Source organism: Streptomyces sp. R35, assembly GCF_041053035.1.
Taxonomy (GTDB): Bacteria; Actinomycetota; Actinomycetes; order Streptomycetales; family Streptomycetaceae; genus Streptomyces; species Streptomyces lutosisoli.
In genome coordinates this window covers 9940564-10055906 of sequence record NZ_CP163440.1, presented here as the reverse complement: position 1 = coordinate 10055906, position 115343 = coordinate 9940564, and the positions used below count along the sequence as shown (strand labels likewise).

At 69.9% G+C, this 115343-nt stretch carries 99 protein-coding genes, 2 tRNA genes and 1 pseudogene (1 of these 102 running past the window's edge); 50 read left to right on the top strand and 52 right to left on the bottom strand.

From position 1 onward, the window contains the following. The 10 genes and pseudogenes from AB5J50_RS45180 to AB5J50_RS45135 form a co-directional block, all read left to right on the top strand. Positions 1-516 (top strand): annotated as a pseudogene (locus AB5J50_RS45180) (transposase); its annotated part reaches 299 nt to the left of the window's first position; the annotation flags it as partial. Between the two features lie 117 nt (positions 517-633). Beyond that, on the top strand, positions 634-1185 hold the full coding sequence (locus AB5J50_RS45175) for a SigE family RNA polymerase sigma factor (RefSeq protein WP_327433791.1): 552 nt from the start codon (positions 634-636) through the stop codon (positions 1183-1185). Continuing rightward, a complete protein-coding gene (locus AB5J50_RS45170; protein ID WP_369264370.1) occupies positions 1182-1898 on the top strand; it encodes a hypothetical protein in 717 nt (238 codons plus the stop codon). The genes AB5J50_RS45175 and AB5J50_RS45170 overlap by 4 nt, the downstream gene beginning before the upstream one ends. Positions 1899-2385: 487 nt before the next feature. Beyond that, positions 2386-2787 carry a helix-turn-helix domain-containing protein gene (locus tag AB5J50_RS45165; RefSeq protein ID WP_369264369.1) on the top strand — a complete coding sequence of 134 codons (402 nt, stop codon included), beginning with the start codon at positions 2386-2388 and terminating at the stop codon, positions 2785-2787. 9 nt (positions 2788-2796) lie between these two features. After that, on the top strand, positions 2797-5544 hold the full coding sequence (locus AB5J50_RS45160; protein ID WP_369264368.1) for a helix-turn-helix transcriptional regulator: 2748 nt from the start codon (positions 2797-2799) through the stop codon (positions 5542-5544). 89 nt (positions 5545-5633) lie between these two features. After that, positions 5634-6395, top strand: coding sequence for an alpha/beta fold hydrolase (locus AB5J50_RS45155; protein ID WP_369264367.1), 762 nt, complete (start codon positions 5634-5636; stop codon positions 6393-6395). A 285-nt stretch (positions 6396-6680) separates the two neighbouring features. Continuing rightward, positions 6681-7889 (top strand): extracellular solute-binding protein, encoded by a 1209-nt coding sequence (locus tag AB5J50_RS45150; RefSeq protein WP_369264366.1) that lies wholly within the window; start codon positions 6681-6683, stop codon positions 7887-7889. Between the two features lie 67 nt (positions 7890-7956). Further along, a complete protein-coding gene (locus AB5J50_RS45145) occupies positions 7957-8850 on the top strand; it encodes a carbohydrate ABC transporter permease (RefSeq protein WP_369264365.1) in 894 nt (297 codons plus the stop codon). 11 nt (positions 8851-8861) lie between these two features. Continuing rightward, positions 8862-9680 (top strand): carbohydrate ABC transporter permease, encoded by an 819-nt coding sequence (locus AB5J50_RS45140; RefSeq protein WP_369264364.1) that lies wholly within the window; start codon positions 8862-8864, stop codon positions 9678-9680. Positions 9681-9976: 296 nt separating this feature from the next. Then, entirely contained in the window at positions 9977-11005 is a 1029-nt protein-coding gene (locus AB5J50_RS45135) for a helix-turn-helix domain-containing protein (protein WP_369264363.1), read from the top strand. Here AB5J50_RS45135 and AB5J50_RS45130 read toward each other — a convergent pair. Further along, positions 10921-11637, bottom strand: coding sequence for a DUF1275 family protein (locus AB5J50_RS45130; protein WP_369264362.1), 717 nt, complete (start codon positions 11635-11637; stop codon positions 10921-10923). The two genes, AB5J50_RS45135 and AB5J50_RS45130, sit on opposite strands and share 85 nt — an antisense overlap. A gap of 428 nt (positions 11638-12065) precedes the next feature. On the opposite strand from AB5J50_RS45130, the gene AB5J50_RS45125 reads away from it, so the two are divergent. Further along, positions 12066-13037 carry an alpha/beta hydrolase gene (locus AB5J50_RS45125; RefSeq protein ID WP_369264361.1) on the top strand — a complete coding sequence of 324 codons (972 nt, stop codon included), beginning with the start codon at positions 12066-12068 and terminating at the stop codon, positions 13035-13037. 327 nt (positions 13038-13364) lie between these two features. Here AB5J50_RS45125 and AB5J50_RS45120 read toward each other — a convergent pair whose 3' ends face one another. Both AB5J50_RS45120 and AB5J50_RS45115 read right to left on the bottom strand, forming a co-directional pair. Continuing rightward, positions 13365-14492: a low temperature requirement protein A gene (locus AB5J50_RS45120; RefSeq protein WP_369264360.1), complete on the bottom strand. Its 1128-nt coding sequence runs from the start codon at positions 14490-14492 to the stop codon at positions 13365-13367. Between the two features lie 50 nt (positions 14493-14542). Continuing rightward, on the bottom strand, positions 14543-15910 hold the full coding sequence (locus AB5J50_RS45115) for an NAD(P)/FAD-dependent oxidoreductase (RefSeq protein WP_369264359.1): 1368 nt from the start codon (positions 15908-15910) through the stop codon (positions 14543-14545). Positions 15911-16148: 238 nt separating this feature from the next. Between AB5J50_RS45115 and AB5J50_RS45110 the strand changes: the two genes are divergently transcribed. The 3 genes from AB5J50_RS45110 (at position 16149) to AB5J50_RS45100 (ending at position 17552) form a co-directional block, all read left to right on the top strand. Beyond that, on the top strand, positions 16149-16727 hold the full coding sequence (locus tag AB5J50_RS45110) for a Dps family protein (RefSeq protein WP_369264358.1): 579 nt from the start codon (positions 16149-16151) through the stop codon (positions 16725-16727). A gap of 93 nt (positions 16728-16820) precedes the next feature. Then, a complete protein-coding gene (locus tag AB5J50_RS45105; RefSeq protein ID WP_369264357.1) occupies positions 16821-17165 on the top strand; it encodes a LysR family transcriptional regulator in 345 nt (114 codons plus the stop codon). A 45-nt stretch (positions 17166-17210) separates the two neighbouring features. Beyond that, entirely contained in the window at positions 17211-17552 is a 342-nt protein-coding gene (locus AB5J50_RS45100) for a LysR substrate-binding domain-containing protein (protein ID WP_369264356.1), read from the top strand. A 270-nt stretch (positions 17553-17822) separates the two neighbouring features. Here AB5J50_RS45100 and AB5J50_RS45095 read toward each other — a convergent pair whose 3' ends face one another. The 3 genes from AB5J50_RS45095 to AB5J50_RS45085 all read right to left on the bottom strand — a co-directional run bounded on the left by AB5J50_RS45095 (position 17823) and on the right by AB5J50_RS45085 (position 21028). Next, positions 17823-18467 (bottom strand): GAP family protein, encoded by a 645-nt coding sequence (locus AB5J50_RS45095; protein WP_369264355.1) that lies wholly within the window; start codon positions 18465-18467, stop codon positions 17823-17825. 319 nt (positions 18468-18786) lie between these two features. Next, positions 18787-18990 (bottom strand): hypothetical protein, encoded by a 204-nt coding sequence (locus tag AB5J50_RS45090; protein ID WP_369264354.1) that lies wholly within the window; start codon positions 18988-18990, stop codon positions 18787-18789. Positions 18991-19105: 115 nt separating this feature from the next. Further along, on the bottom strand, positions 19106-21028 hold the full coding sequence (locus AB5J50_RS45085; protein WP_369265687.1) for an ABC transporter ATP-binding protein: 1923 nt from the start codon (positions 21026-21028) through the stop codon (positions 19106-19108). A 180-nt stretch (positions 21029-21208) separates the two neighbouring features. Here AB5J50_RS45085 and AB5J50_RS45080 point away from each other — a divergent pair, with 180 nt between their 5' ends. Both AB5J50_RS45080 and AB5J50_RS45075 read left to right on the top strand, forming a co-directional pair. Further along, positions 21209-22183, top strand: a complete 975-nt coding sequence (locus AB5J50_RS45080) for a YbhN family protein (RefSeq protein ID WP_369264353.1) — start codon at positions 21209-21211, stop codon at positions 22181-22183. Positions 22184-22255: 72 nt separating this feature from the next. After that, positions 22256-23020 (top strand): crotonase/enoyl-CoA hydratase family protein, encoded by a 765-nt coding sequence (locus tag AB5J50_RS45075; RefSeq protein ID WP_369264352.1) that lies wholly within the window; start codon positions 22256-22258, stop codon positions 23018-23020. Here the strand turns inward: AB5J50_RS45075 and AB5J50_RS45070 are convergent. The 3 genes from AB5J50_RS45070 to AB5J50_RS45060 are packed head-to-tail and all read right to left on the bottom strand — an operon-like array spanning position 23007 to position 27039. After that, complete coding sequence (locus tag AB5J50_RS45070) at positions 23007-24200, bottom strand: NAD(P)/FAD-dependent oxidoreductase (RefSeq protein ID WP_369264351.1); 1194 nt, start codon at positions 24198-24200, stop codon at positions 23007-23009. The two genes, AB5J50_RS45075 and AB5J50_RS45070, sit on opposite strands and share 14 nt — an antisense overlap. Continuing rightward, positions 24197-25603 (bottom strand): FAD-dependent oxidoreductase, encoded by a 1407-nt coding sequence (locus tag AB5J50_RS45065; RefSeq protein WP_369264350.1) that lies wholly within the window; start codon positions 25601-25603, stop codon positions 24197-24199. The genes AB5J50_RS45070 and AB5J50_RS45065 overlap by 4 nt, the downstream gene beginning before the upstream one ends. Beyond that, positions 25600-27039: an FGGY family carbohydrate kinase gene (locus AB5J50_RS45060; protein WP_369264349.1), complete on the bottom strand. Its 1440-nt coding sequence runs from the start codon at positions 27037-27039 to the stop codon at positions 25600-25602. The genes AB5J50_RS45065 and AB5J50_RS45060 overlap by 4 nt, the downstream gene beginning before the upstream one ends. Before the next feature lie 271 nt (positions 27040-27310). Here AB5J50_RS45060 and AB5J50_RS45055 point away from each other — a divergent pair, with 271 nt between their 5' ends. The 5 genes from AB5J50_RS45055 to AB5J50_RS45035 all read left to right on the top strand — a co-directional run bounded on the left by AB5J50_RS45055 (position 27311) and on the right by AB5J50_RS45035 (position 36985). Next, the gene (locus AB5J50_RS45055; RefSeq protein ID WP_327433772.1) at positions 27311-28384 is read left to right on the top strand and encodes a mechanosensitive ion channel family protein; all 1074 of its coding nucleotides are present in this window, start codon (positions 27311-27313) and stop codon (positions 28382-28384) included. Positions 28385-28408: 24 nt separating this feature from the next. Continuing rightward, positions 28409-31936, top strand: a complete 3528-nt coding sequence (locus AB5J50_RS45050; RefSeq protein WP_369264348.1) for a P-loop NTPase fold protein — start codon at positions 28409-28411, stop codon at positions 31934-31936. A gap of 481 nt (positions 31937-32417) precedes the next feature. Beyond that, entirely contained in the window at positions 32418-34637 is a 2220-nt protein-coding gene (locus AB5J50_RS45045; RefSeq protein ID WP_369264347.1) for an NADP-dependent isocitrate dehydrogenase, read from the top strand. A 179-nt stretch (positions 34638-34816) separates the two neighbouring features. After that, positions 34817-35884 carry a nitrous oxide reductase family maturation protein NosD gene (locus tag AB5J50_RS45040; protein WP_369264346.1) on the top strand — a complete coding sequence of 356 codons (1068 nt, stop codon included), beginning with the start codon at positions 34817-34819 and terminating at the stop codon, positions 35882-35884. Between the two features lie 54 nt (positions 35885-35938). After that, complete coding sequence (locus tag AB5J50_RS45035) at positions 35939-36985, top strand: methyltransferase (protein WP_369264345.1); 1047 nt, start codon at positions 35939-35941, stop codon at positions 36983-36985. A gap of 85 nt (positions 36986-37070) precedes the next feature. Here the strand turns inward: AB5J50_RS45035 and AB5J50_RS45030 are convergent, their stop codons facing one another. The 7 genes from AB5J50_RS45030 to AB5J50_RS45000 form a co-directional block, all read right to left on the bottom strand. Continuing rightward, positions 37071-37403: a TcmI family type II polyketide cyclase gene (locus AB5J50_RS45030; protein WP_369264344.1), complete on the bottom strand. Its 333-nt coding sequence runs from the start codon at positions 37401-37403 to the stop codon at positions 37071-37073. Between the two features lie 24 nt (positions 37404-37427). Next, a complete protein-coding gene (locus AB5J50_RS45025; protein WP_369264343.1) occupies positions 37428-37904 on the bottom strand; it encodes an SRPBCC family protein in 477 nt (158 codons plus the stop codon). Position 37905: 1 nt separating this feature from the next. Further along, positions 37906-38163, bottom strand: coding sequence for a phosphopantetheine-binding protein (locus AB5J50_RS45020; protein WP_369264342.1), 258 nt, complete (start codon positions 38161-38163; stop codon positions 37906-37908). A gap of 26 nt (positions 38164-38189) precedes the next feature. Continuing rightward, entirely contained in the window at positions 38190-39437 is a 1248-nt protein-coding gene (locus tag AB5J50_RS45015; RefSeq protein WP_369264341.1) for a ketosynthase chain-length factor, read from the bottom strand. After that, positions 39434-40702, bottom strand: a complete 1269-nt coding sequence (locus AB5J50_RS45010; RefSeq protein ID WP_369264340.1) for a beta-ketoacyl synthase — start codon at positions 40700-40702, stop codon at positions 39434-39436. Before AB5J50_RS45010 ends, AB5J50_RS45015 begins: the two co-directional genes overlap by 4 nt. Then, on the bottom strand, positions 40699-41181 hold the full coding sequence (locus AB5J50_RS45005) for a cupin domain-containing protein (protein ID WP_330309107.1): 483 nt from the start codon (positions 41179-41181) through the stop codon (positions 40699-40701). Before AB5J50_RS45005 ends, AB5J50_RS45010 begins: the two co-directional genes overlap by 4 nt. Before the next feature lie 69 nt (positions 41182-41250). Then, on the bottom strand, positions 41251-42375 hold the full coding sequence (locus AB5J50_RS45000; protein WP_369264339.1) for a SchA/CurD-like domain-containing protein: 1125 nt from the start codon (positions 42373-42375) through the stop codon (positions 41251-41253). A gap of 257 nt (positions 42376-42632) precedes the next feature. Here AB5J50_RS45000 and AB5J50_RS44995 point away from each other — a divergent pair, with 257 nt between their 5' ends. Both AB5J50_RS44995 and AB5J50_RS44990 read left to right on the top strand, forming a co-directional pair. Next, positions 42633-44390 (top strand): FAD-dependent oxidoreductase, encoded by a 1758-nt coding sequence (locus AB5J50_RS44995; protein ID WP_369264338.1) that lies wholly within the window; start codon positions 42633-42635, stop codon positions 44388-44390. Between the two features lie 212 nt (positions 44391-44602). Continuing rightward, positions 44603-45505: a C1 family peptidase gene (locus tag AB5J50_RS44990; protein ID WP_369264337.1), complete on the top strand. Its 903-nt coding sequence runs from the start codon at positions 44603-44605 to the stop codon at positions 45503-45505. A gap of 84 nt (positions 45506-45589) precedes the next feature. Here the strand turns inward: AB5J50_RS44990 and AB5J50_RS44985 are convergent, their stop codons facing one another. From AB5J50_RS44985 to AB5J50_RS44935, 11 genes are all read right to left on the bottom strand, one after another. Next, the gene (locus AB5J50_RS44985) at positions 45590-47404 is read right to left on the bottom strand and encodes an ABC transporter ATP-binding protein (protein WP_369264336.1); all 1815 of its coding nucleotides are present in this window, start codon (positions 47402-47404) and stop codon (positions 45590-45592) included. Positions 47405-47718: 314 nt separating this feature from the next. Further along, complete coding sequence (locus AB5J50_RS44980) at positions 47719-48321, bottom strand: sarcosine oxidase subunit gamma family protein (protein ID WP_327433757.1); 603 nt, start codon at positions 48319-48321, stop codon at positions 47719-47721. Beyond that, on the bottom strand, positions 48314-51604 hold the full coding sequence (locus AB5J50_RS44975) for a sarcosine oxidase subunit delta family protein (RefSeq protein WP_369264335.1): 3291 nt from the start codon (positions 51602-51604) through the stop codon (positions 48314-48316). The genes AB5J50_RS44980 and AB5J50_RS44975 overlap by 8 nt, the downstream gene beginning before the upstream one ends. Positions 51605-51616: 12 nt before the next feature. After that, positions 51617-52849, bottom strand: coding sequence for a sarcosine oxidase subunit beta family protein (locus AB5J50_RS44970; RefSeq protein WP_327433755.1), 1233 nt, complete (start codon positions 52847-52849; stop codon positions 51617-51619). Then, positions 52846-54141 (bottom strand): serine hydroxymethyltransferase, encoded by a 1296-nt coding sequence (glyA, locus tag AB5J50_RS44965; protein WP_369264334.1) that lies wholly within the window; start codon positions 54139-54141, stop codon positions 52846-52848. Before glyA ends, AB5J50_RS44970 begins: the two co-directional genes overlap by 4 nt. Then, entirely contained in the window at positions 54138-54998 is an 861-nt protein-coding gene (locus tag AB5J50_RS44960; RefSeq protein WP_369264333.1) for a bifunctional methylenetetrahydrofolate dehydrogenase/methenyltetrahydrofolate cyclohydrolase, read from the bottom strand. Before AB5J50_RS44960 ends, glyA begins: the two co-directional genes overlap by 4 nt. Positions 54999-55145: 147 nt before the next feature. Further along, positions 55146-57584: an FAD-dependent oxidoreductase gene (locus AB5J50_RS44955; RefSeq protein WP_369264332.1), complete on the bottom strand. Its 2439-nt coding sequence runs from the start codon at positions 57582-57584 to the stop codon at positions 55146-55148. 249 nt (positions 57585-57833) lie between these two features. After that, on the bottom strand, positions 57834-58805 hold the full coding sequence (locus AB5J50_RS44950) for an ABC transporter substrate-binding protein (protein ID WP_369264331.1): 972 nt from the start codon (positions 58803-58805) through the stop codon (positions 57834-57836). Between the two features lie 13 nt (positions 58806-58818). Continuing rightward, the gene (locus AB5J50_RS44945) at positions 58819-60828 is read right to left on the bottom strand and encodes an ABC transporter permease (RefSeq protein ID WP_369264330.1); all 2010 of its coding nucleotides are present in this window, start codon (positions 60826-60828) and stop codon (positions 58819-58821) included. Further along, entirely contained in the window at positions 60828-61916 is a 1089-nt protein-coding gene (locus AB5J50_RS44940; protein WP_327433749.1) for a glycine betaine/L-proline ABC transporter ATP-binding protein, read from the bottom strand. The genes AB5J50_RS44945 and AB5J50_RS44940 overlap by 1 nt, the downstream gene beginning before the upstream one ends. Before the next feature lie 20 nt (positions 61917-61936). Continuing rightward, a complete protein-coding gene (locus AB5J50_RS44935) occupies positions 61937-63406 on the bottom strand; it encodes an aldehyde dehydrogenase family protein (RefSeq protein WP_369264329.1) in 1470 nt (489 codons plus the stop codon). Positions 63407-63625: 219 nt separating this feature from the next. On the opposite strand from AB5J50_RS44935, the gene purU reads away from it, so the two are divergent. After that, a complete protein-coding gene (gene purU / locus AB5J50_RS44930; RefSeq protein WP_327433747.1) occupies positions 63626-64498 on the top strand; it encodes a formyltetrahydrofolate deformylase in 873 nt (290 codons plus the stop codon). A gap of 218 nt (positions 64499-64716) precedes the next feature. On the opposite strand, the gene AB5J50_RS44925 is transcribed toward purU, so the two are convergent. Beyond that, entirely contained in the window at positions 64717-65550 is an 834-nt protein-coding gene (locus AB5J50_RS44925) for a methylenetetrahydrofolate reductase (protein WP_369264328.1), read from the bottom strand. A 3-nt stretch (positions 65551-65553) separates the two neighbouring features. Beyond that, entirely contained in the window at positions 65554-67221 is a 1668-nt protein-coding gene (gene betA / locus AB5J50_RS44920) for a choline dehydrogenase (RefSeq protein ID WP_327433745.1), read from the bottom strand. Between the two features lie 202 nt (positions 67222-67423). Here betA and AB5J50_RS44915 point away from each other — a divergent pair, with 202 nt between their 5' ends. Beyond that, the gene (locus AB5J50_RS44915) at positions 67424-68170 is read left to right on the top strand and encodes an IclR family transcriptional regulator (protein WP_327435317.1); all 747 of its coding nucleotides are present in this window, start codon (positions 67424-67426) and stop codon (positions 68168-68170) included. A gap of 1 nt (position 68171) precedes the next feature. Here AB5J50_RS44915 and AB5J50_RS44910 read toward each other — a convergent pair whose 3' ends face one another. From AB5J50_RS44910 to AB5J50_RS44900, 3 genes are all read right to left on the bottom strand, one after another. Then, entirely contained in the window at positions 68172-69302 is a 1131-nt protein-coding gene (locus tag AB5J50_RS44910; RefSeq protein ID WP_369264327.1) for an aromatic ring-hydroxylating dioxygenase subunit alpha, read from the bottom strand. A gap of 178 nt (positions 69303-69480) precedes the next feature. Then, a complete protein-coding gene (locus AB5J50_RS44905) occupies positions 69481-70650 on the bottom strand; it encodes an NAD(P)/FAD-dependent oxidoreductase (protein ID WP_369264326.1) in 1170 nt (389 codons plus the stop codon). Continuing rightward, positions 70647-71009, bottom strand: coding sequence for a bifunctional 3-phenylpropionate/cinnamic acid dioxygenase ferredoxin subunit (locus AB5J50_RS44900; protein ID WP_369264325.1), 363 nt, complete (start codon positions 71007-71009; stop codon positions 70647-70649). Before AB5J50_RS44900 ends, AB5J50_RS44905 begins: the two co-directional genes overlap by 4 nt. 168 nt (positions 71010-71177) lie before the next feature. Here AB5J50_RS44900 and AB5J50_RS44895 point away from each other — a divergent pair, with 168 nt between their 5' ends. The 7 genes from AB5J50_RS44895 to AB5J50_RS44865 all read left to right on the top strand — a co-directional run bounded on the left by AB5J50_RS44895 (position 71178) and on the right by AB5J50_RS44865 (position 77772). Then, a complete protein-coding gene (locus AB5J50_RS44895; RefSeq protein WP_369264324.1) occupies positions 71178-72557 on the top strand; it encodes an L-serine ammonia-lyase in 1380 nt (459 codons plus the stop codon). Between the two features lie 515 nt (positions 72558-73072). Then, a complete protein-coding gene (locus AB5J50_RS44890) occupies positions 73073-73483 on the top strand; it encodes an STAS domain-containing protein (RefSeq protein WP_369264323.1) in 411 nt (136 codons plus the stop codon). Between the two features lie 56 nt (positions 73484-73539). Next, complete coding sequence (locus AB5J50_RS44885) at positions 73540-74247, top strand: hypothetical protein (RefSeq protein ID WP_369264322.1); 708 nt, start codon at positions 73540-73542, stop codon at positions 74245-74247. Positions 74248-74820: 573 nt separating this feature from the next. Further along, positions 74821-75873, top strand: coding sequence for a ferredoxin reductase (locus tag AB5J50_RS44880; protein WP_369265686.1), 1053 nt, complete (start codon positions 74821-74823; stop codon positions 75871-75873). Between the two features lie 19 nt (positions 75874-75892). Next, the gene (locus AB5J50_RS44875) at positions 75893-76987 is read left to right on the top strand and encodes a fatty acid desaturase (RefSeq protein ID WP_369264321.1); all 1095 of its coding nucleotides are present in this window, start codon (positions 75893-75895) and stop codon (positions 76985-76987) included. Positions 76988-77211: 224 nt separating this feature from the next. Then, positions 77212-77568 carry a PRC-barrel domain-containing protein gene (locus AB5J50_RS44870; protein ID WP_369264320.1) on the top strand — a complete coding sequence of 119 codons (357 nt, stop codon included), beginning with the start codon at positions 77212-77214 and terminating at the stop codon, positions 77566-77568. Between the two features lie 33 nt (positions 77569-77601). Continuing rightward, entirely contained in the window at positions 77602-77772 is a 171-nt protein-coding gene (locus AB5J50_RS44865) for a hypothetical protein (protein WP_369264319.1), read from the top strand. 82 nt (positions 77773-77854) lie between these two features. Here AB5J50_RS44865 and AB5J50_RS44860 read toward each other — a convergent pair whose 3' ends face one another. The 5 genes from AB5J50_RS44860 to AB5J50_RS44840 all read right to left on the bottom strand — a co-directional run bounded on the left by AB5J50_RS44860 (position 77855) and on the right by AB5J50_RS44840 (position 80243). Next, on the bottom strand, positions 77855-78289 hold the full coding sequence (locus tag AB5J50_RS44860) for an STAS domain-containing protein (RefSeq protein ID WP_369264318.1): 435 nt from the start codon (positions 78287-78289) through the stop codon (positions 77855-77857). Positions 78290-78428: 139 nt separating this feature from the next. After that, positions 78429-78716 (bottom strand): hypothetical protein, encoded by a 288-nt coding sequence (locus AB5J50_RS44855; RefSeq protein ID WP_369264317.1) that lies wholly within the window; start codon positions 78714-78716, stop codon positions 78429-78431. A 196-nt stretch (positions 78717-78912) separates the two neighbouring features. Next, a complete protein-coding gene (locus tag AB5J50_RS44850) occupies positions 78913-79239 on the bottom strand; it encodes an ANTAR domain-containing protein (RefSeq protein ID WP_369264316.1) in 327 nt (108 codons plus the stop codon). Between the two features lie 237 nt (positions 79240-79476). Further along, entirely contained in the window at positions 79477-79881 is a 405-nt protein-coding gene (locus AB5J50_RS44845) for an ANTAR domain-containing protein (protein ID WP_369264315.1), read from the bottom strand. Between the two features lie 83 nt (positions 79882-79964). Continuing rightward, positions 79965-80243 carry a hypothetical protein gene (locus AB5J50_RS44840; RefSeq protein WP_369264314.1) on the bottom strand — a complete coding sequence of 93 codons (279 nt, stop codon included), beginning with the start codon at positions 80241-80243 and terminating at the stop codon, positions 79965-79967. Positions 80244-80631: 388 nt separating this feature from the next. Here AB5J50_RS44840 and AB5J50_RS44835 point away from each other — a divergent pair, with 388 nt between their 5' ends. The 4 genes from AB5J50_RS44835 to AB5J50_RS44820 all read left to right on the top strand — a co-directional run bounded on the left by AB5J50_RS44835 (position 80632) and on the right by AB5J50_RS44820 (position 82535). Next, complete coding sequence (locus AB5J50_RS44835) at positions 80632-80847, top strand: hypothetical protein (protein WP_369264313.1); 216 nt, start codon at positions 80632-80634, stop codon at positions 80845-80847. Between the two features lie 118 nt (positions 80848-80965). After that, a complete protein-coding gene (locus tag AB5J50_RS44830; protein WP_369264312.1) occupies positions 80966-81130 on the top strand; it encodes a hydrophobic protein in 165 nt (54 codons plus the stop codon). A 341-nt stretch (positions 81131-81471) separates the two neighbouring features. Further along, entirely contained in the window at positions 81472-82095 is a 624-nt protein-coding gene (locus AB5J50_RS44825; protein ID WP_369264311.1) for a hypothetical protein, read from the top strand. Beyond that, positions 82092-82535 carry a hypothetical protein gene (locus AB5J50_RS44820; protein ID WP_369264310.1) on the top strand — a complete coding sequence of 148 codons (444 nt, stop codon included), beginning with the start codon at positions 82092-82094 and terminating at the stop codon, positions 82533-82535. The genes AB5J50_RS44825 and AB5J50_RS44820 overlap by 4 nt, the downstream gene beginning before the upstream one ends. A gap of 90 nt (positions 82536-82625) precedes the next feature. On the opposite strand, the gene AB5J50_RS44815 is transcribed toward AB5J50_RS44820, so the two are convergent. From AB5J50_RS44815 to AB5J50_RS44805, 3 genes are all read right to left on the bottom strand, one after another. Beyond that, positions 82626-83255 (bottom strand): MBL fold metallo-hydrolase, encoded by a 630-nt coding sequence (locus AB5J50_RS44815; protein ID WP_369264309.1) that lies wholly within the window; start codon positions 83253-83255, stop codon positions 82626-82628. Further along, positions 83255-84340 (bottom strand): S-(hydroxymethyl)mycothiol dehydrogenase, encoded by a 1086-nt coding sequence (locus AB5J50_RS44810; RefSeq protein ID WP_369264308.1) that lies wholly within the window; start codon positions 84338-84340, stop codon positions 83255-83257. The genes AB5J50_RS44815 and AB5J50_RS44810 overlap by 1 nt, the downstream gene beginning before the upstream one ends. A gap of 198 nt (positions 84341-84538) precedes the next feature. Beyond that, complete coding sequence (locus AB5J50_RS44805) at positions 84539-85372, bottom strand: alpha/beta fold hydrolase (RefSeq protein ID WP_369264307.1); 834 nt, start codon at positions 85370-85372, stop codon at positions 84539-84541. A gap of 463 nt (positions 85373-85835) precedes the next feature. Between AB5J50_RS44805 and AB5J50_RS44800 the strand changes: the two genes are divergently transcribed. The 6 genes from AB5J50_RS44800 to AB5J50_RS44775 all read left to right on the top strand — a co-directional run bounded on the left by AB5J50_RS44800 (position 85836) and on the right by AB5J50_RS44775 (position 93820). Continuing rightward, entirely contained in the window at positions 85836-86873 is a 1038-nt protein-coding gene (locus tag AB5J50_RS44800) for a LacI family DNA-binding transcriptional regulator (protein ID WP_369264306.1), read from the top strand. Positions 86874-87038: 165 nt separating this feature from the next. Then, positions 87039-88286, top strand: a complete 1248-nt coding sequence (locus tag AB5J50_RS44795; RefSeq protein ID WP_369264305.1) for an extracellular solute-binding protein — start codon at positions 87039-87041, stop codon at positions 88284-88286. 20 nt (positions 88287-88306) lie between these two features. Next, the gene (locus AB5J50_RS44790) at positions 88307-89275 is read left to right on the top strand and encodes a carbohydrate ABC transporter permease (protein ID WP_369264304.1); all 969 of its coding nucleotides are present in this window, start codon (positions 88307-88309) and stop codon (positions 89273-89275) included. Then, positions 89272-90093: a carbohydrate ABC transporter permease gene (locus AB5J50_RS44785; RefSeq protein WP_369264303.1), complete on the top strand. Its 822-nt coding sequence runs from the start codon at positions 89272-89274 to the stop codon at positions 90091-90093. Before AB5J50_RS44790 ends, AB5J50_RS44785 begins: the two co-directional genes overlap by 4 nt. Before the next feature lie 54 nt (positions 90094-90147). Continuing rightward, on the top strand, positions 90148-91884 hold the full coding sequence (locus AB5J50_RS44780; protein WP_369264302.1) for an amylo-alpha-1,6-glucosidase: 1737 nt from the start codon (positions 90148-90150) through the stop codon (positions 91882-91884). A gap of 82 nt (positions 91885-91966) precedes the next feature. After that, on the top strand, positions 91967-93820 hold the full coding sequence (locus AB5J50_RS44775; RefSeq protein ID WP_369264301.1) for an RICIN domain-containing protein: 1854 nt from the start codon (positions 91967-91969) through the stop codon (positions 93818-93820). A gap of 54 nt (positions 93821-93874) precedes the next feature. Here the strand turns inward: AB5J50_RS44775 and AB5J50_RS44770 are convergent. Further along, positions 93875-93948 (bottom strand) — tRNA-Pro (locus AB5J50_RS44770). 107 nt (positions 93949-94055) lie between these two features. Beyond that, on the bottom strand, positions 94056-94979 hold the full coding sequence (locus AB5J50_RS44765; RefSeq protein ID WP_369264300.1) for a LysR family transcriptional regulator: 924 nt from the start codon (positions 94977-94979) through the stop codon (positions 94056-94058). 71 nt (positions 94980-95050) lie between these two features. On the opposite strand from AB5J50_RS44765, the gene AB5J50_RS44760 reads away from it, so the two are divergent. Then, the gene (locus AB5J50_RS44760) at positions 95051-95938 is read left to right on the top strand and encodes an SDR family NAD(P)-dependent oxidoreductase (protein WP_369264299.1); all 888 of its coding nucleotides are present in this window, start codon (positions 95051-95053) and stop codon (positions 95936-95938) included. Positions 95939-96001: 63 nt separating this feature from the next. Here AB5J50_RS44760 and AB5J50_RS44755 read toward each other — a convergent pair whose 3' ends face one another. From AB5J50_RS44755 to AB5J50_RS44725, 7 genes are all read right to left on the bottom strand, one after another. Next, a complete protein-coding gene (locus tag AB5J50_RS44755) occupies positions 96002-96769 on the bottom strand; it encodes an NPP1 family protein (RefSeq protein WP_327433729.1) in 768 nt (255 codons plus the stop codon). 241 nt (positions 96770-97010) lie between these two features. Beyond that, complete coding sequence (locus AB5J50_RS44750) at positions 97011-98426, bottom strand: hypothetical protein (protein WP_369265685.1); 1416 nt, start codon at positions 98424-98426, stop codon at positions 97011-97013. A 159-nt stretch (positions 98427-98585) separates the two neighbouring features. Next, positions 98586-99668, bottom strand: coding sequence for a maleylacetate reductase (locus AB5J50_RS44745; RefSeq protein ID WP_369264298.1), 1083 nt, complete (start codon positions 99666-99668; stop codon positions 98586-98588). Positions 99669-99673: 5 nt separating this feature from the next. Further along, a complete protein-coding gene (locus AB5J50_RS44740; protein WP_369264297.1) occupies positions 99674-100555 on the bottom strand; it encodes an intradiol ring-cleavage dioxygenase in 882 nt (293 codons plus the stop codon). Between the two features lie 66 nt (positions 100556-100621). Next, a complete protein-coding gene (locus AB5J50_RS44735; RefSeq protein WP_369264296.1) occupies positions 100622-101662 on the bottom strand; it encodes a ComEC/Rec2 family competence protein in 1041 nt (346 codons plus the stop codon). 48 nt (positions 101663-101710) lie between these two features. Continuing rightward, positions 101711-103006: a hypothetical protein gene (locus AB5J50_RS44730; RefSeq protein WP_369264295.1), complete on the bottom strand. Its 1296-nt coding sequence runs from the start codon at positions 103004-103006 to the stop codon at positions 101711-101713. Then, entirely contained in the window at positions 103003-104175 is a 1173-nt protein-coding gene (locus AB5J50_RS44725) for a caspase domain-containing protein (protein WP_369264294.1), read from the bottom strand. Before AB5J50_RS44725 ends, AB5J50_RS44730 begins: the two co-directional genes overlap by 4 nt. Before the next feature lie 154 nt (positions 104176-104329). On the opposite strand from AB5J50_RS44725, the gene AB5J50_RS44720 reads away from it, so the two are divergent. Together AB5J50_RS44720 and AB5J50_RS44715 are read left to right on the top strand one after the other, a co-directional pair. Continuing rightward, complete coding sequence (locus tag AB5J50_RS44720) at positions 104330-105388, top strand: DUF2235 domain-containing protein (protein WP_369264293.1); 1059 nt, start codon at positions 104330-104332, stop codon at positions 105386-105388. 81 nt (positions 105389-105469) lie between these two features. After that, positions 105470-105997: an NUDIX hydrolase family protein gene (locus AB5J50_RS44715; RefSeq protein WP_369265684.1), complete on the top strand. Its 528-nt coding sequence runs from the start codon at positions 105470-105472 to the stop codon at positions 105995-105997. A gap of 130 nt (positions 105998-106127) precedes the next feature. Here the strand turns inward: AB5J50_RS44715 and AB5J50_RS44710 are convergent, their stop codons facing one another. Further along, complete coding sequence (locus AB5J50_RS44710) at positions 106128-109823, bottom strand: NACHT domain-containing NTPase (RefSeq protein WP_369264292.1); 3696 nt, start codon at positions 109821-109823, stop codon at positions 106128-106130. A gap of 173 nt (positions 109824-109996) precedes the next feature. On the opposite strand from AB5J50_RS44710, the gene AB5J50_RS44705 reads away from it, so the two are divergent. Continuing rightward, the gene (locus AB5J50_RS44705) at positions 109997-110161 is read left to right on the top strand and encodes a hypothetical protein (protein WP_369264291.1); all 165 of its coding nucleotides are present in this window, start codon (positions 109997-109999) and stop codon (positions 110159-110161) included. A 138-nt stretch (positions 110162-110299) separates the two neighbouring features. Here AB5J50_RS44705 and AB5J50_RS44700 read toward each other — a convergent pair. Next, a tRNA-Pro gene (locus AB5J50_RS44700) sits at positions 110300-110373 on the bottom strand. A 101-nt stretch (positions 110374-110474) separates the two neighbouring features. Here AB5J50_RS44700 and AB5J50_RS44695 point away from each other — a divergent pair. From AB5J50_RS44695 to AB5J50_RS44680, 4 genes are all read left to right on the top strand, one after another. Further along, complete coding sequence (locus AB5J50_RS44695) at positions 110475-110999, top strand: DUF309 domain-containing protein (RefSeq protein ID WP_369264290.1); 525 nt, start codon at positions 110475-110477, stop codon at positions 110997-110999. A gap of 80 nt (positions 111000-111079) precedes the next feature. Next, positions 111080-111850 (top strand): precorrin-6A synthase (deacetylating), encoded by a 771-nt coding sequence (cobF, locus tag AB5J50_RS44690; protein ID WP_327433719.1) that lies wholly within the window; start codon positions 111080-111082, stop codon positions 111848-111850. 62 nt (positions 111851-111912) lie between these two features. Next, positions 111913-114009, top strand: a complete 2097-nt coding sequence (locus tag AB5J50_RS44685) for an MDR family MFS transporter (protein ID WP_369265683.1) — start codon at positions 111913-111915, stop codon at positions 114007-114009. Between the two features lie 85 nt (positions 114010-114094). Continuing rightward, the gene (locus AB5J50_RS44680; RefSeq protein ID WP_369264289.1) at positions 114095-114610 is read left to right on the top strand and encodes a hypothetical protein; all 516 of its coding nucleotides are present in this window, start codon (positions 114095-114097) and stop codon (positions 114608-114610) included. On the opposite strand, the gene AB5J50_RS44675 is transcribed toward AB5J50_RS44680, so the two are convergent. Then, positions 114597-115343 (bottom strand): cobalt-precorrin-6A reductase, encoded by a 747-nt coding sequence (locus tag AB5J50_RS44675; protein ID WP_369264288.1) that lies wholly within the window; start codon positions 115341-115343, stop codon positions 114597-114599. The two genes, AB5J50_RS44680 and AB5J50_RS44675, sit on opposite strands and share 14 nt — an antisense overlap.

Here is a 115343-nt window from a genome sequence, read left to right as displayed (position 1 = left end):
ACCGGGACCTGTCCGACCGCGACTTTGTCTACGTGTGGGCGGACAGGGTGCATCCCAAGGTGCGGCTTGGCCAGGCACACTCGTGCGTGCTGGTCCTGCGCGGCGTCAGCTCGGACGGCACCAAAGAGTTGATCGCGCCGGCCGAGGGGCTGCGAGAGTCCACCGAGTCGTGGGCCGACCTGCTGCGCGACTGCCGCCGACGCGGCATGCGCGACCCCGAACTGGTCGTCGGCGACGGCGCGATGGCATTGTGGAAGGCCTTGGCCGAGGTGGTCCCCGCCGCGAGGCATCAGAGGTTCTGCGATCGAGCCGACCTTCTCCACGGTCAAGCTGCGAACCAAGGTCACCCGTGGCGCCGACAGCCCGGCCGCAGCCATCGCCATGGTCTTCAAGCCCGTCGAGTCCGCCCAGGCCCGCTGGAGGGCGATCACCGGAGCCCACCTGGTGCCGCTGGTCCGGACAGGCGCCAGGTCCGGGAACGGTGTCCTGGTCGGGCGACAGAACCAGGCCGCATGAACCGCCACGACGCTCCGCGCGAGGAGCCTGGCAGCGTCGTGGTCAAGAAAGTCTGACCGGCAGGGCAGTCGAACCCCCTTCCGTACCCGTCTATACGGGGGAACGAGGGAGGGCACGATGAACGCCGACGAGGAACGCCAGTTCCGCGAGTTCGTGGCGGCGCGGTCGAGATCGCTGCTGCACACGGCCTACCTGCTGACCGGGGACTGGGAGCAGGGCCGCGACCTGCTCCAGACCGCGCTTGCCTCCACCGCTCGGCGTTGGTCGCAGCTGCGCGACCGGCAGCAGCCGGAGATCTATGTGCGCCGGGCGATCTACCACGCCCACGTGGACCGCTTCCGACTGCTCAGCTGGGGACGGGAGACGGTCACCGACACCCTGCCGGACCAGCCGTCCGCGCAGGTCGCCGATTGGGCCGACACCGTGGTCCAGCGACAGGACATCATGGCCGCGCTGCGGCGGCTGCCCAAGCGCCAGCGCGCGGTCATCGTTCTGCGCTACTTCGAGGACCGGCCGGACACCGAGATCGCCGCGATCCTGGGCGTCGCCCAGGGGACGGTCCGCAGCCAGACCCACAAGGCCCTCGCCTCCCTCCGCACCACCTTGGCCGAGGCAGGGCCGTCGGCCGCCTCCTCCTCCACTGCCTCCGGAAGGGGCGTCATCGTATGAACGACTCGACCGAACACCCGCTGCACGAAACGCTGCTGCACGATGCCTTGCACGCCCATGTCCGGGAGAGCGGCGGTCATGCCGCCGGTCCCTATCTGGTCGGCCTGGCCGACGGCGCACTGCAGGTCGCCCGGCGGCGGCAGCGGCTGGCCCGCGCCGGGGTCGGCATCGCCGCCGCCGCCGTGGTCGCCACCGCCTGGGTGGCCGTCGCGGACGGCGCGACCCAGCACGCGCACGTAGTTCAGCCCGCCGCACAGGGCACGGGGAACACCGAGAAGGCGGCCCTGATCTCCATCCTGCCGGTCACCTCGTCCACGGAGCACGCCTGCACCCATGGCAGCGGCGGCTACACCGTGCACGCGAGCGCGGCCCACCCGGCGTTCTGCATCCGCGCCGACCGGGCCAGGGGCATGACCGACGTCCGTGTCACCTCCGCGAAGGCTGAGAAAAGCACCATCGACGGCACCTGGCAGGTCGAGGTGACCCTCAGCTCCGCCGACCGGACCCGTTTCGCCGCCCTCACCGGCTCCATCGCCGCGGCCCCGTCCCCGCGCAACGGATTCGCCATCGTCATCGACGGCAAGCTCTGGGGCAACCCCTACGTGACCTCCTCGATCACCGGCGGCCGTCTCGAAATCGTCGGGGCCTTCGTCGGGGACCTCACCAGCGCCACCGCCCACGACCTCGCCCTCCGGCTGGATGCCGGCAGATGACCCGCATACCCTGTGACCTGCACTGACAGCCGGTGCACGTCACACATCCCCGGACTCCCCCATGTCGCAGGGCAAACCCGACTTCTGGGAGACCGACTCCACCCGCGGCGAGTAGTGGCGCCGGGCGAGCTTCCCGGCGCCTCACGCCAACTCCTGCTATAGCGTTGACGAACCGGTGACCAAGGTGCACGAGTCCGTCCTGCACGCGATCGACGAGGCGTTCATCCACCACCGCCTGCCTTTCACACGATCTACATCCTCGGCGCCACGCACGATTCGCAGGCCAGCCCGCTGATCGAGCCGTTCCTCCACCACCCCGACTCGGACGTGCGCGAGGAAGCAGGAGTCGCAGCAGCCGAGATCACCGGATGCACCCCGGGAGCCCGCAACCACAACTCTTGACGATTGCTCGCGGACGGCCCGGTGGCAGCCCTGGTCGGGCACGGTCGGTTCGCGATACACCCAGGTCTGGGAAGTCTGCGCCTACGTGGACCGGCACCTCGGGGATCCGGAGCTCGGACCGGATATCATCGCGGCTGGTCACAACATGTCCGTCCGGTCCCTCCACAAGCTCTTCGAAGGGGAAGGAATCGCCGTCAACCGTCTGATTCGGCACCGTCGGTTGCAGGAGTGTGCCAGGGATCTCGCCCGGGGCGACAGCGGTGAAAGGACGACCTCCAGCATGGCTCGGCGTTGGGGCTTCACCAAGGCGGCCCACTTCAGCCGACTCTTCCGCGACGCGTACGGCATGGCTCCAAGCCAGTGGCCCAAGGTGCACGCCGACCCTTGTGAGGCTGAGACCTTCCGGCAGCGGCAGGCGATGCCAAGGAGCGGAGTCGCCAGTCGGCATGGGCCGAGCCCGGCTTCGGCCTGCGAGTGCGGACAGTAAGGGGCGTTGGTGGCGGGGGTAGTCGGATCGCTGTCCCGTAGCGGTCTGCGCGGCCGGGAGGCCGAGCTCGAAGAGCTTCAGGCACTGATCGCCTCGGTGGCCCACACCGGAAGCGGCGGGTTGGCGCTGATCCAGGGGGAACCGGGCATCGGCAAGACCACGCTGCTCGCCGAGGCCGTCGCCAGAGCCAGGGCGGCGGGATTCTCCGTCGGCCTCGGCAGGGCCGATGAGCTGCATCACATCGTGCCGCTCTCGTCGTTGGCGGCCTGCGTCCTGCACGGCGATCAGCCGCTGCTGTCCGGCGATGCCTTTGCCGATCTCGCGCGCAGTCACGATCAGCGGATCTGGCTGGTGGAGCGCCTGGCGGAGGCGATCGAAGCCAGAGCAGGCAGCGCGCCTGTGCTGATCGCCCTGGACGACGTGCAGTGGGCCGATCCGCTGAGCCGGTTTGCCCTCAAGCAGCTTCCGACACGCCTGCAGACCTCGCCCGTTCTGTGGATGCTGACCGGGCGGCGGGAGCCCGCCGGCCCAGCGGATGAGGTCGTCGCAGCCGCGACCGGCAGCCTCCCGACGGTCACTGTGCCATTGGGGCCACTGTCCGGCGCGGCCATCGGCCAACTGGCCGGCGACACACTGGGCACAGCGGTTGACGAGCAGGTACGGGACTTGCTCGACGGGGCCGGCGGGAACCCGTTTCTGGCGGTCGAGATGCTCGCGGGACTGCGGACCGCCGGGGCCTCGGACGAGCTGGTGCCCCCAGGGCTCGTAGTGGGTGTGCGCGGCAGACTCAGGTCCCTGCAGCCCGGCACACTGCGCTTCCTGCAGATGGGAGCGGTGCTGGGACGCAGGTTCGGCTTCCACGATGCTGCCGCGCTCTGCGGCCGAACAACCGCCACGTTGATCACGGCACTTGAGGAAGCCGTGCGCGCCGGACTCCTGGATGACGACGGCGATCATCTGGCCTTCCGGCATGATCTGCTGCGCCAGGCGGTCTACGCCGACATCCCGCCGTCAGCCCGGAAGGCGCTGCACCGAGAGGCTGCCCATCACCTTGTCTCCGCGGGCCACCAGCCGATCGACGCGGTGCCGCACATCCTCAGGGGAGCCCTGCCCGGAGACGAGGAGGCCGTGGCGCTGCTGCGGCGAGCCGCCGACGACGTACTGCCGGTCACGCCGGGCCTCGCGGCCGACTTGATGACGCGCGCGCTGGAACTGGTGCCACCAGCACGGCGGTTGAGGTTCGCAGTGGGTGAGCAGATGATCCTCTGCATGACACGGGCCGGCAGGAACCGAGAGGCGCTGTCGGCCGGCGACCGGCTGCTGGCCGGCCGGCCACCGCTGGAGGCATTCAGTCGGCTGCAGGCTGCCCTCGGCGGGACGCTGTGGAACATGGATCTCGCCGGCGAATTGCGCCGCCGGGCCGAAACCGCCCTCGCCTTGGGGGGCGCCGCCCCGGAGATCGGGGCGAGACTGGCTGCCCTGCGCGCACTGGCCTTGTCCCGGGACCATGATCTCGTCGCGGCGCGTGAGGCCGGCGAGACCGCGCTGCGTGCCGCCACCGCGACCGGTGACCGGGAGGCGCACGTCCTGGCCCTGTCCGGGCTCGGTGAGATCGCGCAGAACGCGGGGGAGAACGCCGTCGCGCTGGAGCGCTTTGCAGCGCTCAGCGCCGTCGAATCCGCCTTCCTTCCCGAAGAGATCGTCGCGCACCTGCACGTGGACGACTTCGCGTCCAGCGAACGACTGCTCCTGCAAGCAGCGGACAATGCCGGGGCGATGCGTCAGGCAATGATGCTGTGGGCGCAGGGCCAGCACGATCTGGGGCTCGGCCGACTCGACGACGCCGAAGTCGACTTCGTGACAATGGAGCGCCTGGAAGACGACGTACAGGTACCCGTGCAGCAGGTGAACGCGCGCGTGATCCGCTCCCGGATCGCCCTGCTGCGCGGCGATCGGGAAGCGGCGCGGCAGCACCTGGCCGCGGCGCAAGAACGACTGGCGGTGAAACCGAACCCGGGCAACACGGCGGCGGTGCGCTTCCTGGAAGCGGTCCACGCCGAGGCCGACGGGCACACCAGGCTTGCCGTCGACAAGATTCGACAGGTGCAGCAGGAAGGATTCTTCATGCGCTGGCGGCTGCTGCGCGACTGGGTCGATTCCGCGATACGTATGGCCCTGCGAGGCGCGGAGCACGAGCTCGCCGAGGATCTGGCCGCACAGGCCCAAGCCCACGCCGCACGCAACCCTGCCGTGCCCACCGCCGCGGGCATCGCGGCGCAAGCCCTCGGGCTCGTGAAAAACGATCTCGCCATGCTCGAACGCTCCGTAAGGCTGCTCAAGGCAAGCCCTCGCCCGCTGGTCCGGGCCGCCGCCTCCGCCGATCTCGGACAAGCACTCCTGGCAGCAGGCCGGAACCCTCAGGCCGTGGCCGCGCTGACTCACGCCCGTGGCATGTTCGCCGAGTCAGGCGCCCACGCCGCAGTGTCACGCGTACAGCGCGATCTGGACGGTGCCGGGGCCGGCGGCGGCAGGGCAGCGACCACGCAGCGCCCCGTGCAGGGATGGGAGGCCCTCACGGCCTCGGAGAAGAAGATCGCGCGCCTTGTCGCCGACGGCCACACCAACCGGTCGGCCGCCGATCTGCTCGTCGTCTCCCCGCACACGGTCAACACTCACCTGACCTCCGTCTTCCGCAAACTGTCGGTCAACTCCCGGGTTCAGCTCGCGAACCTGGTCATGACCTTGCCCGACAGCTGAGCGGACCAGTTGGTACGTTCGCGCGATGCCCTGCCACACCTGAATGCGCTTGGCTGGGGCACCCCCACACCCCGTCGGAGGTCACCGGCATGCACAGGCCCACCCCCGTACCGCCGACCATCGTGCTTGTACATGGTGCGTTCACCGATGCCTCATCGTGGGCGAGGGTCATCAGCCTCCTTCACGCCGCCGGACTGACCGTTCGCGCTCCGGCGAACCCGCTGCGCGGCCTGGCGCAGGACGCCGCCGGCATCAGGAGCGTGGTGCGCGACATCGACGCCCCCGTCGTGCTGGTCGGCCACGGCTACGGTGGCGCGGTCATCACACAGGCCGCTTCCGACGCCGACAACGTCGTGGCCTTGTGCTACGTCGCGGCGTTCGGCCTCGACGCGGGCGAGTGCGTCCTGGACATCACGAACCGCTTCGCCCCCGTGCCGGTGGCCGACGCCACCTTCACCGCCGCCCTCCCCGCCCAGATTCCCGGCAGCCCGGAAAGCGAGCTCTACATTCGTAAGGAACGGTTCCCGCAGGTGTACGCCGCCGACCTGTCGCCCAGCGTCAACGATGTGCTGTCCGTGGCGCAACGGCCGATCGCCTGCAGCGCGCTGACCAGTAGATCGGGCCCGCCGGCTTGGGCCTCCAAGCCGTCCTGGTACGCCATCGCGACCGCGGACCGGGCACTCAACCCCACCGCTCAGCGCTTCATGGCACAACGCATGGCGGCCACCGAATACGTGCTGGACGGTTCGCACGCCGTGGCGCTGTCGCAGCCCGCCGCCGTCGTGGCGATGATCCGGGAAGCCGCCGAACAGGGCAATGGTCGCGGCGACGGGCTTCGGCAAGCCTTCTGAGCAGGTGAAGGAGGTGGTCACACGTCTTCGTGTACACGGGGCCGACCGCCGCGTCCTGAGGAAGCTGATCTTCCGAAGGCTGCACGCCATCGGCCACCCAGGACCCTATAACATGCGTTCGAAATAACATGTGTTGGAACGGAAGATGCCGGTGTGGACCGTCTTGACGGCACCCCCGGAGTCCGCCCACTCTCCCGACACCGGCCCCGGCCAAAGACGTCACTCGGTAAAGGCACCAGCATGATCTCACCGGCCAGACAGCCGACGCGGCGGATCGCCGCCCTCTTGACCAGAACCTTCGCCCTGGTACTGGCTGCCACCGGGTGCGGTGGCGGAACCGGTGCCGGGTCCGCCACGGACAAGGTCACCTCGATCACCGCCCTCGACTATTACACCGACGAGCCTGAACACACCCAATGGGGCGAGATGCTCACCGCCTGCGGCAAGTCCGCCGGCGTAACGGTCGAGCAGACGAGCGTTCCGGGGGCGTCACTCATCCCCAAGGTCCTTCAGCAGGCCTCGTCGCGGACCCTTCCCGACCTGTTGATGCTGGACAACCCCGACATGCAGCAGATCGCGCAGACGGGCGCGCTGACCCCGCTGGACCAGTACGGCATCGACTCCAGCGGATTCGCCAAGGGCATCCTCTCGGCGGGCACCTACAAGGGAAAGGTGTACGGACTGGCGCCCGACGTCAGCACGGTCGCTCTCATCTACAACAAGGACATGCTCTCCAAGGCCGGTGTCGCCGTGCCGAGGACCTGGGACGAGCTGAAGGCGGCGGCGACCAAGCTGACCCGCCCGGGGCGCTACGGCATGGCGGTCGACGCAAACCCCACTTTTGAGGGCAGCTGGCAGTTCCTGCCCTTCCTGTGGTCCAACGGCGGGGACGAGAAGCAGTTGGACACCCCGCAGGCCGCGCAGGCACTCCAGTTGTGGGTCGACCTCGTGAAGAGCGGGTCCATGTCGAAGTCGGTGCTGAACTGGACGCAGGCCGACGTCCACGATCAGTTCGTCGCCGGCAAGACAGCCATGATGGTCAACGGCCCCTGGCGAATCCCGGCCCTTGAGAAGGACAAGAACCTGCACTGGGGAGTGGCCCCCATCCCCGTCCCCCGGACGGGGCAGACCCCTGTCACACCACTCGGCGGCGAGGTGTGGACGGTCCCGCAAAACGCTTCCAAGGCCCGGCAGGAGAAGGCCGCCCAGGTCCTCGCCTGTCTGAACGACTCCTCGAACATGCTCGCCCTGGCCAAGCAGCACTTCACCGTGCCCTCCCGCTCCGCGGTGGCCGCCCAGTATGCCGAGCAGGTCCCTTCGATGGCGGCCTTCGTCAAGAGCGCTGAAGCGGCCCGGGCCCGTACCAGCGAACTCGGCGTCAAGTGGCCCAAGGCAGCGACCGGCATATACACCGCGATCCAGTCCGCGCTGACGGGCGAGCAGACACCGGAGGAAGCCCTCAGGCATGCGCAGCAGATCGCGACCGGTGACTGATCTGTCCCCGAACCTCCGGATGGGCACCGCACAAGACGATGGCACCGTCGCCGCGAGGGACCGGGCCATGGCCCGGGCACGCATCTGGGAGCAGCTGACCCAGTGGATGTTCGTCCTGCCCGCCGCTGTATACCTGCTGCTGTTCTTCGGCTACCCGATCGTCAAGAACATCGTGATGAGCTTTCAGCAGTACACGACCACGACGTTCTACACCGGTGCCGCGCCGTTCGTAGGACTGCAGAACTACGCAGAGATCCTGTCGTCGGACCTGTTCTCCCAGGCCTTGTTGACCACGGCCCTGTTCACCGCCGGTTCGATACTGGGGCAGTTCGTGCTCGGCCTGGCCTTCGCCCTGTTCTTCCAGCGCCGCTTCCCGCTCGGCGGCGTTCTGCGATCGCTGCTGTTGCTGCCGTGGCTGTTGCCGCTGGTCGTCTCCGGTACGACGTGGAAGTGGATGCTCGACCCCGACACGGGCGTCGTCAACGACGCGCTGCGCCACCTCCACCTCTCCTCGTCCGGCATGCCCTGGCTCACCGGCACCTCACAGGCGCTCGTGTCGGTGATCCTCGTCAACATCTGGGTCGGAATCCCCTTCAACACCACGATCCTGTACGGCGCCCTGCAGGACATCCCCCCACATCTGTACGAGGCGGCAAGGCTGGACGGCGCCGGCCCGGTGACGTCGTTCCGCCATGTCACCTGGCCACTGCTGCGGCCCGTGGTGAGCGTCGTGCTGGTGCTGGGCGTGGTCTACACGGTCAAGGTGCTGGACATCATCCTCGTGGTGACGGGCGGAGGACCGGCCAACGCCACCGAGACCATCGCCACCCAGTCCTACGAACTGTCCTTCCAGCAGTTCGAGTTCGGACGCGGTGCCGCAATGAGCAACGTACTCATCCTCATCTCGCTCGCCTTCGCCCTCATCTACCTGCGCGCCAACCGTCGCGCCCGGAACGTCTGAGAGGCGATCCCGTGAAGCGCGCACCGGGCCGTGGCCGGCCGTCCACCATCGTCGGGATCGTCCTGCTCGCGCTGATGTTGTTTCCCGTCTACTGGATGGTGAACGCCTCCCTCCAGCCGGCGGGCAATACGCTGCAGGGAGGCTGGTTCCCCTTCCATCCGGACTTCAGTGGTTACGCCACCGCACTGCGCGATCAGGGACGCAACCTGATCACCAGCCTCGTCATAGCCCTCGGCAGCGTGACGCTCAGCCTCGGGCTCGCCGCCCCGGCGGCCTACGCTCTGGCCCAGTTCCCCCTCCGAGGAACCAACCTGGTGCTCTTCGGCATCCTGATCACACAGATGGTGCCGACCATCGTCGTGGCCAACGCGCTCTACAGCGCCTACAACGACCTGGGACTCCTGAACTCCTACCTCGGACTGATCCTCGCCGACTCCACCGCCGGGGTCCCCTTCGCGATCATCGTCATGCGCTCATTCATGCAGAGCATTCCCCGGGAGATCATCGAGGCCGCGCGAGTGGACGGCGCCGGGAGGCTTCGCGTCTTCCGGTCCGTGGTGCTCCCGGCGAGCAGGAACGCATTGATCACTGCCGCCCTCTTCACCTTCCTCTTCACCTGGAGCGACTTCCTCTTCGCCCTCACGCTGACCACCACGGAGACCGTACGGCCGATCACCCTGGGCATCTACCAATACATCGGCGCTCACACGAACCAGTGGAACGCCGTCATGGCCACCGCAGTCATGGCGTCCATCCCCGCCGCCGTACTGCTCGTCGTCGCTCAGCGCCATGTCGCCGCCGGCGCCACCAGCGGAGCCATCAAGGAGTGAGGGCCGGTTCCGTCTCCGTCCGGTACGCAGACGAACCGCGGATGGTCATCGCCGTGCCGCCTGTCTCGGTCCTGCACCCCTGATCTAGCGGATTCACGCGATGTGCTGCCCCAGGCCCGCTGGCACGGTGTTCCAGAAAGCACACCGGTTGAAGGGCGAAGATCATGGCTCCGGATTCATCGAGACCAGAACCCGGGCAGCTCTCGGGCACCCTCCATACCACGGATTCGGCACCAACCCGCCAAAGTCGGGCGTACTCACGTGAAGCCCTGCCGCGAAGAGGGGGGACGGATCCGATGACGCCTGCCGCACTTGTCGAAGACGACGTGAGCATCCCCGGCAGCCTCCATACCACCGACTCGCTGCCCGTCCACCGCAGACGGGCATACTGGCGCGAAGCCCTGAGCCAGACGTTCGGCGCCGTGGACATGACCGTTCCCGACGAGGTGTATTCCGGCACGATCCGTACGGCACCGCTCGGTGGGCTCGACGCCGTCACCGTGGACGGCGACTGCCTTTCCGCCCTACGAACGCGCCGACTTGTCGCGCAGAGCAACGAAGACGAGTACGTGGTCGTCAAACTGCTGGAGAAAGGAGTCGCCCGGCTCGAGCAGGACGGCCGCGAAGCGCACCTTGGGCCGGGGGACATCTTCATGTACGACATGGCGCGCCCCGTGCGGTTGAACCTTTCCCGGTCGTTTCGGACGAAGTCCCTCCGCGTGCCGAGAGGCGTTCTGGGCCTGAGCGAGTCCGAGGTGGCTCACATCACGGCATCCCCGCTCGGCCCGGACACGCCCCTCGGCGGTCTGCTCTCGCCCTTCCTGGCCGGACTCGTGGACGGCGCGGGAACCTACCCGCCACGCACCCGCGAGCTGATGGCCCGTAACGTCGTGGACCTGCTCGGCGTGCTGGCCGACGAGTTGCTCGGCCGGACGAGCATGGACACGCCCGGCGGGAACCGGGCACTGCTGTTGCGGATCCAGGAGTTCATCGATCGTCACCTCTCGGATCCCGGTCTGACCCCGCAGACCATCGCCCGAGCCCACCACATATCCCTGCGCTACCTGCACAAGCTGTTCGAGAGCGAAGACGCCACTGTCGGCAGGTGGATCCAGCGGCGTCGCCTGGAGGAGTGCGGGCGTGATCTGGCGCGCCGCGCAAACGGCTCCACGATCGCCGCGGTGGCGCACCGATGGGGCTTCACCAGTGCCGCCCATTTCAGCCGGGTGTTCCGGGCCGCCTATGGGGTGTCCCCCCGTGAATGGCGCGACTCCCAAGGCTTGACGCCGTACACCCCGTCGCCCACGGGGCTCATCGATGCCTGAAACTGGTGCGCGGGTGCATTCTCGTGCCACATTCCGCGCATTCCCCAACAACGGGCAACCTGCGCAGCATTATCCGGTGCGACCCGTGGGCGAGCGGTCCCTGTCTCAGGAGGGTTACCGGGTCCAGGCGGGTCGGCGGCCGAGAGGCGGTGGGCGGTCACGCAGGTGACGGCGAGAAGCAGCAGGGCCAGGCTCAGGCTGAGTACGAGATGGCCGTGCAGAACCAGCTGGGCTCCGACGAAGGCGCCGAGGAACATCGCCGGCACGGAAAGGATCCGGCGGCCGGGCCGCGGCGCCGCACCGCCGGCCGGGGTGGAGTCCGCGGCCAGCCCCGTCAGGGTCAGGGTCAGTACGGTCGTGGTGAGGTCGGGGACGCCGAGGCGCCGGGCGACCGCGTTCTGCAGGCCCATGCCGAGCCGGCCGAGAGCGTCGACCACCTTCGTGTCCGGGCCGACATGGGAGGCGACGCCGTTGTCGTCGCCGACAACCGTGATGACACCGTCGCGGATGGCGATCGCCTCGGCCTGTGGGCGGACCGGGTCTCCGGTGTGGATCTTCGCGTTGCGGACCACCAGCTCCGCGGCGTTGTCGGTGACGCGGGGAACCAGCCCACCGACCGGCATCATGGACACCTTGCGACAACCTCCTGCGGGATGAACGGCGTCGATTGCATCTGCCTCGACTTCCACGTGCGTCGACAGCGACGGGCGGAAATGAATCGAGGCACGCGCAATTACTGCGCCCAAGCTGAACCGATCCGCATTCCGGGTGGGCTTTCCGTGCGATGCACTGGCCCGGACCCCGGCGACCCGCGACTGCTTCGCCGACAGGCTATTTCGCGCCGGAGCGTCGGTGTATCCCGGCAGTGCACTGGATGCGTTCCGGCAGTGCACTGCCTCTCCGTGCACTGTGGGGTCAACTCCGGTGCGCTCGTGGACAATTTTCGCCGCCTCCGCGACTTAGCGTGGCGATCGACGACTCCGCAGATCTCTGTGCCTGCCTCGGAGCCGCCTCACCTCGCCGGAGAGACCGGCGCACCACATGAACCCGGGAGATTCACATGTCCGACGCCGTCGTACCGGTCCAGCCGGTCCTGGAGCCGGCCGCCGCCGCGTTCGCCGAGGCCACCGCCAACCCGCCGTACCTCTTCGACCTGCAGCCCGCCGAGGGCCGCAAAGCGGTCGACGAGGTGCAGTCCGGCGAGATCGACAAGCCGCAGATCGACGAGGAGTGGATCACCGTCTCGGGCGGTCCGACGGGCAGTGTCCGGGCGCGCATCGTCAAGCCCGCCGGTGCCACGGGAACGCTGCCGGTGATCCTCTACATCCACGGCGCCGGCTGGGTGTTCGGCAACGCCCACACGCACGACCGCCTGGTGCGCGAGCTCGCCGTCGGCTCGGACGCTGCCGTGGTGTTCCCCGAATACGACCTCTCCCCCGAGGTCCGCTACCCGGTCGCCATCGAGCAGAACTACGCGGTCGCCCGCTGGGTCGTCGAGCAGGGCGCGTCCAAGGACCTGGACGCCTCCCGGCTGGCCGTCGCCGGCGACTCGGTCGGCGGCAACATGTCCGCCGCGCTGACGCTGATGGCCAAGGAGCGCGGCGACGTCCCCCTGGTCCAGCAGGTGCTGTTCTACCCGGTCACCGACGCGAACTTCGACACCGGGTCCTACCACCAGTTCGCCACCGGCTACTTCCTGCGCCGCGACGGCATGCAGTGGTTCTGGGACCAGTACACCACCGACGAGGCCGATCGCGCCCAGATCACCGCGTCTCCGCTGCGCGCCACCACCGAGCAGCTCACCGGCCTGCCGCCGGCCCTGGTCATCACCGGCGAGGCCGACGTCCTGCGCGACGAGGGCGAGGCGTACGCCAACAAGCTGCGCGAGGCCGGCGTCCCAGTCACCGCCGTGCGCTTCCAGGGCATCATTCACGACTTCGTGATGCTCAACGCCCTGCGCGAGACCCACGCCGCCGAGGCCGCCATCAGGCTGGCCACCGACACCCTGCGCACCGCGCTCCACGCCGGCTGACACCGCGCGCCGCCCTCACCTGCGACAGCCGGCCGACAACAAGCAGCAGCCTGAAGCAGGCGACGCACCCTGCCGTCGAGGGAGCGGAGACCGCGGTCGAGGTCACCATCAAGGCCCGAGGCGTTCCCGGCCGTGTTCGCCGCCGACATCCGGCCGGGACCGTGTCCCGACCCGCTGAGGTCGCCGATCTGATCCGCGAGGCGGAACGCGCGACGACCTGACGTGGCGACGGGCGGCATGACGGCCGCGCGGACGGAATCCCTTTACGGTGCCTGTCCGCGCGGCCCTTTCGTCTTGGCGCAGGGCGGGATCCCGTCCCGGGCCTTGTCACCGGCTCGGCACGGTGACCAGCGCGACCACGCCCGCCAGAAGCACACCGGTGAGAAGCGCGGGTGCCGGGGACCGGGCGGCCACCAGGATGCCGCCCGCCGCGACGGGCATCGGAATCCGCTCGGCCAGGCGCCGTTGGTGTGGCCGCAGGTGCACCATCCAGACCGTGATCAGAAAAACCGCCGCTGGAACAGTGACCGCGGCGCCGGCAGCAGTCGGCGAGGCCCAGGTGTGACGCGTGATGTGATCGGCGTACGCAGCCAGGCCGGCACCCTCGGCGGTCGCCGAGGCGAAGATCAGGTAGTGGCCGTAGGCCCAGGGAAATCTCCTGCGGTGGGCCTGGTGCGTCGTGGCGAGCAGCGTGTGTGCGGGACGGGCGAAGTACAGCCACCACATGGCGTAGGCCATGAGCATGCCTCCGGCCGCCAGCGCGTACAGCGAACCGGTGCCCTGATGCCGTTCGAAGGCGCTGCGGACGGCGACGGTGGCGGCCGCGACGGACTCACCGAGGACGATGAGGGTGAACAGTTCGTAGCGCTCGGCAATGTGGTGCGGATGCCAGGGCGTCATCCCGGCGGACTGCGCCCACACGGGAACGGACAGCTCGGCCACGATCATTGCCACGATGCCCGGCAGCCGCACCGGCACCGGGACAAGGAACAAGCCCACCCAGCCGAGCTGACATACCGTCACCCCGGCGGCGAAGCGCAGCGTGGTCTTCCGCCGGGCGGGGTCGGACAGCGCTGCACGCAGCCACAGCGCGGCCAACGCCGTCCGCAGCACAACGTACCCGAGCGTGATGACGTGCAGATCCCCGTCCTCGAACGCGCGGCGCACGCCGGCGGCGAGGACGAGCGAGCCCGTGATCTGCACCAGCACCGTCAGCCGGTACGGGACGTCGTCGGGGTCGTAGGCGGAGGCGAACCAGGTGAAGTTCATCCACGCCCACCAGATGGTGAAGAAGATCAGCGCGAAGCGCAGCGCACCGCCGGTGTAGTCCCCTGCCTCCAGCGCCCCGCGCAGGCTCGTGGACGCCTGCGCCACCGCGACGACGAAGCACAGGTCGAAGAAGAGCTCCAGCGAGGTGGCGGACCGGTGTGGCTCGCCGGGGTTGCGGCCCACCATGGTGCGCCACCGCCTGGCACCCGGGTCCGCCTGCATGATCGGGGCGCGGTTCAGCGGAGGGCTCCAAGGGCCGCCTCGATCGTCCGGTGGAAGGTGGGATAGGTGTAGATCATGTGCTGAAGCCGGTCGACGGGTACCTCGGCATGGACGGCCACGTTCAGCCCGTACAGCACCTCGCCGCCCACCGGCCCCGCCGAGGTCGCGCCGATCAGCACACCCCGGTCGGCGTCCTCGACGAGCTTGATGAACCCCTCGTTGCCCGGCCCGTGGATCCAGCCGCGCGTGGAGGAAGCGATGGTCACCACGCTGGTGCGCACCGCCAGCCCCTGCTCGCGTGCCTGACGTTCCGTCAGCCCAACCGCCCCGACCTCCGGATCGGTGAAGGTGACCCTGGGCAGTGCCCGGTAGTCGGCGTCGGGACCGGGCCGGCCGAGGATGTCCCGGACGGCGATCTCCGCCTGGTACATCGACACATGGGTGAAGGCTCCGCGGCCGGTGATGTCGCCGACCGCCCACAGACCCTCCGCGGCCCGCATCTGCCCGTCCGTGGGCACGGTTCCCGCTGTCTGGTCGAGCCCCACCGTGTCGACCGCCAGCGGAGTCAGGTCCGCCTGACGTCCGGTGGCGACCAATAGCCGCTCAGCACTCAGCAGTTGCTCATCGCCTTCGAGGCGGAGGGTGAACGCGGTGCCGTCATGGCTGACCTGCCGCGCCCGGGCACCCGTGAGAACGGTGACACCGTCCGCGCGCAGCGCCTGCGCGGCCAACTCCCCTGCTTCCGGCTCCTCCTGTGACAGCAGCCGGTCCTGCCCCTCGATCACTGTGACCGTGCACTTGAAGCGGGCAAAGACCTGGGCGAGTTCGACGCCGATGGCACCCCCGCCGAGCACGACCATGGACGCGGGCAGTTCCTTGGCCGCCATGGCGTCCCGGTTGGTCCAGTACGGCGTTCCTTCCAGACCCGGCACCGGTGGGATCCGGGGCCGGGTACCGGTGGCCAGCACGACACCGCGCCGGGCCTCGAACATGCGGTCACCGACCGTCACACGGCGCGGCCCGGCGAGCCGACCCATTCCCCGGACGAGCCGACCGCCCTTCGCCGCGAAGCGGTCCGCAGCCACCTGGTCGTTCCAGTCGTCGGTGGCCTCGTCGCGGATCCGTCCGGCGACCCTGGTCCAGTCCGGAGTCACGACCGCCTCACCGGCGAGGGCGGGGATCCGGCCCGCCTCGGCGAGCAGGTTCCCGGCCCGGATCATCATCTTGCTGGGTACGCATGCCCAGTACGGACACTCACCTCCGACGAGTTCCGCCTCGATCCCCACCACGTCCAGTCCCGCTTCGGCCAGCGTGCCCGCCACATGCTCACCGCCCGGCCCCAGCCCGACGACCACCACATCCGCCTGCTCGTTCACGCTCATGCCTCTCCTCGTTCCGCCGGCTCTCCGGGCGTGGACTCTCCCGCTGACGCTAGAGCGGCCGGACAACGGCCCGAGTCCGCCAGCGCACGAAGGCTTGCCCGAGAGCGAACGCCGGGCATGAGCACCGTGCACAGTGCGCTGGCGGGCACCACCGCATGCGCTGCCGGTCAAGACGCCTTCCGACCGGGCACCTAGCGTCATCGGGGTACGCACAGCACGGCATCGCAGGAGGCGGACTATGACCACCAACTCCCCATCCCCACACAGCAGTCAGCCCTGGCTGCACCAGAAGGGCGAGGTGATCCAGGAGTTCGGCACCGTCAAGCAGTTCCCGGTCGCCCTGTCCTACGAGGCCCGGATGTACTCCTGCCAGCGACTGAACAAGGTCCTGGCGGACACGCAGATCCTTTACGGCCTCTACAAGAAGCACCACTGGCTGATGCGCGGCGCGACCTTCTACCAACTGCACCTGGTCCTGGACAAGCACGCGGGGGAACAGCTCGACATCATCGACACCATCGCCGAACGCATCCAGTCCCTGGGCGGCGTCGCGGTGGGAGATCCCCGGCACGTCGCTGAGATCACGTCGATCCCGCGGCCCCCGGACGGGGTGGAGGAGGTACCGGCGATGCTGTCACGGCTGCTGGAGGCCCACGAGACCATCCTCATCGACGCCCACGACGCCACCGCCCGGACCGCCGAGGGCGGTGACGACGGCACCATCGACCTGCTGGTGTCCCAGGTGATCCGGACCGGCGAACGGCAGGCGTGGTTCCTGGCCGAGCATCTGGTCGACACCCCGCTGGTCCGCGCCTGAAGAATGGCCTCGGACCGCCGCCCCACCGTACGTGAGCAGGTACCTGGAGCGGCATGAGGCGGCATCCGCACGATGCTCCGCCGTCCCCATACGATGCAGCGAAGATCGAAGACCGTCGCCTTCATACAAGACGGAACGCTGCTCGACCGGGAGCGGATGATGGATCTGCGGCAGATGGAGGCCATCGTCGCGGTGGCCGACATGGGCGGCTTCACAGCGGCAGCAAGACGGCTTCACGTGGTCCAGTCCGCCGTGTCCAGCACGGTCCGCCCTCTCGAACGGGAACTGGGCACCTCCTTGTTCGACCGCACCACGCACCGCGTCGCCCTCACCCCGGCCGGAGAGGCGTTCGTCCCGCCGCACGCGCGGCACTCCGGGCCGCCGAACTGGCGCGTGAGGCCGTCGACGCCGTACAGGGGCAGCTACACGGGCGGGTGACGGCCGGCACGATGCAAGGGGTGAGGGCAGGGCCCCCACCATGCCTTGGCCGCGCTGCGCGCGGAGCATCCGGGCGTGGTCGTGCCGCCGCGACAGGCGGCGGTCGCCGACATCCGGCAGGCACTGCGCGAGGGCACGGTGGCCCTGGCCGTGGTGGCGCTCGACCGCCGGCAGCAGCGCGGGCCGGCGACCCGGCTGCTGTCCCGCGAGGACATGGTGCTATTGGCGTCGCCCGGGCGGCTGCCGGCCGGGACGACGCGGCACGGCGAAGTCCGGCGAGGCGCCGAAGCAGGCGGAGAGCGCGGGCGTCGATGCCAGTGCTCGGAGGTCCGGACAAATCCTGAGCGGGCCCCGGCGACTTTCCCCGAAGACGGGATCGCGCCGTAGAAGGCAGGCACAGCCACCAGCGAGGATGCCCCGCCATGACCACCGACCAGAACCTCGTTTCCCTCCGCTCGACGCACTGAGCGTCCGTGGGGTTCGGTGCGGCAGCGGCAATCAACGTTCTGGGCAAGATGATCGGGTTGGGCGGCGCAGAGTTCCGCCTGCCTCCGCTGATCAGCCTCTTCGGGTCCGCCGCGCTCTCGGCGGTCATCCTTAACACCAACCTCCGCCTCCGGCGACCGGCCGGCAGCGGCAAAGCGGCCGCAGCTGCCGTCAGGCGACCAGCTCGTAGATGCCCCCCGCTGTCAGCCACAGGCCGACGAGCAGGGAGAGCGTGACCATCAGCTGGTCCTGGTGCTGCTCAAGCCAGGTCCGCAGGGCGTTCAACTTGGCACCCGCGGCTGCCGGTGCCCAGACCGTGTACATCTCCATGACGATGAGGCCGAGCGTGGCCAGCAGGCAGTAGCCGGTCAGTGCGAGCCAGTCGGCGAGAGAGGAGAGGTCCGCGGCGACGACCGTCGCGGCGCCGGCACCGACCAGCCCCCAAGGCTGCAGCAGCCAGGCCAGCCCGGCGGCCGTGGCCAGGGACGCGCCATCCACCCGGGCGGTCCAGCGCGGCGGGCCGTGCGGGCGGGGCGGCCGGCGGCGCCGGTACGCGCCGAACAGCACCAGCCCCAAGCCGATGGCGAGTTTCGCACACGCCGCCGCGGTCGACGGCGTGCTGTGGCGGGCCGGGGGCTCCCCGCCGGTCAGCAGCAGCACACACGCGATCACCGCAACCAGGTTGGCGAGCCACGACAACAGGAACGCCATGCCCTTGCGGACACCACGCCGCGAGGAGAGCAGCAGGATGAAAGCACTGTTGTGCAGAGGTCCCAGGGTGATGGCAGTAGCGATCACTACCAGGTCGAGGACCATCAGCGACCGTCACTCCCGGAGGTCAAGGCCGCCTGCCGCCTCTGGACGGGCGAACTGGCGAACAGGGTGGGCGGCGCTGTCACGGCACCGCATCCCGACTCTGCGAGCGGCGGCCCGACCGGTCAAGGAAGCCACGCGCACGTCCCCGAACGCCGCACGCCGGGTTTGGGGGGAGTTTCGCCGACCGAGCAGCGTCGCGGGGCCCGTCCACGAGGGGACACCGCGATATCCGCCACGACACCCCTCTGGCGGCCCAGCGTGTGGGAATCGGGCGGTGCCCGGGGCCGGGAGCGCCACGGTACAGGGGCGGGGCTGCTCATCAGCGGCGGGCGTATCCGGTGCAGGGGGTGTGGCGGGTGTGGGCGGCGAGAGAGGGCGGGGTACGCCATTCGGCCGGTGGGGTGGCCGTCGGGATCAGGTCAGGCAGCGACCGCCGAGACAGATCCACCGTCTTCTCCTCGGCCAACTCCCGACCCGCTTCCTGCGCGGTGAGAGCCTTCAACCGCTCGGGGCAGCCCAGCAAGGGCCTGGGCTCCGTAGCACTCGCCCTGGGCGGCGGCCGTCGTCCTCCAGGGTGAACGTCACAACGGGCGTACGCGCCGGCGCCCGCCGGGGTACGGCGGGCGCCGGGTCGCTGCCTACGCGACGGCCTCTTCCGCGGCCGCGACATCGATCACGTCGGCGGTGTGCGTCGCTTCCCCCGTGCCCGGCTTGTTGAACTGCGTCCGGTACAGCTCCGCGTACCGCCCGTCGGCCGCCAGCAGTTCCTCGTGGGTGCCCCGCTCCACGATCTGGCCCGCCTCGACGACGAGGATCACATCGGCGGCCCGCACGGTGGACAGCCGGTGGGCGATCACCACGGCGGTCCGCCCGTCCAGCGCCTCGGTGAGCGCCTCCTGGACGGCCGCCTCGGAGGTGTTGTCGAGGTGGGCGGTGGCCTCGTCGAGGATGACGACGCGCTGGCGGGCGAGGAGCAGCCGGGCGATGGTCATGCGCTGGCGCTCGCCGCCGGAGAGCCGGTAGCCGCGCTCGCCGACCACGGTGCCAAGGCCGTCGGGCAGTGAGCGTACGAGGTCTTCGAGACGGGCCCGGCGCAGTACGTCCCACAGTTCCTCCTCGGTCGCGGAGGGGCGGGCCAGCAGCAGGTTCGCCCGGACCGAGTCGTGGAAGAGGTGCCCGTCCTGGGTGACCATGCCGAGGGTCTCGCGCATCGACTCGGCGCTCAGGTCGCGGACGTCGACGCCGCCGATGCGGACGGTGCCCTCGTCGGTGTCGTACAGCCGCGGCAGCAGCTGCGCGATGGTCGACTTGCCGGCGCCGGAGGAGCCGACGAGCGCGACGGTCTGGCCGGGTTCGGCGCGGAAGGAGACGCCGTGCAGGACCTCGGCGCCGCCGCGGGTGTCCAGGGCGGCGACCTCCTCCAGCGAAGCGAGGGAGACCTTGTCGGCGGAGGGGTAGGCGAAGCGGACGCCGTCGAACTCCACGGACGCCGGTCCTTCGGGCACCTTGCGGGCGTCCGGCTTCTCCTCGATGAGCGGTTTCAGGTCGAGCACCTCGAAGACGCGCTCGAAGCTGACCAGGGCGCTCATGACCTCGACGCGGGCCCCGGCCAGCGAGGTGAGCGGCGCGTACAGGCGGGTCAGCAGCAGCGCCAGCGAGACGACGGCGCCCGGCTCCAGGGTGCCGCGCAGCGCGTACCAGCCGCCGAGCCCGTACACGAGGGCGAGGGCCAGGGCCGACACCAGCGTCAGGGCGGTGATGAACGCGGACTGCGCCATCGCCGTACGCACCCCGATGTCCCGCACCCGCCGGGCCCGCGCCGCGAACTCGACGGACTCCTGCTCGGGCCGCCCGAAGAGCTTCACCAAGGTGGCGCCGGGTGCCGAGAAGCGCTCGGTCATCCGGGTGCCCATCGAGGCGTTGAGGTCGGCGGCCTCCCGCTGGAGCTTGGCCATCCGGCTGCCCATCCGGCGCGCGGGAATCACGAACACCGGCAGCAGGACCAGCGCGAGCAGGGTGATCTGCCAGGACAGCGTGAGCATGACGGCGAGGGTGAGCAGCAGCGTCACGAGGTTGCTGACGACTCCGGACAGGGTGTTGCTGAAGGCGCGTTGGGCACCGATGACGTCGTTGTTGAGTCGACTGACCAGCGCGCCCGTACGAGTACGTGTGAAGAACGCGACCGGCATGCGCTGCACATGATCGAACACAGCCGTCCGAAGATCGAGGATGAGTCCCTCGCCGAGCGTCGACGAAAGCCAGCGGCCAAGGATCCCGAGCGCCGCCTCGGCGAGCGCGATGACAGCGATGAGCACGGCAAGGCGGATGACGGTGCTTTCGTCGCCGCCGGACACGATGGCGTCCACGACGCGCCCCGCGAGCACCGGCGTCGCGACGGCGAGCAGCGCGGTCAGCACGCTGAGCACCACGAACTGCCCGATGCGGCGGCGGTGCGGGCGGGCGAAGGCGGCGATGCGGCGCAGCGTCGCGCGGGCGAAGGGCCGGCGTTCCTGCTGCGCGTTCATGACACTGTGCAGCTGTGTCCAGGCTGTGGTCTCCATGCTCATAAGAGAGACCGTATGACCTCAAGCGTTGTTGAGGTCAATGACTACAGAAAGAAGTCGACGCGCTACGCGAGGAATCTCACGAAGCCCGGCCCTCCCGCACCTTGCCCGGCGTGTCAGCCGCCGTCTTCGCTCCCGCAACCCCACGTTGGTGCGGTGTGGAAAACCTCTCCCGATGTGACCGCGGTACGACTCCCCCAGGGACTCCCCAGACGCTTCTCCCTCCGGCCAGCCGTCCGGCCCGCGCTGTGCCTGCTCCCGCTCGCCCTGGTCCTGGTGGTCGGGGTGCGCCACCGGTCCGTGCTCATGGAGGGCTTCGGCCATCTGGAGTCGGCCGAGTGGCCCTGGCTCGCGGCCGCGGCCCTCGCGACCTGCCTGACCTGGGTCGCGGCGGCCTTCACCCGCCAGGGCGCGGTGATGGAGCGGCTGCCCGCGCGCCGGCTGCTCGCCACGCAGTTCGCGGCGGGTGCGGCCAACCATCTGCTGCCGACGGGCCTGGGCGCCAGCGCGGTCAATCTGCGGTTCATGACGGTGTGCGGCGTACCGCTCGCCCGTTCATCGGCCGCGCTCGCGCTGTACATGCTCGCGGAGTCGATCGCCCGGCTCGGCCTGCTGCTGGGCCTGCTCATCGCGTTCCCCGGGGCACTGCGGATCGGAAGCCTCCTTCCGGACGGGGCGATCGGCCCACTGCTGCTCGGCGCCGGCCTGGTGCTGTGCGCGGCGGCGGGGACGCTGCTTCTCGTACGCCGGCTGCGTACGGCCGTCTTCTCCTTCCTGCGCACCGCGCTCGGCGAGGCGCGCTCCGTGCACTCCCGCCCGTCCCGCGCGCTCGCCCTGTGGGGCGGCTCGCTCGCCTTCCCACTGCTCCAGGCGGCCGGACTGGCCGCGGTGGGGCAGGCGTTGGGGCTGCCGGTGCCGCCCGCGCACATGGCGATCGCCTATCTGGCGGCGACGGCCGCGGTCGCGCTGGTGCCCACGCCGGGCGGGATCGGTTCGGTGGAGGCCGCGCTGGTCGTCGCGCTGGTCGCGGCGGGCGGTCCGGTGGCCGTGGCGACGGCGGTGGTGCTGGCGTACCGGATCATCACGGTGTGGCTGCCGTTGCTGCCGGGGGCGCTGACGCTGGGTGCGCTGGTCCGCTGGAAGGTGATCTGAGCCGACGCCGGGGTGGCGGTACTACCCCGGAGTAACCTCGGCGTACGCCAGCCAGCGGAAGGGGACAGCACGATGCCGGTCCGGATCGAACGTCAGGGATACGTCACCACGGTCGTCCTCTCGCGCCCCGAGGCCCGTAACGCGGTGGACGGGCCGACCGCCGCCGAACTCGCCAACGCCTTCCGGGAGTTCGATGCGGATGAGTCGGCCAGGGTCGCGGTGCTCTGGGGCGAGGGCGGCACGTTCTGCGCGGGCGCGGACCTCAAGGCGATCGGCAGCGAGCGCGGCAACCAGGTCGCCGAGGACGGCGACGGGCCGATGGGCCCCACCCGGCTGCGCCTGACCAAGCCGGTGATCGCGGCGGTCGCGGGGCACGCCGTGGCCGGGGGCCTGGAGCTGGCGCTCTGGTGCGACCTGCGGGTCGCCGAGGAGGACGCCGTCTTCGGCGTCTTCTGCCGCCGCTGGGGCGTCCCGCTGATCGACGGCGGCACGGTACGGCTCCCCCGTCTCATCGGCACCAGCCGCGCGATGGACATGATCCTCACCGGCCGCCCGGTCCCCGCCTCCGAGGCGTACGGGATGGGCCTCGCCAACCGGCTCGTGCCGACCGGCCGCGCCCGCGCCGAGGCCGAGCGACTCGCCGCCGAGATCGCCGGTTTCCCGCAGTCCTGCCTCCGCAGTGACCGCGCCTCCGCCCTCGACCAGGAGGGCCTGGCCGAGAAGGCGGCCATGGGCACGGAACTCCGGTACGGCATGGGCGTGCTGGCCGAGAGCGTGGAGGGCGCCGCCCGCTTCGCGTCGGGAGCCGGGCGGCACGGTTCGTTCAGCGGGCTGTGACGCGGACGGGCCCGCCGGCCGGATCGACGGCGCCGGCCCAGTGTCCGCCGAGACTCACCCGCCGGTTCGGTACGGCGGTGCCGGGAAGGCGCTGCCGGTGCAGGACCCGGCCGTCCTGAGTGACGGTCAGGACCGGCATGGCGAGGAACTCCGTGGTGCGCAGCACGAAGCGGTCGTACGTCATCGGGGGCGCGAGCCGGTTCGGGGCGACCCAGCGCAGGGGCGGGGCCACCAGGAGCGGAACCGTCGGCGGCCACGGCGCCCCGGCCAGGTGATCGCGTACGTGGAGCGCGGCCCGTACGCCCTCGCGGCCCACGGCAGCCGCGCTCTCCACGGCGTGCAGGACGTTGCCGACGGCGAACACGCCCTCGCGCGAGGTGCGGAACGCGCCGTCGACCGCGGGGCCGCGCGTTCCCGTGTCGAGGTCGAGGCCGCCACGCCGGGCGAGTTCGTGGTCCGGTACGAAGTCGCCGGTGAACACGACGGTGTCGCAGGCGAGGGTCGTGGCCCGGCCGTCGCGGTGGCGCAGGGCAACCCCGCTCAGGCGTCCGCGCCCTCGCAGACCGGTCACGGTGGTGTCGGTAAGGAGAGGGATCCCTTGCCCCAGACGGGAGTTGAGGGCCGTGAGCCGGTCGCCCTGATGACGCGCCAGGTCGGTCACCATCGCCACGACGTCGGCTCCGGCACTCAGCAACGTGTCCACGGCGGCGTAACTCACGGCCTCCGCGCCGACGACGACCGCCCTGCTGCCGATGTACTGGCCGTACGGATGGACGGCCTGCTGGAGCTCTCCCGTGGTGAACACCCCGGCGGGCCTGGTCCCCGCCACCAGCCGTGCGCTGCGCGGACGTTCACGGGCGCCCGTGGCGAGGACGACGGCGGTGGCGGTGATCGTCTCCGGGCCGGCCGGGCCGACGGTGTCCAACCCCAGCGGTCCGGACCAGCCGAGGGCGGTGACCCCGGTGCGGACGGTGGCCCCGGCCCGCACCGCGGCCTCGACGTGCAGCCGCGCGACGCCGGGCCCGTCGAACCGCCGGCGACGGCAGTGGCGCGGCACCCCGCCGGCTTCCTGTTCGCGCTCAAGGACCTCGACGCGATGCACTCCCCCGGCCGCCAGCCAGGCGGCGAGGGCGAGACCTGCGGGCCCGGCGCCGACGACCAGGACGTCCACGTGCCTCATGGCCGCGCCTCCCGCTCGGCGGCGCCCTCGAAGAGGGCCCGCACCGCCGCGCCGCAGGAGAACCCCTGGCACCGGCCGCCCCGCGCCCGGGTGCGGCGCCGCAGTCCGTCCAGGCTGTGCGGCGGGATCGTACTGGCGAGGGCGTCGCGGATCTCGCCGCGCGAGACGCGCTCGCAGTGGCAGACGAGGGTGCCGTACTCGGGGTCGGCGGCGATGAGTTCGGGGCGCTGGTAGGGGCGCGGGAAGGCCTCACCGAGGGTGGGCATGCGGACGGGTTCCAGCTCGTCGGGGTCGCCGAGGCCGAGGCCGCACTCGGCGAGGAGCCCGGTGACGTACGAGGCGATGGCCATGGACGCGGTCAGGCCGGTGGAGCGGATGCCGCCGACGGTGACGTACGCCTGGTCGGGGTGGGCGCGGATCTGGTAGTCGTCGTACTCGGTGGCGGCGCGGAGTCCGGCGTAGACGGCGGTGACCTCCTCGTCGAGCAGGTGGGGCAGGATCCGGCGCCCCTTGTCGCGCAGCAGGGCGAGGCCCTCCTCGGTCGACCCGGTGGCCGTCTTGTCGTCCAGGTCCTCGGCGGTGGGTCCGAGCAGCACGTTTCCGTACACGGTGGGGGCGACCAGGACCCCCTTGCCGAGCGCCCTCGGGACGGGCAGCAGGATGTGCCGGACCAGGTCGCGGGCGAACTTGTCGAAGACGAGGAGCTGGCCGCGGCGCGGGGTGACGGTGAAGTCGTGGTGGCCCAGGTGCCGGTCGAGTTCGTCGGCGTACAGGCCCGCGGCATTGACGAGGTGGCGGGTGCGGAGTGTCCCGCGGCTGGTGCGCGCCACCTCGCGATCAGCTGTGTCCACACGGCAGTTGAGGTGCAGGTCGACTCCGTTGCGTACCGCCTGGGTCGCGTACGCGAGGGTCGTGGTCCACGGGCAGATGATGCTCTCGCCCGGGATGTGGAGCGCGCCGAGCGCACCGGGTCCGAGGTGTGGTTCACGGGCGTACACCTCGCCGGGGCCGAGGATGCGGGCGTGCCGGTAGTCGTTCTTCTCCGCCTTGGCCGCCAACTCCGGTAGTGCGGCCAGTTGTTCGCGGTCCCAGGCGACGAGCAGGGCGCCCACGGGCTCGACCGGGATGCCGGACTCGGCGGCGTACGTGGCGAGTCGGCGGGAGCCCTCGCGCACGAGCCGGGCTTCGAGCGAGCCGGGCACTGCGTCGAAACCGGTGTGCAGGATGGCCGTGTTGGCCTTCGACGTGCCCTGCCCGACATCGTCCTGGGCGTCGACCAGGGCGACGCGCAGCCGCCGGTGGCGGGCGAGTTCACGGGCGAGGGCGCAGCCGACGACACCCGCGCCGACGATCACGACGTCATACGTCACATCCGGCAGCGCGCCGCTGACCGTGACGGTCATGCGGGTGCCCGGCCGAGCAGGGCGGCGACGGCCGAGCGGAAGCGGGTGAGGCGCTCGGCGGCCTCGTCCGGGCCGATGCGCGGTTCGTACACGGCGGAGGGCTTCCGGTCGGACAGCGCGTCGTCGACCGTCAGCGCGGGGTCGAGGCCGAGCCGGGCCACGACCCCGACTCCGAGGGCGGTGGCGTCGGGCAACGCCGATACCTCGACGGGGAGTTGGAGCAGGTCGGCCTGGGTCTGCATGAGCAGCGCCGAGCGGGTCAGACCGCCGTCGACGCGCAGGGCGGTCAGTGGTGCGCCCAGGTCGCCGGCCGCGGCGTCGGCGAGTTCGACGACCTGGGCGGCGATGCCCTCGCACAGGGCGCGCACCAGATGTCCGGGCGTGGTGCCGAGGCCGAGTCCGGTGAGCGAGCCGCGCAGATCGCCCCGCCACCAGGGTGCGGCGAGCCCGGCGAGGGCCGGCACGAAGGTGACACCGCCGCTGTCGGGTACGGCGCCGCCGACCGGATCGAGATCCGCCGCGCCGGAGATGACACCGAGGTCGGTGAGCCAGCGGACGGCGGACGCGGCCGTGTAGACCTGGCCGTCGAGGCAGTAGCTGGTCCGCCCCGCGAGCCGCCAGGCCACACAGCTCACCAGGCCCGAGCCCCCGCGCCGGGGTGTCGCTCCGGTCTGCGCGAGGAGGAACGCCCCTGTTCCGTAAGTGCACTTGGCGGTTCCGGGCTCGGTGACGCGCTGGGCGAGAAGCGCGGCCTGCTGGTCGACGAGCAGGCCGGTGAGGGGAAGTTCCGTTCCGAAGACGGAGGTTGTGCCGGTGTGGGTGTCCGCGTCGACCACCTCCGGCAGTCGCTCGCCGGACAGCCCGAAGACGTCCAGGGCCGCCGGTGACCACTCCACCCGGTCCAGATCGAGGAGTTGGGTACGGCCCGCGGTGGCGGCGTCGGTGACGTAGGCGCCGGTGAGGCGGTGCACGAGCCAGGCGTCGGAGGTCGTGACGACTCCGGCCCGGGTGCGGTGACGGCGTATCCAGGCCATCTTCGGGGCCGCGAAGTAGGGGTCGAGGGGCAGCCCGGTCAGGCGCTTCAACTCCTCCGCGTGCGGGGCGAGTTCGGCACAGACACTCTCCGCCCGCCGGTCCTGCCACACCAGCGCTTCGGTCAGCGGTTCGCCCGTCGACGGGTTCCAGGCGAGGACGGTCTCGCCCTGGTTGGCGAGCCCGACGGCCGCGACGGGCTCCGCCGCCTCGGCGAGCGCTCGGCGCCCGGCGGCGACGACGGACTCGTACAACTCGGCCGGATCGACCTCGACGAGTCCGCCGGGCAGATGGCGGGGGCGCACGGAAGCGGTCCCGGAACCGATCACACCGCGCTCGGGACAGATCACCAGCGCCTTGGTCCCGGACGTCCCCTGGTCGATCGCGAGCACCGAACCGGTCATGGCCCTCCTCTGTGATCACCGCGTGCCAGCCTGCTTCAGGGCGTACCCGACCGTCAATGGGCACATCCCGCGTCGGTGGCGGCCGTCAAGGGCGGGTCCGCGCAGGCCTGGTGACGGGTGGGCAGGCGCATGCGGCAGGATGAGCGGTCGCCCCGGACGACGAACACCCGTCCGGGCGTGATCGTGCGTTCCCGGATTCGAGCAGGTGGCAAGTGACGACACAGCACATCCGGCCCTCGGGCCTTCTCCCCGGCCGCAATGGAGGTCACCGGTGAAGCGCTCCCTCACCCTGGACGATCTGATGGTCGCCGGAATCGCCGTCGCCGCGGGCCTCCTGGCGGCTTTCCTGTTGCGCATGCTGCTGCGCTGGCTGGGCAAGCACGCGCTGCGCACCCGCTGGAGCGGCGACGACGTGATCGTGGACGCGCTGCGCACCCTGGTGCCCTGGGCGGCGATCGCCGGAGGGATCGCGTCGGCGGCCGCGGTGCTTCCGCTGACCGCGCAGGTCGGGCGCAACGTCAACCGGTCGCTGACCGTTCTGCTCATCCTGGTGTCGACCATCACGGCGGCACGGGTGATCACCGGCCTGGTCCGGACCGTCGCCCAGTCACGGTCGGGCGTCGCCGGTTCGGCCACCATCTTCGTCAACATCACCCGCGTCCTGGTGCTGGCGATGGGCTTCCTCGTCATGCTGCAGACGCTGGGCATCTCGATAGCCCCGCTGCTGACGGCGTTGGGCGTGGGCGGTCTCGCCGTGGCCCTCGCGCTCCAGGACACCCTCGCCAACCTCTTCGCGGGCGTCCACATCCTCGCGTCGAAGACGATCCAGCCCGGCGACTACATCCGCCTCAGCAGCGGCGAGGAGGGCTACGTCGTCGACATCAACTGGCGCAACACCACGGTCCGTCAGCTCTCCAACAACCTGGTCATCATCCCCAACGCCCAGCTCTCGGGCACCAACATGACCAACTTCACCCGGCCCGAGCAGCAGATGACGCTCACGGTCCAGGTCGGCGTCGGCTACGACAGCGACCTGGAGCACGTCGAGCGGGTGACCAACGAGGTCGTCGCCGAGGTGATGACCGAGATCACCGGCGCCGTCCCGGACCACGAACCCGCCGTCCGGTTCCACACCTTCGGCGACTCCCGCATCGGCTTCACCGTGATCCTCGGCGTGGGCGAGTTCAGCGACCAGTACCGGATCAAGCACGAGTTCATCAAGCGTGTGCACAAGCGCTACCGGGAGGAGGGCATCCGGATTCCGGCGCCCGCCCGGACGGTGGCGCTGCAGCCGGGGAGCGCTGCCATCCCGCATCAGCGAGAGGGCAGTACACCGGTCTCGTAAGTCTGGTATTTCTGGACAATGGGCGTGGACGAGAGCCGGGTGGCGGAGATCACCGTCGGCGCACGACTGACGGGATCCGGCTACCTGGTCGCCAGCGGCCTGGTTCTGACGGCGCAACACGCCGTCGGGTTCAACAGCACCAACAGCGACCGTCTCGCGGTGCGCTTCACGGACGAGGACGACTGGATCGCGTGCGCCGTGCGGTGGCGCAGTTCCGAGCGTCTGGACGCGGCGCTGCTGGAGATCACCGACGAGCGGTGGCTTCGCGGCCGGCGGCATGTCTCGACCCGGTGGGGGAATCTCGCCGGCAGGAGCAGAGTGGATTGCACGGTGACGGGCTTTCCACAGTTCGCCCAGCGGCGGACCGGCATCAGGGACATCGAGCGACTGCCGGGCGTCATCGAGCCGACGGAGGGATCCGCCACGTCGGGCTGGGTCATCCGGGGTGTTTCGAGCAATGTTCCCCCGGGTCTTCCTCTGGACACGAGCACGGAAGCTCCTCTGGACGGGCTCACGGGAGCTCCCGTCTTCGTCGACGACCTCATGATCGGCATGCTCAGCTCGCTCGGCACCGACGGCCGGTTGCGGGCGACGCGTACGACTCAGCTGGCGCGCGACAACGAGTTCGCCCAGCTGGTGTCGTCCCGGAGCGGTGTGCCGCTGGTACCCGAGTCCGTGGAGCTCGCGCGCATCGCCCGATCGCCACTCCCTCTGCGTACGTTCACCTCACCCGTGTCGCTCCTCGCCCCTGAGGCGTGGGCCCTGCCTTTCAGCGGACGAGAGGAGGAACTCCAAAGTCTGAGGGACTGGTCCGAGGGTTCCGGCGTCCAGGTGTGCTTGTGCATGGCTCCGCCCGGGTTCGGCAAGAGTCGGCTGGCTCTCCAATTCGCCGTGGAAATGGCCCGGCGTGAGTGGGCCGTCGGCGTACTGCGTCGGGATACGCCCTCCCATCAACTGGAGAGGATCGCCGAACTTCAGGCGCCCACGCTGCTGGTCGTCGACGACGGCGAAGCGCAGACGGACCAGCTGCTCCCTGTGCTCGAACAGGCTGCGCGCCGCACTTCCGACACGCCGTTCCGCCTGCTGGTCCTGGCGCGTACGGAAGGCCCGTGGTGGGACTCTCTCATCAAGAGAACCAAAGCCGCCGGGGCACGCGAGGCGCTGAGCACAGCACGCGCCATGCCGCTGCCGCCTCAGCACATCTCGGAGCCGGCCAGGGCCGAGGCGTTCGAAAATGCGGTACGCGGCTTCATACCGCTGCTCTCACAGATTCCAGATCTGTCGAACCGGGACTGGCAGGGAATCGCCGAGACGATCTCGCAACCGCCGCTGGGCAAACCCGCATTCGACGCGGTGGGCAGCCTTCAAGCAGCCGCGCTCCGCGCGTTGCTGGCGGCCGCACCGGATACCGACGAATTGCTGGGCTCCCTCGACGAGTTCGAAGCCCGCGTCCGCAATGCTCCGCAAGCCCTGCCCGAAAGCCAGTCCGCCCAAGACCCCGCCTCCTCCCCAGGCTCCCTCCACACCCGGGGCTTCGGAGACCGCCTCGCCGAGGCCGACCTCATCGGCAGAACCGCCATGGTCGCCGCCATCACCGACCTGCTCGCCCCGCCGGAGCCGGACGAGTCCGCCACCGGAGCCGATGCCCACGGCCCGACCGTCGTAGCGCTCGAAGGACCTTGGGGTTCGGGCAAGTCGACCACGATGCGCTTCATCGAGCAGGAGCTGATCCGCCGCCGGCCACAGCCGGACCCGAAGCCAGAACGCTGGTCGCGGCGCTGGTGGTGGTCCTGGTGGTGGCGTTTGCCGATGCCCCGGCATCTCTCCGTCAGATCGGCACTGCGCATCCTGGGGTCGGGCAAGAAGGAGACGACTCGTCGGGGCCGACATCGTGCCGAGGCCCTACGGGGCTTGCCTGTCATCGCCCACTTCAATCCCTGGGCCCATCAGTCCAACGAGCAGATCTGGGCGGGCCTGACGCGCTCGATCATCGAGGCCGCGCACCCCGTGCTGGGGGCGGACGACAGGGCGCGCGAAAGGTACTGGCTGTTCCGCAACCGGCTGCGTCTGGAGCGCCGCCACCTCAGGCGGAAGCTCTGGCGGAGTCTGGCCTCTCCGCTGCTGCGGCTGGCCGTGTTCGCCCTGCTGCCCCCGCTGATCGCGCAGTTGGTGAAGGCGGATCAGACCTACACCGTGTGGGGACACACGCTCACCGCACCGAAACTGGCCCTGGCCATCCCCGCCGGGCTCCTCGGAGCCGGGCTCCTCCACACCGCCGCCCGCCTCCTCTTCGGCCGCGCCAGGTCCTTCCTGCCGGGAGACGTCCTTGACGGCCCCGTACTCAGTGGCGCTCTGGCCCCGGGGATGGGCGGCACCGCCGACCCCGCTCTGCGCGACCCCTACTTCAACGCCCGCTCCGGATACCTCTACCTGGTCCAGCACGACATCAGCGAACTTCTCGCGAGCCTGCGCGGCCGCGGTCACGAGCTGATCGTGTTCATCGACGACCTCGACCGATGCACGCCGGGCACGACCGCCCAGGTCTTCGAGGCGATCAACCTGTTCCTGTCGGGAGCCCTGCAGGACGCCGCGCCCTGTCAGACCGCCGACCAGACAGCGAAGACAACATGGATAGCGAGGACGAGTCGGAGGACAGGGGACAAGATCGGGCAGAAGACAGGGCTGAAGAAAAGGACAGTGGAGCAGGCCCCGCAGGCCCAACAGTCCCAACAGGCCCTGCAGGCTCCGAAAGCGACGGACACGCGGGCACAATGCCGGTTCGTCATCGGGCTCGACCCAGCCGTGGTCGCCGGTCATCTCGACCAGGCGTTCAAGGACCTCCAGCCGGAGAAGTCCCGTCCGTCCAACGGGGACCCGTCCTGGGGCTGGACGTTTCTGCGCAAGCTCATCCAGCTCCCGGTGATTCTGCCGCCGATCACCGACACTGGGATAGACGAGGCGTTGTCGGGACTGCTGGGGTCCGTCCCGCAGCCCACGCCGCAGTCGGCGCCACCCGCGGGCGGTGGGGAGACCGAGCCGGCGGCGCAGCCCACGGCCGAGGCCCCGGAGACGGCATCGCTCGTGTTCGCGCCCGCACCCGACCCCGACCCCGAGCCGGACATCCGAGCCCGCGCCCTGGAAACCAACCCCGCCGTCCGTGCCCTCATTCAGCAACGGCTCTACGACCAGCCCGACCTGTCCATCCGGGAGACCAAGCGCCTGCTGACGATCTGGCAGTTCTATCTCCGGGTCGTCGGCCACAAGGAGCGGGGAGCGGACCAGCTCGACGTGGAGCAGGCCCTCCACCTGGTCGTGCTCGCCGAGATCGCCGCCCGGTGGCCTGCCCTCCAGTGCCACCTCCGGCGACCCGTGGACGGGCGCCCCGGACTGCACTGGCTGGCCCTCGCCAGGCAGGAGAACAAGGCGTGGGAGGCGGCCCGCGAACGCACGGCCCTCCAGGACGAGGGGTACAACCACGCCTGCGACGGGTTGCGCGCGCTGCTCCAGAAGCACGACGGGGAGCAGGTCGCGGCGATGGCGGAGCGGCTCTAGGCCCGCGGCCTCGCACCGCCGCCGAACGGTGCAAAGAGGCACGGGAACGGCCCGCCGACCTGTGGCTCGCCCACCACTCGGCGGGCCCCACCAGGGGCGACGAAGCCCGCTCCGGCCGGGTCCGCCCCGCTCCCGGGGATACGGAGCGAGCCCGGCCGGGGGTGCGCGGGGCGCGACGCGCCGAAGAGGCGAGGCGCGTCGCGCCTGGCCCTCGGCGCTGCGAAGACCGGTCAACGGTCGGTGGTGACCAGTAGACATCCATGGCGAAAAGTGGCATCTCTGGCGACTTCTCGGCGACTCCCGCCTTCGGCACCGGACCGGCGGCCGCGCCTCGGCTGCCGGCGACCGAGGCCTGGGAGGGTACGGACGACCCCGGACGTCGGCACCGCGGGACATCCACGCCGAGGGCCCTGTCGAGAGGGTGCCGCTCACGAGATATCTTGATGTCGAGCAATGTTGCAGACGTGGAGCGGAGCACCCGGTGACTGACTCGACCATCATTTACACGCACACTGACGAGGCCCCGGCCCTGGCGACGTATTCGTTCCTGCCGGTGGTCCAGGCGTACGCCTCGCAGGCGGGTGTCACTGTGGAGACCCGTGACATCTCGCTGGCCGGGCGCATCATCGCCCTCTTCCCCGAGTTCCTCCAGGAGGGCCAGCGCATCGCCGACGCCCTCCACGAGCTCGGCGAGCTGGCGAAGACGCCCGAGGCGAACATCATCAAGCTGCCGAACGTCTCGGCCTCGGTCCCGCAGCTGAAGGCCGCGATCGCCGAGCTGCAGGCGCAGGGCTACGCGCTTCCGGACTACCCGGACGAGCCGAAGTCGGACGAGGAGCGCGACATCCGCGCCCGTTACGACAAGGTCAAGGGCTCCGCCGTGAACCCGGTGCTGCGTGAGGGCAACTCCGACCGCCGCGCCCCCGCGTCGGTCAAGAACTACGCCAAGACCCACCCGCACCGCATGGGCAAGTGGTCGTCCGAGTCGAAGACGAACGTCGCCACCATGGGCGTCGACGACTTCCGCTCCACCGAGAAGTCCGCGGTGATCGCCGAGGCGGGCTCGCTCCGTATCGAGCTGACCGGCGACGACGGTTCCACCACGGTGCTGCGCGAGTCCGTACCCGTCCTCGCGGGCGAGGTCGTGGACGCGTCCGTCATGCACGTCGCGCCGCTGCGCGAGTTCCTCACGGCGCAGATCGCCCGCGCCAAGGCCGAGGGCGTGCTGTTCTCGGTGCACCTCAAGGCCACGATGATGAAGGTCTCCGACCCGATCATCTTCGGCCACGTCGTGCGCGCCTTCTTCCCGAAGACGTTCGCGAAGTACGGCGAGGTGCTCGCCAGTGCCGGTCTGACCCCGAACGACGGTCTCGGCGGCATCTTCAAGGGCCTGGAGGCGCTGCCCGAGGGCGCCGAGATCAAGGCGTCCTTCGACGCCGAGCTGGCCGAGGGCCCGGAGCTGGCCATGGTCGACTCCGACAAGGGCATCACCAACCTGCACGTCCCGTCCGACGTCATCGTCGACGCCTCCATGCCGGCGATGATCCGCACCTCCGGCCACATGTGGGGCCCGGACGGCCAGGAGGCCGACACCCTCGCCGTCCTGCCGGACAGCAGCTACTCCGGTGTCTACCAGGTCGCCATCGACGACTGCCGCGCCAACGGCGCCTTCGACCCGGCGACGATGGGCTCGGTCCCGAACGTCGGTCTGATGGCGCAGAAGGCCGAGGAGTACGGCAGCCACGACAAGACCTTCGAGATCCCGACCACCGGTACGGTCCGCCTCGTCGACGAGGCCGGCAATGCCGTCCTGGAGCAGGTCGTCTCCGCCGGCGACATCTTCCGCGCCTGCCAGACCAAGGACGCCCCGATCAAGGACTGGGTGAAGCTGGCCGTCAGCCGCGCCCGCGCCACCGGCGACCCGGCGGTGTTCTGGCTGGACGAGGACCGCGCGCACGACGCCGTCCTCATCGAGAAGGTCAAGCAGTACCTGCCCGAGCACGACACCGAGGGCCTGGACATCCGCATCCTCTCCCCGGAGGACGCCACCAAGCTCTCCGTGGAGCGCATCCGCCGCGGCGAGAACACCATCTCCGTCACCGGCAATGTGCTGCGCGACTACCTGACCGACCTGTTCCCGATCCTGGAGCTGGGCACCAGCGCCAAGATGCTGTCGGTCGTCCCGCTGATGGCGGGCGGCGGCCTCTTCGAGACGGGCGCCGGCGGCTCCGCCCCGAAGCACGTGCAGCAGCTGGTCAAGGAGAACTACCTGCGCTGGGACAGCCTGGGCGAGTTCCTCGCGCTGGCGTCCAGCTTCGAGCACCTCGCGACGACCACGGGCAACGCTCGCGCCCAGGTCCTGGCCGACACCCTCGACCGCGCGACGGCGACCTTCCTCAACGAGGACAAGTCGCCGACCCGTCGCGTCGGCGGCATCGACAACCGCGGCAGCCACTTCTTCCTGTCCCTGTACTGGGCGCAGGAGCTGGCGGGGCAGACCGACGACGCGGACCTCGCCAAGACGTTCGGCCCGCTCGCCGAGACGCTCGCCGCGCAGGAGCAGACGATCGTCGACGAGCTCATCGCCGTCCAGGGCTCCCCGGCGGACATCGGCGGCTACTACCAGCCCGACCCGGCCAAGGCCGCGGCCGTCATGCGCCCGTCGGCCACCTGGAACGAGTCGCTGGCGACCCTCGCCTGACACACCGTCGGCGGCCCACGGGCCACCACCGCACCGCCCCGGCCGGATCTTCCGGCCGGGGCGGTCGTGTTTTCCGGTGACGCCCGGCTCACTCGTACGCGCGCAGGGAGGTGACTGCGGCGGCCCACCTGGGTGATCAGCGGTGGCGGGCCGGAACAGCCGCTCATAGCTTCGGCAATATGACCAAACGACAGATGGCCTACCTCGCCTGCACCGTGGTCGTCGTGGCGTCGGGGCTGGGTGCCGCCGCCCCGTCGGCCGACCACCACAGGGTGCACTGGGTGAACCCCGGCGAGTCGATCCAGAAGGCCGTGAACTCCGCGCGACCGGGGGACACCGTGTTCCTCTCCCCCGGCACCTACCACGAGAGCGTCCGCATCACGGTGCCGAACCTGACCCTGCGAGGCTCCGGCTCCCACTACACCGTCATCGTGCCGGGCACCACCACCGCCAACAGCACGTGCGCCAAAGCCGGCAACGGCATTTGCGTGACAGGGACGGACAAGAGTCCCGTAAAGGGCGTCACCGTGCGCTCACTGACCCTCAGAGGCTTCACCAAGCAGGGCCTGTGGGCGTCGGGGACCGATGGGCTGACGGTCCAGGGCGTGACGTCCGAGAAGAACGGCCAGTGGGGCCTCGCCCAGGAGAGGTCCGTGCGCGGGGTGTTCCGCTACAACCTCGCCCAGAACAACGGCGACGCCGGCCTGTTCCTCTCCAACACGGTCGACACCGAGGAGGGAGCCCGGGATGCCAAGGGGACGGTGGTCAGTCACAACCGTCTGGCCGGCAACCGGATCGGCGTCACGGTGCGACGGCTGCGGAACCTGACCGTCGATCACAACGAGGCGACCGGCAACTGCGCCGCGGTGTTCGTCGTGGGTGACGAGAACAAGCCGCGCGTCGGGGCACTGAGCGTGCGCCGCAACTACATCCACGCCAACAACAAGCTCTGTCCCAAGACCGCCCGGCTGCCCTTCCTGCAGGGCTCCGGCATCGTCCTCACCGGCGCCGAGGACGCGCAGGTGACGGAGAACATGGTCGAGGACAACGCGGGCAAATCCCCGCTGTCGGGCGGCATCGTGCTGTTCAAGAGCTTCGTGGGCGCCCTCAGCCAGCACAACGAGATCCGCGACAACGTGCTGGCGCGCAACAGCCCGGCCGATCTGGCCAACCGTGACACCACCGGCAAGGGCAACACATTCCACGGCAACACGTGCGCGGTCTCCGAGCCCGCCGGAATGTGCTGACCGGCCCGCTCCCGAGTCCCCCCACACAGCACGACAGCAGAAGCGAGGCAACAGATGACGACCGTTGACCCGGTGACGAAAGTGGAAACGGCTCCCCCGCCGCCCATGCGGCTGAGGGAGCTGGTCTTCGGAGCGGCGGTCGCCGCCGCCGTACGCGCGGCAGCCCGCCTGGGTGTGGCCGACGCCCTGACAGAAACGCCCATGAGCGTGGAGGATCTGGCGGCGGCGGTGAAGACCCAGCCGAAGACCCTGCGGCGGCTGCTGCGCGCGCTGTCCTGCCAGGGAGTCTTCACGGAGCTCCCGGACGGCAGCTTCGCGCATACGGAGATGTCCCGGCTGCTGCGCGAGGACGATCCGCACAGCCTGCGGTACATCGCCCTGTGGTGCACCGAGCCGTGGACGTGGAACGTCTGGCCGAAGCTCGACGAGGCGGTGCGCTCCGGCCGGAACGTCTTCGAGGACGTGTACGAGCGGGAGTTCTTCGACTATCTCAACGAAGAGGCTCCGGAGTCGGCGTACGTGTTCAACCGGGCCATGACGACGTCCAGCGAGCAGTCCGCGCGGGACGTCGCGAACCTTCTTGAGCTGCGGGGCGTGTCCTCGGTCGCGGACATCGGGGGTGGCCAGGGGCAGGTCCTGGTCAGTCTGCTGGAGAAGCACCCCGGGATGCACGGCACACTGCTCGATCTGCCGGGAGTGGTGCAGAACGCCGATCCGCGCCTGCGGAAGGGCGGTTCGCTGGCCGAGCGGGTCCGCATCGTGCCCGGGGACTGCCGCGAGGACATCCCGGTCCAGGCGGATGTGTACATCATCAAGAACATCCTGGAGTGGGACGACGACAGCACCCGCAGGGCGCTGTCGAACGTCCGCAAGGCGGCACGGCCCGGTGCCCGTGTCGTCGTCATCGAGAACCTGGTGGACGACACCCCGTCGATGAGGTTCACCACGGCCATGGACCTGCTGCTGCTCCTCAATGTCGGCGGTGCGAAGCACACCCGGCAGAGCATGGTCGACCGGCTGACGGACGCGGGGCTCGTCATCGACGAGTTCCGTCCGGTCAACGCGTATCTGCACGCCTTCGAGTGCACGATCCCCGGCTGACCCGGCCGACCCGGTAAAACCCGAGGCCGCCGGCTCCGCGTTCTGCGCGGGGTCGGCGGCCTCGGGTTGTGTCCCGGCTTTCGCTTCAGGAAGCGGCGTCGCGCTCCCAGCGGTAGAAGCAGTGCGCCATGGCGTCCTTGGGGCTGCGCCATGTCTGCGGGTCGTACGCGCTGACGTACGCCGACAGTTGCTCGCTGACGCTGCGGAACTCGGGGTGCCCGACCACCTTCGCGATGGCGGGCGCCGGGTCCTGGTCGGCTTCGATGAGGTGCATATACACGTCACCGAACTGGAAGAGGCTGCGCCGCTTGACGCCGATCAGGTGCGGGAGTTCGCCGCGGTCGGAGGCGGCGAACACGTCGGCGATCGCCGGGGCCGATTCGGGCGCCATGCGGGCGACGATCAGGGCGTGATGCATCGGGTGTCCTTCCTGAGCCGGCGGTCAGCGGGGCAGGGGCGCGTTCTGGCGGTCGCGGGCGGCCTGCTCGATCTTGTCCCGGATGAGGGCCATCTGCGTCACGGAGTTGCGGTTGATGTTGTCCGTCATCCAGGCGTCGTCGACCGGGGCCTCGGGCTTCATCGCGAAGTCCTGCACCCAGTGCATGTGAGTGCCCTGCGGAGTCTCCTTGTACTCCCACCGGATGTTCATGTGGGCGAAGGGGCCGGTCTCGACGCGGCGGGCCTGGACGGTCCGCTTGGCGCGGTCCATGGTCCGCTCCGAGACCCAGCTCCAGACCTTCCCGTTCTCGTCCGGGTGCATGGTCAGGCGGAAGGTCGTCGTGTCGCCCTCGCGGGAGAGCACCTCCAGGGACGCGTACTCACTGAAGAGCCGCGGCCAGTTCTCGATGTCGTTGGTCATGTCCCACACGAGCTCGAGCGGGGCGTCGATCGTGATGCTGTTCTCGGTGTGTCCGGCCACTTCAGGCTCCAGCCTTGAGGGTGCTGTTGACGAGGTCGAGGAATTCCCTGGGGGTCTTGCAGCGCTCCGCGTCGGGGGGAAGCGGCTTGCTGTACCGGTTCTCCAGCTCGCCGACGATGCCGAGCAGGCCGAGCGAGTCGAGGCCGAGGGTGCCGAAAGGCGAATCCGACGCGTGCCTGAGCTCCTTGGGGTCGACGGAGACTCCGGCCGCCTTCTTCATCAGCGTGGCCAGTTCGTCGACAGTCACTTCGATGATCATGCGTGTGTTCTCCTTCCCGCCCGGTCCTACCGGGCGGATTCGCTGCCGCGGCGCACTACCAGCGCCGCGTTGGAGCCCATGAGTCCCCTGCTGAGGACCAGGGCCGTGTGCAGCTCGGCGGGGCGAGCGCTCGACATCACCAGGTCGAGGTCGTGGCAGATGTCGAACACGTAGGGAGTGGGGGGTACCTGGCCGTTCTCCATGGCGAGCACCGCGGCCGCGGTGTCCAGCACGGGCGCCGCGCAGTAGGTCCGCCCGATTCCGGTCTTGGGTGCGGTGACGGGTACGCGGGTGCCGTGCGCGCCCAGGGCATCGGCGATGGCCAGTGCTTCGGCGCGGTCCGCCTCCGGTACGCCCAGGGCGTCGGCGAACACGACGTCGATCTCCTCCGGGGCACAGCCGGCCTCGTCGAGGGCGCCCCGGATCGCGTGGGCGAGCCCCTCTCTGGACCGCTCCCAGCGGGAGGCTCCGGTGAACGTCGCGGCATGGCCGGCCACGGTGGCCCGGATGGCCGCACCGCGCTCGCGGGCGCGGTTCTCGTCCTCGACGACGAGCATGGCGCCGCCCTCCGCGGGAGCGAAGCCGCAGGCTCCCGCGGTGAAGGGCCGGTAGGCACGGTCGGGGTCCTCGGCGGTGCTGAGCTCGGGGTAGCCGAGCTGGCACACCATCGAGTACGGGGCGAGGGGCGCCTCCGCGGCTCCGACGAGCACCGCGCCGGTTCCGCGCCGTACGTCACGGACGGCGTGCGCGATGGCGTCCAGGCCACCCGCTTCGTCGCTCGCGACCACTCCGCAGGGCCCTTTGAAGCCGCCCCGGATGGAGATCTGTCCGGTGCTGGCGGCGTAGAACCAGGCGATGGACTGGTACGGGCCGACATACCGGGAGCCCTGGCCCCACAGCTTCTGGAGTTCCCGCTGGCCGAACTCGCCGCCGCCGGACCCGGCCGCGGTGACGACGCCGATGTCGTACGGGTCGTCGAGGTCACCGCCGCCGAGGCCGGCGTCGTCGAGGGCGAGGACGGTGGCGGCCATCGCGAAGTGGCTGAAGCGGTCCGTCTGGACCAGGAACCGCTCCTCGATGAGGGCCGCGGCGTCGAAGGACCGGACTTCGCCCGCGACACGGAGCGGCAGGTGCTCGCATCCCTCGCGGGTGATCCGGTCCAGGACGCCGAGGCCTTCCCTGATGGACTTCCAGTACGCGTCGGCACGCAGTCCGTTGGGCGCGATCACACCGATGCCGGTGAGGGCCGCGCGCCGGGGGCGCTGATTGCTCATCCTGTCCTCCCGCCCGGCCTGGTCAGCAGGACCGCGGACTGGAAGCCGCCGAATCCGCTCCCCACGGAGAGCACGTTCCTCAGCTTCCGCGGGCGTGCGGTGCGCGGCACGTAGTCCAGGTCGCACTCGGGGTCGGGGGTCTCGTAGTTCGCCGTCGGCGGCACCACCTGGTGCTTGAGAGCGAGCACGCAGGCGACGACCTCGATCGCGCCGATCGCGCCCAGCGAGTGCCCCACCATGGATTTGATGGAGCTCATGGGCGTGTCGTAGGCGTGGGCGCCCAGGGACCGCTTCACCGCGGCGGTCTCGTGCCGGTCGTTCTGTCGGGTGCCCGAGCCGTGCGCGTTGACGTAGTCGATCAGCGTGGGGTCGAGGCGGGCCTGGTCGAGCGTGGTGTCGATCGCCCGGGCCATCTCCAGCCCCTCACCGGTCAGACCGGTCATGTGGTAGGCGTTGCCGTAGGTGGCGTAGCCGCTGATCTCGCAGTAGATGTGCGCGCCGCGGGCTCGGGCGTGCTCGTACTCCTCCAGGACCAGCACCGCGGCGCCCTCGCCCATGACGAAGCCATTGCGGTGGGCGTCGAAGGGCTTGGAGGCGTGCTCGGGGTCGTCGTTGTTGGGGGATGTCGCCTTGATGGCGTCGAAGCAGGCCATGGTGATCGGTGATATCGGCGAGTCCGACGCCCCGGCGATGCAGACGTCCGCCCGGCCCTCCTCGATGGTGTGGAAGGCGTAGCCGACCGCGTCGAGTCCGGAGGTGCAGCCGGTGGAGACGGTCTGCACCGGTCCCTGGGCACCGAACTGCTCGGCGACGACCGAGGCGAGCGTGCTGGGCGAGAACGCCATGTGCAGTTGGGGGTCGGCCGCGCGGTGGTCCACGTCCCACCGCCGGCCGCCCTCGCTGACCAGGACGTAGTCGTGTTCCAAGCGGGTGGTGCCGCCGACGGCGCTGCCCAGGGAGACTCCGATCCGCCAGGGGTCTTCCCTGTCGGCGTCGAGTCCGGAGTCACGTACGGCTTCACCGGCGGCGACCACGGCGAACTGGATGTACCGGTCGGCGTGTTCGCTCAGCTCCGGGCCCAGGCCGTGCGCGAGCGGGTCGAAGTCGCATTCGGCGGCTATGCGCGAGCGCAGGCCCGCCGGATCGAACAGCGTGATGCCGCGGGTCGCGGTACGGCCGCCTGCGAGGAGGTCCCAGAACGCCTCCGCCCCGGTGCCGCCCGGAGCGACCACACCGATACCGGTGACGGCCACCCGCCGGGTCACTTTATGGCCCCACTTCGCTCGGACGGTTGTCCGTGGTCCGGCGCGGACAGGTCCGCCCCAGCGGTGGCGAACTCGGGGCCGGGCGCGGTGTCGTCGGTCACCTCCGTGTCGACGTGGCCGAGGCTCGGACGCGGGGCGAGCGGACCCAGGTGGAAGACCATGCGGGCTTCCGTGTCGCCGATGTTGCGGAAGCGGTGCCGCATGTTGATCGGGATCAACAGGCCCTGATCGGGCTTGAGCCCGTACGTGTCGCCGTCCAGGTCCACTTCGAGGGCGCCGGTGACCACGTACACGAACTCCTCGGAGTACGGGTGGTAGTGCTCGCCGATGCGCTCGCCGGGCTGGACGATGGCCAGGCCCATGAAGCCGCTGGTGGAACCCGCGGTGGCGGGCGTGAGCATGGCCCGCAGGTCACCTCCGCGCCTGCGGTTGGGTTCCGTCTCGCTCAGATCCACGATGCGTGGATGCTTCTTGAACATGGTTGATACCTCCGGGTGTGGCAGTGACGTCCGGGTGAGACGGCCCCGGTCAGGGGCCGTCGTGGTCCGTCAGGAATCCGTCGCGCTGCGGTCGGTGATGGGCAGCATGTCGGCGTGCGACAGGAGGCGGTTGATGTTGCGTTCCGTCTCCAGGGAGCCCTCGACGCCGATCGCGGCACCATCGAGGAGGCGCTCCAGCTCCGCGGCCTTCTTGCGGCCCTTGAGGCCGAGGGAGGCGACGGGGTCGAGGTCGAGCTCGCCCGTGATGTCGATGAGGCGCACCACGATGTCGTCGCGCTGGAAGACCGTGCTGCCGTACACCGGGTTCTTCGGGTCCTCCGCCGCGGCCTCGTCCTGATGGGCGAGCAACCGGGCCAGCTCCATACCGCAGCCCGCTCTGGCCGGGTAGTAGAGCGCGTGACGCCGCAGGTCGGCGGGTGCCTTACGGCCGGACACCACATGGTGCACGGCCGGGAGCGCGGCCCGGGTGAAGAAGACCCGCGCCGAATCACCGTCGGTCAGGTCCCGGTCCTGTTCCAGGTACGGGTTGATGGCCTCCTCGACCGCCCGCACCTCGGGCTGGCGCGCGACGTGACGCAGTGCCGCGAGCAGGTCGCCCTCCACTTCGACGGCCCGCACGACACGGTTGCCGTGCATGAAGAGCGAGGTGCGGCGCAGCTTCGTCTTGTCGTCGACCTGGGCCTGGGGTGACTTGTACCCGGCCAGGATCTCCGCGACCTTCGACTCGGAGCCCGGCTTGACGGTGAAAGTGAGGGCGTGGCGTGCCACACCATCACCCACGCGGGCCTCCACCTGCATCGCCGACCTGGCCGATTCCGGCGTGAGCGGCTGAGCGGGTGTCGTCTCCCGGAGGATGCTGTAGCGCATCGACCGGGTGTCGCGGACGCAGCTGTGCATCGGCCGGACCGTTTCGACGTGCTCCTCGCTGTTCACCCACGCGAGGAAGGGCGGTGCGCTCTCCCACTCGCTGGTGATCAGCCACTGCGAGGGGTTCTCGATCGACTGGCAGAGCTGGTCACTGAGGTGACCGGGGACCGACGCGACCTGATTGCGCATGTGCTCGTACGCGTCGAGGAATTGCTGCTGAGCTCCTTCGTACAGATCGAGCAGCAGGATCACCCGCAGCCTGGAACCGTCGAACGCCGACTGCGATATACGTCCCGAGATGGTCATCCGGCACACCTCTCCTCTTCTTTCACAGAAGGTCAGGAAACGACCGCCGTGTCCGAAAGGCCGGGGTCGCCATGTGCCGATCGTTGACGGGAGCCCGGATGCGCGCGAGCCCCACGGGGCGGACGAGTGAACCGCGTGCCATCCGGGTGCCCCGAGCGCGCGAACCGGTCCACACCGGGCATGGAACCTGGTGGCCGTTCAAGTCGGCCGGGCATCCCATTCCTGACTCACGTCGCAGGTGACGCTGGAGGCAAGCAATGAACCGATTGGAAGAGGCCGGCGAGGTCGGTCACCACACGCCGGTCCTCATCGTCGGCGGCTCTCTGGTGGGCCTGTCCACCTCCCTGTTCCTGGGCCGTCTCGGCGTGCCGCACATGCTCGTCGAGCGCCACTCGGGCACCTCGATCCATCCGCGCGGACGTGGAAACAACGTGCGCACGATGGAGTTGTTCCGGGTGGCCGGGGCTCAGCGGCGCATCGAGGAGGCCGCGTCGGTCCTGGCCGAGAACCACGGCATCCTGCAGGCGCCGACCCTGGTGGGCGATGCGGGCGAATGGCTGTTCAAGGAGATCGACCCCGGCGGCGGTCTGGCCCGCTTCAGCCCCAGTGCCTGGTGTCTGTGCAGCCAGAACGACCTGGAGCCGGTGCTGCTGGAGACCGCGCGCGAGCTGGGCGGAGATCTGCGGTTCCACACGGAGCTGTTGTCGTTCGAGCAGGACTCCCAGGGGGTGACCGCGCAGGTCAAGAGCCGGGACACCGGCGAGCACACCACCATCCGCGCGGACTACCTCGTCGCGGCGGACGGTCCGCGCAGCCCCATCCGCGAGCGGCTCGGCATCGGGCAGACCGGACCGGGCGACCTCTTCCACAATGTGAGCGTCACCTTCACCTCCCGCGGCCTCGCGGACGTCGTCGGTGACCGGCGCTTCATCGTCTGCTACCTGACCAATCCGGAGGCCGACGGGGCCCTGCTGCCGGTCGACAACAAGGAGCACTGGGTGTTCCACGCTCCCTGGCACCCCGAGCACGGCGAAACCCTGGAGGAGTTCACCGACGAGCGGTGCGAGGAACACATCCGGCGGGCCGTGGGCGTACCCGACCTCGATGTGCGGATCACCGGCAGGGCCGCCTGGCACGCCGCCGAGCGGGTCGCCGAACGGTACGCGGACGGCAGGGTGTTCCTGGCCGGCGACTCGGCCCACGAGATGTCCCCCACCGGGGCGTTCGGCTCCAACACCGGTATCCAGGACGCGCACAACCTCGCCTGGAAGCTGGCCGCCGTGGTCGGCGGCTGGGCCGGCCCCGGACTGCTGAAGTCCTACGACGCGGAGCGCCGCCCGGTCGCGGAGGCGACCAGCGCACGCGCCTCGTCGCGCTCGGTCGAGCACAGCCACCCCGGGTACACGCCCGGCCCCGAAGCCGGCAGGCCTGGCGGATCGGGTGGCCCTGGCGGTCCTGCTGCCACTGGCGGTCCTGGCCGACCTGCTGGCGCCGGCCGACCCGGTGGCCCCGGCGGCGGTCCTGGCGGCCCCGGTGGCAAGGGCGGAATCCTGAACGTGGCGCTGGGCTACCGCTATCCGCGCGGGGCGGTCCTCGGCGCCGATCAGGCGATGCCGATCGTGCCCGAGGGCATGCGGTTCACGGGCGAACCCGGGAGCCGGGCGCCCCACATGTGGCTGACCGACGCGGGCGCCCGGATCTCCACCCTCGACCTGTACGAGCGGTCCCTGGTGCTGCTCAGCTGCGCGGACGGCGCCGGCGGGTGGCACGCCGCGGCGAAGGCCGTCGCGAAACAGCTCTCGGTTCCGCTCGACTCGTACCGGATCGGCAGTGGGCCCGACGCGGAGCTGTCCCCCGCGAGCGACATGGACTGGGCGGAGGTCCACGGCGTCACCGCGGACGGTGCGGTGCTGGTCCGTCCCGACGGGTTCGTCGCATGGCGGTCCGAAGGGGCTTCAGCGGATCCCACCACGGCGTTGCGGAAGGCTCTCGCCACAATCCTGGACCGGGGCTGAACACTCCGCACCACCCACCAGAGGCCGTATCGGTTCCTTCCAATACGGCCTCTGACCTGCGGCGTGGAAGCGATCGGCGACAGGGTACACATCACCCATTCGGCCCAGTCCCGTTTGCGACTCCGCCCCGGGGACCCTAGAACGGGAGGGGAGAAATTCACCCATTTGGGCTCACATCTTCCGCAGCTCCCTCTCGGAGAGAAGGTCCGCTCATGGACGCTCCGCTCAATGGACAACTCAATGGACAAGTCGGCGGGATGGGCTGGATACCCGACCACCCCGACATCCGCGACTACACCAAGGACGCACCGCAGGTCGACAAGTTCCTCGGCTCGGCAGGGATACTCTCCCGGGCCATCAGTGCGCCGCCTCCGCTCGTCGACCTGCGGCCCAGGTGCTCGCCCGTCGTGGACCAGGGCGACCTCGGCTCCTGTACGGCCAACGCGGCCGCCGGAGTACTCGAGTACTTCGAGATCCAGTCCTCCGGCTCATACACCCCCGCCTCTCGCCGGTTCATCTACAAGGCGACGCGCAACTTCCTCGACCTCCACGGCGACACCGGTGCGTACCTCCGCTCCACCATGGGCGCCCTCGCGCTCTTCGGCGTCCCCCCGGAGAAGTTCTGGGCCTACGACATCTCGCACTTCGACGACGAACCGCCCGCGTTCTGCTACGCCTTCGGCGGGAACTACCAGGCACTGCTGTACTACCGGCTGGACCCGCCGGGCATCAACCTCAACGAACTGCTCACCGACATCAAGGCCACCCTCGCGGGCGGGCTGCCCGCCATGTTCGGCTTCCCGGTCTACACCAGCATTCGGCAGGCCACCGGGGGCAACATCCCCTTCCCCGCGTCGAACGGCGAGAGCGTTCTCGGGGGCCACGCGATCGTCGCCGTCGGCTACGACGACAGCCGCACGGTGACCAACCCCGTCGACAGCAGCACCACGACAGGCGCACTCATCATCCGCAACTCCTGGGGCACGTCATGGGGCGACCACGGCTATGGCTACCTGCCGTACGACTACGTCACCAAGGGCCTCGCGGATGACTTCTGGGTGCTCGTGAACGCCGAGAACGTCGCCGTGAACCCGTTCACCGCACGGTCCACCTGACGGTCCGACAGCGTGACCCGACCGCCCGGAGAAATGGTCGAGGGCCCTGCATCACGTGAGTGAGGCAGGGCCCTGACCTCCGGCTCAATGCAGGTCGGCCCGCGCGGGAGTGTCGTCGAGGAAGCCGCCCGACTGGTGCTGCCACAGCTTCGCGTAGGCACCCTCCGAGGCGAGCAGCTCCTGGTGCGTGCCCTTCTCGACGATCCGTCCGTGGTCGAGGACGACGAGCTGGTCCATGCCGGCGACCGTGCTCAGCCGGTGCGCCACCACGAGCGCGGTCCGCCCGTCCATGAGCCGCCACAGCGCCTCCTGGACGAGGATCTCGCTCTCGGAGTCCAGGGCGCTGGTCGCCTCGTCGAGCAGCAGGATCGGCGCGTCGCGCAGGATCGCCCTGGCGAGGGCGACCCGCTGGCGCTGTCCGCCGGACAGCTTGATACCGCGCTCGCCCACCATCGTGTCGAACCCGTCCGGCAGCGCTTCGGCGAACTCCGTGACGTGCGCCGCGTCGGCCGCGCGGCGGATCTCGGCGTCGGTGGCGTCCGGCCTGGCGAACGCGATGTTGTCCCGCAGCGTGCGGTGGAACATCGCCGGGTCCTGCGGCACGTAGGCGATCAGGCTGCGCAGGTCGCTCTGACGCAGCCTGCTGATGTCCTGACCCCCGATCAGGATCCGGCCGGCCTCGATGTCCGTCAGTCGCAGCAGCAGCCGGGTGAGGGTGGTCTTGCCCCCGCCGGACCGGCCGACGAGACCGATCCTCGCACCGCTGGGCACAGCCAGGTCGAGGCCCTCGAAGAGCGGCTCCGCGCCCGCATGGGCGAAGGTCACCCGCTCGAAGTGGACGTCGGCGGCCCGGGACCGCAGTGGCTCCGGTGACTCCGGGTCGAGTACGGTCGGCGGCGACATCAGCAGTTCGGTGAACTGGGCGGCCTCCGTCATCGAGCTCTCCAGGCGGCGGTAGATCTGGTTGAACTCGAACATGATCCGCGTCGCGTTGGAGTAGTACGTGAAGGCGACCACGACCGCCTCGACGCCGTGCTCGCCCCCGCCGAGCGCGACCGCGAGCAGCAGGCCCAGCGCGTTGGTCAGCACGGACAGCGGCGCGACCAGCGTGTCGATGCGCAGGTTGCCGTAGTCCCACGACCTCAGCGTGAGCCGCCGCGACACCGCGACACGGGACCGGTGCTCGGCGGCCTCGCGTTCCTCCGCCGCGAACGCCCGGACCGTGTCCATGTTCATCAGGCTGTCGGCGACGTGGCCCGAGACCCGGGCGATCGCCGCCTCGCGCTGAGCGACGAGCGTCTGGCGGCGACGGATGAGGGGTATCACGCACAGCGCCGTCAGGGCGATCATCGCCAGGAGTCCGACGACGAGCAGCGGTTCGTAGCGCCACAGCACCACCGACCCGAACAACAGCGGCACGACGCTGCCCATGACCGAGAAGGTCAGTGTGTCGACGAACTCCTCGAAGCGGGAGGCGAAGCTCAGGACCCGCTTGGTCAGCGACCCGGCGAAGTTGTCGTGGAAGAACGCGGCGTCCTTGGCGAACAGCTCGTCCATGCCGATCACGTACAGCTGCTCGATACCAAGGGCGTCGACGCGGTTCAGGCAGTGCAGGCCGATGCGCCACAGCATCTCGGCGGCGAGCAGGGCTCCGGCGAAGCCGAGGACGTACGGCATCGTGGAGCCGATGGAGATATCGGCATCCCCGGCGATACGGCCGACGAGCTTCGCGACGATCAGCGGTGCGATGTAGTTGATGCCGATGTTGCCCATCGCCGGCAGCAGCATCCCGGGGACGGTCAGCCGCCGTAGGCGGGCTAACTCCCGTCCGTAATAACGAAGTGCGAGCAGCACCGGGCCCCTGCCCGGCGGAACCTCGCGCGATTCAGGCGATCCCATCCCGACCCTGTGGTGTTGTACGGCGGCCCGCCCTGTGCTTCTCCGGAGAGATGCCGTTGCCTCAATGACCGTGCGGAGCTTCGGCACGACGACGAAGCCCCCGCGCGGTTCGCGGCGGCGCCAACGGGCGAGTAAGGGCAGGCCAGGAATCGCAGTGTCCCGCGACGGCGCGCGCACCGTCCAAGCGTTTTTCTCGGCCAGAGGCACGCGCGCCGCGCCCCGCTCCGTGCGGGACGCGGCGCGCGTATCGAGGCCGGTGGGCGTATCGAGGTCGGTGGGGACGCCGCCACCTGCCCCGGGAGGTTTGAGCTGGTTCAGACGTATTCCGTGGCCGCGTCCAGCAGCCAGTCCGCCAGATAGCCTGCGAAGGACGAACGGACCAGCACCCAGAATCCGGTCCCGGGTTCGTCCCGGGCGACCAGCACGATCTGTGCCCGGGCCAGGGTGGTCTGGGCACAGCGTCCGGCCCCGAAGGCACGCGGGTGCAGATCCAGCGGGCAGCCGTGTGCCAGCAGGTCGCGGGCGCGGGGACCCGCGACGAGGAGGGTGGTGCGCTGGGCGGAGACATCGGTGACGGACACGGGCTCGGCTCCGGCCGCTGCCCGGATCCGGCTCTCCACGTCCTGCTGAGTGCCCGGCGGGCCGACCACCAGCCACTCGTCGGGACCGAGCCACAGAGCGGTCAGCTCGCCGGCTCGTACGACGGTGTTGGGTTCGAGGGGCAGGGGGAGCCCCATCGCGAGCGCGACGGCGTCCGCTGCCGCGCCCTTGGCGTCGAGCCGGACGTTGACCTGCGCCAGGAAGGGGAGTTCGGCCAGCCGGACCGCACCCCCGGAGGCACGCGTCGCGGCGGCCAGCCGGTCGGCGGCCCCTGACAGGGGACTGCGGCGCGGGACGGAAAGGGCGGTGTCAGCCATCGCGGCGGGCTCCCTCGGGGTCGTAGAGGACGGGGCTTGCGACGGTCACCGGAACCAGCCGGTCGCCCACGGGGGCGTAGAGCCGCTCGCCGATGCGGTCCCGGCCGCCCTTGATCAGGGCGAGCGCGAAGGTCCGGCCGAGCGCCGCGCTGCGGTAACTGGAGGTGACATGGCCGAGCATCGGGACGGGCGGGGCCGGCAGCACGCTGTCGGCGACCAGTTGGGTGCCCTCGGGGAGGAAGGTGCCGGGGTCGTCGGGGAGCAGGCCGACCAGGTGCTTGCGGTCGGGGCGGACGGCATCGGCGCGGGCGTAGGAGCGCTTGCCGATGAAGTCGGGCTTCTTCTTCGACACCGCCCAGCTCATGCCGAGGTCGTGCGGCGTGACCGTGCCGTCGGAGTCCTGACCGATGATCGGGTAGCCCTTCTCCGCGCGCAGGACGTGCATGGTCTCGGTGCCATACGGGGTGATGCCGAAGGGGGCACCGGCCTCGTACAGCGCCTCCCACAGGGCGAGGGCTTCCCACGGGGACACATTGATCTCGTAGGCCAGTTCGCCGGAGAAGCTGATCCGGCACACCCTGGCCCCGATGCCCGCGACGGTCGTCTCCCGCCAGGCCATGAACGGGAAGTCCTCGTTCTCCACGGCCAGTTCGGACGCGAGCGCGCCGAGGACCTCACGGGAACGCGGGCCCACCAGGGCGACGGTGGCCCACTGCTCGGTGACGGAGGCGCAGTGGACGCGCAGTTCGGGCCACTCGGTCTGGAGCCATTCCTCCATCCAGTCCAGTACGGCGGCCGCGTTGCCCGTCGTGGTGGTGACCAGGAAGCGGTCCGGGGCGAGGCGGATGACCGTGCCGTCGTCGAAGATCATGCCGTCCAGGCGGCTCATGACGCCGTAGCGGATCATGCCGACCTTCAGGTTGCTCATCATGTTGGTGTAGAGCAGGTCGAGGAAGGCGGCGGCGTCCGGGCCCTGTACGTCGATCTTGCCGAGGGTGGAGGCGTCCATGAAGCCGACGCCCTCGCGAGCGGCGGCGCACTCGCGCAGCACGGCGGTCTCCATGTCCTCGCCGTCCTGCGGGTAGTACCAGGGGCGCTTCCACTGGCCGACGTTCTCGAACAGGGCGCCGTGCATGACATGCCAGTCGTGCAGGGCGGTCGTACGGACCGGGTCGTGCAGCGCGCCGCGGTCGCGGCCGGCGAGCGTGGCGAAGGAGACCGGCGTGTAGGGCGGGCGGAACGTCGTCGTGCCGAGGGCCGAGACGTCCACCCCGAGCAGGTCGGCGACGACACCACTGGCCAGGACACCGGAGGTCTTGCCCTGGTCGTTGGCAGTGCCCGCAGTGGTGTAGCGCTTGGTGTGCTCGACCGAGCGCATGCCGGCCCCGGTCGCGCGCGTCAAGTCGTCGACGGTGACATCGCGTTGGAGGTCGACGAAGCGGGGTGCATCGGTGGCCCCGGGGACGAGGAAGACCTGCATGGCGGGCGAGTACGGTTCCGCGCTCACCTCGGGGAGGCGGAGCGCCTCGGACGTGTAGCCCTCGGCCTCGATCGCCCGGGCACCGGCTGCCGCGCCCTGGGCCAGGACCCCGGCCAGGTCGAGGACGCCGTTCGCGCTGCCCGCGACCTCGACCGCCTGGCGGCAGGTGTCGGGGACGAAGGAGCCGACCGTCTCGTCGTAGCGCAGCTTTCCGCCGGCCTGGCTGAACAGGTGGGCTACGGGGTTCCAGCCGCCGGAGACCAGCAGGAGGTCGGCGGCGAATTCACGCGTCCCCGCGGACTCGCCGTAGGGGGCGGCCGTCACGGCGGTGAGGCGCGGGGCGCCTTCGGTGCCGACGACGGCGTGTCCGGTCAGCACCTCGATGCCGGCCTCGCGGGCTCGGCGCGCCCACTCCCCCGGCTCGGACGGCCGGGTGTCGACGATCGCCGCGACCTGCACGCCCGCCGCCGCGAGATCCAGCGCGGCTGCGTAGGCGCTGTCGTTGGTGGTGAAGACGACGGCGTGGCGACCCGGCAGGACACCGTGGCGGTTGACGTAGGTGCGGGCCGAGGCCGCGAGCATCACACCGGGGCGGTCGTTGTCCGCGAAGGCCAGCGAGCGCTCGTGGGCGCCGGTCGCGAGGACGACGCGACGGGCGCGGATGCGCCAGACGCGCTCTCGGGAGACATGCTCGGGGGCCTCGGCGCCCAGGTGGTTGGTGCGGCGTTCCACGGCGAGGAGGTGGTTGTCGTCGTAGTGGCCGAAGACCGTGGTGCGGCGCAGTACGCGCACTTCGGGCGCGGCGCCGAGCTGCTCACCCAACTCCCCTACCCAGTCGAGGAGTTGACCCGTACCCAGCAGACTGCCGCCCAGCTCGGGCCGGTCGTCGGCAAGGATGACGCGGGCTCCGCTGCGGGCGGCTGCTGCCGCGGCGGCGAGACCGGCCGGGCCGGCGCCGACCACGAGCAGGTCGCAGTGGGCGTGCACTGCGTCGTAGCGGGCGGGGTCCGGTTCGGTGGCGAGGCGTCCCTGGCCGGGCAGGCTGCTCGCGACCAGGCCGTCGTACAACTCGACCGTCGTCGCGGGGAGCATCGGCTCGGGGAAAGGTTCCTCGATCTGGATGACGGCGTTGGGTTCCTCGACACCGGCCGAGAAGATGCCTCGCGGGCGGCCGAGTTTGATGCTGGTGCCGGTCTGGATGATGCCGTTGGCCAGGAGGGCGGAGGCTAGGGTGTCGCCGCGGACGCCTTCGTACTCCGTGCCGTCGAAGGTGAAGCGGAGCCGCTCACCGCGGTGGACTCGTCCGCCAGTGGGCATCCGGAACGGTTGGGTGGCGGTGGGAGTGGTTTCTTCCCCAAGCCCACCCCTTCCCGAAACTGGGGCTGCCGCCCCAGACCCCGCGGGGTCCGTCGACGACTGCGGGTCCATGGGTGGGTTGTGCCCACCCTCCCCCAGTCTCGGCTTCGCTCGACCGGGGGGACCCCCATCGCCCTGCGGAACGCCTGCCCACAACCCGGGCGGGCGGGCAGGATCAGCGGGGCGCGGCTCGCCCGAGCGGTACACGGCAAGGATCTCGTTCGTCCCCGTGTCCCGCACCGCGTTGAACCAGCGACGGCACCCCGCCGCATGACTCCAGCGCTCGGCGAACGGGCCCTTGGGATTGTCACGGAAGAAGAGGTAGCTCGCCCACTCCTCGTCGGTCAGGTCCGCGGAGTTCTCCGGATACGGCACATGGGCCTGGCCGCCGTAGTGGAACTCGGCTTCGTCACGGGGCCCGCACCAGGGGCAGGGGATCAGCAGCATGGGTTCGGCTCCCTAGTGGGCCACGGCGGCCGCGCCGTGCTCGTCGACGAGCGCGCCGGTGGTGAAACGGTCGAGCGAGAAGGGGGCGTTGAGGTGGTGAGGGGTGTCGTGGGCGATGGTGTGGGCGAAGACCCAGCCGACGCCCGGGGTGGCCTTGAAGCCGCCGGTTCCCCAGCCGCAGTTCAGGTAGAGGTTGTCCACCGGGGTGAGGCCGACGATGGGTGAGGCGTCGGGGCTGACGTCGACGATGCCGCCCCAGGTGCGCAGCACATGGGCGCGGGCGAAGACCGGGAAGAGTTCCAGGGCGGCGGACATCTGCTCTTCGATGATGTGGAAGGCGCCGCGCTGGGTGTAGGAGTTGTACGAGTCGATGCCCGCGCCCATCACCAGCTCGCCCTTGTGGGCCTGGCTGACGTACACATGGACGGCGTTGGACATGACCACCGTGGGGTGGACCGGCTCCAGCAGCTCCGATACCAGGGCCTGCAACGGGTGGCTCTGGAGCGGGAGTTCGATGCCCGCCATGGCGGCGAGGACCGAGGAGTGACCGGCCGAGCAGAGTGCCACCTTGCCCGCGGCGATCGGGCCGAGCGTGGTCTGTACGCCGACCACCCGGCCGCCGACGATGTCGAGGCCGGTGACCTCGCAGTTCTGGATGATGTCGATGCCGGCGGCGTCGGCGGAGCGGGCCAGGCCCCAGGCGACGTGGTCGTGCTTGGCGATGCCGGCGCGCGGCTGGTAGGTGCCGCCCATGACCGGATAGCGCACGTCGGGCGAGATGTTGACGATCGGGCAGACCTCCTTGACCTGCCGCTCGTCGAGCCATTCGGCGTCCACGCCGTTGAGCCGGTTCGCCTCGACACGGCGCACGCTGTCGCGGACGTCCTGGAGGCTGTGGGCGAGGTTCAGCACACCGCGCTGGGAGAAGAGGATCGGGTAGTCGAGCTCCTCCTCCAGTCCCTCCCACAGCTTGAGCGCGTGCTCGTAGATGCCCGCGCTCTCGTCCCACAGGTAGTTGGAACGGATGATGGTGGTGTTGCGGGCCATGTTGCCGCCCGCCAGCCAGCCCTTCTCCAGCACGGCGACGTTGGTGATGCCGTGGTTCTTCGCAAGGTAGTGGGCGGTGGCGAGGCCGTGGCCGCCGCCGCCCACGATCACCACGTCGTACGACCGCTTGGGCTCGGGTGTGCGCCAGAGCCAGTCGGGGTGTTCGGGGAGCTCGGCGCCGGGGGTGCGGGTGCTCATCGGGCGTCTCCGGCTTCTTCCTCTACTGCTGACAGGTGCGGGTAGAGCGGGTGCTTGGCGGCCAGTGCCTCCGTGCGGGCGCGCAGGCCGGCGATGTCGGGCTCCGGCTGGAGGGCCAGTGCGATCACATCGGAGACCTCGGCGAAGTCCTCTTCCGTGAAGCCCCGGGTGGCCAGCGCCGGCGTGCCGATGCGCAGGCCCGAGGTGACCATGGGCGGGCGCGGGTCGAAGGGCACGGCGTTGCGGTTGACGGTGATACCGATCTCGTGGAGCAGGTCTTCCGCCTGCCTGCCGTCCAGCTCGGAATCACGCAGGTCGACCAGAACCAGGTGCACGTCCGTACCGCCGGTCAGGACCTTCACCCCGGTGGCCGCCACATCGGCCCTGGTGAGCCGCTCGGCGAGGATCCGGGAACCGGCCAGCGTGCGGGCCTGGCGTTCGGCGAACTCGGGTGACGCGGCGACCTTGAACGACACCGCCTTCGCGGCGATGACGTGCTCCAGCGGGCCGCCCTGCATCCCGGGGAACACCGCCGAGTTGATCTTCTTGGCGAGGTCGGCCTCGTTGGTGAGGATGACTCCGCCGCGCGGGCCGCCGAGCGTCTTGTGCGTGGTCGTGGTGGTGACGTGGGCGTGCGGGACCGGGTTCGGGTGCAGCCCGGCGGCGACCAGGCCCGCGAAGTGCGCCATGTCGACCATCAGCAGGGCGCCCACCTCGTCGGCGATCCGGCGGAAGGCCGCGAAGTCGAGCTGCCTCGGGTACGCCGACCAGCCCGCGATGATCATCTTGGGGCGGTGTTCCTTGGCGAGCCGCTCGACCTCGTCCATGTCGATCAGGTTGTCCGTCTCGGCCACGTGGTAGGGCACCACATTCAGCATCTTGCCGCTGTAGTTGAGGCGCATGCCGTGGGTGAGGTGCCCGCCGTGCGCGAGGTCGAGGCCGAGGATCGTGTCGCCGGGCTGGAGCAGGGCGAAGAAGACGGCGGTGTTGGCCTGGGCGCCCGAGTGCGGCTGGACGTTGGCGAACCCGGCGCCGAAGAGGGACTTGATCCGCTCGATGGCCAACCGCTCGGTGACGTCGACGTGTTCGCAGCCGCCGTAGTAACGGCGGCCGGGGTAGCCCTCCGCGTACTTGTTGGTGAGGACCGAGCCCTGGGCCTCCAGCACGGCGGAGGGCGCGAAGTTCTCGGAGGCGATCATTTCGAGGGTGGACTGCTGGCGGTGCAGCTCGGCACGGAGTGCGGCGTGGACCTCCGGGTCCAGCTCCGCCAGGGGGGTGTTCAGCGCGTTCATACGGCGTTCGCGTTCCTCTCGGCGGCCTCGACGACATTGGCGAGCAGCATGGCTCGGGTCATGGGGCCCACGCCCCCGGGCATCGGCGCGTGCCATCCGGCGACCTGGGCGGCGTCGGGGTGTACGTCGCCGACCAGCCCGTGGTCGGTGCGGGTGATGCCGACGTCCAGGACGGCAGCACCGGGGCGCAGCATGTCCTTGGTGATCAGCCCGGGCGAGCCGGCCGCCGCGACGACGATGTCCGCCTCGCGTACGTGCCAGGCCAGGCCCTTGGTGCCGGTGTGGCACAGGGTCACGGTGGCGTTCTCGGACCTGCGGGTGAGCAGCAGCCCGAGGGGCCGGCCGACGGTGATGCCCCGGCCGATCACGCACACCCGCGCTCCGGCGATCGGCACGTCGTACCGGCGGAGCAGTTCGACGATGCCGCGCGGGGTGCACGGCAGCGGGGCCTCGACGCCGAGGGCGAGCCGGCCGAGGCTGACGGGGTGCAGGCCGTCGGCGTCCTTGGCCGGGTCCATGCGTTCCAGGACGGCGTTGGCGTCCAGGTGGCGCGGGAGCGGGAGTTGGACGATGTAGCCGGTGCAGGCGGGATCGGCGTTGAGCTCGTCGATCACCTCCTCGACCTGCTCCTGCGTGGCGTCGGCGGGCAGCTCACGGCGGATGGAGGCGACACCGATCTGCGCGCAGTCCCGGTGTTTCCCGCCGACGTAGGCGCGGCTGCCGGGGTCGTCGCCGACGAGGACCGTGCCGAGCCCCGGCGGCCGGGCGCCCGTGGCGGTCAACTTGGCCACGCGCTCGGCGAGTTCGCCGCGGATCACGGCGGCGGTCGCCTTGCCGTCGAGCAGCTGTGCGGTCACCGGCGGTACTCCTTCCAACTGGGCTGGCGCTGAGCGCCCCAAAGGGGCGCGGGGCTGTGTTGACCAGCGGCTCCGCCGCGGGGCGCGACCAGCCACGATGCATCCGCAGACGAATGACGACCCATCGCGGCACCCCCTCCAAACCGCTCAGCCACGAAGACGGGACATCGTCGGATCGAACAGCGGCTCTTCCGCAACGACCGCCTCAACTCGCTCGTCGAAGTAGCCGATGTGCAGGATGGTGCCGGGGACGGCGAGCTCCACTGGAAGCCATGCATACGCGATCCCCTTGCCGATCGTGTAGCCATACGCCGCACTGGTGACATAGCCGACCGCACGATCACCGTCGTACACCGGCTCCTTCCCCATGACCACGGACTCCGGGGCATCAATGGTGAGACACGTCAACTTCCGGCGCACGTTCTCCTTGCGGAGCTCCAGCGCCGCCTTGCCGAGGAAGTCGCCCTTGTCGAGCTTGACGGCGAAGCCGACGCCGGCCTCGTAAGGGTCGTGCTCGTAGGTCATGTCGGTGCCGAAGGAGCGGTAACCCTTCTCCAGGCGGAGGCTGTTGAAGGCGCCGCGCCCGGCGATGACGCCGCCCAGCGGCTTGGCCGCCTGCCACAGGGTGTCCCACAGCTTCTGGCCCAGGTCGGCGGTGGTGTACAGCTCCCAGCCGAGCTCGCCGACGTACGACAGCCGCATGGCGGTGACGGGGACCGAGCCGATGTGGGCGCGCTTGGCGCGGAAATACTTCAGGCCGTCGTTCGAGAAGTCCTCGTCCGTGAGGGGCTGGAGGACCTTGCGGGCCAGCGGGCCCCACAGGCCGATGCAGCAGGTGCCGGGCGTGATGTCACGGACCTGGACCGTGCCGTCGGCGGGGAGGTGGCGGGTGAACCAGTCGAGGTCCAGGTTGCCGTTGGCGCCGACCTGGAAGAGGTCGCGGGCCAGCCGGGCGACGGTGACGTCACTGCGGATGCCGCCGTCCTCGTCCAGGAGGAGGGTGTACGTGACGGAGCCGACGGACTTGTCGATCTTGCCGGTGGACAGCCGCTCCAGGAAGGCGGCGGCCCCGGGCCCGGCGACCTCCAGGCGCTTGAGTGCCGTCATGTCGTACATCGCGACGGTCTCGCGGGTGGCCTGTGCCTCGGCGCCGACGATGGGTGACCAGTAGCGTGCGGCCCAGTCGTTCGGGGTGGGTATGGAACGGCCTTCGATCAAGCTCGCGTTGGCCTCGTACCACTGGGGGCGCTCCCAGCCGTTCGCCTCCAGGAAGAAGGCGCCCAGCTCCTGCTGGCGGGCGTGGAAGGGGCTCGTGCGGATCGGGCGCGGGTCCCCGGACGGCTGGAGCGGGTGCAGGATGTCGTAGACCTCGACGAAGTTCTGGCAGTCGCGGGCCAGGACGTACTCCGGGGCGAGCTGATGCGGTTCGAAGCGGTTGACGTCGCACTCGTGCAGGTCGAAGGACGAGCAGTAGCCGTCGACCAGCCATTCGGCCATGGCCCGGCCCACTCCGGCGGAGTGGGTGACCCAGACGGCCTCGGCGACCCAGAAGCCCTTGACGTCCGGGGACTCGCCGAGAAGGGGCAGGCCGTCGGTGGTGAAGGAGAACAGGCCGTTGATGCCCTCCTCGACCTTGGCCTCCCTCGTCGCGGGCAGCAGGGACCGGGTCTCGGTCCAGGCGTCCTCGAAGTCGTCCTCGGTGAACTTCAGGACCGACGGCATCTCGTTGGCCTCGTCGACGGACAGGATGTCGTCCGCGGAGATGGGCATCGGGCGGTGGCCGTAGTAGCCGATGCCCAGGGTGTCGTAGCGGTCGCGGTAGTAGAGGTCGGCGTCCTGGTGGCGCAGGATCGGGCGCACCGCCTCCTCGGTCTGGCCCGCCAGTGCCGGTACCGGGCCGGTCCAGGCCAGTTGGTGGCCGAGCGGGGTCAGCGGGAGGTTCATGCCGGCCATGCGGGCGATCTTCGGGCCCCAGATGCCGGCGCAGCACACGACGATGTCGGCGGGGATCTCGCCCTGGTCGGTGAGGACGCCGGTCACCCGGCCCTCGCTCTGCTGTACGTCGAGGACTTCGTGGCGGGCGAGGAAGCGTACGCCGCGCTCGGTGGCCCGGCGGATCTGGGCCTCGACCGCGAGGACGGCCTTGGCGAGGCCGTCGGTCGGTACCAGGAGGCCGCCGAGGACCTTGTCGGGGTTCACGAGCGGGTGCTGTTCGACGCACTCCTCGGCGCTCAGCAGCCTGGCCTCGATGCCCCAGGCTGTGATCCAGCCGTGGCGGCGGTGCAGTTCCGCGACGCGCTCGGGGGTGGTCGCCACTTCGAGGCCGCCGACCTGGAGGAAGCAGGGCTGCCCGTCGACGTCGAGGGAGCAGAACTTCTCGACGGTGTAGCGGGCCAACTCGGTCATGGTCTTGGAGGAGTTCGTCTGGAAGACCAGGCCCGGGGCGTGCGACGACGACCCCCCGGTGGCGGGGAGCGGGCCCTGGTCTACCACGGTCACTTCGGTCCAGCCTCGCGCGGAAATCTCGTCGGCGAGGGCCGCTCCCACGACGCCCGCTCCGATGATGACCACTCGGGGTCCCGCCATCGCCGCACCTCCGGCTTGAAAGCCATCCAGTTGCTGTGTGCGCAACATGCTTCAGGTTGCGCAACTCAATGTGCCCGTCGCGAGGATGAGTGTCAAGAGGTCCGTGACGTCGGAAAACAGCCCGAAACGCGACGAGGCCCGGCAGGCTGCCAGCGCAGCCTGCCGGGCCCCTCCGGCGGGTTTCCGGGTCACTCGTGCGGCAACGCGCCGTCGCCGGCCCGGGGGCCGGAGACAGTGCCGCCTCGCGTCCTACTTGATCCAGGCGTCGACCTTGTCGCGGTTGGCCTCGACCCACTTCTTCGCCGCGGCGTCGGCCGACATCTTGTCCACCGCGATGTACTTGGCCACGGTGTTCTGGTCGTCGTTCGTCCAGTTGAACTTCTTCACCAGGTCATAGGCCGGGCTGCCCGACTTGGCGAACTTCGCGCTGACGACCTTGTCGAGGTCGTACACGGGATAGTCGCAGGCGACCTTCGCCGCATCCGCGTCACAGCCCGTCTTGTACGTCGGCAGATTGACCTTGACCAGCGGCACCTCGGACAGGAACCACTGCGGCTCGTAGAAGTAGCCGATCACCCATTCCTTGTTCTTCTCGGCCTTCCGGTAGGCCTGGATGAGCGCGGTCTCGCTGCCCGCGTACACCACCTTGAAGTCCAGCTTCAGGTTCTTCACCAGCGCCTCGTCGTTGGTGACGTACGACGGGTCGCCGTCGAGCAGCTGGCCCTTGCCGCCCGACTCCGAGGTCTTGAACTTGGACGCGTACTTGTCCAGGTTCTTCCAGTCGGTGATGTCCGGGTGCGCCTTCGCCAGCCACGGCGGCACGTACCAGCCGATGATGCCTTTGTTGCCGGTCTGGCCGGCCTCGACGGCGGTCTTCTGCCCGGTGATGTACTTCTTCTTCAGATCGTCGTGACCCCAGTTCTCCAGGACGGCGTCGACCTCGCCGGTCCCGAAGCCCTGCCAGGCGATCTCCTCCTTCAGGTCCTTCTTGTTGACCGTACAACCGAGGTCGTGCTGCGCGACATACGCGACGACCGCCGCGTCCGCCTCGTAGCCCACCCACGGGTTGACCGCGAGGTTGAAGGTGCCGCACTTGCCCGAGCTGCTGTCCGAGCCGGCGGAGCTGTCACCGACCTTCGCACCGCCGCAGGCGGTGAGTGTGAGGCCGAGGACCGCTATGCCGGCCGCGCCGGCTCTCCACTTTTTTGCTTGCGTTGCCATGGTCCGTGCTCCCTTATGCGCTCGTACGTCGCGCCGCTGCCTGAGTGATCCGGTCGAACATGACACCGAGCAGTACGATGGCGAGCCCCGCCGCCAGCCCCTTGCCGTACAGCTCTCCCTGCGAGAATCCGGCCACGACGTCGTAGCCGAGGGCGCCCGCTCCTACCAGGCCGCCCACAACAACCATCGACAGCACGTAGATCAGGCCCTGGTTGGTCGCGAGCGTCAGGGCACTGCGTGACATCGGCAGTTGAACCTTGGTGATGATCTGCCAGGTGTTGCACCCGGCAGCCGTGGCCGCCTCGACGGTGGTCTCGGGCACGGCCCGGATTCCGTCCGCGACGATCTTGATGGCGACCGGGACCGCGTAGACGACCGCGGCGACGATCGCCGTGAAGCGTGTCGCGCCGAACAGCGCGAGGAACGGCACGAGATAGACGAACGGCGGCATGACCTGCGCGGCGTCCAGGGTGGGCCGCAACAGCCGGTCCACGAGCAGGCTGCGCCCCATCCACACCCCGAAGGTGACACCGAGCAGCATCACCAGCACGGTCGCCACGAAGGTCGACGCCAGCGTCGTCATGCTGTCCGACCACATGCCCGTGCCGACCAGCAGTCCCACGCACACGGCCGTGGTGACCCCGGCGCGCCATCCGCCGAGCACCGCGCCGAACGCGACCAGGGCCCCGCCGACCAGCCACCACGGGGAGTCGGTCAGCAGCGTCTGGAACGGATTGAGAAGGCCGTTGGTGATGGCGTCGCGGAAGGCGTTCGTGATGCCCGACAGATTGTCCTGCGCCCAGGTGGTCACGTTGTCCGCCGCGCTCGCGATGGTGCTGCCGGTGCTGCCCTCGCCGGGGAACTCGGCCGCCCATATGTAGGTGTGCGACAGATACGCCAGCACCGCCGCCGCCACTCCGCCTGCCACCAGCAGCTGCCGTCGCCACTTGAGGAAGCGGTTCCCCGAGCGCCGGGCCGCCTCCGCCCGTCCGCTCGCCGCGGTCGTGACCCGGTCGAGGACGATGGCCATCACGACGATGGCCAGGCCCGCGTTGAACGCCGTGCCGACGTCCAGCGACTGCAGGGCCTGCACGACGGTCTTTCCGAGGCCGGGCGCGTCGATCAGGGCCGCGATGGTCACCATGGCCAGGGCGGCCATGATGGTCTGGTTGACGCCCATCACCACGGTCCGCTTGGACATCGGCAGCAGGACCTTCAGCAGCGTCTGCCGCCGCGTCGAGCCCAGTGAGTCGGCCGCCTCGACGGTGGTCTCCGGTACGGAGCGGATGGCGTGCGCGGTGATGCGGATCGCCGGCGGTGCCGCGTAGATCAGGGTGGCGATCGTGGCGGAGGCCGGGCCGATGAGGAAGAACAGCGTCAGGGGAGCCAGGTAGACGAAGGTCGGCATCGTCTGCATGAAGTCCAGGAAGGGCGTCATGATCCGGTTGAACCGGTTGGACAGTCCCGCCCACACACCCAGCGGGATGCCGATCAGCAGCGCCACGAAGACCGCGGAGAGGGTCAGCGCCAGCGTGTCCATGCTCTCCTGCCACAGGCCCTGCAGCCCGAAGAAGGTGAACCCGGCCACGGCCAGGAGGGCGACCCGCCAGTTGCCCACGGCCCAGGAGATGTAGCCGACGATGCCGACGACGCCGAGCCAGCCGATCTGCGGCAGCGGCCGGCCCGGAGGCGGCTGGGAGATCAGGTGCTGGATGAAGGTCACCAGGTTGTCGATGACCAGACGGATCTCGTTGAAGAAGTACAGGAACAGCGGGTTGGAGTTGCGGTCGGCGCCGATCGAGTCGTTGACGTCGTTGAACCAGCGGTGCAGACCGGTGAGGTCCGCCGCCGCCAGCGTCAGGGTCTGCTTTCCGCGCAGCACGGCGAAGAGCAGCAGCCAGACGACCAGGATCGCGGCCACCATCATGCGGCGGCTGACCCTGCGCACGCCCACGACGGGCGCGGTCTTCTCCACCTGCTCCGCCGTGTCGGCGTTCTCCGGCTTCTCCAGGGCGACGGTCATCACATGTCGCCTTCCTGCCCGGCGACGACTGCGAGGATCTCCTCGTCGCCGACGATGCCGAGCAGCTTGCCGTTCTCGACGACCTTGACCGGCTTGTCCGCCGCCAGTACGGCCCGGGTGGCTTCCCGCACCACGACGTCCGGGCCCAGCTCGGGACCGTCCAGGGCGTCGCCGTCCACCGCCGGACGCATGATCCACCGCAGGGTCAGTACGTCGCCGCGCGGCACGTCCTTGACGAACTCCCGTACGTAGTCGTCGGCGGGGGCACCGACCAGTTCGTCGCCGGTGCCGCACTGGACCATCTTGCCGTCGCGCATGATGAGGATGCGGTCGCCCAGCTTGAGCGCCTCGGAGAGGTCGTGGGTGATGAACACCATGGTCTTGCCGACCTCGTGGTGCAGCCGGATGACCTCGTTCTGCATGTCACGGCGGATCAGCGGGTCGAGCGCCGAGAACGGTTCGTCGAAGAGGAGCACGTCCGGATCGCCGGCCAGCGCCCGGGCGAGGCCGACGCGCTGCTGCATACCGCCGGAGAGCTGGTCGGGGTAGGAGTTCTCGTAACCGGAGAGGCCGACCAGCTCGACGACCTCCAGGGCCCGCTTGGTGCGCTCGGCCTTGCTCATGCCGCGTATCTCCAGGCCGAAGGAGACGTTGTCGACGACCCGGCGGTGCGGCAGCAGGCCGAAGTGCTGGAAGACCATGGAGAACTTGCGGCGGCGCAGTTCGCGCAGGCGTTTGTCGTCCGCGTCGCGGATGTCCTCGCCCTCGAAGACGATCTCACCCGCGGTGGGTTCGATCAGCCGGGTCAGACATCGCACCAGGGTGGACTTGCCCGAGCCGGACAGGCCCATGACGACGAAGACCTCGCCGGGCGAGACCTCGAAGTTCACATCCCGTACGGCGGCGGTGCATCCGGTGCGGTCCATCAGCTCGCGGCGGGTGAGCCCGCACAGCTCCTCGGACTCCGGTACCTGGTCGGCCTTCGGCCCGAACACCTTCCACAGATTGCGCACGGATATGACCGGGGTGGGGGCCGAGTCCTGGGGCGTGCCGCGCCGCTGCGGCACCTCGGTCTGTGCTGGGGTCACGATCGACCTCTTTTCGGCGTTCAGCCGCGGAACCAGTGCTGCGGCCGGGGTTGGATGTTCTGCCAGATGTGCTTGGGCTCTCGGTACTCGTCCAGGCCGGTCGGTCCCAGCTCCCTGCCCACGCCCGAGTGCCCGAAGCCACCCCATTCCGCTTGCGGCACGTAGGGGTGGTAGTCGTTGATCCACACCGTGCCGTGGCGCAGCCGCCGGGCGACCCGCTGGGCCTTCCCGGCGTCCTGCGTCCAGACGGCGCCGGCGAGTCCGTACTCGGTGTCGTTGGCGATCCGTACGGCGTCGTCCTCGTCGGTGAAGCGCTCGACGGTCAGCACGGGTCCGAACGACTCCTCGTGCACCACCCGCATGTCCTGCGTGCACGCGTCGAGCACGGTCGGCGGGTAGTAGTGACCGTCGGCGAGGGCGGGGTCGCCCGGCCGTTCGCCGCCGCAGCGCAGTACGGCGCCCTCGGCGAGGCCCGCCGCGACATACGCCTCGACCTTCTCCCGGTGCTGCGCGGAGATCAGCGCTCCGGTCTCGGCCTCGGGGTCGAAGGGCCCGCCGAGGCGGATCTGCCGGGCACGCCGCACGACCTCGTCGACGAAGCGGTCGTGCAGCGGGTCCTCGACGATCAGCCGGGCGCCGGCCGAGCAGACCTGCCCCGAGTGCAGAAAGACGGCCGTGAGAGCGAAGTCCACGGCCGTCTCGAAATCGGCATCGGCGAAGATGACATTGGGGTTCTTGCCGCCCAGCTCCAGCGCCACCTTCTTCACGGTCGCGGCAGCGGTGGCCATGATGCGCTTGCCGGTCTCCAGGCCCCCGGTGAAGGAGACCATGTCGACGGCCGGGTCCTCGGAGAGCGGTGCGCCCACCTCGGGGCCCGTGCCCAGGACGAGATTGGCGGCGCCGGCCGGGAGCCCGGCCTCCTCAAGCGCCCGCATCAGCAGGATCGAGGTGGAGGGGGTGAGCTCGCTGGGCTTGAGGACGATCGTGTTGCCCGCGAGCAGGGCGGGCGCGACCTTCCAGGACGCCTGGAGCAGCGGGTAGTTCCAGGGGGTGATGAGCCCGCACACCCCGACCGGTTCGTAGACGACACGGCTGACGGCGTCGTCACGGCCGGTGTCGATCACCCGGCCGGCATCGGTGCCGCCGATCCCGCCGTAGTAGCGGAAGCAGGAGACGACGTCGGCGATGTCGTACTCGCTCTCCACCAGCCGCTTGCCGGTGTCCAGCGATTCGGCGCGGGCGAACTCCTTGGCGTCACGCTCGATGAGGTCGGCGGTGCGCAGCAGCAGCGCACCGCGCTCCCGCTCGGGGGTGCGCGGCCAGGCTCCTTCGTCGAAGGCCCGGCGGGCCGCGGCGATCGCGGCCTCGGTGTCGGAACGCGTCCCCTCGGACACGGTCGCGGCAAGTGTGCCGTCAGCGGGACAGCGGATCTCGCGATGGCCTCCGGCCACCGCATCGCGCCATTCTCCGTCCACATACAGGTCTTCCACGTGTGGAGCCCTTCGAGCGAATTTCGTTGCGCATCGTGCACCGTATTGCTTGTGGTGGAACACCCTGGCGAATGTGCGGACATACGTCAAGGGGTTGGCGGATGACGATTTCACCATGCGGGCAGTTCCGCGGCCGCTCTTGACCACAAGCCGCGCGTAGCCCAACCATGTTGCGTATCGCTCACCATGTTGTGCAATACGCACCGACGGAGGCTGCACATGTCCCCTCGACCGCATCCTGGCCGTGAGTACGTCCTCACTCTCTCGTGTCCGGACAGCGCCGGACTGGTCCACGCCGTGAGCGGCTTTCTCGTCAGGAACTCCGGAAACATCCTGGAGAGCCAGCAATTCGATGATCGGCTCAAGGGCCGCTTCTTCATGAGGGTCCACTTCGACGTTTCCGATCCAAACGCCGATCTGAAAACTCTGCGTTACCGATTCGGCCCCGTCGCCGAGGCCTACCGGATCTCCTGGACCCTCCGGGACGCCTCCACCCCGACCAGGACGCTGATCATGGTGTCCAAGTTCGGCCACTGCCTCAACGATCTGCTCTTCCGCCGCCGCACCGGCGCCCTCAACATCGAGATCCCCGCGATCGTCTCCAACCACCGGGACTTCGAGGGACTCGCGGACACCTACGGCGTCCCCTTCCACCACATCCCGGTGACCAAGGACACGAAGGCCGAGGCCGAGGCGCGCCTGCTGGAGCTCGTACGCGAACTGGACATCGACCTGGTGGTGCTGGCCCGCTACATGCAGATCCTCTCCGACGACCTGTGCAAGCAGTTGGAGGGGCACGCCATCAACATCCACCACTCCTTCCTCCCCAGCTTCAAGGGCGCGCGCCCCTACCAGCAGGCGTACGACCGCGGGGTGAAGCTCGTCGGCGCGACGGCGCACTATGTGACACCGGACCTGGACGAGGGACAGATCATCGACCAGGACGTGGTCCGGGTGGACCACTCGCTCGACTCCGAGGAGCTGGTCACGGTCGGGCGGGACGTGGAGGCGCAGGTGCTGGCGCACGCGGTGAAGTGGCACAGCGAGAGCCGGGTCATGGTGGACGGCAACCGCACGGTGGTATTCCGCTGAGCGGCACGCACGATCGCGGGGCGGGGCTGGATCGATTCCAGCCCCGCCCCGATGTTGTATACGGGCTCCGGCCGAAGCCCGTGGGTGTCTTGAGGGCGCAGGCCGGCATCGTCCAGCCCGTCCGGCGATTGAGGACGAGGCCGTTCAGGCCGATAGGGGGTCTGGGGGCGCAGCCCCCAGCAAGGCCCGCTGCAGCCAAGCGCACCCAGGAGGCTCCCCTAGCTGCCCAACCGCTCCAGCACAGCGCAGCGCCACCGTTCGGTCTCCGCAACCTGGTTGAACGTGAACACGTGCAGGCCCGCCACCCCTGCTGACGGCGCGGTAAGCGCCTCGCTGCGGTCGAGCAACCGGTCGGGCGAGTAGCCGCCGGGGGCCGCGAAGCGCAGGAACCAGGAGGCGTGCTTGGTCAGGAAGCGGGTCGACTCCCCCACCCCGATCTTCGTCGCCATGGACAGCAGCTTCGCCCGCTGCACAGGCCCCGCGACGCCCACATGGACGGGCAGGGTGACATCGCGACGCCGTATCCGGCCGACCCAGTCACCGAGCACACGCGGGTCGAAGCAGAGGTTGCTCACGATGTACGTGGCGTGCGCGCGCTTGTCCCACATGGCCTGGATGGTGAGGTCGTCGTGGATGAGCGGATGGCTCTCGGGATAGCCGGTGATGCCGACGCGGGCGAACGGGCCGCCCAGCTCGCTGAGCCTGCGCAGCACCGGTAGAGCCCCGTCGTACGCCCCGGCCGGCGGGTCGGCGTCGCCCGCCGGGACGAACACGTCGTCGACGCCCGCCTCCCGTAGCCGCTCGACGACGTCCTTCAGGTGAGCGTCGTCCCGCAGCAGCCGCGCGGGCATGTGCGGGACCACGCGATAACCGTGCGCCGCCAGCCTGCCGACGAGGTCGAGGGTCGGTTCCAGGCCCTTGACCGGCGACGCCGTCACGGTGACGACGACGTCGCGCGGCACATGGGCGAGGACCTTGTCCTCGGTCGCTTTCGCGGGCAGCACCTCGTAGCGGACGCTCGACAGCAGCGCCCGGAGGCCTTCGCCGCCCAAGGGTTACCCGGCCTGCTTCTGGGCGTCGCGGTACCGGTAGTACGCGGCCTTGGATGCGGGCAGCGGTTCCTTGCCGAGGATGAGGTCGGCGGCCTTCTCGGCGATCATCATCACCGGCGCGTAGATGTTGCCGTTGGTCACGTAGGGCATCACCGACGCGTCGACGACACGCAGTCCCTCCACGCCGTGCACGCGCATGCTGGTGGGGTCGACGACGGACATCTCGTCGGTGCCCATCTTGCAGGTGCACGAGGGATGCAGGGCGGTCTCGCCCTCCTTGGCGACCCAGGCGAGGATCTCCTCGTCGCTCTCCACGGACGGGCCGGGCGAGATCTCCCCGTCGTTGTACGGGGCCAGCGCGGGCTGGTTGAGGAGCTTGCGGGCGACCCGGATCGACTCGGCCCACTCGCGGCGGTCCTGCTCGGTGGACAGGTAGTTGAAGCGCAGGGCCGGGTGCTCCTGCGGGTCCTTGCTCTTGATCTTCACCGAGCCGATGGCGTCGGAGTACATGGGCCCGACGTGCACCTGGTAGCCGTGGCCGCCGGACGGCGAGGAGCCGTCGTAGCGGACCGCGATCGGCAGGAAGTGGAACATCAGGTTGGGGTAGTCCACGTCGTCGTTGCTGCGGGCGAAGCCGCCGGCCTCGAAGTGGTTGGTCGAGGCGGGTCCCTTGCGGAAGAGCCATTGCAGGCCGATGAAGGGGGCGCGCCACTTCGCCATGTACGGCTGCATGGAGACGGGCTGCTTGCAGGCGTACTGGATGTACACCTCCAGGTGGTCCTGCATGTTCTCGCCGACACCCGGGAGGTCGTGGACGACGTCGATGCCGAGCGCGCTCAGTTCCTCGGCGTTGCCGACGCCGGAGAGCTGGAGCAGCTGCGGGGAGTTGATCGCGCCGCCGCAGAGAATGACCTCCTTGGCGCGCACCTGCTGGACCTTGCCGCGCCGCCGGTACTCGACGCCGACGGCCTTCTTGCCCTCGAAGAGGACTCGGGTGACCAGGGCGCGGGTGGTGATGGTGAGGTTGGGCCGCTTCTTGACGGGCTTCAGGTACGCCTTCGAGGCCGACAGCCTCCGGCCCCGGCTGACGTTGCGGTCGAAGGGGGCGAAGCCCTCCTGCTGATAACCGTTGACGTCGTCGGTGCGGGGGTAGCCCGCCTCCTGGACGGCCTTGAGGAAGGCGGTGAACAGCGGGTTGGAGGCGGGGCCGCGTTCGAGGACGAGCGGGCCTTCGTGGCCGCGGAACTCGTCGTCGGGGTCGGCCGCGAGACAGTTCTCCATCCGCTTGAAGTACGGCAGACAGTGCGCGTAGTCCCAGGACTCCATGCCGGCGTCGGCCGCCCAGCGCTCGTAGTCCATGGGGTTGCCGCGCTGGAAGATCATGCCGTTGATGCTGCTGGAGCCGCCCAGTACCTTGCCGCGCGCGTGGTAGATGCGCCGGTCGCCCATGTGGGGCTCGGGTTCGGACTCGTACTTCCAGTCGTAGAACCGGCTGCCGATCGGGTAGGTCAGCGCCGCGGGCATGTGGATGAAGACATCCCACGGGTAGTCGGGCCGGCCGGCCTCCAGGACCAGTACCTGGTTGCCCGGGTCGGCGGAGAGTCGGTTCGCCAGTGCGCTGCCGGCCGATCCACCGCCGACGATGACGAAGTCGTATTGCAGGGGAGCCATGGTGCCTCGTCTCGCTCGCGCCGTAGATACGCGAGGCATGCTAGTACGAGTATCGCTATACGCACCAGGTTGCGAGCCACGCAACTTGCAAGGTCTAAGTTTCCACGTTGTTTCTTGCGCTGGTGTTGTTTACTGCGCGTATAGTTTCGCTGTGAGCAACTACAGTCCAGATACTGAAACGACAGGTTCGCAGTCCGGCGGCGTGCAGTCCGTCGACCGCGCCATCAGCGTGCTGGAGATCCTGGCCCAGCGCGGCGAGGCCGGCGTCAGCGAGGTGGCCGGCGAGATCGATGTTCACAAGTCGACCGCGTTCCGGCTGCTCGGCGCCCTGGAGGCGCGCGGTCTGGTCGAGCAGGCGGGCGAGCGCGGCAAGTACCGCCTCGGTTTCGGCATCGTACGCCTGGCCGGCGCGGTCACGGGACGCATCGACATCACCCAGCAGGGCCGCCAGGTCTGCGAGCGCCTCGCCGAGGAGATCGGCGAGACCGTCAACATCGCCGTGATGCAGGAGCAGTACGCGATCAACCTCTACGAGGTGCGCGGCCCGGGGGCCGTCACCGCGCACAACTGGGTCGGCGAACTGACCCCGCTGCACGCCACCTCCAGCGGCAAGATCCTGCTGGCCCACATGCCCGCGAAGGAGCGCGCCGCGCTGCTGACCGAGGCCGGCCAGAAGAAGCTGACTCCGCACACGCTGACCTCCAAGGTGAAGCTCGAGAAGAACCTCGCCGAGGCCCGGGAGCGCGGTTACGCCTGGACCCTGGAGGAGCTGGAGATAGGGCTGCACGCCATGGCCGCGCCGGTCCGTGACCGGGACGGAGAGGTCATCGCGGCACTGAGCGCCTCCGGACCCTCGTACCGGTTCACCGAGGAGCGTATGCACGAGCTCGCTCCGGTGCTGGTCAAGGGCGCGGAGGAGATCAGCCATCGGATGGGTTACCTGGGCTGAGTCACCCCTGGTGGGTCCCCAGACGCTCGTTCACCCAGTCGTGGAAGGCACCGATGTGGTGCTCGCTGGGCACGAGGACCCCGCCCTTGGCGTACATCCGGGAGCTCATGCCGGGCTGCGTGCGCTCACAGGCCTCGAAGTCCTGGCGGTTGACCCGGTCGAAGAGTTCCACGGACCGGCTGACGTCCTTGCCGCTCTCGACGACGTGCGGGAGGTAGAGCCAGTCGCACTCGACGATCGTGCGGTCGACGGCCACCGGGTACATCCGGTGGAAGATCACATGATCGGGGACGAGGTTGATGAAGACCTGCGGCTTGATGGTGATCGCGTAGTAGCGGCGGTCCTGGTCGTCGGACACGCCGGGTATGCGGTCAAGACCCTCGGAACCGTCGACGGTGAAGCCCTGGACCTCCTCACCGAACTCGGCTCCGTGGCCGACGTAGTACTGGGCGGCGTAGCCGTCGGCGAACTCGGGGAGCACCTCGGTGAGTTCGGGGTGGATCGTGGCGCAGTGGTAGCACTCCATGAAGTTCTCGATGATGAGCTTCCAGTTCGCCTTGACGTCGTAGACGATGCGCTTGCCCACCGAGAGGTTGTCGACGTCGTAGTGCTCCAGCGACTCCACGTCGCCGAGACGGGTGACGACCTCGTTGAGGACGTCCTCCTCGAAGGAGGGCGGGTTCTCCGCCAGGCAGACCCAGACATAGCCGAGCCATTCGCGGGTGGCCACGCTCACCAGGCCGAACTCGGTGCGGCCGACGTCGGGCATCTTGGTGAGGTTGGGTGCCGCGACGAGCTTGCCGTTCAGGTCGTACGTCCAGGCGTGGTACGGGCACTGGAAGGCGCGCTTGACCTCGCCGGCCTCCTCGGTGCAGAGCTTGGCGCCGCGGTGCCGGCAGACGTTGAAGTAGGCGCGTATGGAGTTGTCCCGTGCGCGCGTGATCAGGATGCTCTCGCGGCCCACGTCGACGGTCCGGAAGGCGCCGGGCTTGGCCAGGTCCGAGGAGCGCACGGCACAGAACCACATCGTTTCGAAGATGCGCTCCTGCTCCTGGGCGAAGATTTCCGGATCCGTGTAGGAGGAGCCGGGCAGGGTGGCGATCAGGCTGTCCGGCAGGCTGGTCGAGGTCACAGTGCACTCCTCGGAGAACGTCGTGGATCGGTCATTCACGCGCCGGGAAGAGCGACTCCGGACGGCGTTTTATGTGGAGCGATTTGGCGATTCACCTAAGGCGATTTCTAAGGTGTTTCGTATGGAGCAACGCTGCGCGCTATGCGCAACCGCAGCATGAGATGCCGCGTCGGTGGTGTCAAGATGTCGCGGCGGAGAGCTGCTTGCGCCAGCGCATGAACAGCCGCGGCTGGTTCATCGCGAGCACGGCGACCGGGTGCCCGGCACGCCGGTAGACGGCCAGGAAACTGCGCTCGCCCGCGGCGCCTTCTTCGACCGTCACACTGTCGGCACCGGCCGAATGACCGGCGAACTGGATCTTCACTCCGTACTGGTCCGACCAGAAGTACGGCGGCCGGGGCACACCCGGTTCCGTCGCACCCCACGACAGCAGCGTGGCCACGGCCGCGTCGGGCCGCTCTCGCGCACCGGTCCAGTGCTCGACGCGACGGTGGATCCCCGCGTGCGGGTCGTACCAGGAGGCACAGTCACCGACGGCGACCACACCGGCCAGGCTGGTACGGCCGTCCGCGCCGCACTTGACGCCGTTGTCGAGGTCGACGCCGGAGCCCTCCAGCCACTCGACGCAGGGGCGCGCGCCCACGCCGACGACGACGATGTCGGCGGGGATGCTGCGACCGTCGTCCAGCAGGACGGCGTCGACCCGGGTCTCACCGCTGAGCCCCTTGACCCCCACGCCGCACAACAGCCGTACGCCGTGGTCCGTATGGAGGGCGGAGACGATGCCGCCCATGGTCTCGCCGAGCGGTCCGGCGAGTGGCGTGGGCGCCGCCTCGACCACCGTCACATCGAGTCCGAGGGCGTACGCCGTGGAGGCGACCTCGGCGCCGATGAATCCGCCGCCGATCACCACCAGCCGTCCGCCCAGGGCCAGTTCGTCCCGCAGGGCGCGGGCGTCGTCCAGGGTGCGCAGGGTGTGCACTCCGGCCAGCCCGTCCGTGCCCGGCAGGTTCCGCGCTACCGCACCGGTCGCGATGACGACGCCGTCGGCCCGGACCTCCCGGCCGTCGGCGAGCCGGACGACACGGTCCGTGCCGTCGGTGTCGAGCCCGGTGGCGCGGGCGCCGAGCAGCCACTCCGCTCGCAGGTCCTCGTCGTCCGACTCCAGCGCGAGATCGGCTTCGCCGATGCCGCCGGCCAGGAACTCCTTGGACAGCGGCGGCCTGTCGTACGGGCGGTGCGGTTCGTCGCCGATGATGACGAGCCGTCCGTCGTACCCCTGTTTCCGCAATGAGCGCGCCGCCGACAGCCCGGCCAGCGAGGCACCCACCACGGCCACTGTCCTCACGCGGCGCCTCCGGCGAGCCGGGAAGCGACGCACGGCGGCAGGTTGGGGGCCTCCGTGGACGGCCGGACGTAGATCATGCCGTCCTCGACGATGACCTCATGGGTACGGACCGGGCGCTTGGCCGGCGGAGAGTCGACGGCTCCGGTCCGGAGGTCGAACTTCGAAGCATGCAGCGGGCATTCCACCTCACAGCCCTCCAGCCAGCCGTCGGCGAGCGAGGCGTCCTGGTGGGTGCAGGTGTCGTCGATGGCGAAGACCTCGCCGTCGTCGGTGTGGAACACCGAAACCGGCGGATCGATGTCGAGCCGGTAGGCCTCGCCTCGCGGCAGATCCACGAGAAGGCACGCGGGAATCATCATGACACCTCGGTGCGTATAGCGAAACGGATTGCGGTAAGCGCAACGCCAGTTTGAGGGCGGCCCCAAACCCTTGTCAAGGCATCCAGAGGACAGGCCGACCCCTTGTTCAATGTTGCTTTTTACGCAACGCTTTGCGCCATAGACAACACACCGCATGAAGGAGCCGGCGTGGCGATCAGCGTCTTCGACCTGTTCAAGGTGGGCATCGGTCCGTCGAGCTCCCACACCGTGGGGCCCATGAAGGCCGCCCGTCTCTTCGCCACCGGGCTGTACGAGGACGGCCTGTTCCCCCGCACCGCCTCGGTCCGGGCAGAACTCTTCGGATCGCTCGGCGCCACCGGTCACGGCCACGGCAGCGACAAGGCCGTACTCCTCGGCCTCGAAGGCGAGGATCCGGAAACCGTCGACACCGACACCGTGGACGACAGGGTGCACCGGATCCACGCGGCCGGCCGGCTGCGGCTGCTGGGCCGCCGGGAGGTGGAGTTCCGCGAGCGCGAGCACCTGGTGCTGCACCGTCGCCGCGCGCTGCCGTTCCACCCCAACGGCATGCGGTTCGCCGCCACGGACGGCGAAGGCGGCGAGCTGAGGACGCGCACGTACTACTCGGTGGGCGGGGGCTTCGTCGTCGACGAGAACGCGACGGGCGCCGACCGCGTCAAGCCCGACGACACCCCCGTACCGCTCCCCTTCGGCTCGGCGTCCGAACTGCTGCTGCGCGCCTATGAGACCGGCCTGCCGATCAGCGGAGTGATGCTCGCGAACGAACTGGCCCGGCGGAGCGAGAGCGAGGTGCGGGCCGGTCTGCTGCGGATCTGGGCGGTGATGCAGGAGTGCGTGGAGCGCGGCTGCTCCCGGACCGAGACCACCCTGCCAGGCCGGCTGAAGGTGCCACGCCGTGCCCCGCAACTGCTGCACAGCCTCGCCGAGGACGACTCCCAGGATGTGGATCCGCTGCACATCATGGACTGGGTCAACCTCTTCGCGCTGGCCGTCAACGAGGAGAACGCCTCGGGCGGCCGTGTGGTCACCGCACCGACCAACGGCGCGGCCGGGATCGTGCCCGCGGTGCTGCACTACTACACGCGCTTCGTTCCCGGGGCCGACGAGGACGGCGTCGTCCGCTTTCTGCTCGCCGCCGGCGCGGTGGGGGCCCTGTTCAAGGAGAACGCGTCGATCTCCGGCGCCGAGGTGGGCTGCCAGGGCGAGGTCGGCTCCGCCTGCTCCATGGCCGCCGCCGGTCTCGCCGAGGCGCTCGGCGGCACACCGGAACAGGTCGAAAACGCGGCGGAGATCGGCATGGAGCACAATCTCGGGCTGACCTGCGACCCGGTCGGAGGGCTCGTCCAGATCCCCTGCATCGAGCGGAACGCCCTCGCCTCCGTCAAGGCGATCAACGCGGCACGGATGGCGCTGCGCGGCGACGGCACCCATGTGGTCTCGCTCGACAAGGTCATCAAGACGATGCGCGAGACCGGCGCCGACATGAAGGTGAAGTACAAGGAGACGGCGCGGGGCGGGCTGGCGGTCAACATCATCGAGTGCTGAAAGTCCCTGAGAAGTCCCCCCGCCCACCGAAGCCATCGCCCGTCACGCCCCGCGCCCGCGTGCCCGCCCGGGGCACGGTCGCGCATGGCTCCCATGGTGCGAGTGAATCCGCCGCCCGTCGGTCACCGTGTTTCGCGTTGCCTGCCCAAGCACCGTGCAGGGCACCGGATATACCCGCGCGGCATCAGCTCTGGCGTCGCCCGGACACGAGGCACGGACGGCTTCCACCCGTCCGTCGGACCGGGTCGAGGACTATGCTGCTGTACGGACGTCCCAGACCCCGGCGGCTTGTCATCGCTCAACACAGATGGCTGCGGGAAGCGGATCTTTCGTCCGTCACCCGGCGCATCCCTGGAGGGAACTGGGTGGATCCGCTGTCCTGGCGCACAGGCTGTCGGACCGGCCGTTGCTCCGCCTCCGCCGAACGTACGCCCCTGCCGGGAGCGCGCCGAGGGGGGCCGGGAAACCCGGCGTCACCGCGCCCGCTGCCGAATGGTCTTCTGAACCGAGGCGTCATGCCCCTCCCGCAGCTCACCGTCTACCGCCATGACCGAAGGCAACGGGCGCTGATCACCCTGGCCGGCGAGATCGACCTGGAATCGGCGCCGCTGGTGCACACGGCACTGGCGCGGTGTCTGAGCGACGGCATCCGCATCATCGATGTCGACCTCACCCCTGTCACCTTCTGCGACTGCAGCGGCCTCAACGCCTTCCTCCACGCCGCGCAGAAGACCACCGATGCCGACGGAACCCTGCGACTGCACCACCCGTCACCGGCACTGCGCCTGATACTCGACACCACCGGCTCGGGGTTACTGCTCCTCGGCGTTCCGTTCGGGCATCTGTCACCTCCTCTCGGGGGTGTCCCAGCCCCGCCGCACCGGACTGTTCCGCTCGCCTCCCTCCTCTCGGGTGAAGTGCGATGACGGCCCGGTCGGGGCAAGGGCAGCCACGAAAGTCCCGCGGCGGGGAGTCGTCCACCATGGACGCGGTCCGGTTACGCCGGGTGAACCGCTGGCTGGCACAGGGCCTGAGCGGGAAGCTGGCGGATCTGTACGTGGACTCCCGCGAGACGTCACCTCCGGAGGCGTACCGCCGTCCCAGCCGCCAGCAGTTTCTGAACCGTCTCACCGCCAAGATCCGGCGGCCGGGGTTCGCCATGGTGATCGCGGAGACGGACGGCCTGGTGGGATGCGCTTTCGGATTCCCGGTGCGCGGCGACGGCTTCTGGCGGCTCGGGTTCGGCGGGGCACTACCGCGCAGCATCGAGCAACTCACCGCGTCCAGCGGCGTCTTCGCGATCACCGACATCCTGGTCCGCCCGCACCTGCAGGACGAGCAGGTGGCCTGCCGGTTACAGGAGCGGCTGCTGACCGACCACCGGGCGTCGCTCGGCGTCACCCTGGTGGACCAGGCCGATCACCCCGCCCTCACCGCGCTCCGTTCCTGGGGATGGCGGGACGTGGGAGAGATCTGGAAGCCGGTCAGCGCCACACTGCTCCGGGTGCTGGTCCTTCCCGTCGGCGAACGGACCGCGGCGAGGCACACCCTGACGGAACAGCGGCGCGTTCTCCGCGAGTTTTGGCAGGAACCGGACACCGCAGAGCAGACCGAGGAACTACGGCTCGCGCTGAGGCAGTACCCGAAGATCACCGAACGGCTGCACATGTCAGCGCCTGGTGGTCAGTGACGCTGTCACCCCGTAAGAGGCAGAGTCGCCGCAGCGAGCCGGTACGTGGACCCCATCGGCGGAACAATTCGGGCCGCACGTGCACTGACACGGTGTGCGCGCAAACGGGATTCGGCCATGGTGCGACGGACGGGCGCGGAATTCGTACGCCTTGCTTCCGAGGTCCTTCCACGTGCGCCGGGCGGGATCACCCGTGTCGCTCGGCGCGAGTGGGGGGAGGGGCGTGTGGGGTGGCCGAATCTGGTTCCGCGTCCGCCGCGCGTCGTGTCGTTGTGGTTCTCTGGCGGGACGCCGGCCGCGGCCCGCCACCCAGGGGCCGACGTACGTGACCGAGGCGGTCCCGAGTACGTGATGCGGTGATGCGCCCTACGAGATGACGCGCCCGGCCCCCGCGTGTGCCCTGTGGTGAGAGAAGGGTTCCCTCCCATGCCGGTTCTGCGCGAGCCGATACCGTCGGCCGTGTCCGGTACGACGGCCGGATTGTTCGCTGCTCTCGTCGGTCTCGCCGACAGGCTCGCCGAGTGGGGCGGCGGCCTTGTGCCGACGGTGGCGGGCCGGATCACCGGTGCTCTCATGAGCCCTCTGGTGAGTCCCCTGGCCCCGGACGACTACCTCGGCCTGATCGACCCGCTGCTGTCCGCCCGCCATCCCGCGGGCCGGGTGGTCACCGTGCGGCCGGAGTGCGCCGGCGCGGCCACGCTGGAGATCCGTCCCGGCCGCGGCTGGGCGGGGCACCGGGCCGGGCAGTACCTGCCGGTGGGAGTGGAGATCGACGGCGTACGGCACTGGCGTACGTACTCGATCACCTCACCCCCCGAGGCGCCAGGCCGAGCGCTGACGATCACGGTCAAGGAGGAACCCGGCGGCCGGGTCTCCCCGCACCTCGTGCACCGGACCCGTCCCGGCGCGGTGCTCCGACTCGGCCCCGCGCAGGGCGAGTTCACACTGCCGGAGGATCCGCTGCCGCCGCGGATGCTCATGGTGACGGCGGGCAGCGGCATCACCCCGGTGGCGGGGATGCTGCGCGCTCTCGCGGGCCGCCGCTTCCCCAGGCCCGCCCCCGACGTAGTACTCCTGCACAGCGCACCCGGCCCGGACGAGTTCCTCTTCCGTACCGAACTGGCCGGGCTGGCAGCACGGTTGCCCTGGCTGAGCGTCCACGCGCGGTACACCCGTACCGCGGGCCGGCTGGTCCCGGAGCACATGGACGTGCTCTGTCCGGACTGGTACGACCGGGAGACCTGGGCCTGCGGTCCGGACGGACTGCTCGACGCACTGGAGCGGCACTGGGCGGCGGCCGGCGCCGGTGAGCGGCTGCGCGTGGAGCGTTTCCGGCCGGCCCCCGTGCTGTCGCCGGGCGTCGGCACGACCGGCGGCCGGGTCCGGTTCGAGCACAGCGGCGTCGAGGTCGAAGCGTCCGCGGCCGTGCCCCTCCTGGAGTCCGGGGAGGCGGCGGGTGTGGCGATGCCGTACGGCTGCCGCCGGGGGATCTGTTTCGGCTGCCTCGTCCCGCTGGTCCACGGCCGTGTCCGCGATCTGCGGACCGGTGAACTGCACGGTGAACCAGGCGAGTTGATCCAGACCTGCGTCAATGCTGCGGCAGGTCCGCTCGCCCTCGCTCTCTAGGCCCCTCAAGGAGCCTGCGATGTCCATAACTGCCGTACCAGTCAACCCCTTTGAGTCGCTCGAAGATCACATGGAGCCGCTCGGCGAGGAGCTCGACCGGATCCGCACCGAGATCGTCGCGGCGCGCGGCGCGGAGGACGCCCGCTACATCCGTACGGTGATCGCCGTCCAGCGCGGCCTGGAGACCGGCGGCCGCGCCGCCCTCGCCGTATCCCTCTTTCCGCCCGCCTGGCTCGTGGGCACCGCGATGCTGACCATCGCCAAGATCCTGGAGAACATGGAGCTGGGCCACAACGTCCTGCACGGCCAGTGGGACTGGATGGGCGACCCGGCGATCCACTCCACCACCTGGGAGTGGGACTTCCTCACCCCCGCCGACGCCTGGAAGCACACTCACAACCACCTGCACCACACCTACACCAACGTCGTCGGCCTCGACCGGGATCTCGGCTACACGATCCTGCGCATGAGCCCGGACCAGCCCTGGCATCCGGCCCACCTCCTCCAGCCGCTGTACACCGCTCTGCTCGCCCCCGTCTTCGAGTGGGGCATCGCCCTGTACGACCTGGAGGCGGACGCCGTGCCGTCCGGCCGCAAGAGCGTGCGGGCCTTCCTCGGCGACCTGGCCGGCCTGGCCCGCAAGGCCGTGCGCCAGGCGGCCAAGGACTACGTCCTCTTCCCCCTGCTCGCGGGCCCGTCCGCGCTGCCCTGCCTGGTCGGCAACGTCACCGCGAACGGGCTTCGCAACATCTGGGCGCACACCGTGATCTTCTGCGGCCACTTCCCGGGCGACGTCCAGACCTTCTCCTACGAGGAGGAACAGCTTGACGGAGAGACCCGCAGCCAGTGGTACCTGCGCCAGATCCAGGGCTCGGCGAACATCGAGGGCGGCTTCCTCCTCCACGTGCTCACCGGCAACCTGAGCCACCAGATCGAGCACCACGTCTTCCCCGACCTGCCCAGCAACCGCTACGCCGAACTCGCGCCACGGGTACGCGAAATCTGCGCCCGGCACGGGATCACGTACGTGAGCGGGCCGCTGTGGCGCCAGTACGCGTCCATGTGGGGCCGCGTCCTGCGTCACTCGGTGCCGGACGGATCACGGAAGCCGTAGCAGAGCGTGGTTGATGCAACGCTCGGGAAGAGCGCGAGCCGCACCAGCCGCAGTACCATGGATCGTGGGTTGGCTCACTCTCACGTGCAGCCGCCCGGAAGGGCGACTCCGGCGTGTTTGCGCCGGAGTCGTTGTCACAGCCGCACTGGCGGTTCCGGCCAGGCCGCGACCTTCCAAGGGACGCGGCCCGCATCGACGGGTGTCCCGCTCAGGAGGGACGGCGCATGATCCAGGCAGCCGACATCCGCGAGTGGCGCACCTATGACGTGGTCGACCCGAAGGGGCACAAGATCGGCGTGCTCGAAGCGGTCTACGTGGACACCACCACCGACGAACCAGCCGTGATCACCGTAAGGACCGGGCTGCCGGGTCGCCGACGCCTGGTCTTCGTACCCCTCGACGACGCACTCCTGGGGCCGGACTACGTAAAGATCTCCTACGCCAGGAGCCTGGTGAGGAAGGCTCCTTCGATCGGCACGGACGACATCCTGCCCGCCGAGCAGGAGGAAGCGATCTTCCAGCACTACGGCATGACATACCAGCCGGGCGCGGGCGGCGAACGAAAGCTCGCACGCCGCTGAGCGGCGGCACGGCCCAAGGGAGGTGTCCGAGTCGTGGCGTTCTTCCTCCTGCTCGTCCTCGTTGCCGTCGTTCTGGGAATCATCGGCGCGACAGCCGGAGGTATGGGCTATCTGCTGATCATCGGCATCGTGGTTCTCGTGGCCGATGTTTCCGTATTCGCCGTGCGGTTGTCCCGGCGCGCTCGGCGGCGTCCTCTCCGCTGACGACGACGGACCGGGCGCCTGACGCGGTTGCCTGGGCGCGGCCGTCTCATCGGTTCAGGATGTCCGTCGGTCATCTGTGCGCCTAGGCCGCTGCCCGGAGCCCCGGGGCGTGCGCCTCGGCAGCCGTGGTTCCGACGGCCGTGCCGGCATCGGGAAGGACCCGGAGGAGCCGGATCAGCCCGCTGTCGCTCAGCGCCTCGACGACGGCGCGGCTCGGGGCGGCAAGGCGCAGGTCGCCGCCGGAGAGGTGGACCCTGCGTGCCGTGGCGACGAGCAGCCCGAGGCCCAGGGTGTCGCAGGAGGTGACGCCCGACAGGTCGAGGGTCAACTGCCTTCCGGGACTGCGGCATGCGCCCAGAAGACGCGCGCGCAGTCCCGGAACCGTGGCGAGAGTGAGATTGCCACTGACGACGACCGTCTCGCAGCCCTCCGGCACACCAGCGAGCACAGGCCGTCGGCCCGGAGCTCGGGGGACTTCTGCGGGGATGCGGGGAGTTGCCGTATCTGCAGACACCATGGGCCTCCTCGGGGCGGAATGTCACGCTGCCGGGGGCTGGGGCTGCGTCCGTGCTTGTGCCTGTGCCTGGCAGTTCAGTGCCGCCCGCACCTCGCGGACAGCCAAGGCTGTGCGCGCGGCTGCGCGTCGGCGGAGTGGGCTAGGCCTGGTTGACCCGGCCGGCCACCGCGTGACCGATCAGCAGGTAGACGACAGCGGGCAGACCGTAGTTGACCACGGTGCGCCAGTTGTCCGAGTGGATGGTGAAGAGATTGCGCGACCAGCCCGAGAGCCAGTTCGCCGCGTCGTGGACCCAGGAAACCGTACTGTTGGCGGTGTTGGCGTCGAACAGGTAGAGGGCGATCCACAGGATCAGGATCAGTGCCGCGATGTCCGCGATGATGGAGATGACCGTCCCCGCGGGGCTTCCGCCGTAGCGTCTGGACATATCCAACGACTAGCCCTGAAAGCAGAGTTGAAACCTCCTCAACCCTACTGTCCATGGCTTTGGGGGCGAGGGGGCCCAGGCCGGTGTTCGAGTTCCAGGAGGTGGGCTGCACAAAGGGCGTCCGACGGCCGGCCTGGACGAAGACACCGGAGGGTTGAGCTCACAGCTCCGTGCCGTCCGACGGGCGCGCGCTCCGTCACCCCCGGTCCGCCGCATGAAGGCGCCGCAGCGCCCGGCGCAGCTCCCGCCGTATCTGTTCCGGGAGCGTCTCGTCCTCCGTCGTGGCGACCAGGGCCGCAGCCACGTCCCGGAGCTTGTCGTTGCAGTGCTGCGACACGTCCACCAGCAGGTCCCACGCCCGCTCGCTGGAACACGGCGCCATGGCCATCACCATGCCGCACGCCCGGTCGATCACCGCACGACGTGCCAGCGCTCTCTCCAACTGCTCATTCCTGTCCCGCAGTTCGAGGATCTCGACGGCCAACGCCGCGTCCCCGTCGAAGTGACAGCCGTCAACAGCCACTGTTCTTCACGGAGCGTGGTCACCTGGTGCATGGTGCGTACCTCACAACGCAGTCGTTGTGCCCATGAGCGGTCAGCGGCGCGCCAGTTGCCTCTTACCGGCTGCATCGAAGGAGCCTGCTTCACCAGCGTTCTGACATAGCCGACCTTGAGACAACCCGGCGAGCGCACCGATCTTGTGGCCCTCAGGTATCGACGATGTCGCAGTTGGGCCACTCTCGGACATCCGCTGCGTGAATCATGACCTTCCCTTTCCGGAGGGTTCATCCGCCGGTGGTGAGTCGCACCCTCGGTCTTCCGCGTAGAGCCGCCGCAGCGCACGCCGCAGCCCCCGCTGCATCACCCGCGAGAGCGGCTCCCCCTCCCAGGCGGCGACCAGAGCCGCTGCCACGTCCGGAAGTTTGGTGTTGCACTGCCGCGAGATGTCCACCAGCAGGTTCCTGGCCGGTCCAGGACGGCAGGGGGCCAGGACCATCACCATGCCGCAGGCCTGATCGACGACCGCACGGCCGGCCAGCGCCCGCCGCAGCTGATCGATCTCGGCGCGCAGCGCCACGACATCATCCTGACCCGCCGGATCCTCCGCCGAGGCCTCGGCCCGCGGATTCCACCAGTCCTTCGCAAGCATGGCTGTGCGATGCATGGCTTCTGCCTCTCCATGATTTCCGCGCGTCCGGCGCGGCTGAAGCCGCCCCGGAACCTCTCGATGCCAGGCCGCTTCATCGGTCACCCGCGGTGTTCGCGGTCCCGACGGTCCTCGCGCCTCCAGCGCGCCCGGTACTGACGGCTGTAGCGACGGTCCCAGCGGTCCTGACTGTCCCGGCGGTTCTCGTCGTCCCGGTACTCCCCGACATCGGAACCGTCACCACGGATCCAGCCTCCCCCACGATCGCGACCGTAGCGGGTGGCACCGAAGACCATCACGGCCGCGGCCACCCACCAGAGAGGATGGAGAAAGCCGAGACCGAACAGAACCACGATCAGGATGAGAAGCAGAACGAACACGGCGGGCCTCCCCGGAGCGGAGCAAAGCATCACTGCCGGGGGCCGGGGCCTGTGCGAACAGCGTAGCCCTGCCCAGAGGTTACGGATAGCGACCATGTCCGCGGCTTCGGCGGAACTGGTGGGAACCAAATGGCCACTTGGCATCTGTCCGGGGAGTGCTGCGAGGGCTAGCGTACGCGGTGCGGCCCGAGCCCCCGGCAGCGTAGATCGCCTCTCGCGCTCCTTCGGGAGCGCACCTCGCGCATCAGTGCCGGAACCCGTCCCGCCACCAACGGGCCGCTCCCGCATCCGCCGCCGCCACTCGATCCTGACGCAGCATCGATGCGCCCCATGCGGGCACCCTTCTGCTGTCCGCCACGTCGCACGCATCCCACCGCAGGCGGTACACATGTACGCGCTGATCGTTCCGGCTTCGACCCCCTTCGTCCTGCTCGCCACCGTGCTGGGCCTGTCCTGGTGGGAGGACCGCATCCTGCCGACGGCCGAGCGGGTCGAGCCGGTCGAAGCCCCCGCCGAGGGTCCGCTCACCCCGATGCCCCCTGCCCCGCTCACAGAACTCCTCAGTGTCGACACCCCGTTGACAAGGGAAGTCGCCCGGCGTTGACTGACAGCACGGCGTAGGGCTATGCCACTCCGGATCACTCGGGCGACGCATTCCACCTCCCCCGCTTCGCCCGGACCCCGCGGAACTCAGGAACTTCCCGCGATCTGGAGGCCCGGCAATGATCCTGTGGATCCTTCTCCTTCTGCTGATCCTGGTGGTGTTCGGGTTCGGCTTCACCCTGCAGGCCCTTTGGTGGGTCGCCGCCGTCCTGCTGATCGTCTGGATCGCCGGCTTCGCGATGCGCGGGCGCGGCGGTGGCAGGCGCCGGTACAGCCGCAGGTAGTCCGCTCCGAGGCTCGATCCCGCCCGCGGGAACAGCGGCCTGTACGGCGATCACACGCGGGAGCCCACTCGGCACACCAGTAGGAGGCCGACCATGAGTGCCGGACGGACGATCAAGCACAAGACGCAGGCATTCAAGGGCCTGGTCACCGAACGCATCGGCCGGACCACCCGCAACCGGCGACAACGCCAAGGGCGGCTTCAGGCTGTGACAGCAGGCGCCCCGGGCCGTTCCCACACCGTGTGGACACCACCCGGCAGACCTCAACGCTCAATGAGCCGACAGGAATTGACGGCAATGAAGCAGACCAACGTGCGAACCGAGAGTCAAAGAAGGCGGCCATGTTCACCGTCATGATCATCGCTGTGATCGTCATCGCTCTGGCCGCCCTCCTCTACCTCGGACGTGGACGAGTGCGGGGCGGTGGCGGGCACGGGCTGAAGCGGCGCTTCGGCCCCGAGTACGACCGTGCCGTCGCCGACCACGACGGCGACACCAAGGCCGCGGAGCGGGAACTCGGCGAGCGCGTGAAGGAGCACGGCTCCCTCACGGAGCTGCCGTTGTCGCCCGAGGTCCGCGAGCACTACGTGACGCAATGGGCCTCCGTCCAGGAGCAGTTCGTCGAATCACCGCAGAAGGCCGTCACCGAGGCGGACGCGCTGCTGGCGCGCCTGGCAGGGGACCGCGGCTTCCCCGACGGCGCGCAGTTCGACGAACAGATCGCCGCCCTCTCCGTCCACCACGCCCACTATGTCCAGGGCTACCGCGGCATGCACGCAGCGGCCCGCGACCAGAGCGGCACCGAGGAAATGCGGGAGGCCATGGTCGAAGCCCGAAGCCTCTTCGAGGCGCTGGTCAGCGAACAGCCGGCCGACCCGGACCGGCGCGACGCGTCGTCCCGCGACGACCAGGGCCATGCGCCGTGGGCACTGACCCGACGCCACGCGAAGGGAAGCAGCACATGATGTCGCACAACGCCGAACACGCACCGCACCCCCAGCCCGGGGCCCCGGATCCCGCGATGCAGCGCGCCCCGCAGGCACCCCGCACCGAACCCGCTCACGCACCGCGCGAGCCCGGCACGAGCGCCGACAGCCCCGACCGCAAACTCGGCCCGGACCTGATCCCGCAGGGCGACCGGGACAAGCTCACCCTGCGCCTCCAGCAGGCTCTCAGCACCTTCGTCGACAGCCCGCGCCAGGCGGTGGAAGAAGCCGACGCCGTCTTCGGCGAGGTCGCCACCCAGTTCACCCACACCCTCGCAGAACGCCGGCGCGTCCTGCGCACAGGCTGGCACGACCCGGACACCCATGTGCAGACCGAGGAACTACGGCTCGCGCTCAAGCAGTACCGGGAGATCACCGAACGGCTGCTGCGCATGGCTGCGCCTGCAGGCCGCGTTTAGGGAAAGCGAAGGACAAGGAGACCTCGCGCGGCGGCCTCGCCGTCAACGTCATCGAGTGCTGAGACGAGGCCGCCGCACGGTCGGCAGCGGTCAGAACCCGCGGTCGATCCACTCCTGAAGATGCGGGGCCTCGGCGTCGACGGTGGTCGTGTCCCCGTGGCCGGTGTGCACGACCGTGTCGCCCGGCAGCGTCAGCAGCCGGTCCCGGATCGAGTCGACGATGGTCGGGAAATGGCTGTACGACCTTCCCGTCGCCCCCGGTCCACCCGCGAAGAGCGTGTCACCGCTGAAGAGTGCCTTCAGGCCCGGCGCGTACAGGCACACCGCGCCGGGGGCGTGCCCGGGGGTGTGCAGCACGGTCAGCTCGACACCGGCCACCGTGACGACCTGCCCGTCGGCCAGTTCGCCATCGGGTGACCGCTCCGGGTGGGTCTGCTTCCACAGCGGCAGGTCGTCGCCGTGGAGCAGGATCGGAGCGCCGGTACGGTCGGCGAGTTCGGGGGCCGCGTCGATGTGGTCGTTGTGGGCGTGGGTGCACACGATGGCCCGCAGCGTACGTCCGCCGAGGGCTTCGGCGATCGCCGCGGCGTCATGCGCGGCGTCGATGACGACGGCCTCGCTGTCGTCCCCGACGATCCAGACGTTGTTGTCGACGTCCCAGGTACCGCCGTCCAGGGAGAACGTCCCCGAGGTGACCAGATGCTCGATACGCACGGTCATCAGAACACCACCACCGAGCGCAGCACATCTCCGCCGTGCATCCGCTCGAAGGCCTTCTCGACATCCTCCAGCGCGATGGTCTCCGTCACGAACGCGTCCAGGTCCAGTCGGCCCTGCAGATACAGGTCGATGAGCATCGGGAAGTCGCGGGAGGGCAGGCAATCGCCGTACCAGGACGACTTCAGTGCGCCACCCCGCCCGAAGACGTCCAGCAGCGGCAGTTCGAGCTTCATCTCCGGGGTCGGTACGCCGACGAGGACGACCGTGCCCGCCAGGTCGCGGGCGTAGAAGGCCTGCTTGTACGTCTCGGGGCGGCCGACCGCCTCGATCACCACGTCGGCGCCGAAGCCGCCGGTCAGCTCGCGTACGGCCTCGACGGGATCGCCGTGCTTGGAGTTGACGGTGTGGGTCGCGCCGATCTTCTTCGCGGTTTCGAGCTTCCGCTCGTCGATGTCGACAGCGATGATCTTGGCCGCCCCGGCGAGCCGGGCACCGGCGATCGCCGCGTTCCCCACCCCGCCGCAGCCGATGACTGCCACGGTGTCACCGCGTCCGACGTTGCCGGTGTTGATGGCCGCGCCGATGCCCGCCATCACTCCACAGCCCAGCAGTCCGGCGGCCGCCGCCGACGCCGCACGGTCGACCTTGGTGCACTGCCCCGCCGCCACCAGCGTCTTCTCCGCGAACGCGCCGATTCCCAGGGCCGGGGACAGTTCGGTGCCGTCGAGCAAGGTCATCTTCTGCTTCGCGTTGTGGGTGTTGAAGCAGTACTGCGGCCGCCCGCGCTGACAGGCCCGGCACTGCCCGCACACGGCACGCCAGTTGAGGATGACGAAGTCACCCGGGGCGACATCGGTGACACCCTCCCCCACCGACTCCACGACACCCGCGGCCTCATGCCCCAGCAGGAACGGGAAGTCGTCGTTGATGCCGCCCTCGCGATAGTGCAGATCGGTGTGGCAGACCCCGCAGGCCTCGACCTTCACCAGCGCCTCGCCCGGGCCGGGGTCGGGCACGATGATCGTTTCCAGGCTGACGGGGGCGCCCTTCCCCCGCGCGACGACAGCACGGACCTGGTGAGTCATGGCCACTCCTCGGCTGGTACGAGACCTGAGTCGAACGTTGCTCATTACGGCACGCATCTCATGTGCCGCAACACAGCATCGTGGAGGGGCGGGCGGCGGTCAAGGATTCGGCACGGAGAACGCCGACCGCACAGGGCGGTTCTCCTCACCGCGGGCGCGGCTACGCCGCCGTACGGCCAAGCGCCGCGACAGAACCCTTCAGAGGGACTGCTGGAGGAAGGCGATGAGAACGGCGGTGAGTTCGGCGGGCGCGTCTTCTTGGACGAGGTGGCCCGCGCCAGCGATCGGCTCAAGGCGTGCGCCCGGGATGCGGGCGACGAGCTCCTGCCCCTTCGCCACGGGAATCCAGGTGTCGTCCTGCCCCCAGCACACCAGCGTGGGGATGCCGATCTCGCCGTACCGGTCCTGAATCTCGTCCGTGTAGAGCTCGTCGGCCTGAGCGATCTGCCGGTAGAAGGCCGCCTGGCCGACGCCGCCGAGCCAGGGCCGGACGAGTCCGTCGAGCACCGCGGGGTGCAGGCCCGGACTGCTGGCCGAGCCGATGTACTCGCGTACCAGGGCGTGGTGCAGCGCGGGTGGCAGCTGCTCGAAGACCTCGGAGTGCTCGCCGACGAGCCGGAAGAACGGAGACCCCCATGGCGCCAGAGCGACGGGGTCGACCAGGGCGAGCGCGCGGTAGCGGGCGCCGTGCAGCAGATGCGCCCGCAAGGAAACGGCACCGCCGAAGTCGTGGGCGACCACCAGCGGTTCCTCCAGGCCCCAATGGGCCAGGAGCTCGGTGAAGACCTTGCCCTGGGCGGCCAGGGAGACGTCCTGCCCGGCGTACTTCTCCGACGCTCCGTAACCGGGCATGTCCCACACGAACACCTGGTGCCGGCGGGCGAGTGAGCGGGCGACGGCGCGCCACACATAGGAAGAGAACGGTGTGCCGTGCAGGAGGACGACCGGATCCTGGCCGGGCTGTCCGAGGCTGTCCCAGCGAACGTCACCTGAGGTGCTGCGGAATGTCCGGGTCAGCTGCCACTCGCTCACGGGTGTCGTTCCTCTCGGTCGTGGTTCCGGCTCAACGCGGTGATCGAGCCGGCGTCGGCCCGGGCGGCAGTCGAAAAGCCGTCGGCGCCGCGCCCAGCCATTGAACTCTCCGCCTGTCCGGGCACCCATAGGGGTGGCGGGTGCCGACGTTGCGCCAACGCCCGCACACCGACCCACCACATCGAACCGGTTCGACGAAGCTAGCACCGGGGAAACCGGCCAGCAATACGCACGACCCAGATCCCCCGGCTCCGCACGGTCGCCTTACCTGCCGGTTTCCACGTCATGGCGGAAAGTACTGCGCAAGGCGTTGACACGTCGTTCGCGCTGCTCCTACCTTCCCTTCACGCGAACCGGTTCGACAACGGCTCGTCATCGTGACCCGCCCGCCGTCCCCCGTATCCTGCGACCGGCGATGACGCCCTCCCGGGGCTCATCGAACCGGTCCGAGCTAGGAGCCCCCGTGAACATCGGAGAGATCGCCCAGCGGGCCGGTGTCTCGCGGAGCACCGTGTCCTATGCGCTGAGCGGCAAGCGCCCCGTGTCGGACGACACCCGCCGGAAGATCCAGCAGGTCATCGACGAACTGGGCTACCGGCCCAACGCCAGCGCGCGTGCCCTGGCCAACGGCCGGACCAGCACCATCGGTCTCGTCTTTCCGCCTGCCGGGAACCACTACACCGGCATGCAGCTCGACTTCATCGGCAGTGTCGTGGAGGCCGCCGCGGCCTACGACTACGACGTGCTGCTCTCGCCCAGCGGCGTGGACAGCGACCGCTCGTTCCAGCGGCTGCTGGGAGAACGCCGGGTCGACGGCGCGATCCTGATGGAGATCCGGCTGGAGGACGACCGGGTGGACCACCTCACCTCGCTGGACTTCCCCTCCGTCGCCATCGGCCGCACCGCGCATCCGGAGGACGGCTGGTGGGTCGGCCTGGACCACACCGCGCTGGTGGAGGCGTGCGTCCATCACCTCGCCGACCTGGGCCATCGCCGGGTCGCCTTCGTCAACCGGCCCGAGCAGCTGTTGCGGGCCGGGTACGAGTCGGCCCACCGGGGTCTGGACGGATTCACCAAGGCCGCCGCCGAGCGCGGGCTGACCGTCCGGACGTACTGCTGCGGGGACGACGCCTCTTCGGGCCAGGCCTGCGTGGAGCGGATCCTGTACGACGATCCGGCCACCACAGCCCTGGTCACACTGAACGAGGCCGCGCTCGGCGGCCTCTACCGAGGGCTGGCCCAGGCCGGCCGCCATGTGCCACGCGACTTCTCCGTCACCGGCGTGGTGGCCAGCCGGTGGGCGGAGACGGTGACCCCGCAGCTCACGGCGGCGGACGTGCCGGCCGCGGAGATGGGCCGCCGCGCCGTCGACCTGCTGGTCGAGCGGCTCGACCATCCCGACGCGCCCGGCCGGCACCACCTTCTCGCGCCACCGATCTCCTTGCGTGCCAGTACCGGGCCCGCCGGCATCGCGCCGCCCGCCGCCGACACGACCGTCTGACGCCCCTCCTCCACTTCTCCCCTGCGCCCGGCTCTTCCTCGGCGCCTCCCCTGCCCCTCCCCAACACCGGCCGCTGAACCGCTCATCGGCGCCCTCGGCATGCCCGGATCACCCTTATCGCCTCTCCTACGGCACAGCCGTGCCCAGAACCAAGAGGGACCCGCCATGAACAGCTCCTCAAGACGACGCCGTCTCACCGCCGCAGCCGTGGCCGTCGTCGCCGTCGCCACCACCGCGACCGCCTGCTCCTCCGGCTCGGGCAGTACCTCCAACTCGTCCTCAAACAGCGGCACTTACACGATCTGGGACCCGTATCCCCAGTTCGACAAGAGCTCGGCCTGGGCGAAGCTGCTGGACTCCTGCGGCACCCAGGCAGGCGTGAAGATCAAGCGGACCGCCTTCGACACCAGCGACCTGCCGAACAAGGCGCTGCTCGCGGCGCAGCAGGACAACTCCCCCGACCTCCTCATCGTCGACAACCCGGTGGTGTCGACCCTGGCCGAGGCCGGCGTACTCACCACGACCGACGACAACAAGCTGGACACCTCGGCCGTGGACCCCAACCTGCTCGCGGCCGGCCAGTCGGGCGGCAAGACGTACGGCACGCCGATCGGCGCCAACACGCTCGCCCTCTACTACAACAAGAAGGTGCTGAAGGCGGCCGGGGTGGACGTCACCTCGGTCAAGGACTGGACGTCGCTCACCGCGGCGCTGGCGAAGGTCAAGAAGGCCGGCAAGAAGGGCATCACGTTCTCCGCGACAGGGACGGAGGAGGGCAGCTTCCAGTTCCTGCCGTGGTTCTGGGGCTCGGGCGCGAAGCTCACCGCTCTCGACTCGGACCAGGCCGTCTCCGCGCTGTCGCTGTGGAAGGGCTGGCTGGCCAAGGGCTACGCCCCGAACTCCGTGCTCAACAACACCCAGACGACCAGTTGGCAGGAGTTCGCGACCGGCGACTACGCGTTCAGCGAGAACGGCACCTGGCAGCTCGCGAACGCCGCCAAGGCGGGCTTCGACTACGGCGTCATCCCCGTCCCCGGCGACTCCGGAGGCAACGCCGCGGCCCCGACGGGCGGCGAGTTCGTCACCCTCCCGGTCCAGGGCTCCAGCGGCCGTTACGCCACCTCGCAGAAGCTGGCGACGTGCCTCACCAGCACCAAGAACCTGTACGACACCGACACCACCCTCTCCTACGTCGCGCCCACCGGCGAGGTCCAGGACAAGCAGGTGTCGGCCAACGCCCAGTTGAAGCCGTGGGTCGACGCGGTCAAGGCGGCCAAGGGGCGTACCAGTGACGACCTGGGCACCAAGTACCCGAAGATCTCCGAGCAGTTGTGGAAGGCGGTGCAGTCCGCCCTCAGCGGCTCCAAGTCGCCGAAGGACGCGCTCACCGCGGCCCAGTCCGCGGTCAAGTGACCGGTACCCGAGGCCCGTTGATGAGCCCGACGACCGAAGCCCGTCCGGCCGTACGCCACCACAGCGGTGCGGCCGACGCGGCACCGCCGCCCCGGCAGCGCCGCCGTCCCACCTCCCAGCAGTGGGCCGCGTGGGGGTTCCTCGCCCCGGTGACCGTCTATCTCGCCCTCTTCTACGCCTATCCGCTCTACCGCAACATCGACCTGAGCCTGCGGAACTACACGGTGCGCTCCTTCGTCCAGGGCAACGCGCCGTTCACGGGCCTCAAGAACTACCTGACCGTCTTCGACGACCCCACATTCGCCCCGGCGCTGCTCCACACCGTGGTGTTCACGGCCGTGTGCCTGGTCTTCCAGTACGCCATCGGTCTGGCCCTCGCGGTCTTCTTCAACCAGCACTTCCGGCTCTCGGCGACCTTGCGCGCCCTGTTCCTGGTGCCCTGGCTGCTGCCGCTGATCGTGTCGGCCTCCACCTGGTCGTGGATGCTCAACAGCGACTCCGGTGTCGTCAACGCGGCCCTGCACGCGGTCGGTATCGGCCCGGTGAACTGGCTGACCTCGCCGTCCTGGTCGCTGGCATCGGTGATCATCGCGAATATCTGGATCGGTGTCCCCTTCAACCTGGTGGTCCTCTACAGCGGTCTGCAGTCGATCCCCGCCAGCCTGTACGAGGCCGCCGCCCTCGACGGCGCGAACGCCTGGCAGCGGTTCTGGCGCATCACCTTCCCGCTGCTGCGGCCGGTCTCCGCGATCACCCTGCTGCTGGGCCTGGTCTACACGCTCAAGGTCTTCGACATCATCTGGATCATGACCAAGGGCGGCCCCGCGGACTCGTCCACCACGTTCGCCACCTGGTCCTACCAACTCGGCTTCGGCAATCTGCTCCCGGCCTTCGGCCCCGGCGCGGCCGTCGGAAACCTGCTCGTCGTCGCCGCCCTGATGTTCGGCCTGGTCCATGTGCGGGCCCAGAGAAAGCAGGCGTCCTCATGAACCGGCACAGCCGTACGGGCTGGAAGACGGTCCTCGGCGTCCTGCTGACCGCGATCATGCTCTTCCCGGTCTACTGGATGCTCAACGTGTCCTTCACCCGCGATCAGGACATGCGCAAGTCGCCGCCGGACCTGTTCCCGGTCCACGGCACCTTGGAGGGCTATCGGGCCGTCGTGGACCAGCAGTTGCCGTATCTCGGTACCAGCCTCGTCATCGGCCTCGGCACCGTCGCCCTGACCGTGGCCCTGTCCGCACCCGCCGGATACGCGCTGGCCAAGCTGCGCCCACGCGGCGGCGGCATCTTGAACTTCGTCCTCCTGGCCGCCCAGATGATCCCCGGAATCATCATGGCGATGGGCTTCTACGCCATCTATCTGAGCCTCGGCTGGCTCCAGTCCGTGCCCGGCCTGATCGTGGCCGACTCCACGCTCGCCGTCCCCTTCGGCGTGCTCATCTTCACCGCGTTCATGTCCGGCATCCCCGGCGAACTGCTCCAGGCCGCGAAGACCGACGGCGCCGGCCCGTGGCGTACCTTCCGGTCGATCGTCCTGCCGATGAGCCGCAACGCGGTCGTCACTGTGTCCCTGTTCGCGTTCCTGTGGTCCTGGTCCGACTTCGTCTTCGCCGGCACGCTCGTCAACGGCGGAGCCCACGAGCCGATCACCCTCGGCATCTACCACTACATCGGCAACAACAACCAGCAGTGGAACGCCATCATGGCCACCGCCGTCGTGGCCTCGCTGCCGGCCGCGATCATCCTCGTCCTCGCCCAGCGCTACGTCGCCGCCGGCGTGACCGCCGGCGCCATGAAGGACTGACCTTCCGTCACCTTCTCGCGGTGCGCCCCCTGTTGAAGAAACGAGTCACCCTTCATGACCGCCGCCTCACCCGGCCCGGCCTTCTCCGTCCACGACATCCCGTTCAGCACCCACGGATCCTGGTTCGGCATCTCCCCCGTGGTGGCGGAGCAGACATACGCGGAGGACCTCCATCTGGTCTCCCACCAGAACGGCATGCACGCCGTGCTGCGTCTGGTCCCGCTGGACACCGCGACCGGCGACCGGGCCGCCGCCCGCGTGGAGGCGACCCCCGGCCTGCTCAGCTGGATCCACCCGGGCGGACGCATCGACCTCGCCTACGAGTCGCCGGACACCGTGCGCCTGCGCGGTACAGGGATCGGCCTGCGCGTGGCCGCCGCGGCACAGGCTCTGACACCGTTCAGCGGCACCTACTTCTTCCCCGAACCCGTCAGCGGCGGGTACGTGTTCACCTCGTACGAGACCGGGCGCCGTTACGGGATCACCGTGCTGTCCGGGACCGTGTCCGACGTGTCCGGTGCCCAGGCGCTGGGCACCGGGGATCGCGGTGTCACGGTCACCGCCGAAGACGGCGGAGTCTGGGAGATCGCCGTCGAGGAGTACGAGACCGGACGTCGCCCCTATGTCTCGTCCGCGGCGTTCGGCAAGGTCGCGGAGGCCGCGCGGAACTCCTTCGCGGACTTCGTCGACGCGGTCGCGCCCTGGCGCTCGTCCGCCACTCCGGCCGCCGAACTCGCCGCGTATGTGGTGTGGTCCGCGACCGTACGCCCTGCCGGCCTGGTCACCCGGCCCGCGGTGCTGATGTCCAAGCACTGGATGGACAAGGTCTGGAGCTGGGACCACTGCTTCAACGCCCTTGCCCTGGCGCCCGGTTGCCCGGAGCTGGCCTGGGACCAGTTCGCGTTGCCCTTCGACCACCAGGACGGGAGCGGGGCGCTGCCCGACTCGGTCACCCACTCCGAGGTCCTCCACAACTTCGTCAAACCACCCATCCACGGCTGGGCCCTGCGCCGCTTGCGCGGACGCCTGCCCGAGCCACTGAGTCAGGCGGAACTGACCGTGGCGTACGACCGGTTGGAGCGCTGGACGGACTTCTGGCTCACCACGCGACGCACGCCCGGTGCTGCCCTGCCCCACTACCAGCACGGCAACGACAGCGGCTGGGACAACGCCACGACCTTCGACCCCGAGCGAGTGGTCGTCACCGCCGACCTGGCGTCCTTCCTCATTCTCCAGCTGAGGGAACTCGCCGATCTGGCAGCCGAGTTGGGACGTACGGACGACGCCCTCCGATGGACACACACCGCCGACGCGATCCAGGCCGCCCTGCTCGACCAGCTCTGGACCGGCGACCGGTTCGTCGCCCGGGGAGCCGGCCACGAGAACACCTGGAGCAGTTCCAGCCTGCTCGACCTGATGCCCATCGCGCTGGGCGAGCAGCTGCCGGAGGACGTCGCCGGTGTGCTGGCCGACCGCATCGAGACCCATCTGACCCCGTACGGCCTCGCCACCGAACTGCCCACCTCACCGCACTACCTCGCCGACGGCTACTGGCGCGGCCCGATCTGGGCGCCCGCCACCGTCCTCGTCGAGGACGGCCTGCGCCGCGCCGGCCACCACCGGCTGGCGGACGACATCAGCGCCCGCTTCCGCGCCCTGTGCGAAGCGCATGGCTTCGCCGAGAACTTCGACGCCCTGACCGGCACGGGCCTGCGCGACCGCGCCTACACCTGGACCGCCAGCAGCTATCTCCTGCTGGCCGAAGCGCACGTACGCGGCGGTGACCACTGACCGAACCGGCCGGCCGCGTTCCCCACAGCCCGGGCCCGTACGAGCACGGACCCGACCCACCCCACCTCATCGGGAGCCGCACATGCACGCGCCACGCCCTCTTCCCCGCCGCAGAACCCGACCCGGACGCCGAGCGGTCTCAGCCGTCGCCGTCCTGCTGGCCGCACTGGCCGGGACCCTGCTGCCGACCACTCCCTCGCAGGCAGCCGACACCAGTGTCACCGTCGACTTCTCCACCGCCGGAGGCGCCCCGACGTACCACGCCTCGGGCATGATCTACGGGATGACCCCGGACGGCTCGCTGCCCCAGGACCACTTCTTCAAAGACATCAAGTGGCACTTCATGCGGGCGGGAGGCGCCCAGCTCAACAGCGGCGGTTACGCCACCAGCCTGGCCGACTACCAGACCCGATGGGCCTCCACCCTGGCCCAGTACCGGCGCACCGCGGCCCTCGGCGGCACCTTCGTCCTGCTGCCGCACGACCTGTGGGGCGCGGACGGCACCACCAGCCAGGGCTGGCCCGGCGACAACGGTGACTGGACGCAGTTCGACGCCTTCGTCACCCAGCTCATCAGCGACGTCAAGGCCAACAACATGACCGTCCAGTGGGATCTGTGGAACGAGCCCGACGGAAGCGGCTTCTGGGGCGCCTCGCAGACCCAGTTCCTCCAGATGTGGTCGCGCTTCTACGCCCGCGTCCGGGCGTCCTTCCCCGACCAGCTCATCGTGGGGCCGAGCACGGCGGGCCAGCCCTCCTCGTCCAACACCTGGTGGGCCGGCTACCTGACGTACGTCAAGGCGAACAACGTCGCCCCCGACATCTGGAGCTGGCACGACGAGCCCGGCGACCCGGTGACCGACGCGGGCCGCGCCAACTCGCTGCTCTCCTCCTACGGCCTGACCAACACCCGCCCGTACCAGATCAACGAGTACGCCACGCTGTCCATGCAGTCCCCGGGCGGCGGCGCCTGGTTCATCGGCCAGCTGGAACGGGCCGGCGCCGACGGTCTGCGCGGCAACTGGGCCTCGGGCAACGCGCTGCACGACAACGAGGCCAATCTGCTCACCAAGAACAGTGCGGGCCAGTACCTGCCGCTCGGCGAGTGGTTCATGTACCGCTACTACGGTTCCCAGACCGGCAACATCGTCAAGCTCACCCCGGGTACCGGCACCGACGGCCTGGCCACCAAGGACAACTCCGCGGGCAATGCCAAGGTGCTGCTCGGCAGCAGCGGCAACACCGGGACCGTCACCGTCAACCTCACCGGCCTGAACACCACATCGGTGGTGGAGAGCGGCCAGGTCCGGGCCGTCGTGCAGCGCATCCCCTACAACAGCGGAGGCGCTGTCACCGGACCGGAGACCGTCTCCGACACCACGTTGACGGTGAGCGGCAACGCCGCCTCGGTGAGCCTTCCCTGGACGAGCGCGAAGGACGGCTACACCGTCACCCTGCTGCCGCCGTCCCAGACCACGGTCTCCACGGTGGCCGTGAGCCAGAACAGCGGGCAGTGCCTGGACGACACCAATCTCAGTACCGCCAACGGCACGCAGTATCAGCAGTACTACTGCGAGGGCGGCTACCAGCAGATGCTCGACCTCAAGCCGGTGAGCGGCAAGACCAACACGTACACCGTGGTCGACGAGCTCAGCGGCAAGTGCCTGGACGTCTCGGGCGCGTCCACCGCCGACGGCGCCGCCGTCATCCAGTACACCTGCAACGGCGCCACCAACCAGCAGTTCGCCCTCACCCCTGTCACCGCGCTCGGCAACAGCCACGACTACCAGCTGACCGCGGTCCACAGCGGCAAGTGCGTCGACGTCAGCAACGTCTCGACGACGGCCGGCGCGAAGGTCCACCAATGGACCTGCGATGCGGCGAGCGTGCTCGGCACCAAGAAGAACCAGATCTGGCGCCTGCTCGGCAAGGCCTGACGGACAACGGAAAGGGCCCCCGCAGGCTCTCGCCTGCGGGGGCCCTTCGCACCGTCGGGACGACAGGATTTGAACCTGCGACCCCTTGACCCCCAGTCAAGTGCGCTACCAAGCTGCGCCACGTCCCGATGCGTCTCACTCGCGGTCACCCGCGTGATCGTGCAGGTAAACCCTACCGCACATGGGTGGATGGCCGTGCACGGGCGGTCATCGTCCCTGGTGCGCGGGGGCATCGTCAGGCCGGCGTGTTCCATTCGGCGGCGGCGGTGCGCAGCGCGTCGGCCAGGCGGGCGGCCGGTTCCGGCAGGGGGCGCGGGAGGCGGGCCAGGACCAGGCGGCGCCGTTCCTCGGGGCCGCCGTGCACGGACAGGATCCGTACGCCGGGTGGTGCGGCGGGGGCGAGCGAGGCGGGAACGGTGGTCAGGCCGCAGCCCGCGGCGACGAGGTGCAGCTTGGCCAGCCAGTCACGGGCGGTGTGCGCGATCACGGGGCGCTCGTCCAGGCCGGGCCAGACGCCCATCAGCTTCTCGTCGCCCGAGGAGGAACCGGCGATCCAGCGCTGTCCGCGCAGGTCGGCGATGTCGACCCAGTCGCCGGCGGCGAGCGGATGCGTGGCGGGCACCGCAAGACGGAGGCTGCGTTCACTGAGCGTCCGCACGGTGAGCGGTGGCGACTCCGTGTCGAAGGGGCGGAACGGCGGCATCGAGGCGAGCAGCGCGAGGTCCAGGGTGCCGGCCCGCAGCGCGCGGACCAGGGCGGGGGTGCTGCCCTCCCGGGTGCTCACCGTGATCGCGGGGTGGCTGCGGCGCAGCGCGGCGATGGCCCGGGGCAGCAGCACGGAGCCCGCGCTGGCGAACCAGCCCAGGCGCACGGTCCCGGCCTCGGCGGGCTGCCCGGCGAGTTCGCGCGCCGTCGCGTCGATCTGGTCGAGCACCGTCACGGCCCGGCGCAGCACGATGTGCCCGGCGGCGGTCAGCCGTACCCCGTCCCGGCGCCGTTCCAACAGCGGTGCCCCTGCCGCCCGTTCGAGCGAGGCGATCTGCCGGGACACCGCGGACTGGGTGTAGCCGAGCGCCGCGGCCGCCGAGGTGAGCGTGGACCGCTCGGCCACCTCGCGGAAGACGCGGAGCGCGACGAGAGAGACATCCGTGAAGTCCATGACGTTTACGCATACCAGACGTGAGCAACTTTCGTTGGACGCATGGCACAGGTGTTCCTAGCGTGGTGGGCATGACAGTTGCACGTATCGCTCTCGTCACCGGCGCCAACCAGGGGCTGGGATTCGCTCTCGTCGAGGGGCTCGCCGCCCGGATGGAGCCCGACGACCTGGTCCTGCTCACCGGGCGCAACGCCCAGCGCGTCACGGATGCCGTCTCACTTGTCGCCAAGGCCCCCGGCACCAGGAGCCGGGTGGAGGGCCGGGTGCTCGACGTCACCGACGCGCGGGCCGTGGACCGCCTCGCCACCGAACTCCGCACACGGTACGGCGGGGTGGACATCGTCGTCTCCAACGCGAGCGCCCTGCTCACCCCGGACCGGTCGCAGGCCGAGCAGGCGGACGAGTTCATCGACGTCGCCAACGGGGGCGCGCACGCGGTGCTGCGCTCGTTCGGCCCGGTGCTGCGTCCCGGCGGACGGCTGATCGTCGTGGCCAGCTCCCTGGGCACGCTCGGTCACCTGGACCCTCGCCTCCACCACCTGTTCGACGGCGCTTCGCTCGACGAGGTCGAGGCGGCGGTCGAGTCCTGGCGCGCGGCCATCCGTGCCGGCACCTGGGAGGAGCTCGGCTGGCCCCACTGGATCAACGTGCCGTCCAAGGTGGCCCAGGTCGCCGCGGTGCGGGCGGTCGCGGCCGAGCGCCGGGCCACCGACCTGGACCGGAACACCCTGGTCGCGGCGGTCTGCCCCGGGCTCGTGGACACACCGCTGTCCCGGCCGTGGTTCCCCGACTTCAGCCAGGCGCAGACGCCGGCGCGGGCCGCGGTGGCCGTACTCGACCTGCTGCTCTCCGAGAAGGCCGACGCGGCGGCGTACGGGGAACTCGTGCGCTTCGGGGAGGTCGTGCCCTGGCAGGAGGGAAGGCCGCCCGGCCACCAGGAACGACTCCTCGCCGAGTAGTCAGGGGTGCCGGTCGATCGGGGTGGGCGGCGACGCACACGCCACCCACCCCGCCCCCGCCGATCAGGCGTTGGGGTCGAACGCGATTCCGGCCGGCTTGGCCTTCTCCAGGTGGTAGTTGAAGTTGCCGTCCTTGAGTCCGAAGACGGCACTGCCGAAGTCGTAGGCGCTCAGCTTGTCGCGCAGACCCGCGGGGTAGCCGTTCCAGCCGACCAGGCTGGGGAACTGCCAGGTGTGGTAGTGATTCTCCGGCGGTTCGTCGTTGGAGTTGGCCGGGCGGAAGCAGTGCGTGCTGATGCCGTCCTTGTGGTAGACGACCTTGGGGTGGGTGCCGTCCCAGCGGATCTGGTCACGGCCGTAGATGTTGAAGTTGCCGTGGGCCGAAGTGGACACGTACTTGGCCTCGTTGTCCTGCACCCACACCACGACGTGTTCCCAGTCGTTGCGGTGTCCGCCGAGGCCGCTGCCGGCCACCGCCTGGTCCTTCTCGAAGTACAGGCCGTACATGATGGCGCACCAGCCGTTGTTGCACTTCTCGCGCGAGTAGCCGTTGGTGTTGTCGAGGTCCCAGGAGTCGTGGCACTGGCCGTTGAGGGCCCCGGACGGCTTGAGGCCGCCGTTGATGGTGCCGTCGGGGCCGATGGCGGGGGTCGGGTAGCAGCCGTCCGTGTCGTAGTCGTAGGCCGGCTGGAACGTCTGCTCCAGTCCGTCCGCGTTCGCGGGCAAGGCCTTCGGCGGGTCGGCGAGGGCGCTGCCGGGGAAGGCGACGACCAGCGCGACGGCGCTGCCGAGGATGAGCGAGACCTTGCGGATCCGCGAGCTTTTCTTCACTGCGTCCTCCTGATCGACCGCGGTGTGGGGGCGGGGCAGACCAGGGTCGCGTTGGCATGCCCAGCTCAGCTTTCCGGGGTGGTGTGGAAAACGCCAGTGTCTGGAGGTGTCCGAGTGATGAAGGATCAACCAATGAGGAGAGCAGCACCGCCCGTTGGGCGCCCAGGAGGCGCTCTCGCCGCTCAACTCCCGTGTCCGGCAGCCTGGTTGCCACCGGACACGGGAGGTCCTGCTCGTACGGCTACACCTTGCCGTCCGCCAGCTTCCACTCCCGGTGCAACGTGCCCAGGGGAACGCTGTGTTCGAGGACGGGTGTGCCGAAGATGGACAGCTGGATGCGCAGGGTGCCGGTCAGGTCGACGCCGCCGTAGACGGCCCAGGAACCTGTCGCGTCGACGCCGGTCTTCGCCGTGGAGCCGGTCGCGGACGTGGCGTCGACCGAGCCCGCGGCCTCACCCCGCAGATACGGGGCCAGGTCGGCGGTGACACCGACCGTGCCGTACAGACCGACGGTGGCCTCCGCACCGAGGGACGCCTTCACGCTTCCGGCCGTGGTGAGCGAGGTGCGGACCGGTGTGCTCGCCATGTGCGACTCGTTGACCGGCGACCAGCCCTTGGACTGGCCGAAGGTGCCGCCGGCCTTGAAGTCGCCCTTGAGGTCCTGCTCGATGTCGACGGTGACGCTTCCGTCGGCGCTGATCTGGAAGTAGCAGGTCAGATCGAGGTTCACCACGACGGGAATCGGGCCGACCTGGAGTACGGGGTCGGCGTGCAGCTTCGCGAACGGCAGCCGCACGGGCTGGGCGGAGGCGGCGGCGCGGCCCTTGACCGCCCACTGCGAGGTCCAGTCGCCGGAGACACCGAGGTAGGCGGCCCCCGGCCCGGAGCCGGCCGCGTCACCGCCGTAGGAGAAGTCGACCTCGGGTGCGACCTGCATGAAGCCGGACACGGACGCCGTCGCGGAGGCGGGTGCCCCCTCGGCCGTGCCGACCTTCGCGCCGACATCGATCCGCAGGCTGCCGAGCGGGACCTTCGTGCCCTCGGGTCCGGAGTGGATGTCTCCCGTCTTCGCCCAGGAGACCTTCACGTCGGGCAGCAGCCGCTCCACGTCGAAGGACGAGGGGTCGACGGGGACGGAGCCCTTCGCGTCGTCGTCACCGAGGAGCGTATCCAGGGTCGTCGGCGCGGTCTGGACCTCGGTGCCGTCACCGCTCTCGCCGATCACCTTGGTGACCTTGGCGAGGAGTCCGTCCGGGGCGCCGGGCGCGGGGGCACTGGCGATGACGTCGCCGACGGCGGTGCCGTGCGGCTTCGCCGTACTGGCGGCGGACGGGGTCTGGGACTGGGGCTGGGGCTGGGATGAAGTCCCCTTGCTGACAGGGGATATGACGGCCCGTCGGGTGCGGCTGTCGTACGACGAGACCTTCAGCGCGGTCTTGCGGGCCTTGCCGCCCGCCGCGCCCGGCCGCGCGACGGCGGTCGAGGTGGCAGCCGCCTCGGGGGCGGCGGCGACGGCGAGCGGCCGGCCGGCGTCCGCGGTCGCGGCGGCGGAGGCGTCGGCGTTCCGGGCGCGTTCGGCGCCGGAGGAGGAGTGTGTTCCGGGGTCTGCGGAGCAACCGGCGGCGAGAAAAAGGGCAGTTACGGCGAGCGCGGGCATGACGGCGCGCAAGGGCCGCTTGCGGATACGCAAGATCAGTCCTGAGGGGGGTGGGGGGTGGCTATGGATTACCAGCGGGTAACCAGTGGTGAGCGTGTCATGAACCTGTGAAGTTCCGCTTCGCGTTTCCGCACACTTCCCGGGTGATGTACGCCACGCCTACACGGTGTCGCTTCGGGGCTCCCAGCCTTCGTACGCGGCTGTCAGCAGGCCGAGTACGCCGTTCGCGGTGACCTCGCGGGGGTTGGGATACGACTGCGCGGCGGCCTGCGCGGCGGCAACCGTCAAGTCCGGCTCCTTCAGGCCTAGTTCGGCGAGGGAACGGGGAGCGCCGAGGCCCAGGGCCAGCGCGCGAAGGGCGTGCGGGACGTCGTCGGTCTCCAGGGCGCGGGACAGGGCGGCGATGGCCTCGGGTGCGGCGGACGCGTTGTAGGCAAGGGCGTACGGGAGGACCACGGTGTGGGTCTCGGCGTGCGGCAGGCCGAAGGTGCCGCCGAGTACATGGCAGAGCTTGTGGTGCAGGCCCATGGTGGTGGCACCGAGGCAGGCACCGCAGAGCCACGCGGCATACAGGGCACGGCTGCGGGCGTCGAGGTCGTCGGGCGCGGCGGCCACCCGGGGAAGGGCCCCGGCCATCGCCCGTACGCCTTCCTCGGCCATCAGGGAGACGAGGGGCGACGCGTCGGGCGCGTAGAGGGCCTCGGCCGCGTGCGCGAGCGCGTTGATGCCGCTGGTCACGGAGAGCGGGACCGGGAGCGTGAGGGTGAGTTCGGGGTCGTAGACGACACTGCGGGGCTGGACGGCGGCGTCGCGTCCGGTGCGCTTGGCGCCGTGCTCGGTGAGGCCCCAGACGGGGGTCATCTCGGAGCCGGAGTAGGTGGACGGTACGGCGATCAGCGGCAGGCCGGTACGCAGCGCGATCGCCTTGCCGAGGCCGATCGCGGAGCCGCCGCCGACCGCGACACAGCCGTCGGCGCCCACCTCGCGCGCCACCTCGACGGCCCGGTCGGCGACCTCCACCGGCACATGCATACGAGCCTCGGCGTGCAGCCCCGCGCAGGCGTCGCCGAGCGCGTCCGCGACCGCCCGCGCGGTGGCCTCGCCCCGGCTGCCGCACACCACCAGCACCCTGTGCAGACCGAGCCGCGCCGCCTCGCCCGGTGTCGCGGACACCGAGGCGCCGGGACGGAAGACGACACGCGCGGGCCGGGTCTCGTACGAGAAGTCGAGGGGGGTGCTCATGCCGGTCACTCCAGCCAGTCCAGTCGTTCCGGCTCCAGTACGAGGTCGAAGCGTGCGTGCCGGAAGGGGTTGGGGATGCCGAACTCCCGTGCCAGGGAAGGGTCGTCGGTCTCGGCGAAGTCGTGGACCAGGCTCTTCTTGACGGCGAACACCGCGTCGGATCCGAGGTAGTCGCCGCCCGCCACGAAGATGTGCGTGGTGACGGGGGTGTGGCCGTCGGCCGTGGCGATGAAGTGGATGTGCGCGGGGCGGTACGGGTGGCGGCCGGTGGCCCGGAGCAGGTCGCCGACCGGGCCGTCCGTGGGGATCGGGTACGGGCTCGGCACGCAGGTGCGGAACCAGAAGCGGCCCTCGGTGTCCGCCGTGAAGAGCCCGCGTCCGTTGCCGGGTGGCTGGACGTCCGGCTGCTGCACGTCGTAGTAGCCCTCGGCGTCGGCCTGCCAGACGTCGAGGACGGCGCCGGGCAGCGGAGTGCCGTCGCGGGACAGCACCCGGCCGCTGACCACGCACGGCTCGCCGCTGCCCACCAGGTCGATGTCGGCGCCGAGTGCGCGTACCGGTGACTCGGTCATGTGGAAGGGGCCGAGGACGGTCGACTCGGTGACAGCCGGATCGCGGTGGCCGTTGAGGGTCTCCACGAGCATCGAGACGCCGAGTACGTCCGACAGCAGGATGAACTCCTGCCGGGTGTCGGTGCACTTCTGCCCGGTCGCCGTCAGGAAGCCGATGGCGCGCTCCCATTCCTCCATCGTCGGCTGCGTCTCGCGGATGAAGTCGTGGAGGTGACGGGTGAGCGCTCCGAGCAGCTCGCGCAGCCGCGGATGGGCCGTGCCGTTGAGGCTGTCGACGACAGCGCCGGTGATGTCCGTCGTGAATTCCGTGGTCATGCCGCTCCCCTGGTCCCACCGATCATCCTGCCAGGCATGTGCCTCAGGCTACGAGGCTGTCGGAACTCATAGTTCGAAGCTGACGAACCCGTCCTCCGCGTCCCGCTCCGGCGCCGTCACGGTGTAGCCGAAGCGGTTCTTGAGGGCGGCGACATCCCACATCACCGCGCGGTCGCGGTAGTTGAAGACGATCTCCTTCTCGTCGCCGCCGTGCTGGAGGATGCGGGCGACGGCGATCTCGTGGGGATGGTCGTGCCGTGCGCCGCTCGTGGAGATCAGATAGCGGTCGCAGTCGATCAGGCCGAGCAGCTCGTTCGAGAGGTTGTGGTCGCTGCCGTGGTGGGCGACCTTGAGGACGTCGAGGTGGAGCCGGCCGCCCGCCGCCTCGGCCAGCGGCCGTATCGACGCCACCAGCCTGCGGTCGTCCGCGTCGCCGGTGAGCACGATGCGCTTGTCCTCGAACTCGAAGAGCAGGCCGATGCTGGTGAGGTTCGTCTTCGAGGTGTCCGGCTTGAACGGTGACGCGGCGAGCTGCTCGACGTTGGGGGCGCCGAAGTGCTCGAAGCCCTCCACCGGCGGGAGTTCGTCGGGATCCCGGCCCGGGATCAGCCCGTTCTTGGCGCATTCCGCGCTCCAGACCGGGGCCAGCCGCTCCAGTTGCCCGCGGTCGGGCGAGAGCACGTCCATCGTGGAGCCGTCGTCGAACCAGGCGAGCTCGCGCCCGACTTCGACGCTGCGCCCGCCGAACGCGTCGTTCCACGGCACCTTCTGGGCCAGCAGGGCGCTGGTGAGCTTCTCGCCGTCCACGGCGCCGAACCCCTCGCTGTCGAGGAGTTGGTCAAAGCCGTTGAACCACACGTCCGCGAACTCCACCGACCTGTCGGGGTCGTCCATCAGGGCGAGCACCCCGAGGATGTGGTCCTGGTCGACATGGGTGACGACGAGGAGGTCGACCAGGCCGTCGAGCCCGTCGAGCGTCGGCTTGATGAGCGGATACGTGCCCGAACGGCCGCCGTCGACAAGGATCCGGCGTACGAAGGCGTCGTCGCCGTACTCCAGGAGCAGGCAGTCGCCGTCCTCGCCGGGCATCATGGTGAACCTGATCATCGCGGCCTCCCATGCGGACTGGTCATGGCGTTCTTCCGCGCCGAGCTGTCATGGCGACGTTCTGTACAGAGCGACGGTCACGAACGGCTCGCGCGTGTCGACGCGCCACGACAGACGGCGGGCCTGGTCGAGCCGGTCCATGCACTCCGGGTCGTCGGGGAACTCTGAGAGCCCGTGGATGAGGCGGCTCAAGCCCAGGGTGAAGACCGGCACTCCGCGGTCGAAGGCCTCGACGAGCGCGTCGCGCGCCGCCTGCCGCTCCTCTTCGGTGTGTGCCCGGCGCAGATGACGCATGGCCCACAGCAGGGATCCGTCGCTCATCCAGTCGAACTCGTGCCGCAGCCGGGAGAGCCACGGGTCCCAGCGGCGCGGCCGCTCGGCCAGCTCGCTGCCGACCAGGACGTACGCGCCTGCCACCGCCGCGAGCGGGTTCGTCATCTCGCCGTAGAGCATGGTCTCCGCGTCCTTGACGAGGGTCGCGGCCGAGTCGAAGGCGCCTCGGACCATGTAGCCCAGGGCGGGTCCCACCCGGCTGTCGCGCACGGTCACCGAGACGGCGCTGCCGGTCGGGCTCTGGCGCTCGTTGACGAGGACCTCGATCTGAGCGGAACCCCACGGCGCCGGGAGGGTGACGACGTAGTCGCTGCCGGCCAGCGAGACGACCAGGAACTGCCGTGGGCCGGTGGGCCCGCCGCTGGGCCCACCGGGCCTGGGCTCGCCGTGCTCGTCGACCGGGCCGTGCGGGCCGAAGCGGTAGAGCCGCGCCGCCGCGTCGCCCAGATGGAGACTGCGGACGACGTGTGGCACCGAGTGGGCGATCTCCAGCACGACCGGTCCCTGTGGGGGCTCCTCGGCGAGCTTGAGCAGGGACGCGAACTGCCAGCTCGCCGCCTTGGGGTCGCCGACCCAGACGGCGTGGCCGGGTTCGACGACCGAGGACCACTCCCGGACCCCGGAGTTCGATCCCCGGGAGCGGGGCACCGGTGTCTCCTCGCCGTCGTGGTAGGCCCGGTAGGACTCGATGTTGCCCATCAGGTACTGCCAGGAGTGCGACTCGTACGGCGAGGGTGCCGTGGACAGCGTCACGGACGTGTCGGTGGCTTCCCGCGCCTCGGCGTCCTTGGAGAGCAGGACGCCCGAGGGCAGCGTGGCGGACACGATGTACCGGCCGGCTTCGACCTCGAAGCGCGCCGGCGGAGCCGAATCCCCGCAGGGGAAGAGGACGTTGCGGAGCGACTCGCCGCCGCCGTCGGCCGGGTGGATGCTGCCGACGACCTTCGCCCCGGCGGCGACGTCGGTTTCGTAGAGACTCAGCGCGACCCGCACGCTCAGGACGGCACTCATGGCTTCACCAGCTGCACGCGGCGGAAGACCGGACGTACGGTGACGGACTTGGTCAGCACGTCATGGTCCCCGAGTCGCGCTTCGAAGTCGTAGTTGCCGAAACGGAGTTCGATGGCCCACTCGCTCTGCGGATCCTCCTCGTCGACGTCACCGGGCGCCCGCCGCAGCCGTTCCTGGCCGCCCTCGCGGCAGACGAATTCGGCTTCGGCATTGTCCTCCGCGTGCTGACAGCCCACGTAGACCGGGACGACCGGTGGATCGGCCAGCTCGTGCAGCACGAACACGGGCAGTTCACCGACCGAGGGGACCTGGACGCCCGCGACCGCTCCGGCGAACTGCGGCTGGTGCATGAAGTGGTCGATGGCTTCGAGGAGATGGGAGGTGTTGACCCGCCAGTCGCCCTCGGGATCGTCGCTCGCCGCCCCGGCGAGGCTCTTGAGCAGGGCCTCGGTGAACACGCTCACCTGTCCGGGCCGCGCGTGCGAGCGGTCCCCGGCCAGGGTGGCGTAGTACGGAATGTGGAACCGCCTGGGGAGGTCGAGGGGGCGCGCGCCGGCCCCGAGTGGTGTCCGCCCGGCGAACCGGGTGCCCGAACTCTCGATCAGCACATCGGAGTTGGACCGGCAGGCGTCGACGAAGAACACCTGCTGGCTGGCCTTGCACCGCTTGAGCCCGTTCATCAACCCCCCGAAGTCCAGTGCTCCGTTGAGGGGGTTGTGCTCGTCGGCGAAGATGTCGGCGGCCAGGAGCGCCATGTCGTCGCCCTGCGAGACGCCGTGTCCGCAGAAGTAGAAGACGAGCCGGTTGTCGACGTTGCTGTCACCGCGGTCGTACCACTCCGTGATCGCGGCGAGGATGTTGTCGATGGTGGCGACGTCGACGTCGTGGGCGGTCTGGGTGCGGGGGTCCGTGAACGGGGCCGGCTGCTCCTCGCTCAGCAGCAGGGCCACGCTGCCGAGCGGTCGCTGCGGATCGTTGTACTCGGCCAGCAGCCAGGTCGCGAGAGCCCGGGCGGAGACGGGCGGCGAGCTGAGCTGCCGCATCCCGTCGGAGTCCGCCACCGGCGCCTCGCCACCGGCGAGATGCGGGTACTTTCCGACACCGATGACCAGCGCGTGGGTGCGCGGAAGGCCGGTGTCCTCTTCGAGATGAACTACGGAGCCGGCCATGGATCCTCCGGAACCCGACTGCGCCGGGGGCTGCCCGGAAGGGCGGGGACGCCCACGAGCAGCATTTCCCTTATTATATTTCTGTAAGCCCTGTATGTCCTGGTATGTCCCGACCCATCAGCGTCCTGGTCTGTCAGTGAACGTGAGGCCCGGCATGGCCAAGAATCTCGTCGTCTGTCTGGACGGCACGGGCAATCAGTTGAAGGCGAAAGGGAACACCAACGTCGTCCGGCTCTACGAAATGCTGGACCTCTCCGATCCCGCCCGCCAGATCGCCTACTACGACCCCGGCGTCGGCACCTTCTCCGCCGCGGGCGCCTGGACACCCCTCGCCCGGCGCCTGTCGAAGCTCCTCGGCCTCGCCGTCGGCTCCGGCATGAAGGAGAACCTCGCCGAGGCGTACACGTATCTGATGGGGCATTACCAGCCCGGCGACCAGATCTACGTCTTCGGTTTCAGCCGCGGCGCCTACACGGCCCGCGCACTCGTGGGGATGCTCAAAACGGTTGGCCTGATGCGGCCCGGTATGGAGAACCTCGTCCCGTACGCCGTGTCCGTCTACGCCAAGAACAAGGACTGGACCCGGCAGGACTGGGACCAACTCCACCATTTCGCGGGCGCCTTCAGCAACGCGGTCGAGGGGCGCGTCGGCATCTCCGTCGCCTACCTGGGGCTCTGGGACTCCGTGAAGGCGGCCGGCGTGCTGCGCTGGAACCTTCGGTGGCCGTACACCCGTCAGCTCCCGAACGTCCGCCGCGTCCGCCACGCCGTGTCCATCGACGAGAAACGCAGGCCCTACCGCGAGTACCTGGTCACCCCCGACAAGAAGCACCCCGCGCCCGGCTCGGTCGAGCAGGTGTGGTTCGCCGGGGTGCACTCCGACGTCGGCGGGACCTTCGAGGACGATCCCCGGCTCCCCACCATCACCCTCAAGTGGATTGTGGACGCCGCTCTCGACGAGCACCTGCTGCTGAAGCCCGGGGCATACGCGCGCGAGGTCACCCTCGCACCCGAGGACGCCCTGGGGAAGGTGCACCGGATGGGCTGGATCTGGTCCCTGCTCACCTACCGGCGCCGCAGACCGCCGCAGGGCTCACACGTGCACGCGAGTGTCCGTGCCCGCATCGAGAAGGACCCGGACTACGCGGACCGGATCCCGGAGACAGTGGAGTGGTCGGACAGCGACTGGCTGAAAGCAAATGGTGTTCGGTGACCGCTCCTTCGGGGAACGGTTGACCTGGAGCGGCACGCGCACGGCAGGAGACACGGAAAGTATGATCAACCAATGTCTGACATGACCGAAACCACGCCCGGCTGGCTGTCTCCCGACGAGCTGGAAATGGCCCGCGAACGCATGCCGATCCTGTACGTCGAAGCGGTCCCCGTACGCGTCGACGACAACGGCGAAGTCACCCACATCGGACTCCTGCTGCGCATCGGGCCGGACGGGACGGTCAGCCGCACCCTCGTCTCCGGCCGGGTGCTGCACCACGAGCGGGTCCGGGACGCTCTCCTGCGCCACCTGGAGAAGGACCTCGGCCCGGTGGCACTGCCGCGGGTCCCGGCCTCCCTGCAGCCCTTCACCGTCGCCGAGTACTTCCCGACGCTGGGCGTCACGCCCTTCCACGACCCCCGCCAGCACGCCGTGTCCCTCGCCTACATCGTCCCGGTGACCGGCGACTGCCGCCCCCGGCAGGACGCGCTCGACCTGGTCTGGTTCAGCCCCGAGGAGGCCTCGTCACCGATGGTCATCGACGAGATGCCCGGCGGGCAGGGCGTCCTGCTGAGGCAGGCCCTGGCGTACGTGGGCCGCCTGTCCTGAACGGGGACGGCCGCGGCACGAGGAGGCCTCGGCCGGCGCCCCGCTGACGGGAGGTGGCCACGCCGGCGGGGCTTGCGGGTCGAAGCCGCCCTGCCGCCAGGCGAGTTGGCGTGGTGTCGGGCGAGGAGGGTCATGGGGCACTCTCCTCCGGACGGTCGTGATCAACGCGCCCAGGACGTGGTGCGTCAGGACCTCGCCAGATCTCCTCGATGGCCCGAAACGTGCTCAGAAGCCTGGCGTCCCGCACCACCGCACGCAGCGCGTCGACGTCGCCGGCTCGCAGTCGCAGCAGCGCGGCCGGTTCCAGGGAGCGCAGCAGCGGCTCGGCATGCTCGGCGAGCCAGTCCTCCTGTCCCAGTTCGCGGGCCAGCCGGAGCAGCCCGATCACGGACTCCGGCGCGCGCTCGGCAGCCGGGGTGGCGTCGAGGAGCGCACGCCCTTCCTCCAGCACCACGTGTCCAGGTCCGCGTTCCATCACCGCCCAGATGTGGCTGGTGCCGGCTTCCCTGAGCATCTGTTGCAGACGTTCCTGCGGTCCCGGGAACAGCGCCGCGTACCGGCGGAGGTGCCCCACCAGGACGTCGAACTCCTTGTCCTCCAGGGCCGCTCGCCCCATCGCGCGAGACACGTAGGCCTCCAGCACGGGCCACAGCCCTGTCCATCGGGCGCCGCCGCCTGCGGGTCCGAGCCGGATCAGCTCGACCAGGACGGCGCCGACCACATCCTCCGGCAGCAAGTCGGCATCCTGCACGAGGTGCCGTACGAGCACGTCGGCGACGGTCGAACGGTCCGCGTCAGGCAGATTCCGCAGCACCTCCAGAACGTCGAGGTAGCGTGCCGCCATCTGCCCGGGCAGTCCCCTGTCGCGGCAGAGCAGGGCCACGAGCGTATGTGCCCCCGAGACAGCGCGCTGTTCCTCGTCGATGCGGTAGGTCCGCAGGGTGTTCGGCAGTGTCCGTAACAAGGGCGCCAGGGCGTGCAGCAACTGCTGTGCGTCCGTGTCGCAGAGGAGGGAGAGCCGTCGGCTCAGCTCGGCGGCGTCCACGCCTCGGGCGTCGTGATACGCGGCGGGCCCCAGCACTGTGCGACGCAGGGTCCAGGTCAGATCGTCCGCGGGTCCGGCGGTGCCGCGCAGTGTGATCCACAGGTCCCCGGTGGTGTCGGGATCCCGGTCCGCGGAGCGCCGCTGCACCGACACCGCGCCCGTGAACAGCTCCCACGACGCCTCACCGAACTGCGAACGCCAGAACTGTGCGCAACGCCACCAGCGCTCCACAGGAGCCGCGCTCGCCAGGAACTCGGAGGCACGCACGCCGTCCTCGACCAGCAGGACGAGAAGGAGGAGGTTCGCTCCGTAAGTGGCGTCCCGCTCGGTCCGGTTGCGGTCGGCCGGGCGGTACGGCAGGACTTCCCGCTCTCCGTGGCCTCGGTCACCGCGCTGGAACAGGGTGCGCAGCAGCACCGGCAGGCGCCCGTGCCGGCGTGCTCCGCCCGGCCCGGACAGCTCCCTGATGTTGTCGAGAACCTCGGCACGGTCGGTGAGCGGGACGATCGACAGCACAGCCTGGAGCACGTCGTCGTCGATCCGCGCCGCCTCGTTCCCCTCCCACCTGTCGAGGACGCGCCACACCTCGTCGCAGACCAGCCGGGCCACCAGGTACTCGCCGAACGTGGCGTGCAGGAATTCGTACGACCTGAGGCGTTCCTCGGCGACCACGGCCTGCGCTTCGTGCACGAAGAAGAACCGCCCGAACAGCAGCGTGGAACCACCCTCGCCGAGCAGCACGTCGAGGTCACGGTCCGCTTCGTCGGACGTCAGGCTCTGGCTGCGGCGGTTGAACATACCGACCGCGATGACACCGAGCCGCCCGAGTTCCTTCTCGATCGCTTCGGCTTCCGCCGACGGCGGCAGCGGGCCCTGATGCTTGACGACCTGGCGGCGGACGAACTCCACGAGCAGCCGCTCGTACAGGTCCACGCGCCGGATGTCGCGACCGTCCAGTCGTCGCAGCGGATTGCCGACCGCGTCGTAGAGCGCCAGCATGAGCAGCAGCAGCGACTGCCGCACCAGATCCCGGTAGGGACGCACGACGTCCCAGGTGAGTGGTTCGACGCCCTGCGTGGCGAAGTAGCGCCGGTTCGTGGCCTCCCAGACTTCGAGCCAGCAGGCGATCCGCGCATCGTCGAACGGCTCAAGCCGCAGGACGGTGCTCGCCGTGGGGGTCAGGACCTGGTCGGCGACCACGGTGCGGCTCGTCACGACGAAGACGACCGGACGCCCCAGTTCGAACTCCCGCTGCTGGAGCCGTTCGATGCTTTTCAGGTACTGCCACTGGGTACTCATGTCCAGTCGCCCCGCCCCCGCCTGGATCAGCTCGTCGAACCCGTCCAGCAGGACGACCCGTACGACATCACCCGCGGACTGCGCGGCGTCCGGCCAGGAGATCCGGCGCCCGGTCGACCGGAACAGCGCTTCCTCAAGCTGCTCCTGGAGGTCGAGCTCGGCCGGAACGTGCCTGAGTTCGACATGGAGGCAGGAGAACTCCGCCTCCGGCAGTCGGGCGGCGATCAATCTGGTGAGCAGAGATTTCCCGGAGCCGGGATGGCCGAGCACGAGCAACGGAGCCTGCATGGCCTGGTAGCTGAGCAGGTACGCGGCAAGGAATCCCGCGATGTCCTCCCTGAGGGGCTGGCACTCCCACCAGTCGTCGGCAGCGAGTTGCCAGTCGGCCGAACGACCGGCCGACCGGAAGGCCGGGTTGACATAGCCGGCCGCCAGGGAGGGGATGGCCGGACCGGACCCCTCGGCCGGAGCGATCGGTGCCCGCAGCCGGTCCCGCTGCTGAGGGGTGACCCGGTCTCCGTTCGCGAACTCTCTCAGCAGCACGCCGAGTTCGATGAGGCCCACCCGGTCGGCGGTGGCCTGCTGCCGCCCTTCCTCCTGGTCCGGGTCGTAAGTCTCGGAGGTGAGGCGCAGCTCCGGGCAGTCCCACGTGACCCCGGCGAGCAGCGACTCGTAGCGGCGCTGTGCCAGCCTCGCCAGTTCCTCCGGCGGGGCCCCCGCGAAACCGCCGAAGTGCATGATGTCCGCCGCCGCCGCATACGCGGTCGCGATCTCCTCGCGAAGCTCAGCCGTGTCGCGGGCGCGTGCTGAGCCGAGCACGACTCTTCTCAGCTCCTCGAGAACCTGCGTGGTGAGGTCGGCATCCACCCCCTCGGCATCGCGTACGGCCCCGAGTCTGGCGACCGCGTCACAGAAGCCGGTCACGAGGAGAACGACGTCCGCCGCGCAGAGAAGAGCCGTCCTCGCGGTCCCGCGGCAAGCCCTCACGCGGGCGCCGAACCCGTCGAACAGCCCCCGCAGCTCGACAGCCGTTGCGCCGACCAGATCCAGCGGCTCCAGGACGTCCGCGTCCAGGTCGTCGAAACCTCCCCGGCCGCCCGCCAGGAGCTCGACGGCGGAGCCGAAATCGAAGGTGACGGCTTCCACCGGCGCGATGGGCAGCCGCCCCTGGGCGTACCGCTGCGGCCGGCGGCTTGCCTCCGCCGTGTTTTCGAGCTCGGCCAGGCGGGTGCGCCACCAGGCCGGATCCAGGACCAGCCCGGGTGCGGGATGCGCACCGGCTCTGTCGCGGCAGTGGTTCACGATGGACAGGACTTCGTCCAGCTGCGGGGGCTTGGCCCGCCGTCCGTTCAGCAGCGCGGAGACGGCCGCGTCACTGCGATGCAGCACCCGGGCGAGTTCGGCCTGCGCGACACCGCACCCACGCACGGTACGGCGGAGCGTGGCGCAGAAGTCCGCCACGGCACCCGTTGCATCCCCCACCAGGACCCTCCGGTTTCACTTCTCTTCAGGACCCACCCGCGCCAGCGTATGACGTGACCTGCGCCGACATCCCCAGTCTTCGGCTTTCTTCAGCGGCAGGGCCGGCGGGACGGCATCCGTCGAAGACTCGAACCATCGGCCGCAACGGCGGTCGTCCGAGGAGGGGATGTTCCGTGCACTGGTTGGCCATGAACTCGATCGCGCTGCTCGCACTGATGTTCACCGGCTTCTTCGCCGGAGTCGTCCTCCCGGCGGTGTGGTCCTCGCGCCCTGCCCGTCGGCGGGCGGCGACAGCGGTGCTGACCGAGGTCCTGAGGGCCTTGCGGCACCGCTTGTGAAGCGCTTGCGTCGGCATGGACCGCGCTGCTTTCGAGGAAGCATCCCATGGAGCCATGCGCCCGCATGAGCCTCAAGAATGACCAAGAGGCCGTATCGGCATTACTGCGATACGGCCTCTGATCCACGACTCTGTCGAGTCGGGACGACAGGATTTGAACCTGCGACCCCTTGACCCCCAGTCAAGTGCGCTACCAAGCTGCGCCACGTCCCGATGCGTTTCACCCGCGGTGCCCCGCGTGATCGTGCGAACAGAACTTTACCCCACGTCGGTGGCTGCTCCGAAGGGGGCGCGTCGCGCGCGACAATCGGCGTATGAGCGGGACATCTGAGGCGCGGCAAGACGACGGGCGCGATCGGGATACGCGGGGGCGGGCGCGGAACGCCCGGCCGCGCGACGGGCTGGGGCGACCCCTGCCGTACGGCGCGGACGGGGTGGAGCGGCAGCCGGAAGGTGTCGTACGCGGCCCCGAGGAGACGGTCACCGAGGCGCAGGCGCTGCTGGAGGCGGGGAAACCGTTCCACGCGCACGAGGTCTTCGAGGACGCCTGGAAGACCGGCCCCGAGGACGAGCGGGCGCTCTGGAAGGGGCTGGCCCAGCTCGCGGTGGGGCTCACACACGCGGCCCGCGGCAACACGACGGGCGGCGCCCGGCTGCTGCGGCGCGGTGCCGGGGCGGTCGAGGAGTGGGCGTCGGGTGCTGGCCGGGAGCGGCCCTATGGGCTGGATCTCGCGGAACTGGGCGCCTGGGCACGGGAGTTGGCGGGGGTCGTGGAGCGGGACGGCACGGCGGTCAGCGCGCGGGAGTGGGCGCCGCGGCTGCGCGGGCGGGGCGTCTGACCAGGAATCCCCTTGCCGGTCGCCGGTCCCATCTCGGGTGCGGTGCGTCCACTGTCAGTGGCGTGCGGCAGACTCTGGGTGTGCGAAAGATTCATGTCATCGGCATCGGGGCGGGCGACCCCGATCAGCTCACGCTGCAGGCGGTCAAGGCGCTCAAGGGCACGGACGTGTTCTTCATCCTCGACAAGGGCGAGGTGAAGTCCGACCTCGTCCAGCTTCGCCGTGACATCCTCGACGCGCACATACCGGAGGGGGCGTACCGCCTGGTCGAGGCCCGAGACCCGGACCGTGACCGTTCCGCGGGGGGCACGGCGTACTCGCCGGCCGTCGGGGACTGGCGCAGCGCCCGCGCGGACATCTACGAGCAGCTGATCGCCGAGGAGCTGGGCGAGGACGAGAGCGGCGCGTTCCTGGTGTGGGGCGATCCCGCGCTGTACGACAGCACGCTCGGCATCCTGGAGGAGATCCTCGACCGGGGCGCGGTGGCGTTCACGTACGACGTCGTGCCCGGCATCAGCAGCGTCTCCGCGCTCGTCGCCCGGCACCGCACGGGGCTGAACCGGGTCGCCCGCCCCGTCCAGATCACCACGGGCCGCCGCCTCGCGGAGGGCTTCCCCGACGGCGTCGACGACGTGGTCGTCATGCTGGACGCCCACCAGACGTTCCGGCAGTACGCCGACGAGGACATCGACATCTACTGGGGCGCCTACATAGGCACGCCCGACGAGATCCTCGCCTCCGGCCCCATCGCCGAGGCGGCTCCCCGTATCGAGCGCCTCCGGGCCGAGGCCAGGGAACGCAAGGGATGGATCATGGACACGTATCTGCTGCGCAGGCATCCGCGGGGGTAGCGCGCCCCGGCGACGGTACGCCGGGCGGGTGACCCCGCATGCACCGGGCGCCCGCCGGTGTGATGGTGGCGAATGTGACGACCATCGAGGAAACCGTGCCGCCTGCGGCGGAGGCGCCCGGGCCGCCCGTGCTGGACCGCCGGCGCCGCAACATCGTCTTCGTGACGATCATGCTGGGCATGCTCCTCGCCGCGCTGGACCAGACGATCGTGGGCACCGCCCTGCCGACGATCGTGTCGGATCTGGGCGGCGCCGCGCACATGTCGTGGGTCGTGACGTCGTACCTGCTGGCCGAGACCGTGGCGACGGTACTGGTCGGCAAGTTCGGTGACCTCTTCGGCCGCAAGGTGGTCTTCCAGGCATCGGCGATCATCTTCATCACCGGTTCCTTCCTGTGCGGCCTCGCCACGAACATGTCGCTGCTGATCGCCTGGCGGGCCATGCAGGGCATCGGCGCGGGCGGTCTGATGGTGACCGCCATGGCGCTGATCGCCGATGTCATTCCGCTGCGCGAGCGGGGCAAGTACCAGGGTGCGATCGGTGCCGTCTTCGGCGTGGCCACCGTCATCGGGCCGCTGCTCGGCGGGCTCTTCACCGACCATCTGTCCTGGCGCTGGGCGTTCTACATCAACGTGCCCATCGCGATCGTCGTGGTCTTCGCCGCGGCCCGCACCATCCCCGTGGTGAAGTCGGCGGTCCGCCCCGTCATCGACTATCTGGGCATCGCGCTCGTCGCGGTCGGCGCCAGCTCACTGATCCTGGCGACGAGTTGGGGTGGCAACGAGTACGCGTGGGGGTCGGCCACCATCATCGGCCTGTTCGTGGGCGGTCTGCTTGCGCTCGGGCTGTTCTGCTGGGTCGAGACGCGCGCGGCCCAGCCCATGCTGCCGATGCGGCTGTTCCGCAACCCGGTCTTCACGGTCTGCTCGATCCTCAGCTTCATCGTGGGTTTCGCGATGCTCGGCGCGATGACGTATCTGCCGACGTATCTGCAGTACGTCGACGGGGACTCGGCCACGGTCTCCGGTGTCCGCACGCTCCCCATGGTCATCGGTCTGCTGATCGCGTCCGTCTTCAGCGGCAACGTGGTCAGCAAGTCCGGGCACTACCGCATCTTCCCGATCATCGGCTCGCTGGTGATGGCCGTCGGGCTGTACCTGCTCTCGCTCATGGGTCCGGACTCGAGTGCCTGGCTGGAGTCGCTGTACATGTTCGTGCTCGGTACCGGGATCGGCCTGTGCATGCAGGTGCTGACGATCGCCGTGCAGAACACCGTCGAATACGTCGACCTCGGCACCGCGACGTCCGGCGTCACCTTCTTCCGTACGCTGGGCAGTTCGTTCGGCACGGCTGTCTTCGGCACGATCTACACCAACACGCTGAAGCCGAACCTCGCCGACGGGGTCAAGGAGGCCGCGGCGACGGGCGCGGCGGACATGGCCACGATCACCCAGGCCGCGCAGAGCCCGGAGGGGCTGCACCAACTCCCGCCGGCGGCGGCCAAGCCCATCATCGAGGCGTACGCCGACACACTCCAGACGGTCTTCCTGTGGACGGTGCCGGTCGCGCTCCTCGGCTTCGTCGTGGCGCTCTTCCTCAAGCAGGTACAGCTGCGCGACAGCGCGCGGATGGGCTCGACCGACATGGGCGAGGGCTTCGCCTCCCCGTCCACCGCCGATTCGCAGCGGCTTCTGGAGTTCTCGGTCGGAAAGATCATCGGCGGCACCGAAATGGACACCGCGCGCCGTATCGTCACCGGCTCCGACACCCGTCTCGACATGGCGGGCGCCTGGGCCGTGATGCAGGTGGAGCTGCTCACGCGGCTGGTCGGCCACGCCAACCTCGGGCTGATCGCCACGCGCCGCCATCTGCCCCCGGAGGTCCTCGTGCCGGTCTTCGACCGCATGGTCGAGGAGGGCTATCTCACCCGCCACGGCTCGCTCTTCTCGCACACCGAGGCGGGCGAGCGCGAGGCTCGGGTCCTCAGCGAGGCCTGGGGCACCTGGCTGGCCGAGCGCGTGGAACAGGACATCGGGCGCCCCTCCGGCAAGGACCTCCGCGCCGCCGTCGACACCATCGCCAAGCGCCTCCTCGTCGAGGACCTGACCAACGGCCTGCCTTCCCAGACCCGGGAGCCTGCCTCCCTCACGACGAGCTGACGGGCGGAGCCGTCGCCACCGCCACCGCCACCGCCGCCCAGGAAAACGAGGTGCTTCCCACCACCGCCGTCGCCATACTCGTGCGATGGCCAGGCCCCAGTCCCCAGCTCCCGCCCGTTTCCGCGACCCCCGGCGCACCAAGTACGACTTCACCGAGTCGATCCTGGTCCGCTGCCCGCAGTGCGAGCGGATCGCTCACGTACAACCGGGGCCGGACGAGGAGAGACAGGGCACACCCGGCGTATTTTTCGCGCCGCGGCGCCTGGTCTGCCGGGGCTGCGGCCTCTCACGGCAGACGAGCAGCCAACGCATCGCTCTGTGGCGGAGTTCCGCAGGGCCCGCCCTGGACCCCTACTTCGGCACCCCCCTCTGGCTTCAGACCGAGACCCGGCACGGCTGGCTGTGGGCCTACAACCTCGAACACCTCACATTCCTCAGGCAGTTCGTCGCGGCCTCGCTGCGGGAGCGGGCGCCCTGGTACGACACGGGCAAGAAGATGACGGTGGTCGCCCGGCTGCCGGTGTGGATCAAGAGTGCGAAGAACCGGGACGAGGTGCTGCGGGCCGTCGAGCGGATCAGGGGGTCGGTCAGCGCGGGCTGAGGTCCAGCCGGGCCAGGGCCGACGCCACGTCCGGTACCGCCGTCACACCCTCCGGGAGTGGTGGGCGGCGCACGACGACCACGGGGAGGCCGAGGTCACGGGCGGCGGCGAGTTTGGCCGCCGTGGCATCGCCTCCGCTGTCCTTGGTGACCAGGACGTCGATGCGGTGCTCGCGGAGCACGGTCTTCTCTCCGTCCGGCGTGAACGGGCCACGCGCCAGCAGCACTTCCGTGTCGGGGGGCAGCGGCGGCTCGGGCGCCTCCACCGACCGTACGAGGAAGTGGAGTCCGGCGAGATGCGCGAAGGCCGCCAGGCCGAGGCGCCCCGTAGTGAGGAAGACGCGGCGGCCCAACGCCGGGAGCAGCGCGGCGGCTTCGGCGAGGGAGGCCGCCGAGTGCCACCGGTCGCCGAGGCCGGGGCGCCAGCCCGGGCGGTGCAGCACCACGGCCGGGACTCCGGTGGCCGCGGCGGCCCGCGCGGCGTTCGCCGTGATGCCGGAGGCGAACGGGTGCGTCGCGTCCACCACGGCAGTCACACCGTGCTCGCGCAGCCACTCCGCCAGCCCTTCCGCCCCGCCGAATCCCCCGATCCGTACGTCCCCTTCGAGCGCCCCCGGCCGGGACACCCGTCCCGCGAGGGAGGTCGTCACCCGCACCTCGGGACGCGCCGCCAGCTCGGCGGCGAGTTCGCGCGCCTCGGTGGTGCCGCCGAGGACCAGGACGTGGGGGGACAT

Bases quoted from the DNA above. Each gene is read 5' to 3' on its own strand.
- AB5J50_RS44810 (WP_369264308.1), bottom strand. From the start codon at position 84,340: ATGACTCACCAGGTCCGTGCTGTCGTCGCGCGGGGGAAGGGCGCCCCC.
- AB5J50_RS44975 (WP_369264335.1), bottom strand. From the start codon at position 51,604: ATGCTGCTGATCCCCTGCCCCTGGTGCGGGCCCCGTGACGAAGCCGAG.
- AB5J50_RS44870 (WP_369264320.1), top strand. From the start codon at position 77,212: ATGATCCAGGCAGCCGACATCCGCGAGTGGCGCACCTATGACGTGGTC.
- AB5J50_RS45145 (WP_369264365.1), top strand. From the start codon at position 7,957: ATGGCCCGGGCACGCATCTGGGAGCAGCTGACCCAGTGGATGTTCGTC.
- AB5J50_RS44720 (WP_369264293.1), top strand. From the start codon at position 104,330: ATGGCCAAGAATCTCGTCGTCTGTCTGGACGGCACGGGCAATCAGTTG.
- AB5J50_RS45085 (WP_369265687.1), bottom strand. From the start codon at position 21,028: ATGGAGACCACAGCCTGGACACAGCTGCACAGTGTCATGAACGCGCAG.
- AB5J50_RS45005 (WP_330309107.1), bottom strand. From the start codon at position 41,181: ATGTTCAAGAAGCATCCACGCATCGTGGATCTGAGCGAGACGGAACCC.
- AB5J50_RS44845 (WP_369264315.1), bottom strand. From the start codon at position 79,881: ATGCATCGCACAGCCATGCTTGCGAAGGACTGGTGGAATCCGCGGGCC.
- AB5J50_RS45030 (WP_369264344.1), bottom strand. From the start codon at position 37,403: ATGCATCACGCCCTGATCGTCGCCCGCATGGCGCCCGAATCGGCCCCG.
- AB5J50_RS44825 (WP_369264311.1), top strand. From the start codon at position 81,472: ATGTTCACCGTCATGATCATCGCTGTGATCGTCATCGCTCTGGCCGCC.
- AB5J50_RS45155 (WP_369264367.1), top strand. From the start codon at position 5,634: ATGCACAGGCCCACCCCCGTACCGCCGACCATCGTGCTTGTACATGGT.
- AB5J50_RS45015 (WP_369264341.1), bottom strand. From the start codon at position 39,437: ATGAGCAATCAGCGCCCCCGGCGCGCGGCCCTCACCGGCATCGGTGTG.
- AB5J50_RS44695 (WP_369264290.1), top strand. From the start codon at position 110,475: ATGAGCGGGACATCTGAGGCGCGGCAAGACGACGGGCGCGATCGGGAT.
- AB5J50_RS45095 (WP_369264355.1), bottom strand. From the start codon at position 18,467: ATGGTCCTCGACCTGGTAGTGATCGCTACTGCCATCACCCTGGGACCT.
- AB5J50_RS44795 (WP_369264305.1), top strand. From the start codon at position 87,039: ATGAACAGCTCCTCAAGACGACGCCGTCTCACCGCCGCAGCCGTGGCC.
- AB5J50_RS44900 (WP_369264325.1), bottom strand. From the start codon at position 71,009: ATGATGATTCCCGCGTGCCTTCTCGTGGATCTGCCGCGAGGCGAGGCC.
- AB5J50_RS44730 (WP_369264295.1), bottom strand. From the start codon at position 103,006: ATGAGTGCCGTCCTGAGCGTGCGGGTCGCGCTGAGTCTCTACGAAACC.
- AB5J50_RS45115 (WP_369264359.1), bottom strand. From the start codon at position 15,910: ATGAGCGTGAACGAGCAGGCGGATGTGGTGGTCGTCGGGCTGGGGCCG.
- AB5J50_RS44760 (WP_369264299.1), top strand. From the start codon at position 95,051: ATGACAGTTGCACGTATCGCTCTCGTCACCGGCGCCAACCAGGGGCTG.
- AB5J50_RS45120 (WP_369264360.1), bottom strand. From the start codon at position 14,492: ATGGTGGGCCGCAACCCCGGCGAGCCACACCGGTCCGCCACCTCGCTG.
- AB5J50_RS44815 (WP_369264309.1), bottom strand. From the start codon at position 83,255: ATGACCGTGCGTATCGAGCATCTGGTCACCTCGGGGACGTTCTCCCTG.
- AB5J50_RS45125 (WP_369264361.1), top strand. From the start codon at position 12,066: ATGTCCGACGCCGTCGTACCGGTCCAGCCGGTCCTGGAGCCGGCCGCC.
- AB5J50_RS44685 (WP_369265683.1), top strand. From the start codon at position 111,913: ATGGTGGCGAATGTGACGACCATCGAGGAAACCGTGCCGCCTGCGGCG.
- AB5J50_RS45040 (WP_369264346.1), top strand. From the start codon at position 34,817: ATGACCAAACGACAGATGGCCTACCTCGCCTGCACCGTGGTCGTCGTG.
- AB5J50_RS44830 (WP_369264312.1), top strand. From the start codon at position 80,966: ATGATCCTGTGGATCCTTCTCCTTCTGCTGATCCTGGTGGTGTTCGGG.
- AB5J50_RS44980 (WP_327433757.1), bottom strand. From the start codon at position 48,321: ATGGCTGACACCGCCCTTTCCGTCCCGCGCCGCAGTCCCCTGTCAGGG.
- purU (WP_327433747.1), top strand. From the start codon at position 63,626: ATGTCCCCTCGACCGCATCCTGGCCGTGAGTACGTCCTCACTCTCTCG.
- AB5J50_RS44675 (WP_369264288.1), bottom strand. From the start codon at position 115,343: ATGTCCCCCCACGTCCTGGTCCTCGGCGGCACCACCGAGGCGCGCGAA.
- AB5J50_RS44775 (WP_369264301.1), top strand. From the start codon at position 91,967: ATGCACGCGCCACGCCCTCTTCCCCGCCGCAGAACCCGACCCGGACGC.
- AB5J50_RS44945 (WP_369264330.1), bottom strand. From the start codon at position 60,828: ATGACCGTCGCCCTGGAGAAGCCGGAGAACGCCGACACGGCGGAGCAG.
- AB5J50_RS45170 (WP_369264370.1), top strand. From the start codon at position 1,182: ATGAACGACTCGACCGAACACCCGCTGCACGAAACGCTGCTGCACGAT.
- AB5J50_RS44835 (WP_369264313.1), top strand. From the start codon at position 80,632: ATGTACGCGCTGATCGTTCCGGCTTCGACCCCCTTCGTCCTGCTCGCC.
- AB5J50_RS44765 (WP_369264300.1), bottom strand. From the start codon at position 94,979: ATGGACTTCACGGATGTCTCTCTCGTCGCGCTCCGCGTCTTCCGCGAG.
- AB5J50_RS44860 (WP_369264318.1), bottom strand. From the start codon at position 78,289: ATGGTGTCTGCAGATACGGCAACTCCCCGCATCCCCGCAGAAGTCCCC.
- glyA (WP_369264334.1), bottom strand. From the start codon at position 54,141: ATGAACGCGCTGAACACCCCCCTGGCGGAGCTGGACCCGGAGGTCCAC.
- AB5J50_RS44785 (WP_369264303.1), top strand. From the start codon at position 89,272: ATGAACCGGCACAGCCGTACGGGCTGGAAGACGGTCCTCGGCGTCCTG.
- AB5J50_RS44875 (WP_369264321.1), top strand. From the start codon at position 75,893: ATGTCCATAACTGCCGTACCAGTCAACCCCTTTGAGTCGCTCGAAGAT.
- AB5J50_RS45175 (WP_327433791.1), top strand. From the start codon at position 634: ATGAACGCCGACGAGGAACGCCAGTTCCGCGAGTTCGTGGCGGCGCGG.
- AB5J50_RS45110 (WP_369264358.1), top strand. From the start codon at position 16,149: ATGACCACCAACTCCCCATCCCCACACAGCAGTCAGCCCTGGCTGCAC.
- AB5J50_RS45075 (WP_369264352.1), top strand. From the start codon at position 22,256: ATGCCGGTCCGGATCGAACGTCAGGGATACGTCACCACGGTCGTCCTC.
- AB5J50_RS44735 (WP_369264296.1), bottom strand. From the start codon at position 101,662: ATGATCAGGTTCACCATGATGCCCGGCGAGGACGGCGACTGCCTGCTC.
- AB5J50_RS44855 (WP_369264317.1), bottom strand. From the start codon at position 78,716: ATGTCCAGACGCTACGGCGGAAGCCCCGCGGGGACGGTCATCTCCATC.
- AB5J50_RS45065 (WP_369264350.1), bottom strand. From the start codon at position 25,603: ATGACCGTCACGGTCAGCGGCGCGCTGCCGGATGTGACGTATGACGTC.
- AB5J50_RS44995 (WP_369264338.1), top strand. From the start codon at position 42,633: ATGAACCGATTGGAAGAGGCCGGCGAGGTCGGTCACCACACGCCGGTC.
- AB5J50_RS45105 (WP_369264357.1), top strand. From the start codon at position 16,821: ATGCAGCGAAGATCGAAGACCGTCGCCTTCATACAAGACGGAACGCTG.
- AB5J50_RS44745 (WP_369264298.1), bottom strand. From the start codon at position 99,668: ATGAGCACCCCCCTCGACTTCTCGTACGAGACCCGGCCCGCGCGTGTC.
- AB5J50_RS44740 (WP_369264297.1), bottom strand. From the start codon at position 100,555: ATGACCACGGAATTCACGACGGACATCACCGGCGCTGTCGTCGACAGC.
- AB5J50_RS44950 (WP_369264331.1), bottom strand. From the start codon at position 58,805: ATGGCAACGCAAGCAAAAAAGTGGAGAGCCGGCGCGGCCGGCATAGCG.
- AB5J50_RS44725 (WP_369264294.1), bottom strand. From the start codon at position 104,175: ATGGCCGGCTCCGTAGTTCATCTCGAAGAGGACACCGGCCTTCCGCGC.
- AB5J50_RS45135 (WP_369264363.1), top strand. From the start codon at position 9,977: ATGACGCCTGCCGCACTTGTCGAAGACGACGTGAGCATCCCCGGCAGC.
- AB5J50_RS44780 (WP_369264302.1), top strand. From the start codon at position 90,148: ATGACCGCCGCCTCACCCGGCCCGGCCTTCTCCGTCCACGACATCCCG.
- AB5J50_RS44990 (WP_369264337.1), top strand. From the start codon at position 44,603: ATGGACGCTCCGCTCAATGGACAACTCAATGGACAAGTCGGCGGGATG.
- AB5J50_RS45020 (WP_369264342.1), bottom strand. From the start codon at position 38,163: ATGATCATCGAAGTGACTGTCGACGAACTGGCCACGCTGATGAAGAAG.
- AB5J50_RS44750 (WP_369265685.1), bottom strand. From the start codon at position 98,426: ATGCCCGCGCTCGCCGTAACTGCCCTTTTTCTCGCCGCCGGTTGCTCC.
- AB5J50_RS44885 (WP_369264322.1), top strand. From the start codon at position 73,540: ATGGACGCGGTCCGGTTACGCCGGGTGAACCGCTGGCTGGCACAGGGC.
- AB5J50_RS44890 (WP_369264323.1), top strand. From the start codon at position 73,073: ATGCCCCTCCCGCAGCTCACCGTCTACCGCCATGACCGAAGGCAACGG.
- AB5J50_RS44970 (WP_327433755.1), bottom strand. From the start codon at position 52,849: ATGAGCACCCGCACCCCCGGCGCCGAGCTCCCCGAACACCCCGACTGG.
- AB5J50_RS45035 (WP_369264345.1), top strand. From the start codon at position 35,939: ATGACGACCGTTGACCCGGTGACGAAAGTGGAAACGGCTCCCCCGCCG.
- AB5J50_RS45000 (WP_369264339.1), bottom strand. From the start codon at position 42,375: ATGACCATCTCGGGACGTATATCGCAGTCGGCGTTCGACGGTTCCAGG.
- betA (WP_327433745.1), bottom strand. From the start codon at position 67,221: ATGGCTCCCCTGCAATACGACTTCGTCATCGTCGGCGGTGGATCGGCC.
- AB5J50_RS44880 (WP_369265686.1), top strand. From the start codon at position 74,821: ATGAGCCCTCTGGTGAGTCCCCTGGCCCCGGACGACTACCTCGGCCTG.
- AB5J50_RS44680 (WP_369264289.1), top strand. From the start codon at position 114,095: ATGGCCAGGCCCCAGTCCCCAGCTCCCGCCCGTTTCCGCGACCCCCGG.
- AB5J50_RS45060 (WP_369264349.1), bottom strand. From the start codon at position 27,039: ATGACCGGTTCGGTGCTCGCGATCGACCAGGGGACGTCCGGGACCAAG.
- AB5J50_RS44715 (WP_369265684.1), top strand. From the start codon at position 105,470: ATGACCGAAACCACGCCCGGCTGGCTGTCTCCCGACGAGCTGGAAATG.
- AB5J50_RS44955 (WP_369264332.1), bottom strand. From the start codon at position 57,584: ATGGCGGGACCCCGAGTGGTCATCATCGGAGCGGGCGTCGTGGGAGCG.
- AB5J50_RS44985 (WP_369264336.1), bottom strand. From the start codon at position 47,404: ATGGGATCGCCTGAATCGCGCGAGGTTCCGCCGGGCAGGGGCCCGGTG.
- AB5J50_RS44820 (WP_369264310.1), top strand. From the start codon at position 82,092: ATGATGTCGCACAACGCCGAACACGCACCGCACCCCCAGCCCGGGGCC.
- AB5J50_RS45070 (WP_369264351.1), bottom strand. From the start codon at position 24,200: ATGAGGCACGTGGACGTCCTGGTCGTCGGCGCCGGGCCCGCAGGTCTC.
- AB5J50_RS44790 (WP_369264304.1), top strand. From the start codon at position 88,307: ATGAGCCCGACGACCGAAGCCCGTCCGGCCGTACGCCACCACAGCGGT.